This window comes from Micromonospora purpureochromogenes (assembly GCF_900091515.1).
In the GTDB taxonomy this organism is placed as follows: domain Bacteria; phylum Actinomycetota; class Actinomycetes; order Mycobacteriales; family Micromonosporaceae; genus Micromonospora; species Micromonospora purpureochromogenes.
This window is the reverse complement of the sequence record NZ_LT607410.1, coordinates 6280610-6394796: the sequence shown is the minus strand read 5'-3', so window position 1 is coordinate 6394796 and position 114187 is coordinate 6280610. Positions and strand designations below refer to the sequence as shown.

Annotated in this window: 105 protein-coding genes and 2 pseudogenes (2 of these 107 cut by a window edge); 58 read left to right on the top strand and 49 right to left on the bottom strand. The window is 73.1% G+C overall.

Annotated features, from left to right (window positions below):
* Positions 1-656, top strand: partial view of a glycoside hydrolase family 13 protein gene (locus tag GA0074696_RS29125; RefSeq protein ID WP_088964046.1) — the final stretch only. Its footprint begins 1156 nt before the window's first position; 656 of the gene's 1812 nt are visible here — the last part of the coding sequence; its start codon lies beyond the left edge, outside the window; its stop codon occupies positions 654-656.
* A gap of 22 nt (positions 657-678) precedes the next feature.
* Here GA0074696_RS29125 and GA0074696_RS29120 read toward each other — a convergent pair whose 3' ends face one another.
* The gene (locus tag GA0074696_RS29120; RefSeq protein WP_172894497.1) at positions 679-1278 is read right to left on the bottom strand and encodes a TetR/AcrR family transcriptional regulator; all 600 of its coding nucleotides are present in this window, start codon (positions 1276-1278) and stop codon (positions 679-681) included.
* Between the two features lie 98 nt (positions 1279-1376).
* Here GA0074696_RS29120 and GA0074696_RS29115 point away from each other — a divergent pair, with 98 nt between their 5' ends.
* From GA0074696_RS29115 to GA0074696_RS29075, 9 genes are all read left to right on the top strand, one after another.
* Positions 1377-2378 carry a hypothetical protein gene (locus tag GA0074696_RS29115; protein ID WP_088964044.1) on the top strand — a complete coding sequence of 334 codons (1002 nt, stop codon included), beginning with the start codon at positions 1377-1379 and terminating at the stop codon, positions 2376-2378.
* A gap of 57 nt (positions 2379-2435) precedes the next feature.
* Positions 2436-2777 carry a hypothetical protein gene (locus tag GA0074696_RS29110; protein WP_088964880.1) on the top strand — a complete coding sequence of 114 codons (342 nt, stop codon included), beginning with the start codon at positions 2436-2438 and terminating at the stop codon, positions 2775-2777.
* 277 nt (positions 2778-3054) lie between these two features.
* A complete protein-coding gene (locus GA0074696_RS29105; RefSeq protein WP_088964043.1) occupies positions 3055-4122 on the top strand; it encodes a BMP family lipoprotein in 1068 nt (355 codons plus the stop codon).
* Positions 4123-4317: 195 nt separating this feature from the next.
* Entirely contained in the window at positions 4318-5943 is a 1626-nt protein-coding gene (locus GA0074696_RS29100) for an ABC transporter ATP-binding protein (RefSeq protein ID WP_088964042.1), read from the top strand.
* The gene (locus tag GA0074696_RS29095; RefSeq protein ID WP_088964041.1) at positions 5940-7271 is read left to right on the top strand and encodes an ABC transporter permease; all 1332 of its coding nucleotides are present in this window, start codon (positions 5940-5942) and stop codon (positions 7269-7271) included. The genes GA0074696_RS29100 and GA0074696_RS29095 overlap by 4 nt, the downstream gene beginning before the upstream one ends.
* Before the next feature lie 3 nt (positions 7272-7274).
* On the top strand, positions 7275-8555 hold the full coding sequence (locus tag GA0074696_RS29090; protein ID WP_088964040.1) for an ABC transporter permease: 1281 nt from the start codon (positions 7275-7277) through the stop codon (positions 8553-8555).
* Positions 8556-8705: 150 nt separating this feature from the next.
* Positions 8706-9416, top strand: a complete 711-nt coding sequence (locus GA0074696_RS29085; RefSeq protein WP_088964039.1) for a cytidine deaminase — start codon at positions 8706-8708, stop codon at positions 9414-9416.
* 56 nt (positions 9417-9472) lie between these two features.
* Positions 9473-10753, top strand: a complete 1281-nt coding sequence (locus GA0074696_RS29080; RefSeq protein ID WP_088964038.1) for a thymidine phosphorylase — start codon at positions 9473-9475, stop codon at positions 10751-10753.
* A 134-nt stretch (positions 10754-10887) separates the two neighbouring features.
* The gene (locus GA0074696_RS29075; protein WP_088964037.1) at positions 10888-11568 is read left to right on the top strand and encodes a DUF4272 domain-containing protein; all 681 of its coding nucleotides are present in this window, start codon (positions 10888-10890) and stop codon (positions 11566-11568) included.
* Positions 11569-11575: 7 nt separating this feature from the next.
* Here the strand turns inward: GA0074696_RS29075 and GA0074696_RS29070 are convergent, their stop codons facing one another.
* Both GA0074696_RS29070 and GA0074696_RS29065 read right to left on the bottom strand, forming a co-directional pair.
* The gene (locus GA0074696_RS29070; protein WP_088964036.1) at positions 11576-12460 is read right to left on the bottom strand and encodes a putative RNA methyltransferase; all 885 of its coding nucleotides are present in this window, start codon (positions 12458-12460) and stop codon (positions 11576-11578) included.
* Positions 12461-12508: 48 nt separating this feature from the next.
* Complete coding sequence (locus GA0074696_RS29065; protein ID WP_088964035.1) at positions 12509-13012, bottom strand: MarR family winged helix-turn-helix transcriptional regulator; 504 nt, start codon at positions 13010-13012, stop codon at positions 12509-12511.
* 58 nt (positions 13013-13070) lie between these two features.
* Here GA0074696_RS29065 and GA0074696_RS29060 point away from each other — a divergent pair, with 58 nt between their 5' ends.
* A complete protein-coding gene (locus GA0074696_RS29060; protein WP_088964034.1) occupies positions 13071-13484 on the top strand; it encodes a PPOX class F420-dependent oxidoreductase in 414 nt (137 codons plus the stop codon).
* Positions 13485-13539: 55 nt separating this feature from the next.
* Here GA0074696_RS29060 and GA0074696_RS29055 read toward each other — a convergent pair whose 3' ends face one another.
* Together GA0074696_RS29055 and GA0074696_RS29050 are read right to left on the bottom strand one after the other, a co-directional pair.
* The gene (locus GA0074696_RS29055; RefSeq protein ID WP_088964033.1) at positions 13540-14190 is read right to left on the bottom strand and encodes a hypothetical protein; all 651 of its coding nucleotides are present in this window, start codon (positions 14188-14190) and stop codon (positions 13540-13542) included.
* Entirely contained in the window at positions 14123-14755 is a 633-nt protein-coding gene (locus GA0074696_RS29050) for an RNA polymerase sigma factor (protein ID WP_088964032.1), read from the bottom strand. Before GA0074696_RS29050 ends, GA0074696_RS29055 begins: the two co-directional genes overlap by 68 nt.
* A gap of 110 nt (positions 14756-14865) precedes the next feature.
* Here GA0074696_RS29050 and GA0074696_RS29045 point away from each other — a divergent pair, with 110 nt between their 5' ends.
* Positions 14866-15942, top strand: a complete 1077-nt coding sequence (locus tag GA0074696_RS29045) for an adenosine deaminase (protein ID WP_088964031.1) — start codon at positions 14866-14868, stop codon at positions 15940-15942.
* Here GA0074696_RS29045 and GA0074696_RS29040 read toward each other — a convergent pair whose 3' ends face one another.
* On the bottom strand, positions 15943-16545 hold the full coding sequence (locus tag GA0074696_RS29040) for a uridine kinase family protein (protein WP_088964030.1): 603 nt from the start codon (positions 16543-16545) through the stop codon (positions 15943-15945).
* Positions 16546-16737: 192 nt separating this feature from the next.
* On the opposite strand from GA0074696_RS29040, the gene GA0074696_RS29035 reads away from it, so the two are divergent.
* The 4 genes from GA0074696_RS29035 (at position 16738) to GA0074696_RS29020 (ending at position 21804) form a co-directional block, all read left to right on the top strand.
* On the top strand, positions 16738-20328 hold the full coding sequence (locus GA0074696_RS29035) for a sensor histidine kinase (RefSeq protein ID WP_088964029.1): 3591 nt from the start codon (positions 16738-16740) through the stop codon (positions 20326-20328).
* On the top strand, positions 20325-20729 hold the full coding sequence (locus GA0074696_RS29030; RefSeq protein ID WP_088964028.1) for a roadblock/LC7 domain-containing protein: 405 nt from the start codon (positions 20325-20327) through the stop codon (positions 20727-20729). The genes GA0074696_RS29035 and GA0074696_RS29030 overlap by 4 nt, the downstream gene beginning before the upstream one ends.
* A gap of 102 nt (positions 20730-20831) precedes the next feature.
* Positions 20832-21209 (top strand): DUF742 domain-containing protein, encoded by a 378-nt coding sequence (locus tag GA0074696_RS29025; protein ID WP_088964879.1) that lies wholly within the window; start codon positions 20832-20834, stop codon positions 21207-21209.
* A 1-nt stretch (position 21210) separates the two neighbouring features.
* Complete coding sequence (locus GA0074696_RS29020; RefSeq protein ID WP_088964027.1) at positions 21211-21804, top strand: GTP-binding protein; 594 nt, start codon at positions 21211-21213, stop codon at positions 21802-21804.
* A gap of 230 nt (positions 21805-22034) precedes the next feature.
* On the opposite strand, the gene GA0074696_RS29015 is transcribed toward GA0074696_RS29020, so the two are convergent.
* From GA0074696_RS29015 to GA0074696_RS29005, 3 genes are all read right to left on the bottom strand, one after another.
* A complete protein-coding gene (locus tag GA0074696_RS29015; protein WP_088964026.1) occupies positions 22035-23261 on the bottom strand; it encodes an ABC transporter substrate-binding protein in 1227 nt (408 codons plus the stop codon).
* A 132-nt stretch (positions 23262-23393) separates the two neighbouring features.
* Positions 23394-25946, bottom strand: coding sequence for a transposase (locus GA0074696_RS29010; protein ID WP_088964025.1), 2553 nt, complete (start codon positions 25944-25946; stop codon positions 23394-23396).
* Positions 25947-25987: 41 nt separating this feature from the next.
* Positions 25988-26938 carry a DNA primase gene (locus GA0074696_RS29005; RefSeq protein ID WP_088964024.1) on the bottom strand — a complete coding sequence of 317 codons (951 nt, stop codon included), beginning with the start codon at positions 26936-26938 and terminating at the stop codon, positions 25988-25990.
* 118 nt (positions 26939-27056) lie between these two features.
* Here GA0074696_RS29005 and GA0074696_RS29000 point away from each other — a divergent pair, with 118 nt between their 5' ends.
* Positions 27057-27398 (top strand): PadR family transcriptional regulator, encoded by a 342-nt coding sequence (locus GA0074696_RS29000; protein ID WP_088964023.1) that lies wholly within the window; start codon positions 27057-27059, stop codon positions 27396-27398.
* A gap of 30 nt (positions 27399-27428) precedes the next feature.
* Here the strand turns inward: GA0074696_RS29000 and GA0074696_RS28995 are convergent, their stop codons facing one another.
* From GA0074696_RS28995 to deoC, 10 genes are all read right to left on the bottom strand, one after another.
* On the bottom strand, positions 27429-28100 hold the full coding sequence (locus GA0074696_RS28995) for a permease prefix domain 1-containing protein (protein WP_088964022.1): 672 nt from the start codon (positions 28098-28100) through the stop codon (positions 27429-27431).
* Positions 28101-28168: 68 nt separating this feature from the next.
* The gene (gene cydC, locus GA0074696_RS28990) at positions 28169-30007 is read right to left on the bottom strand and encodes a thiol reductant ABC exporter subunit CydC (protein ID WP_088964021.1); all 1839 of its coding nucleotides are present in this window, start codon (positions 30005-30007) and stop codon (positions 28169-28171) included.
* Positions 30004-31683, bottom strand: a complete 1680-nt coding sequence (gene cydD, locus GA0074696_RS28985; protein WP_088964020.1) for a thiol reductant ABC exporter subunit CydD — start codon at positions 31681-31683, stop codon at positions 30004-30006. The genes cydC and cydD overlap by 4 nt, the downstream gene beginning before the upstream one ends.
* Positions 31680-32687 (bottom strand): cytochrome d ubiquinol oxidase subunit II, encoded by a 1008-nt coding sequence (locus tag GA0074696_RS28980; RefSeq protein WP_088964878.1) that lies wholly within the window; start codon positions 32685-32687, stop codon positions 31680-31682. Before GA0074696_RS28980 ends, cydD begins: the two co-directional genes overlap by 4 nt.
* A 10-nt stretch (positions 32688-32697) precedes the next feature.
* Positions 32698-33948: a cytochrome ubiquinol oxidase subunit I gene (locus tag GA0074696_RS28975; protein ID WP_088964019.1), complete on the bottom strand. Its 1251-nt coding sequence runs from the start codon at positions 33946-33948 to the stop codon at positions 32698-32700.
* A gap of 455 nt (positions 33949-34403) precedes the next feature.
* Entirely contained in the window at positions 34404-35309 is a 906-nt protein-coding gene (locus tag GA0074696_RS28970) for a M56 family metallopeptidase (protein ID WP_088964018.1), read from the bottom strand.
* An 11-nt stretch (positions 35310-35320) separates the two neighbouring features.
* A complete protein-coding gene (locus tag GA0074696_RS28965) occupies positions 35321-35752 on the bottom strand; it encodes a BlaI/MecI/CopY family transcriptional regulator (RefSeq protein ID WP_088964017.1) in 432 nt (143 codons plus the stop codon).
* A 176-nt stretch (positions 35753-35928) separates the two neighbouring features.
* A complete protein-coding gene (locus tag GA0074696_RS28960) occupies positions 35929-36753 on the bottom strand; it encodes an aldehyde dehydrogenase family protein (protein WP_088964016.1) in 825 nt (274 codons plus the stop codon).
* Positions 36746-38176, bottom strand: a complete 1431-nt coding sequence (locus tag GA0074696_RS28955) for an aldehyde dehydrogenase family protein (protein WP_088964877.1) — start codon at positions 38174-38176, stop codon at positions 36746-36748. The genes GA0074696_RS28960 and GA0074696_RS28955 overlap by 8 nt, the downstream gene beginning before the upstream one ends.
* A 5-nt stretch (positions 38177-38181) precedes the next feature.
* Positions 38182-39141, bottom strand: a complete 960-nt coding sequence (deoC, locus tag GA0074696_RS28950; protein WP_088964015.1) for a deoxyribose-phosphate aldolase — start codon at positions 39139-39141, stop codon at positions 38182-38184.
* Between the two features lie 136 nt (positions 39142-39277).
* On the opposite strand from deoC, the gene upp reads away from it, so the two are divergent.
* Together upp and GA0074696_RS28940 are read left to right on the top strand one after the other, a co-directional pair.
* Positions 39278-39910 carry a uracil phosphoribosyltransferase gene (upp, locus tag GA0074696_RS28945; RefSeq protein ID WP_088964014.1) on the top strand — a complete coding sequence of 211 codons (633 nt, stop codon included), beginning with the start codon at positions 39278-39280 and terminating at the stop codon, positions 39908-39910.
* A 73-nt stretch (positions 39911-39983) separates the two neighbouring features.
* Positions 39984-40661, top strand: coding sequence for a GOLPH3/VPS74 family protein (locus GA0074696_RS28940; protein ID WP_088964013.1), 678 nt, complete (start codon positions 39984-39986; stop codon positions 40659-40661).
* A gap of 94 nt (positions 40662-40755) precedes the next feature.
* Here the strand turns inward: GA0074696_RS28940 and GA0074696_RS28935 are convergent, their stop codons facing one another.
* Positions 40756-42423, bottom strand: a complete 1668-nt coding sequence (locus GA0074696_RS28935; RefSeq protein ID WP_088964012.1) for a phospho-sugar mutase — start codon at positions 42421-42423, stop codon at positions 40756-40758.
* 49 nt (positions 42424-42472) lie between these two features.
* Positions 42473-44575 (bottom strand): serine/threonine-protein kinase, encoded by a 2103-nt coding sequence (locus GA0074696_RS28930; RefSeq protein ID WP_088964011.1) that lies wholly within the window; start codon positions 44573-44575, stop codon positions 42473-42475.
* A 194-nt stretch (positions 44576-44769) separates the two neighbouring features.
* On the opposite strand from GA0074696_RS28930, the gene GA0074696_RS28925 reads away from it, so the two are divergent.
* Positions 44770-46353 carry an acyl-CoA mutase large subunit family protein gene (locus GA0074696_RS28925; RefSeq protein WP_088964010.1) on the top strand — a complete coding sequence of 528 codons (1584 nt, stop codon included), beginning with the start codon at positions 44770-44772 and terminating at the stop codon, positions 46351-46353.
* Positions 46354-46969: 616 nt separating this feature from the next.
* The gene (locus GA0074696_RS28920) at positions 46970-48229 is read left to right on the top strand and encodes an amidohydrolase (RefSeq protein WP_088964009.1); all 1260 of its coding nucleotides are present in this window, start codon (positions 46970-46972) and stop codon (positions 48227-48229) included.
* Here GA0074696_RS28920 and GA0074696_RS28915 read toward each other — a convergent pair.
* Positions 48186-49148 (bottom strand): DUF4349 domain-containing protein, encoded by a 963-nt coding sequence (locus GA0074696_RS28915; protein ID WP_088964008.1) that lies wholly within the window; start codon positions 49146-49148, stop codon positions 48186-48188. The genes GA0074696_RS28920 and GA0074696_RS28915 overlap by 44 nt on opposite strands.
* A 120-nt stretch (positions 49149-49268) precedes the next feature.
* Here GA0074696_RS28915 and GA0074696_RS28910 point away from each other — a divergent pair, with 120 nt between their 5' ends.
* From GA0074696_RS28910 to GA0074696_RS28895, 4 genes are all read left to right on the top strand, one after another.
* Entirely contained in the window at positions 49269-49898 is a 630-nt protein-coding gene (locus tag GA0074696_RS28910; RefSeq protein ID WP_088964007.1) for an MBL fold metallo-hydrolase, read from the top strand.
* A 4-nt stretch (positions 49899-49902) separates the two neighbouring features.
* Entirely contained in the window at positions 49903-50844 is a 942-nt protein-coding gene (locus GA0074696_RS28905) for a hypothetical protein (protein WP_088964006.1), read from the top strand.
* 31 nt (positions 50845-50875) lie between these two features.
* Positions 50876-51625: an SCO6745 family protein gene (locus tag GA0074696_RS28900; protein ID WP_088964876.1), complete on the top strand. Its 750-nt coding sequence runs from the start codon at positions 50876-50878 to the stop codon at positions 51623-51625.
* A gap of 179 nt (positions 51626-51804) precedes the next feature.
* A complete protein-coding gene (locus tag GA0074696_RS28895; protein ID WP_088964005.1) occupies positions 51805-52767 on the top strand; it encodes a GNAT family N-acetyltransferase in 963 nt (320 codons plus the stop codon).
* A gap of 72 nt (positions 52768-52839) precedes the next feature.
* On the opposite strand, the gene GA0074696_RS28890 is transcribed toward GA0074696_RS28895, so the two are convergent.
* A complete protein-coding gene (locus GA0074696_RS28890; RefSeq protein ID WP_088964004.1) occupies positions 52840-53295 on the bottom strand; it encodes a gamma-glutamylcyclotransferase in 456 nt (151 codons plus the stop codon).
* 106 nt (positions 53296-53401) lie between these two features.
* Between GA0074696_RS28890 and GA0074696_RS28885 the strand changes: the two genes are divergently transcribed.
* Positions 53402-54805: an NAD(P)H-quinone dehydrogenase gene (locus GA0074696_RS28885; RefSeq protein ID WP_088964003.1), complete on the top strand. Its 1404-nt coding sequence runs from the start codon at positions 53402-53404 to the stop codon at positions 54803-54805.
* Here the strand turns inward: GA0074696_RS28885 and GA0074696_RS28880 are convergent.
* A complete protein-coding gene (locus tag GA0074696_RS28880) occupies positions 54783-55445 on the bottom strand; it encodes a DUF998 domain-containing protein (protein WP_088964002.1) in 663 nt (220 codons plus the stop codon). The genes GA0074696_RS28885 and GA0074696_RS28880 overlap by 23 nt on opposite strands.
* A 284-nt stretch (positions 55446-55729) precedes the next feature.
* Positions 55730-56335, bottom strand: coding sequence for a DedA family protein (locus GA0074696_RS28875; RefSeq protein WP_088964875.1), 606 nt, complete (start codon positions 56333-56335; stop codon positions 55730-55732).
* A gap of 526 nt (positions 56336-56861) precedes the next feature.
* Between GA0074696_RS28875 and thrS the strand changes: the two genes are divergently transcribed.
* Entirely contained in the window at positions 56862-58103 is a 1242-nt protein-coding gene (gene thrS / locus GA0074696_RS28870; RefSeq protein WP_088964001.1) for a threonine--tRNA ligase, read from the top strand.
* Positions 58104-58108: 5 nt separating this feature from the next.
* Here the strand turns inward: thrS and GA0074696_RS28865 are convergent, their stop codons facing one another.
* The 3 genes from GA0074696_RS28865 to GA0074696_RS28855 form a co-directional block, all read right to left on the bottom strand.
* Positions 58109-60052, bottom strand: a complete 1944-nt coding sequence (locus GA0074696_RS28865) for an ABC transporter ATP-binding protein (RefSeq protein ID WP_088964874.1) — start codon at positions 60050-60052, stop codon at positions 58109-58111.
* 125 nt (positions 60053-60177) lie between these two features.
* Positions 60178-61911, bottom strand: a complete 1734-nt coding sequence (locus GA0074696_RS28860) for an ABC transporter ATP-binding protein (protein WP_088964000.1) — start codon at positions 61909-61911, stop codon at positions 60178-60180.
* On the bottom strand, positions 61905-62426 hold the full coding sequence (locus GA0074696_RS28855; RefSeq protein ID WP_088963999.1) for a MarR family winged helix-turn-helix transcriptional regulator: 522 nt from the start codon (positions 62424-62426) through the stop codon (positions 61905-61907). The genes GA0074696_RS28860 and GA0074696_RS28855 overlap by 7 nt, the downstream gene beginning before the upstream one ends.
* 91 nt (positions 62427-62517) lie before the next feature.
* Between GA0074696_RS28855 and GA0074696_RS28850 the strand changes: the two genes are divergently transcribed.
* Positions 62518-63063, top strand: coding sequence for a TetR/AcrR family transcriptional regulator (locus GA0074696_RS28850; protein WP_088964873.1), 546 nt, complete (start codon positions 62518-62520; stop codon positions 63061-63063).
* A gap of 114 nt (positions 63064-63177) precedes the next feature.
* Here GA0074696_RS28850 and GA0074696_RS28845 read toward each other — a convergent pair whose 3' ends face one another.
* A complete protein-coding gene (locus GA0074696_RS28845; protein ID WP_088963998.1) occupies positions 63178-64617 on the bottom strand; it encodes a GuaB1 family IMP dehydrogenase-related protein in 1440 nt (479 codons plus the stop codon).
* Positions 64618-64775: 158 nt separating this feature from the next.
* The gene (locus GA0074696_RS28840; protein WP_088963997.1) at positions 64776-66527 is read right to left on the bottom strand and encodes an acetyl/propionyl/methylcrotonyl-CoA carboxylase subunit alpha; all 1752 of its coding nucleotides are present in this window, start codon (positions 66525-66527) and stop codon (positions 64776-64778) included.
* A 148-nt stretch (positions 66528-66675) separates the two neighbouring features.
* Here GA0074696_RS28840 and GA0074696_RS28835 point away from each other — a divergent pair, with 148 nt between their 5' ends.
* The 4 genes from GA0074696_RS28835 (at position 66676) to GA0074696_RS28820 (ending at position 70505) form a co-directional block, all read left to right on the top strand.
* Positions 66676-67284, top strand: a complete 609-nt coding sequence (locus GA0074696_RS28835) for a PadR family transcriptional regulator (RefSeq protein WP_088963996.1) — start codon at positions 66676-66678, stop codon at positions 67282-67284.
* A gap of 125 nt (positions 67285-67409) precedes the next feature.
* On the top strand, positions 67410-68369 hold the full coding sequence (locus GA0074696_RS28830; RefSeq protein WP_088963995.1) for an ATP-binding cassette domain-containing protein: 960 nt from the start codon (positions 67410-67412) through the stop codon (positions 68367-68369).
* Between the two features lie 23 nt (positions 68370-68392).
* Positions 68393-69148 carry an ABC transporter permease gene (locus tag GA0074696_RS28825; RefSeq protein ID WP_088963994.1) on the top strand — a complete coding sequence of 252 codons (756 nt, stop codon included), beginning with the start codon at positions 68393-68395 and terminating at the stop codon, positions 69146-69148.
* A gap of 58 nt (positions 69149-69206) precedes the next feature.
* Positions 69207-70505, top strand: a complete 1299-nt coding sequence (locus GA0074696_RS28820; protein ID WP_088963993.1) for an MFS transporter — start codon at positions 69207-69209, stop codon at positions 70503-70505.
* Positions 70506-70647: 142 nt separating this feature from the next.
* On the opposite strand, the gene GA0074696_RS28815 is transcribed toward GA0074696_RS28820, so the two are convergent.
* Genes GA0074696_RS28815 through mycP form a run of 3 tightly spaced genes read right to left on the bottom strand, consistent with a single transcriptional unit; the run spans position 70648 to position 73126 of the window.
* A complete protein-coding gene (locus tag GA0074696_RS28815; RefSeq protein ID WP_088963992.1) occupies positions 70648-71301 on the bottom strand; it encodes an O-methyltransferase in 654 nt (217 codons plus the stop codon).
* A 9-nt stretch (positions 71302-71310) separates the two neighbouring features.
* The gene (locus tag GA0074696_RS28810; RefSeq protein WP_088963991.1) at positions 71311-71967 is read right to left on the bottom strand and encodes a Maf family protein; all 657 of its coding nucleotides are present in this window, start codon (positions 71965-71967) and stop codon (positions 71311-71313) included.
* 10 nt (positions 71968-71977) lie between these two features.
* Positions 71978-73126 (bottom strand): type VII secretion-associated serine protease mycosin, encoded by a 1149-nt coding sequence (gene mycP, locus GA0074696_RS28805; RefSeq protein ID WP_088963990.1) that lies wholly within the window; start codon positions 73124-73126, stop codon positions 71978-71980.
* 777 nt (positions 73127-73903) lie between these two features.
* Here mycP and GA0074696_RS32465 point away from each other — a divergent pair.
* A complete protein-coding gene (locus GA0074696_RS32465) occupies positions 73904-74155 on the top strand; it encodes a hypothetical protein (RefSeq protein ID WP_157746136.1) in 252 nt (83 codons plus the stop codon).
* 355 nt (positions 74156-74510) lie between these two features.
* On the opposite strand, the gene GA0074696_RS28795 is transcribed toward GA0074696_RS32465, so the two are convergent.
* Entirely contained in the window at positions 74511-74963 is a 453-nt protein-coding gene (locus GA0074696_RS28795) for a hypothetical protein (RefSeq protein WP_088963988.1), read from the bottom strand.
* A 127-nt stretch (positions 74964-75090) separates the two neighbouring features.
* Positions 75091-75303, bottom strand: coding sequence for an acyl-CoA carboxylase subunit epsilon (locus GA0074696_RS28790; protein WP_088963987.1), 213 nt, complete (start codon positions 75301-75303; stop codon positions 75091-75093).
* Positions 75304-75394: 91 nt separating this feature from the next.
* On the opposite strand from GA0074696_RS28790, the gene GA0074696_RS28785 reads away from it, so the two are divergent.
* On the top strand, positions 75395-77311 hold the full coding sequence (locus tag GA0074696_RS28785) for a serine/threonine-protein kinase (RefSeq protein WP_088963986.1): 1917 nt from the start codon (positions 75395-75397) through the stop codon (positions 77309-77311).
* 89 nt (positions 77312-77400) lie between these two features.
* Positions 77401-77676: a hypothetical protein gene (locus tag GA0074696_RS28780; RefSeq protein WP_088963985.1), complete on the top strand. Its 276-nt coding sequence runs from the start codon at positions 77401-77403 to the stop codon at positions 77674-77676.
* A 39-nt stretch (positions 77677-77715) separates the two neighbouring features.
* Here the strand turns inward: GA0074696_RS28780 and GA0074696_RS28775 are convergent, their stop codons facing one another.
* Both GA0074696_RS28775 and GA0074696_RS28770 read right to left on the bottom strand, forming a co-directional pair.
* Positions 77716-78468, bottom strand: a complete 753-nt coding sequence (locus GA0074696_RS28775; protein WP_088963984.1) for a GH25 family lysozyme — start codon at positions 78466-78468, stop codon at positions 77716-77718.
* 124 nt (positions 78469-78592) lie between these two features.
* Positions 78593-79145: pseudogene (locus GA0074696_RS28770) on the bottom strand (Uma2 family endonuclease).
* A 101-nt stretch (positions 79146-79246) separates the two neighbouring features.
* Between GA0074696_RS28770 and GA0074696_RS28765 the strand changes: the two are divergent.
* The 4 genes from GA0074696_RS28765 to GA0074696_RS28750 all read left to right on the top strand — a co-directional run bounded on the left by GA0074696_RS28765 (position 79247) and on the right by GA0074696_RS28750 (position 82456).
* A complete protein-coding gene (locus GA0074696_RS28765; RefSeq protein WP_088963983.1) occupies positions 79247-79990 on the top strand; it encodes a M50 family metallopeptidase in 744 nt (247 codons plus the stop codon).
* Positions 79991-80089: 99 nt separating this feature from the next.
* The gene (locus tag GA0074696_RS28760) at positions 80090-80998 is read left to right on the top strand and encodes a ketopantoate reductase family protein (RefSeq protein ID WP_231925185.1); all 909 of its coding nucleotides are present in this window, start codon (positions 80090-80092) and stop codon (positions 80996-80998) included.
* 61 nt (positions 80999-81059) lie between these two features.
* Positions 81060-81551, top strand: coding sequence for a SigE family RNA polymerase sigma factor (locus GA0074696_RS28755; protein ID WP_088963982.1), 492 nt, complete (start codon positions 81060-81062; stop codon positions 81549-81551).
* Positions 81551-82456, top strand: a complete 906-nt coding sequence (locus tag GA0074696_RS28750) for a hypothetical protein (protein WP_088963981.1) — start codon at positions 81551-81553, stop codon at positions 82454-82456. The genes GA0074696_RS28755 and GA0074696_RS28750 overlap by 1 nt, the downstream gene beginning before the upstream one ends.
* A gap of 52 nt (positions 82457-82508) precedes the next feature.
* Here the strand turns inward: GA0074696_RS28750 and GA0074696_RS28745 are convergent, their stop codons facing one another.
* Positions 82509-84092 carry an acyl-CoA carboxylase subunit beta gene (locus GA0074696_RS28745; RefSeq protein ID WP_088963980.1) on the bottom strand — a complete coding sequence of 528 codons (1584 nt, stop codon included), beginning with the start codon at positions 84090-84092 and terminating at the stop codon, positions 82509-82511.
* A gap of 84 nt (positions 84093-84176) precedes the next feature.
* Here GA0074696_RS28745 and GA0074696_RS28740 point away from each other — a divergent pair, with 84 nt between their 5' ends.
* Both GA0074696_RS28740 and GA0074696_RS28735 read left to right on the top strand, forming a co-directional pair.
* The gene (locus tag GA0074696_RS28740) at positions 84177-85052 is read left to right on the top strand and encodes a biotin--[acetyl-CoA-carboxylase] ligase (protein WP_088963979.1); all 876 of its coding nucleotides are present in this window, start codon (positions 84177-84179) and stop codon (positions 85050-85052) included.
* A 119-nt stretch (positions 85053-85171) separates the two neighbouring features.
* On the top strand, positions 85172-85744 hold the full coding sequence (locus tag GA0074696_RS28735) for a PH domain-containing protein (protein ID WP_088963978.1): 573 nt from the start codon (positions 85172-85174) through the stop codon (positions 85742-85744).
* A 116-nt stretch (positions 85745-85860) separates the two neighbouring features.
* Here GA0074696_RS28735 and GA0074696_RS28730 read toward each other — a convergent pair whose 3' ends face one another.
* Positions 85861-86577 carry a GtrA family protein gene (locus GA0074696_RS28730; RefSeq protein WP_088963977.1) on the bottom strand — a complete coding sequence of 239 codons (717 nt, stop codon included), beginning with the start codon at positions 86575-86577 and terminating at the stop codon, positions 85861-85863.
* Between the two features lie 63 nt (positions 86578-86640).
* Positions 86641-87177: a GtrA family protein gene (locus GA0074696_RS32140; protein WP_088964872.1), complete on the bottom strand. Its 537-nt coding sequence runs from the start codon at positions 87175-87177 to the stop codon at positions 86641-86643.
* A gap of 461 nt (positions 87178-87638) precedes the next feature.
* Here GA0074696_RS32140 and GA0074696_RS28720 point away from each other — a divergent pair, with 461 nt between their 5' ends.
* The 4 genes from GA0074696_RS28720 (at position 87639) to GA0074696_RS28705 (ending at position 92678) form a co-directional block, all read left to right on the top strand.
* Complete coding sequence (locus tag GA0074696_RS28720) at positions 87639-89483, top strand: phosphoenolpyruvate carboxykinase (GTP) (RefSeq protein WP_088963976.1); 1845 nt, start codon at positions 87639-87641, stop codon at positions 89481-89483.
* Between the two features lie 37 nt (positions 89484-89520).
* Positions 89521-90384: a hypothetical protein gene (locus GA0074696_RS28715; RefSeq protein ID WP_088963975.1), complete on the top strand. Its 864-nt coding sequence runs from the start codon at positions 89521-89523 to the stop codon at positions 90382-90384.
* 349 nt (positions 90385-90733) lie between these two features.
* A complete protein-coding gene (locus GA0074696_RS28710; RefSeq protein ID WP_231925183.1) occupies positions 90734-91861 on the top strand; it encodes a geranylgeranyl reductase family protein in 1128 nt (375 codons plus the stop codon).
* 46 nt (positions 91862-91907) lie between these two features.
* The gene (locus GA0074696_RS28705) at positions 91908-92678 is read left to right on the top strand and encodes an isoprenyl transferase (protein ID WP_088963974.1); all 771 of its coding nucleotides are present in this window, start codon (positions 91908-91910) and stop codon (positions 92676-92678) included.
* 103 nt (positions 92679-92781) lie between these two features.
* On the opposite strand, the gene otsB is transcribed toward GA0074696_RS28705, so the two are convergent.
* Complete coding sequence (otsB, locus tag GA0074696_RS28700) at positions 92782-93606, bottom strand: trehalose-phosphatase (RefSeq protein WP_088963973.1); 825 nt, start codon at positions 93604-93606, stop codon at positions 92782-92784.
* A 92-nt stretch (positions 93607-93698) separates the two neighbouring features.
* Positions 93699-94052, bottom strand: coding sequence for a hypothetical protein (locus tag GA0074696_RS28695; RefSeq protein WP_088963972.1), 354 nt, complete (start codon positions 94050-94052; stop codon positions 93699-93701).
* Between the two features lie 367 nt (positions 94053-94419).
* Here GA0074696_RS28695 and GA0074696_RS28690 point away from each other — a divergent pair, with 367 nt between their 5' ends.
* Positions 94420-95202 (top strand): transposase family protein, encoded by a 783-nt coding sequence (locus GA0074696_RS28690; protein ID WP_088961400.1) that lies wholly within the window; start codon positions 94420-94422, stop codon positions 95200-95202.
* Between the two features lie 9 nt (positions 95203-95211).
* Here the strand turns inward: GA0074696_RS28690 and GA0074696_RS28685 are convergent.
* Positions 95212-95574: pseudogene (locus tag GA0074696_RS28685) on the bottom strand (helix-turn-helix domain-containing protein); the annotation flags it as partial.
* 264 nt (positions 95575-95838) lie between these two features.
* Here GA0074696_RS28685 and GA0074696_RS28680 point away from each other — a divergent pair.
* From GA0074696_RS28680 to GA0074696_RS28655, 6 genes are all read left to right on the top strand, one after another.
* On the top strand, positions 95839-96183 hold the full coding sequence (locus GA0074696_RS28680) for a hypothetical protein (RefSeq protein ID WP_088963971.1): 345 nt from the start codon (positions 95839-95841) through the stop codon (positions 96181-96183).
* A gap of 31 nt (positions 96184-96214) precedes the next feature.
* A complete protein-coding gene (locus GA0074696_RS28675) occupies positions 96215-96568 on the top strand; it encodes a hypothetical protein (protein WP_088963970.1) in 354 nt (117 codons plus the stop codon).
* A gap of 348 nt (positions 96569-96916) precedes the next feature.
* A complete protein-coding gene (locus GA0074696_RS28670; protein ID WP_088963969.1) occupies positions 96917-98332 on the top strand; it encodes a PhoH family protein in 1416 nt (471 codons plus the stop codon).
* A gap of 286 nt (positions 98333-98618) precedes the next feature.
* Complete coding sequence (locus GA0074696_RS28665) at positions 98619-99308, top strand: aggregation-promoting factor C-terminal-like domain-containing protein (RefSeq protein WP_088963968.1); 690 nt, start codon at positions 98619-98621, stop codon at positions 99306-99308.
* Positions 99309-99423: 115 nt separating this feature from the next.
* On the top strand, positions 99424-100077 hold the full coding sequence (locus tag GA0074696_RS28660) for a rhomboid family intramembrane serine protease (protein ID WP_088963967.1): 654 nt from the start codon (positions 99424-99426) through the stop codon (positions 100075-100077).
* A 108-nt stretch (positions 100078-100185) separates the two neighbouring features.
* Positions 100186-101154, top strand: coding sequence for an NAD(P)/FAD-dependent oxidoreductase (locus GA0074696_RS28655; RefSeq protein WP_088963966.1), 969 nt, complete (start codon positions 100186-100188; stop codon positions 101152-101154).
* 7 nt (positions 101155-101161) lie between these two features.
* Here GA0074696_RS28655 and GA0074696_RS28650 read toward each other — a convergent pair whose 3' ends face one another.
* Positions 101162-101851 (bottom strand): TetR/AcrR family transcriptional regulator, encoded by a 690-nt coding sequence (locus GA0074696_RS28650; RefSeq protein ID WP_088963965.1) that lies wholly within the window; start codon positions 101849-101851, stop codon positions 101162-101164.
* Between the two features lie 141 nt (positions 101852-101992).
* On the opposite strand from GA0074696_RS28650, the gene GA0074696_RS28645 reads away from it, so the two are divergent.
* Positions 101993-102910 carry an NAD-dependent epimerase/dehydratase family protein gene (locus GA0074696_RS28645; RefSeq protein ID WP_088963964.1) on the top strand — a complete coding sequence of 306 codons (918 nt, stop codon included), beginning with the start codon at positions 101993-101995 and terminating at the stop codon, positions 102908-102910.
* Between the two features lie 33 nt (positions 102911-102943).
* On the opposite strand, the gene GA0074696_RS28640 is transcribed toward GA0074696_RS28645, so the two are convergent.
* Positions 102944-103915, bottom strand: a complete 972-nt coding sequence (locus tag GA0074696_RS28640) for a DMT family transporter (RefSeq protein WP_088963963.1) — start codon at positions 103913-103915, stop codon at positions 102944-102946.
* Positions 103912-104946, bottom strand: a complete 1035-nt coding sequence (glpX, locus tag GA0074696_RS28635) for a class II fructose-bisphosphatase (RefSeq protein ID WP_088963962.1) — start codon at positions 104944-104946, stop codon at positions 103912-103914. The genes GA0074696_RS28640 and glpX overlap by 4 nt, the downstream gene beginning before the upstream one ends.
* A gap of 158 nt (positions 104947-105104) precedes the next feature.
* Between glpX and GA0074696_RS28630 the strand changes: the two genes are divergently transcribed.
* The 3 genes from GA0074696_RS28630 to GA0074696_RS28620 all read left to right on the top strand — a co-directional run bounded on the left by GA0074696_RS28630 (position 105105) and on the right by GA0074696_RS28620 (position 107907).
* Positions 105105-105914 (top strand): DUF4245 domain-containing protein, encoded by an 810-nt coding sequence (locus tag GA0074696_RS28630; protein WP_088963961.1) that lies wholly within the window; start codon positions 105105-105107, stop codon positions 105912-105914.
* Between the two features lie 98 nt (positions 105915-106012).
* The gene (locus GA0074696_RS28625) at positions 106013-106828 is read left to right on the top strand and encodes a hypothetical protein (RefSeq protein WP_088963960.1); all 816 of its coding nucleotides are present in this window, start codon (positions 106013-106015) and stop codon (positions 106826-106828) included.
* 233 nt (positions 106829-107061) lie between these two features.
* A complete protein-coding gene (locus GA0074696_RS28620) occupies positions 107062-107907 on the top strand; it encodes a hypothetical protein (RefSeq protein WP_088963959.1) in 846 nt (281 codons plus the stop codon).
* 66 nt (positions 107908-107973) lie between these two features.
* Here the strand turns inward: GA0074696_RS28620 and GA0074696_RS28615 are convergent, their stop codons facing one another.
* Together GA0074696_RS28615 and xseA are read right to left on the bottom strand one after the other, a co-directional pair.
* The gene (locus GA0074696_RS28615; RefSeq protein ID WP_088964870.1) at positions 107974-108186 is read right to left on the bottom strand and encodes an exodeoxyribonuclease VII small subunit; all 213 of its coding nucleotides are present in this window, start codon (positions 108184-108186) and stop codon (positions 107974-107976) included.
* A 22-nt stretch (positions 108187-108208) separates the two neighbouring features.
* The gene (xseA, locus tag GA0074696_RS28610) at positions 108209-109423 is read right to left on the bottom strand and encodes an exodeoxyribonuclease VII large subunit (RefSeq protein ID WP_088963958.1); all 1215 of its coding nucleotides are present in this window, start codon (positions 109421-109423) and stop codon (positions 108209-108211) included.
* Between the two features lie 192 nt (positions 109424-109615).
* Here xseA and GA0074696_RS28605 point away from each other — a divergent pair, with 192 nt between their 5' ends.
* Both GA0074696_RS28605 and GA0074696_RS28600 read left to right on the top strand, forming a co-directional pair.
* The gene (locus tag GA0074696_RS28605) at positions 109616-110602 is read left to right on the top strand and encodes a 4-hydroxy-3-methylbut-2-enyl diphosphate reductase (RefSeq protein WP_172894494.1); all 987 of its coding nucleotides are present in this window, start codon (positions 109616-109618) and stop codon (positions 110600-110602) included.
* Positions 110603-110640: 38 nt separating this feature from the next.
* Positions 110641-111096 (top strand): hypothetical protein, encoded by a 456-nt coding sequence (locus GA0074696_RS28600; protein ID WP_088963957.1) that lies wholly within the window; start codon positions 110641-110643, stop codon positions 111094-111096.
* A 202-nt stretch (positions 111097-111298) separates the two neighbouring features.
* On the opposite strand, the gene GA0074696_RS28595 is transcribed toward GA0074696_RS28600, so the two are convergent.
* Positions 111299-114187 carry the 3' portion of a S8 family serine peptidase gene (locus GA0074696_RS28595; RefSeq protein ID WP_088963956.1) on the bottom strand. The gene runs 429 nt beyond the window's last position, so only the last 2889 of its 3318 coding nucleotides appear in the window; the start codon falls outside the window, past its right edge; it ends in the stop codon at positions 111299-111301.

Genomic DNA, 114187 nt, shown 5'->3' with positions numbered 1-114187 from the left:
CCGACCCGGTCTGGTCCTGGCTGCGGCACGGCGACGAGCCGGTGCCGAACTTCCTCGGCACCCCCGGCGGGGTGCGGCGGCGCGACGCCGAGGCCGTGCTGGCCACCATGGACACCTACCGGTCGCTGATCTCCTGGCGCTCGTACACCCACTCGTGGCAACTGCTCGGCTCGCACGACTCGGCCCGGATCCGCACTGTGGTCGGCGACGCCGCCCGGCAGGAGGTGGCCGCCGGCCTGCTCGCCACCATGCCGGGCACCCCGGTGGTCTTCGCCGGGGACGAGCTGGGGCTGACCGGCACCAACGGCGAGGGTTCGCGGACCCCGATGCCGTGGCACCGGCCGGAGAGCTGGGACCGGGCCACCTTCGCCGCGTACCGGGGGCTGCTGGCGCTGCGCCGCGACGAGCCGGCACTGCGCCACGGCGGCCTGCGTCGGGTGCACGCCGACGCCGACACCCTGGTCTTCCTGCGCGAGGCCCCGACCGGGGCGGTGCTGGTGCTCGCCCGCCGGGCCGCCGGCCGGCCCGTCCGGCTGACCGGCCTCGGGGCGGGGGAGAACGCGTACGGCGGCGCCCCGGCGCTGCGCCCGGACGCCGACGGCGTGGTCACCCTCCCCGCCGACGGCCCCACGTTCCAGGTCTGGCGGCTGTCCTGACCCGGGTCCGGCGGGCGCTGGGTCAGGCGGGTGGGTGGCCGAGCAGGGTGCGGACGCCGGTGAGGTAGCTGCGGCGGTCCGGGCGGCCGGTGAGCACCTTCTGCATCAGGTAGCCCGGGACCAGGCCGAACAGTGCGGTGCCGACGGCCTCGGGGTCGGCGTCGGGGGGCAGCTCACCCGCCTCCCGGGCCCGCCGGGCCAGCAGCGTGAAGCGGTCCCGGAAGCCGCTGTACGTCGCGTTCACGAACACCGCCAGCGCCGGGTCGCGCAGCGACTCGCTCCACACCTGGATCGCCAGCGGCAGGATGCCGTCCTCGCCGGCCTGCGCGTCGACGTAGGTCAGTGCCCGGTCCAGCGCCTCGACCAGGGGCAGCGGCGGCTCGGCGGCGGCCAGCTCGGCGAAGACCGCGTCCGCCCCGCCGATCACCGACTGGGCGATCGAGGTGATCAGGTCGTTCTTGCTCGGGAAGTAGCGGTAGACCGCGCCGACCGACAGCCCTGCCTCGGCGATCACGTCCTGCATCGAGGTGTTGTGGAAGCCGTCGCGCAGGAAGCAGCGCCGGGCGGCGTCGAGGATCTGCTGTCGGCGGGCCGCGAGGTGGGCGTCCGATACGCGTGGCATGACCCACAGTGTAAAACGAACGCTCGTTCTTGACTCCTGGCGGCTCCGGAGCGCACGCTGACCCTAAAGAGAACGAGCGTTCGTTTTAAGGAGTGGGCATGTCCCGGTCACCCCGGTCCCCGATGCTGCTCGCCGTGCTGCTCGCCGCCCTCGCGGTGACGGCGCAGGCGCTGCTCGTACCCCTCTTCGCGGGGCCCGCCGCGAACCTGGCGCCGCGCGACCTGCCGGTCGCCGTCGCCGGGCCGGCGCCGGCCACCGCGGAACTGGCCGGCCGGCTGGCGGCGGCCCGCCCCGGCGCCTTCACCGTCACCGAACTGCCGGACGCCGCCGCGGCCGACCGGTCGCTACGCGACCGCGAGGTGTACGCCGCCTTCGTCGTCGGCCCCGACGGCGTCGGGCTGCACACCGCCCCGGGCGCGAGCCCCACCGTGGCGGCCCTGCTCACCGAGGCGGCGGCCGGGCTCTCCGGTGGACGGCCGGTGCCGGTCACGGCGGTGGTGCCCGCCGACCCGGACGACCCGCGCGGGGCCGGCTTCGCCGCCGGTTTCCTGCCGTTGGCGCTGACCAGCATGCTCGTCGGCGTCATGCTCACCGTCCTGGTCACCGGCCGGCGCGCCCGGCTGGTCGGGCTGCTCGGCTACGCCCTGCTCGCCGCGTTGGTCGGCACCGCCGTGCTGCACGGCTGGCTCGGGGTGATCGGGGGCGACCCGGCGGCGGAGGCCGGGGCGATCGGGCTCTTCGCGCTCGCGGCCGCCGGTGCCGTCGCCGGGCTGGGCGCACTGCTCGGCGGCCCCGGGCTCGGCCTCGGCGCGCTGCTGGTCTTCCTGGTCGGCAACCCGCTCTCCGCGGTCAGCGCCGCGCCGGAGCTGCTGCCGCAGCCGTGGGGCACCGTCGGGCAGTTCCTGCCGGTCGGGGCCGGCGGCACGCTGCTGCGCTCGGCCGCCTTCTTCGACGGTGCGGGCGCGGACCGCTCCGCGGCCGTGCTGGCCGGCTACGCGGTACTCGGGGCCGGCCTGGTGCTCCTCGGCCGGCGCGGCTCACTCCGGACGGCCGCCGCCGAGATCGCCCCCCGGCCGGCCGCCGCAGAGATCACGGTATGAGCTCAGCCCGGCGGGGCGGCTACTACAAACTGTCGTTGATGGGGGAGGATGGCCGGCGTGGAAGCTCTTCGGCTGGTACTTCTCTACGTCCATCTGATCGGGTTCGCGCTGCTGCTCGGTGGCGCGATCGCCCAGTACGCCAGCGGCCGGCTGCGGATCAACTCGGCCATGCTCTGGGGGTCGGTGATCGGTCTGCTCACCGGCATCGGGCTCTCCGCCCCGCTGCGCAACGGCGACGAGCCGGCACCCGCGAAGCTTGTTACCAAGTTGGTGCTGGCTCTGCTGATCTTCGTCATGGTCTTCTTCTCCCGGAAGCGGGATCAGGTCGCTCGCGGCCACTTCCTCGCTATCGTCGGGTTGACGCTGCTCAACGCCGCTGTCGCGGTGTTCTGGCGGTAGCCGGCCGGACCGCTCGCGGGCTCCGGGGAAAGGGACTTTCGGGACAGCGGGCGGGACACATACCAGCACTCTGAGTGATCTGCCCCACGCCAGGGTTACGCCGGGATAACAGGCGTTCAACAGTCGTGCACGATTGGCGGCCGGTGGGTGGGCGTGGGCGTACGCTCCCGTCCGTAACGTGGGATGCCGGCAGCACAGCGCTGGTCGGTTCAAGGGCTGCCACCGCACGAGGCGCGGTGTGCAATGGGAAGGAGACGTCTTGCGCTCTGTGCGTGGGATGCGGATCGCCTCCGCGATCGCGGCGGGTGGGCTCGTGCTGGGCGCCGCCGCGTGTGGTGAGGCCCCCGAGGACGACAACAACGCCGGTAACGGCGCCAAGAAGTACAGCGCCTGCATGGTGACCGACGTCGGCGGCATCGACGACAAGTCGTTCAACACCTCCGCCTGGAAGGGTCTCCAGGAGGCCCAGAAGGCGAACAGCAACATCGACATCAAGAACGTCCAGTCGAAGGCCGAGGCCGACTACGAGGTCAACCTCAACGGCTTCGTCAACCAGAAGTGCGACTTCATCCTGGCCGTCGGTGGCCTGATGCAGGACGCCACCAAGAAGGCCGCGGCGGCGCACCCGGACCAGCAGTTCGGCATCGTCGACGCGAACCCGGGCGTGGACAACGTCTACCCGATGCAGTTCGACACCGCCCAGGCCGCCTTCCAGGCCGGCTACCTGGCCGCCGGGATGAGCAAGACTGAGAAGGTCGGCACCTACGGTGGCCTGCCGATCCCGCCGGTCACCATCTTCATGGACGGTTTCGCCGACGGCGTGGCCTACTACAACAAGGCCAAGGGCAAGAACGTCCAGGTGCTGGGCTGGGACAAGGCGGCCCAGAAGGGTTCCTTCACCAACGACTTCGTCAAGCAGGACGAGGGCAAGAAGGTCTCCGACACCCTGGTCGCCCAGGGCGCGGACATCATCATGCCGGTCGCCGGCGGCTCGGGCCTCGGCACCACCGCCGCGGCCCAGGCCTCGGGTGGCAAGTACTCGGTGGTCTGGGTCGACGTCGACGGCTGCGAGAGCACCCCGAACTGCGCCGCGCTGCTGACCACGGTCGTCAAGAACATCCCGGACGCCGTCAAGGAGGCCGTGCTCAAGGCCGCCGGTGGCGAGAAGCTGCAGTCCAAGCCGGGCTTCGTCGGCAACCTGGCCAACAACGGCGTCTCGATCGCCCCGTACCACGAGTTCGAGAGCAAGGTCCCGGCCGAGCTCAAGGCCGAGGTCGACAAGATCAAGGCGGACATCGCCGCCGGCACCATCACGGTCACCTCGAAGGCCCAGCCGACCAAGTGACCGCCTCCCCGGCCGCCCCGATGAGATCATCGGCAGCGGAGGCCGGCGGGCACCAGGCATGACGATCGGCCGCCTCGGCGTACGTGGGACACCCCGCGTGCGCCGGGGCGGCCGATCCGCTCCACCCGCGGCCGGCCCGTCGGCCGGCCGACCGGCAGCTAGGCTGCACCATCGCTCGCACTCCAGGAGGTTGCGCTGAGACTCGAACTGCGCGGCATCACCAAGCGGTTCGGTGATCTGGTCGCCAACGACCACATCGACCTGACGGTGGAGCCTGGAGAGATCCACGCCCTGCTCGGCGAGAACGGCGCCGGCAAGTCGACCCTGATGAACGTGCTCTACGGGCTCTACCAGCCCGACGAGGGCGAGATCCTGGTCGACGGCCAGCCGCTGAAGCTGAAGGGCCCCTCCGACGCGATCGCGGCCGGAATCGGCATGGTGCACCAGCACTTCATGCTGGTGCCGGTCTTCACGGTCGCCGAGAACATCATGCTCGGCGCCGAGCAGGTCAGGGGCGGCATCGCCGGCTTCCTGGACCGCCGGCGGGCCCGCCGCGAGGTGGCCGAGGTCTCCGAGCGGTACAACCTGCGGGTCGACCCGGACGCGGTGATCGAGGACCTGCCGGTCGGCATCCAGCAGCGGGTCGAGATCGTCAAGGCGCTCACCCGCGACGTCGACCTGCTCATTCTGGACGAGCCGACCGCGGTGCTCACCCCGCAGGAGACCGAGGAACTGCTCACGGTCATGCGGTCGCTCAAGGCCGCCGGCAAGTCGATCGTCTTCATCACCCACAAGCTCGGCGAGGTCAAGGCCATCGCCGACCGGATCACCGTGATCCGGCGCGGGAAGACCGTCGGCACCGCCTCCCCGGAGGCGAGCCGGGACGAACTGGCCGCGCTGATGGTGGGGCGCAGCGTCCGGCTCACCGTGGACAAGAAGCGGGCCACCCCCGGCAAGCCGATGCTCCAGGTCTCCGGCCTGGTGGTCGACGACGACCGGCGGATCCGCGCGGTCGACGGCGTCGACCTGACCGTCCACGCCGGCGAGGTGCTCGGCGTGGCGGGCGTGCAGGGCAACGGCCAGACCGAGCTGATCGAGGCGATCATGGGCCTGCGCCCGGCGCTCGCCGGCACGGTCACCCTCGACGGCCAGGCGATGCACGGCTGGTCCACCAAGAAGGTGCTGCGCGCCGGCGTCGGCTACGTCCCCGAGGACCGCAGCGTCGACGGCCTGGTCAAGGAGTTCTCCGTCGCGGAGAACCTGGTCCTGGACATCTACGACCGGCCGCCGTTCGGCAAGGGCCTGTCGCTCAAGCCGGACGCCATCGCGAAGTCGGCGAAGGAGCGGATCGAGCAGTTCGACGTCCGTACCTCCTCGGCCGACGCCGCCGTAGGCACCCTCTCCGGCGGCAACCAGCAGAAGGTGATCGTGGCCCGGGAGCTGTCCCGGCCGCTGAAGCTCTTCATCGCCGCCCAGCCCACCCGCGGCGTCGACGTCGGCTCCATCGAGTTCATCCACAGCCGGGTGATCCGCGAGCGGGACGTCGGCACCGCCGTCATGGTCGTCTCCAGCGAGCTGGACGAGGTGATCGGGCTGGCCGACCGGATCGCGGTGATGTACCGCGGCCGGATCATCGGCATCGTCGGGCCGGACACCCCCCGCGAGGAGATCGGCCTGCTGATGGCCGGCATCACCCCGGACGCGGCCGCCCCGGGCGGGGCGACCCCCGACGGCGAAGCGACCCCCGGCACCCCGGCCGCGAGCGGCGGCACGACGGCGGCTCCGGCCCCCGAGGGCCCTGGTAGCGAGGAAAAGGCATGACCAACCCCAACCCCGGCTCGGGCTCCCCGGACAAGGAGCCGGCGACCGAGGTGAACACGGCGGCGCATGTGGCCGGCGACACCAACCGGGCCGCCGCGATGACCGCCCCGAAGGGCCCGGAGCCGGCGCCCCGGCCCTCGCTGGGCCGGCTGTTCCTGGAGAACCTCTGGGCTGCCAACACCGTCATGGTCACCGTGCTGGCGCTGGTGCTGGCCATGGTGATCGGCGCGATCCTGATCATCGTGTCGGATCCGGAGGTGCTGGCCACCTACAGCTACATCACCGCCCGCCCGGCCGACGCGCTGAACGCCAGCTGGACCGTGGTCAGCGAGGCGTACGCGAACCTGTTCAAGGGCGCCGTCCTCGACCCGGACGCGGTCGGCTTCTCCGCCGCGCTCGGGCCGATCTCGGAGACGCTCACCTACACCGCGCCGCTGGCCTTCACCGGCCTGTCGGTGGCGCTGGCCTTCCGCGGCGGCCTGTTCAACATCGGCGCCCAGGGCCAGGCGACGATGGGCGTCATCCTGGCGGCGGTCGCCGGCTTCGCGCTGCCGCTGCCGCCGGTGGTGCACCTGCTCGTCGCGTTGATCGCCGGTGCCGCCGGTGGTGCGATCTGGGGCTTCATCCCCGGCATCCTCAAGGCGCGGACCGGCGCGCACGAGGTGATCAACACGATCATGCTCAACTACGTCGCGGTCTACTTCCTGTCCTGGGTCATCGTGCAGAACGGCGTGCAGAACCCGGACCGGTCGGACGCGATCAGCAAGCCGGTCGACTCCTCCGCACAGCTGCCCCGGCTGCTCGGCTCCGACCTGCGGGTGCACGCCGGCATCCTGCTGGCGGTCCTCGTCACCTGGTTCGTGGCCTGGCTGCTCAACCGCTCCACGCTCGGCTTCGAGCTGCGGGCCGTCGGCGCCAACCCGGACGCCGCGCGGACCGCCGGCATCAGCGTCACCCGGACGTACGTGCTGATCATGGTGATCTCCGGCCTGCTCGCCGGCCTCGGCGGCAGCCAGATGGTGCTGGGTTCGACGGCGAACGCGTTGACGCCGCTGGTGGTCGCGCAGATCGGCTTCGACGGCATCCTGGTGGCGCTGCTCGGCCGGGTGAAACCGTGGGGTGTGCTGCTGGCGGCGCTGCTCTTCGGCGCCCTCCAGGCCGGCGGCAACCGGATGCAGTCGTACTCGGGGATCTCGCTGGAGCTGGTCACCGTGCTCCAGGCGCTGATCGTCATCTTCATCGCCGCACCGGCCCTGGTGAAGGCGATCTTCCAGCTCCGGGCCGCCCGCGCCGCCCGGTTGCAGACGAGCCTGGCGAAGGGCTGGTAAGGCATGTCCACCATGGCTGTCCCCGACGTCGCCGTCGCAGAGGTCGACCAGGGCTTCTGGACCCGCAACCGCAAGATCGGCGCGGTCCTGCTGGCGCTGGGTGTGCTCGCCGCGGTGCTCTTCGGGGCGCTCGCCACCGGCCAGCAGGCCCGCTTCACCCTCAGCGAGACCGAGGGTGGCGCGGCACTGGAGATCAACGGCACCGTCGGCGCGATCCTCTTCGGGATCATCGCCGCCGCCGCCGGAGCGGCCCTGCTGGCCGGCACCCCGAAGCGCTGGTTCACCCTGGTGCTCGGCGTCGGGCTGGTCGCCTTCGTGCTGAGCTTCCTGTGCTGGCAGGTCTCCGCCGCCCCCGAGGGGCGCAATTTCATGCCGCTGGTCAACATCGTCCGGGGCACGTTCATCCTGGCCCTGCCGCTGATCTTCGGCGCGCTGGCCGGAGTGCTCTGCGAGCGCACCGGCGTGGTGAACGTGGCCATCGAGGGGCAGCTGCTGATGGGCGCCTTCAGCGGCGCGCTCTTCGGCAGCATCTCCGGCAACGTCTGGGTCGGCCTGGTCGCCGCCGCGATCGGCGGCGCGTTCATCTCGCTGCTGCTGGCCGTCTTCGCGATCCGCTACCTGGTCGACCAGGTGGTCATGGGCATCGTGCTGAACCTGCTGGCGGTCGGCGTCACCGGCTTCCTCTACGAGCGGCTGATGCAGACCCAGGCGGAGAAGTACAACAGCGCGCCGCGCTTCTCCAACTGGGAGATCCCGCTGCTCAAGGACATCCCGCTGCTCGGCCCGGCGCTGTTTCGCGGCAACATCTTCCTCTACCTGGGCCTGCTGCTGGTGCTGGTCATCCACATCGCGCTGTTCCGCACCCGGTGGGGCCTGCGGACCCGCTCGGTGGGTGAACACCCGACCGCGGCGGACACCCTCGGCGTCAAGGTGCTGGGGCTGCGCTACCGCAACGTGCTGATGGCCGGCATGGTCGCCGGGATCGGTGGCGCCTCGTACACGCTGGCGCTCTACTCGTTCACCAAGAACATGATCGGCGGTAAGGGCTTCATCGCCCTGGCCGCGCTGATCTTCGGCCGGTGGAGCCCGACCGGTGCGCTGCTCGCCGCGCTCTTCTTCGGCTTCGCCGACCAGCTCGGCACGTACCTGGGCGCGATCGGCAGCAGCATCCCCAGCCAGTTCCTGGCGATGCTGCCGTACCTCGCGACGATCCTGGCGGTGGCCGGCCTGGTCGGCCGGGTCCGGGCGCCCGCGGCGGACGGGAAGCCGTACATCAAGGGCTGAGCCTTCGGCAGCAGCCAGATCCGTGCCCGGTGGGGGATGCCCCGCCGGGCACGGTCGTTTCCGGGCCGGGGCGGGTGCGGGCGGGTGTCGGCGGACACCAGGGGTACCCCTTCCCGCGCCGGACCAGGGTGACTTGGGCAGAATGGTGGGATGACCGAGATCGACTGGGAGCGGCTGCGGGCCGCCGCCACCGAGGTGATGCGGCACGCGTACGTGCCGTACTCGAAGTTCCCGGTCGGGGCGGCCGCCCTGGTCGACGACGGCCGGGTGGTGACCGGCTGCAACGTGGAGAACGCCGCGTACGGCGTCACGCTCTGCGCCGAGTGCGGGGTGGTCTCCGCCCTGCACGCCAGCGGCGGTGGCCGGCTCGTCGCGATGTCCTGCGTCGACGCCACCGGCGAGCCGCTGATGCCGTGCGGCCGCTGCCGGCAGCTGCTCTGGGAGAACGGCGGGCCGGAGTGCCTGGTCGAGTCCAAGGGCCGGCCGCTGCGGATGGCGGAGCTGCTGCCGCACGCCTTCGACGTGGCCGACATCGAGGCGGTGACCGGGGAGCAGCCGGTCCCCGTGGTACCGGAGCGGCTGGCCGCCTGGCGGGGGCGGGGCACCGTCTTCGTGCACCCCGACATGTCCGCCGGGCAGCAGGTCTGGACGGCGTACTGGGAGCGGTCGGCTGGGGACGCCGAGGGCGCCGAGACCGGGGTGCTGGAGGAGGGCCCGAGCTGGGACGAGCCCGCCGAGGCGATCACCTGGGGGCACGCCCGGACGCCCCGGGTGGTGGTGGTCGACGCGAGCGGCACCATCTTCTGGGCCGGCGAGGGCGAACCGCCGATGGAGATCCCCACCCGCTGGCCCGCGGGCTGAACCCTGCGCGGCGTACCGCCGATCAGCAGAACCAGGACAAGCAGAGGAACTCGACGATGAGTGCGTTCACGGCGGTCGACGTCATCCGTACCAAGCGGGACGGGGGAGTGCTCAGCGACGCCCAGATCGACTGGGTGGTCGACGCGTACACCCGGGGGCTGGTCGCGGACGAGCAGATGGCGGCGCTGGCCATGGCGATCCTGCTGCGCGGGATGACCCCGCCGGAGATCGCCCGGTGGACCGCCGCGATGATCGCCAGCGGCGAGCGGCTGGACCTCTCGCCGGTGTCCCGGCCGACCGTGGACAAGCACTCCACCGGCGGCGTCGGTGACAAGATCACCCTGCCGCTCACCCCGCTGGTCGCGGCCTGCGGCGGCGCGGTGCCGCAGCTGTCCGGGCGCGGCCTGGGGCACACCGGCGGCACGCTGGACAAGCTGGAGTCGATCCCCGGCTGGCGGGCGGCGCTGAGCAACGACGAGTTCATCTCCCAGCTGCGCGAGGTCGGCGCGGTGATCTGCGCGGCCGGCGAGGGGCTGGCCCCGGCCGACCGCAAGCTGTACGCGCTGCGCGACGTCACCGGCACCGTCGAGGCGATCCCGCTGATCGCCAGCTCGATCATGAGCAAGAAGATCGCCGAGGGCACCGGCGCGCTGGTGCTCGATGTCAAGGTCGGTTCCGGCGCGTTCATGAAGTCCGCCGACGACGCGCGGGAACTGGCCCGGACCATGGTGGAGCTGGGCGGCGCGCACGGCGTGCGGACCGTCGCCCTGCTCACCGACATGTCCACCCCGCTCGGCCTGGCCGTCGGCAACGCGGTCGAGGTGACCGAGTCGGTGGAGGTGCTGGCCGGGGGCGGCCCGGCCGACGTGGTGGAGCTGACCCTGGCGCTGGCCCGGGAGATGCTGGACGCGGCCGGCCTGCCGGACGCCGACCCGGCCGCCGCGCTGCGCGACGGGCGGGCGATGGACGCCTGGCGCAGGATGATCCGCGCTCAGGGCGGCGACCCGGACGCGCCGATGCCGACCGCCAACGAGGTCGAGGTGGTCCGCGCCCAGGCCGACGGCTTCGTCGAGTCCGTCGACGCGTACGCGATCGGGGTGGCCGCCTGGCGGCTCGGCGCCGGGCGGGCCCGCAAGGAGGACCCGGTCAGCGTCGCCGCGGGCGTCGTCCTGCACAAGCGACCCGGCGACCCGGTCCGGGCCGGCGACCCGCTCTACGAGCTCCGCGCCGACCAGGCCACCCGGATCCCCGCGGCGCGGGCCGAGGCCGAGCTGGCGGTCCGCCTGGCGCCCACCGCGCCGACCCCGTCGTCGCTGGTCATCGAGCGGATCGGCTGAACGGCCGACCGCCCGCGACCGGTCGGCCGGTGGGGGAACCTCGGCGTGGTGCCGACCCGCCACGGGCGCTATTCTCCCAGCCCAGGGGGAGAGGTCGGCGGTGACGCCGGCGCGAGCAGACAGGGACTTCGACCGTGTTGGTACCCGCCCCCGATCCCCGGGAAATCCGCGAGGCGAGCCTGGACGAGCTGTCCCGGTTGCGTCTGCCGTTGCCGCCCCCCCAGTTTCCGCTGGTGTGGGAGCCGGGCGACGAGATCGAGTTGCGTCCCACCGGGGAGATCGAGGCGCGGATCGCGGTCCTGCACGTGATCCTGGCCCGCTGCTTCGGGATGCCGCCGCAGGCGGCGATGAGCTGGCTGCTCGACTCGCACCTGGTCGAGATGGTCACCCCGCCCGAGTGGCAGTTCGTGATGGGCGGCAGGGGCGACCACCGCTCGTTCGTGCTGCACCACGACGCGCTCTTCTCGCTGGCCTGGGTGCTCGGCCTGAGCAAGCAGCTCGACCCGACCATCCCGGTCGACGAGCGGTTGGTGGAGCGGATGCCGCACCTGGTCGGCGGGGAGACGTTCGGCCAGTGGCGGGCCCGGATCCTGGCCGCGCCGCAGCACCCGGCCGACGCCGCCGCCCTGCTGGATCTGCACTACTGCCTGGACTGGGCGTACCTGGAGGCGGAGAAGCGCGGTCAGCCGCTGCCGGGGCTGGTCGACGCCAACGCGATCGGCCAGCGGCGCTGGGCGCTGGAGTGGGCGGTGATGCTGCGCGGGCCGTACCACGACGAGCCGCCGGGCTGGGAAGAGGTCGACCTCTCCACCTGAGCCGGGGTCAGCGCGGGCGCCAGACGGTGAGCCGGACGGCGGCGGTGACCGCGACCGGCTCCGGCAGCGCGGCGATCCGGGCGGCGAGCCGTTGCGGGTCGGTGTGCCAGGCGCTGGGGCCCATCCCGACCAGGGTCGCCACCTCGGCCCGGCTCAGCCGTAGCCGGGCGGTGTGCGCGGCGCCGCGCTCCTCGGTGAAGTGACCGGCCAGGCTGTCGGCGACCCGGTCCGCCTTGGCCGGGTCCACCCGCAGCAGGTCGAGCGCGTCGACCAGCTCGGCGAGGTGCGCGTCGGTCGGGGTGGCCACCAGCAGCGCCCCGGCCGGGTCGAGGACCCGGTGGAACTCCGCGCCGTTGCGCGGGGCGAAGACGTTCAGCAGCACGGCGGTCGAGGCGTCGGTCAGCGGCAGCCGCTGCCAGGTGTCGGCCAGCGCCGCCGCGGCCCTCGGGTGGGCCCGGGCCGCGCGGCGCAGCGCCGGCTTGGAGACGTCCAGGGCCAGACCCACGGCGTCGGGCAGCGCCGCCAGCACCGCGGCGAGGTGCCGGCCGGTCCCTGCCCCGGCGTCCACCACCAGCGGGTACGCCCCGACGCCCGGCTCGCCGTCCGTCCGCCGGCCGGCGCTCATCGGGCCGACGACCCGGGTGGCCGCCTCGGCCAGCGCGGCGGAGATGACGTCGTAGTGCCCGGCGGCCAGGAAGTCCGTCCGGGCGGCGACCATGTCGGCGGTGTCGCCGACGTGCGGGGCGCGGCCGGTGAGCAGGTTGACGTACCCCTGCCGGGCGATGTCGAAGCTGTGCCGGCGCGGGCAGCGCAGCGCGCGGGTGTCGGGGGCCGGGGTCAGCGGTTCGGCGCAGACCGGGCAGCGCAGCCGGGCCAGCACGGCCGGGGGCATCCCGGCCCTTGGCTGCTCGGGCGGGTGCGGCGCGGTCACCCGGTGAGCCTACGTGAGCGGTTCGGGGTCCCGGCCGGACGCGGACCGGGCGTTGCCGGTCCCGGCCAGCCGGTCGACGACCCGGTGGGCGAGCCGGTCGAGCGCGGCCAGCTCGTCCGGCTCCAGCAGGTCGATCAGGTGCCGGCGGACGGCGGCGACGTGGCCGGGGGCGGCGGCCTCGATCGCCCGTCGGCCCTCGGCGGTGAGCACCACCACCGAGCCACGGCCGTCGGTGGCGCACTCCTCGCGGGTGACCAGCCCGCGCTGCTGCATCCGGCTCAGGTGGTGGGAGAGGCGGCTGCGCGACCAGAGCATCCGGTCGGCCAGCTCGCCCAGCCGCAGCCGCCCGTCCGGCGCCTCGGAGAGGTCGGAGAGCACGTCGTAGTCGGGCTCGGACAGCCCGGCGTCGCGCATCAGGTCGCGGGCCAGCTGGAGGTCGAGCAGCCGGCGCATCCGGCGGTAGCCGCGCCAGGCGCGGTCCTCGCGGTCGTCCAGCCAGCGGGGTGCGTCCATGGCGGCCAGCCTAGCCGGATGGTTGACACGTCACCTACATCGCCCCTAGGTTGATGACATGTCAACCAGATTGTGGGAGCTCTTCGGTGAGCGGGGTCGCGGCGTGCTGGTGACGCTGCGCCGCGACGGCCGGCCCCAGCTGTCCAACCTCGACTACCTCGCCGAGCCGGGCCTGATCCGCTGCTCGACCGTCGGCGACCGCGCCAAGGCGCGCAACCTGCGCCGCGACCCCCGGGCCAGCTTCCACGTCACCACTCCCGACGGCGGCGCGTACGCCGTGGCCGAGGGGATCGCCACCCTCACCCCGCCCGCCGCGACCGAGGACGACGCCACCGTCGAGGAGTTGGTCGAGGTCTACCGCCGGATCCGGGGCGAGCACCCCGACTGGGCGGAGTACCGGGCCGCCATGGTCGCCGACGGTCGCCTGGTGATCCGACTGGCCGTCGAGCGGGTCTACGGCTGGCGACCCTGAGCCGGACCACGGTCGCGCTTCGTGTCGCTTCCGTGGGCCCGGTCGACCAGCCCGGTCAGCGGGGGCCGCTCCCGCTCGGTGCCGGCTCGTCGAACGACCGGTCCGCCCCGGCGACCACACAGCCGGGCCCGGGCAGCCGATAGAACGCCCAGCCCGAGAGATAGCTGCCGTTCACCTCCTGCTGGCGCAGATGCACCGCGAGCATCAGCCCCGCCGGGATCCGGTCCGGATGGATCACCAGCAGCCCGGCCTCGGGTCTGGTCAAGGTCACGGCGGCGTCCGGCCCGAGCATGACGGAGGGGTCCGATCGCACCTGGGCGCCCCGGTCCCCGGGCGGGCAGGCCGCCTCCGGCCGGGTCTTGACCAGCGTCGCCCGGGCGCCGATCCGGCGCAGCTCGTCGTTGACCCGCGTCGGGTCGGCGGCGTCGGCCACGGTCACCGTGACGGTGCCGTCGGAGCCCGACGCGCTCGCCGACGGCGGCGCCGCCGTCCCCTGGAGCGCCTGGGGTCGGCCGGCGACCACCGCCGCCGTCCCGGCCGCCGCCAGTGTGGCCAGCCCGACGGCCACGACGGCGAGGCGACGCCGTGCCGGGGTCATCGATCGCCGGCGCGCCGGGGCGATCTCCCGCAGCAGCGCGTCACGGCGTACGCGGATCCGTTCGGCGGGCAGGTGCGGCAGGTCCGGGCGGAGCGGGCTGTGGTCCATCGGGTCGGTCCTCCATCGCGAGGTCGGCGAGCACGCCGGTGCGTAGCTGACGGTGCGCCCGGGCCAGGCGGGACTTGACGGTGCCCAGCGGGATGCCGAGCGTGACGGCGGCCTCGGCCTGGGTCTGTCCGAGCCAGACGCAGGCCTCCACCACCTCCCGGTCCCGGCGGGCGAGCCCGGCGAGGTGGCGGTGCACGGCGGCGACCCGTCGCTCGGCGTCCACCCGCTCGACGACCGCGTCGGCGTGGTCGGCGGCGGGCTCGGGCGGCGGCACCCGGTCCAGCGCGGCCCGGTGCCGCCGCAGCGACCGGTGGTGGTTGCGGCTGACGCCCAGCGCGATGCCGTAGAGCCAGGGCAGGACGCTCGCGCCGTACGGCACCATCGCCCGTCTTCGCCGCCAGGCCTCCAGGAACACCACCGAGACCAGGTCCTCCGCGGCCGACCACGCCCCCGTACGCCGCAGGCAGTAGCCGAACACCGCGTCCGCGTGCCGCTCGAAGAGCGTGCCGAAGGCCGTGGTGTCACCGTCGAGGCTCCGGGCCCAGAGCTCTCGGTCGTCAGTCATGTCGCCCTCCCTGCCCCTGTCATGTCCGTACGGGGTGGTGCGGTTCACGGCGGCGCGCCGGCCCGGCGGTCCCGTCCCGGGGCCGGTCGGGGGCTGACTAGGGTCTGAGCATGGTCGCAATCCGATACGAGGACATCGTCAAGGTCCCCAAGGCGCTGCTGCACGATCATCTCGACGGCGGCCTGCGGCCGGTGACGGTCGTCGAGCTCGCCGCCGAGGTCGGTCACGAGCTGCCCACCACCGACCCGGAGGCGCTCGGCCGCTGGTTCGTCGAGGCGGCGAACTCGGGTTCGCTGGAGCGCTACCTGGAAACCTTCGCGCACACCGTCGCCGTCATGCAGACCGCGCCGGCGCTGCGCCGGGTGGCCCGGGAGTGCGCGCTCGACCTGGCCGCCGACGGGGTGGTCTACGCCGAGGTGCGGTTCGCCCCGGAGCAGCACCTGGAGCAGCACCTCACCCTGGACGAGGTGGTCGAGGCGGTGGTGGCCGGCTTCGTCGAGGGCAGCGAGCAGGCCGCCGCGGCCGGCACGCCGATCCGGATCGGCACCCTGCTGACCGCGATGCGGCACGCCGCGCGCTCCCAGGAGATCGCCGAGCTGGCGGTGCGGCACCGGGACGCCGGGGTGGTCGGCTTCGACATCGCCGGCGCCGAGGCGGGTTTCCCGCCCACCCGCCACCTGGACGCCTTCGAATACCTGCAGCGGGAGAACTTCCACTTCACCATCCACGCCGGCGAGGCGTTCGGGCTGCCCTCGATCTGGCAGGCCATCCAGTGGTGCGGCGCGGACCGGCTCGGGCACGGGGTACGGATCGTCGACGACATCACCTCCGGGCCGCCGCCGGTGCTCGGTCGGCTGGCCGCGTACGTGCGGGACAAGCGCATCCCGCTGGAGCTGTGCCCGTCGTCGAACGTGCAGACCGGTGCCGCGGCGTCGATCGCCGACCACCCGATCGGGCTGCTGCGCGACCTGCGGTTCCGGGTCACGGTCAACACCGACAACCGGCTGATGAGCGGCACCTCGATGTCCCGGGAGATGGCGCTGCTGGTGGACGCCTTCGGCTACGGCTGGAAGGAGCTCCAGTGGTTCACCATCAACGCCATGAAGAGCGCCTTCATCCCGTTCGACGAGCGGCTGCGGATCATCGACGAGGTGATCAAGCCGGCGTACGCGAAGCTGCTGGCCTGATCAGTGGTGCGGGTGGCTGGCGACCAGGCCGGCCACCTGCCGCAGCACGTCGCGCGCGCGGGCGGCCTCGGCGCCCAGCCCGGTCTGCCGGCGCAGCACCGCCGGCTCGGCGCGCAGCAGCGCCACTCCGCGCCGCAGCAGGACCTTCGGTGCCTTGCGCTGCTCGGCGAGGTCGCGGGTCAGCCGCCGGACGAAGGTCGTGCCGCGCGGGCGTCGCAGCGCGTACGCCCCGGCCAGCAGCCCCCGGCGGCGGCACTCCTCGACGATCTCGGCGGCGAAGATCCCTTCGGCGACGAAAAGTGGCGATCCGGCCACCTCGAACGGCCGGGTGGACACCCGCCGGTCGGCACCGATCGCATAAACCGGCACTTCGGCCTTGCCCTCCTGGGCCAGTCGGGCAATTGTTTCCACGGCCGTCCCGGCATCCCACGAGTCGGGCGAGTCCCAGTCCACCTGTCCGTTCTGGCGCGGCAACGTAGGGTCATCGCCGTCCTTGTAGAAGTCGTCCAGGCAGAGCACCGGAAGTCCGGTTCGATGGGCTATATACGACTTTCCGGAGCCGGAGGGGCCAGCCAGCAGGACAACGCGGTGACGATATTCCATTACGTTCGGTAACTCCGGCCAGACGGATTGCTATCAAATTGCATCAACATCTCATCACACCTTCGGCGACCGCCAACCTGGGCTTTCTCTTTCAGGGGCGGCGTGATGGAATCTCGGGGGTCCGACCCGCCGGGTCGGTCGCTGGGCGTTGCCCGTGGCAACGCGGGACGCTGCAATCGCGAGGGCGGTGACGTGAGCAAACGGCCGAAGACGGCGGGCTCCTTCCTGTCGCGGCTACGCCGGCCGGCCGGCCGGCTCCGCGACATGCCGATCTGGTCCAAGCTCGGTCTCATCATGATCGTGCCGACCATCGCCACGGTCGTCGTGGGCACCAGTGGTCTGGTGGACCACCTGCAGACGCTCAACAATGCCAACCGGGCGGGCGACCTGGCCAACCTGGTCGAGTACTCGGGTGACCTGGTCAACAGCCTCCAGGACGAGCGCACCTCCGCCGTGCTGCTGCTGGGAGCCCCCAAGGGCCAGCCCCGGGACCAGTACCAGGAGGCGTACAACCGGGTCAACCAGCGGGTCGACCAGGCCAAGGCGCCGTACTCGCAGCAGCGGCTGGAGATCGATGATCTCCCGGCCAGCCTCGAGACGCTGCTGGACCGGATCGACCAGAATCTGAGCGACCTGCCCGGCACCCGGAGCCAGGTCTACAACGGCAAGCTCCGGCTCAGCGACGCGGTCGGGTCGTACCAGGGCCTGATCGACCAGCTGATCAGCGTCCGCGACTCGACCACCCAGCTCGCCGGCGACAACGACCTGAGCGACCGGATGCGGGCCGCCGCGGCCGTCGCGCGGGAAAAGGAGTTCCTGTCGCTGCGCCGCGTGGCGGGGCATCGGGTGCTCCTGCAGAAGGCGTACATCGCGCCGCTGCGCGACGACTTCATCGCCAACACGCAGGGCGAGGAGCTGGCGCGACAGACCTTCGAGTCGGTCGCCAACCAGTCCGAGCGCGCGCTGTACAAGCAGACCGTCGCCGGCTCCGACCTGCGTCAGGCGCAGGCCTACAGCGGCTTTCTCAAGTCCCGCGACAGCGAGAGCATCGCCGGGGTCGAGTTCGGCACGGACCAGTGGGACGCGGCCATGGTCGCCAACGCCGCGCTGATCCGTGCCGTCGAGGTCAAGCTCGACGGCAGGGTGGTCCGGCAGGCCGACGAGCTCCGCTCCGACGTGCAGCGCCAGCTCTTACTGGAGACCGGCCTGCTGCTGAGCATGCTGTCGCTGGCGATCCTCTTCGTGTACCTGGTCGCCCGGTCGATGGCCCGCTCCCTGCGCGACCTGCGCCAGGGCGCCCTGTCCATCGCCCAGTACGGCCTGCCGCAGGCGGTGGCCCGGCTGCGCGACCCGCAGGTCAGCGGCCAGCTCTCCCCGGCGCAGCTGGCCAACCAGATCGCCGAGCCGCTGCCGGTGCGCAGCAAGGACGAGTTCGGCCAGGTGACCGAGGCGTTCAACGCGGTCCACCTGGAGGCGGTCCGCACCGCCGCCGAGCAGGCCGCGCTGCGCTCCTCCGTCGCGACGATGTTCGTCAACCTCGCCCGCCGTTCGCAGATCCTGGTCGACCGGCTGATCGGTCACCTCGACCGGCTGGAGCGCGGCGAGGAGGACCCGGACCGCCTGGCCGAGCTGTTCCAGCTCGACCACCTGGCCACCCGGATGCGCCGCAACGACGAGAACCTGCTGGTCCTCGCCGGTGCCGACTCCACCCGGGTGCAGCGCGAGCCGGCCGCCCTGATCGACGTGCTGCGCGCCGCGCAGTCCGAGGTCGAGCACTACACCCGGATCGAGTTCGGGATCATCGACCGGGACATCGAGGTGGCCGCCCACGCGGTCAACGACATGGTGCACCTCATCGCCGAGCTGTTCGACAACGCGACCGCGTTCTCGCCGCCGGACTCGCAGGTCATGGTCGAGGCGCGCCGCATCGGCGACCGGGCCACCCTCTACGTCGAGGACCGCGGCATCGGCATCAGCCGGGAGCAGCTGGGCGACCTCAACGAGCGGCTCGCCACGCCGCCCCAGGTCGACGTCGCCGTCTCCCGGATGATGGGCCTGGTCGTGGTTGCCCGGCTGGGCTCACGGCACGGCGTCAAGGTCGAGCTGCGTCCCGGCTCCGACCGCGGCACGGTCGCCGAGGTCACCATGCCCACCTCCGTGCTGGTCCCCCGGGCGCTCACCGGTCGCGGCATGCCCGCCCCGGCGCTGCCCGCGGCCACGCCCGGCCCGCAGCAGTTCGGTGCGGCCCCGACCTTCGGCGCGCTGCCCGCGTTGGGCAACGGCCCGGCGCCGACGCCGCGTACCGGCGAGTCCGGCAACCAGGTCACCCTCGGCGGTCGGGCGTTCGACCCGGCCCCGCACAACGGCTCGCCGGCCAACGCCGGCGGGGGGCGCTCCATGCCGGCCTGGTCGGACCTGACCGGTGCCAGCGCGGTCAACGGCAACGACGGCTTCACGTCCCGCTCCACCAACGGCCAGCAGATCGACCCGCTGCCGCAGCGGCGGTCCGGCGACATCGACCCGGTCACCGGCCAGCAGCCGGTGATCCCGCGGCAGCTGCCGAGCAGCCCGGAGGCCCGCCCCTACAGCGCGCCGCCGGTCCCGCCGGTGTCCGCGCCGCCGCTTCCGCCGGTCTCCGGCGCCCCTGTCTCCGGTTACCCGGTCTCCGGTTACCCGGTCTCGGCCTCGCCGTACTCGGGCCCGCCGGTGTCGGCCTCGCCGTACTCCGCTCCGCCGGCCTCGCCGTACTCGGGGCACCCGGTCTCCGCCCAGCCGTACTCGGGCCAGCCCGTGTCGGCCGCCCCGGTCTCCGCCCAGCCGGCGTCCGCGCCGCCCCGGCAGAGCCCGCCGAGCCCGGCCGCCCCGCCGGCCTGGCCGCCGGTGCCGAACCAGGAGCAGGCCGCCCCGCCGGTGCCCGAGCGGCTCGCCGCGGCGCTGGACATGACCACGGAGCTGCCCCGGGTGGCGCGCCCCGAGCCGACCCAGCAGACCGCCCAGCCGGCCACCCCGCCGGCCGTGCGGCAGCCGACCGCACAGCCCGCCGCGCCGCAGGTCCGCGCGGCGCAGCCGGCCCCGGTGAACCGGCCGCCGACTCCGCAGGAGACGGCGAACCGGCAGCGGTACGCGGACGAGACGATGGAGCTGCCGATCTTCCGGGAGCTCGAGTCGGCCTGGTTCCGTACCTCCCGCAAGCCGGGTCCGGAGGAGGCTGCCGCGGCCGCCAGGCCGGCGGCCAACGGAACCGCGACCCAGCAGATGCCCGCCGTCGACGCCGCCGGTCGCTCCGTCCCGAACACCGCACCACGGACGACAGGTAACGCACCGATGGCAAACACTCCGATGGCCGGAGGGACGCCGCGCGACAACGGCTCGGCGACCAACGGCGGCGGCCGCCCGGGTCAGGCCGAGGCTCTGCCCAACCGCCGGCCCACCGCCCCGCAGTCGGCCGGCTGGCAGACCGCGGCCGACGACGGCTGGCGTGCCGCCGTGAAGGCCTCCGATGTGCCGGTGGCGGCCACCACCGAGACCGGTCTGCCGAAGCGGACGCCGATGGCCCAGCTCGTCCCGGGCGCGGTGGAGAAGCCGACCACCTCGGTGCAGCGGCGTACGCCCGAGGCGGTGCGCGGTCTGCTGTCGGCCTACCACCGCGGCGTGCAGCGCGGGCGCAGCAACCCCTCGGACAGCAACCCCACCAGCTCGGAGGCGACTCCGGGAGGGCAGCAATCCTCGCAGTCTGGCTCCGGCCCGGCGGCCGGTAGCGGGCAGAAGGAGCAAGAAGGATGACAACTACGCAGGATCTCGGTTGGCTCCTCGCCAACTTCGCCGACCGGGTGCCCGGTGTCGCGCACGCGGTCGCTGTCTCCGCGGACGGCCTGCTCCTCGCGTCGTCACGGGACCTGCCGCGCGACCGGGCCGACCAGTTGGCCGCCATCTCCTCCGGTCTGGTCAGCCTCACCCAGGGCGCGGCCCGCTGCTTCGAGGGCGGCGCGGTGTTGCAGACCGTCGTCGAGATGGACAACGGCTTCCTGTTCCTGATGTCCATCTCCGACGGTTCCTCCTTCGCGGTGCTGGCCGCCCGCAGCAGTGACGTGGGCCAGGTCGGCTACGAGATGGCTCTGCTGGTCGACCGGGTGGGCGACGCGCTGACCCCGCAGCCCCGCACGGCCGTCGGGATGATGGGCTGACCGAGCTGACCACCGGGTCGGCACGGCAGCAACGACACGACAACAACGACGGGTTCCACCGGGCGCGAGCCGGTGCCGGGTACGAAGGAGGTGAGCGGCGACATGGCCGATCGTGACGAGCCAACCGGAGCGTTGGTCCGTCCATACGCCGTGACCCGTGGTCGTACCCGTCCCCGGCTCGACATCGCCATGGAGGCGCTCGTCGAGACGACGGTGCGCGGTCGCGCCGCTGCCAGTGGCAACGGCGGCCAGGGCCGCGAACACCAGTACATCGCCGCGCTGTGTGACGGACGCGTGCAGTCGTTGGCCGAGATCGCGGCGCGAATGCAGCTTCCGTTGGGTGTGGCCCGGGTGCTCATCGCCGACATGGCGACGGATGGCCTGGTCGCGGTCCACGAGCCGACCATCCTGGACGACTCCGACGACGCGGTGGGCACTGAACTGCTGGAGAGGGTGCTGAGTGGACTTCGCAGGCTCTGACATGTCGCACCGGCCGCCGGCCCCGAGCGGGCGCGTGACGTCGGCGAAGATCGTTATCGCCGGTGGATTCGGCGTCGGCAAGACGACCTTGGTCGGCTCGGTCTCGGAGATCACGCCGCTGACCACCGAGGCCATCATGACCTCCGCGGGCGTGGGCGTCGACGACACCCGGCAGGTGCCGGGCAAGACGACGACCACGGTGGCGATGGACTTCGGCCGGATCTCGATCGACCGGGACCTGATCCTGTACCTGTTCGGTACGCCGGGCCAGACGCGGTTCTGGTTCATGTGGGACGAGCTGGTACGCGGCGCGATCGGCGCCGTCGTCCTGGTCGACACCCGCCGGCTGGCCGACTGCTTCGCGGCGATCGACTTCTTCGAGCACCGGCGGCTGCCGTACCTGGTGGCCATCAACTGCTTCGACGGGATGCAGTACCACGACCCGCAGGACGTCCGGGACGCGCTGGCGATCTCGACGGACGTGCCGGTGGTGGCCTGCGACGCCCGGAACCGGGAGTCGACCAAGCACGTGCTGATCTCGCTGGTCGAGTACGTGCTGACCATGCGCCGCTCGCGCGCGGTCGCCCCGGCCTGACCGGCCTCGACGCGCCCGGTGGCGGCTTCGGCCGACGCCGGGCGCGTCTGCGCGTCCCCGTCCGGCCGGTGGGCTCGACGTGCCGGCGGGCAGCCTGCCTGCTGACCGGTCCCGAGTGGACGCGCCGACAGCCGTGAGCACCGTAGCCGTGCGCGCCGCAGCCCCGCGCGCCGGCGGTGCCGGTGCCCGGGGCTGCGGGTGGAAAGAGGGGGAGAGGGCTCGGCCGAGGGTCAGGAGACCCGGGTCCAGCTGCCCTGGGTGAGCTGGTAGACGCCCAGCGAGTCGCGGTCCATCCCGCCGTGCCGGATCGGCGCGAAGGCGTACCACCCGGCCATCCCCTCGGTCACCTGCGTCTGCAGGTACGCCCGCAGCCGTCCACGGTCGACGCTGCCGGCCAGTCGCGCCGCGTCGGCGATGAGCTGGAGCGCGTCGGAGGCGTACGGGGCGAAGCCGCTGAACCCGCCGTACTCGTGGATGTAGCGGAACACCAGTTCGCGTCGGGCCAGCGCGGCGGTGGTGGTACCCATCGAGGTGGAGTCCGTCAGACAGGTGGGGTGCACCGCGTACGCCCCCTCCACAGCCGCCGCGTTGCTGCCCTCCACGGTCTCCTCGGCGACCGCGGCCGCGTCGAAGAAGAGCGGACCGCGCCAGCGGGCCCGGCGCAGGGCGCGAGCGGCGCTGCCGCTGTCCGGAGCCCCCGCCCACACCACCATGCCGTCGGGGTCACCGGCCACCGCCTCCCGGGCGGCGCGGGCGGCGTCGGCGCCGGCGCGGGGCAGGCGTACGGTGCGGTCCAGCTCGACCCCGGCGGTCCGGAGCGCGGCCGCCACGGCCCGGACGCCGGAGTCGCCGTGCAGGCCGTCGGCGGCCAGCAGGGCTACCCGCTCCAGCCCCCGTGAGCTGATCAGCCGGGCCAGCCGGCGGGCGACATCCACCGCGTCCGGCGTGAGCTTGTAGATGAAGGTCCGCTGCGTCAGCGGCAGGACGATGCCGTCCCCGGGCGCCACCGAGACGAAGGGGGTCTGCAGCCGTTGAGCCACCCCGACGACCGCCATGGCGGTCTCGGTCAGCGTGGTGCCGAGCAGGGCGTGCACCCGGTCCGTGCGGATCAGGTCGGTGGTCTGCTGCGCGGCCAGCCGCGGATCGCTGCGGTTGTCCCGCACCAGCACCCGTACGCTCCGGCGCTGGTTGCCCACCTGCACCCGGTCGACGTTCAGGGCCTCCAAGGTGATCCGCAGAGCACGCTCCTGGAGAACGCCGAGGGCGGCGCCCCGGCCGGTGAGCTCCAGGCTGACCCCGATCAGCAGCTCCGGGCCGCCCGGCGAGGCACTGCCGCTTGACTCCGCCTCGTCCTGCGGCTGCCCCTGCCCGCAGGCGCTCAGCAAAAGGCTGCTGGCCGTCGCGGTGAGCACTCCCCGTCGGGTGAGCACGGAGGAGTCGATTGCCGGTGTCGCCATTGGAGTCGCCTTCCCACCCCGGCGTCACCTGCCGCCGACGGTTCCGCCGGTATGCTTCCGGCCGCCGCGACCCGGCGTCAAATTATCCGGGTGTGGGCAGGAACACGCAGGTGGAAGGCGCTTTTCCCGGGCTCAGGAACGGTAACCGGCCGACCGGAACTCGTACTCGCGGTCGTCGTCGCGCTCGGCCGGGTCGCGGCTGAAGTCCCAGCCGCCGGCCGACTCACGACCCGGTCGCCCGCCGACGGCGAACCCGCCGATCTCCTGGCCGCGACGCCAGCCGCGGAAGTAGCCGGTGGTGTTCTCGGCGAGGCTCGCCGCGTCGCGGACGATCCGCAGCGGACGCTCCTCGCGCAGCGGCGAACCGGGCACCAGGTTGGCCTGCGGAACCCGCTTGGGCAGGCCGGCGGAGGTCTCCGAGCCGACCGCCGGGCGGGCCGCCTGCTCGGCGGCCTGCCAACCGGTGTCGGCGGTGGTCGACCAGTCCAGCTCGGACTCCTCCTCGCTGTGGCCGACGAACCAGGCGGACCTGGCCTGCGCGAAGATCAGGAGGTCGCCGTCGCCCTCGTCGGAGATGGGCGGCGGCCGGTGCTCCATCGGCGCGGGGCGGTGCTCCGCCGGCTCGGGCCGGCGCTCCGGGGCCGGCCGGTCCGCTCGGGAGGCACGCCCGGAACGGCTCGCCTCCTCGCGGTCGACCAGCCGCAGCGGGGGCGTCTCCAGGCGCGGGTCGCCGCCCGGGGCCGGACCGTCGCGCAGTGCCCGGTCCGCCAGCGGGGGCGGCTCCACCAGCCGCAGCATCGGGGGCTCCGGCGGCAGGTCGTCGGCGAGCCACGGCGGGGTGACCCGACGCTCCGAGCCGGGGTCGGTCGGCGCGTCCACCTGCCGGCCGGTGCGCTCGCCGTACGGCGGCACCACCGGGTCGTTGGCGGAGCTGTCGGCCGGGTCCTCGGGGTTGTTGACCAGCGGCCAGTTCGCCCGGGAACCGGGGGGAGCGGACTCCGCGTCGGGGCGCGGGGTCGGCACCGGGATGCTCAGGTCGGTGGCGCTGAAGCCGCCGGTGGGCGCCGACAACGCGCCGTTGGTCTTCGGGCGGGGCGGGATGACCGTGCGCTGCCGCTCGGCGCGGGCGTTGTTGATCGCCGCCGTGGTCAGGGTCGGCCGGAACGGCTCGCCCGCCTCGGCGGGGGGCACGGTGCCGCGCTGCGCCGGGGCGATCGGCGTGATGCCGGGCGGCGGCGGGGGCGGCGCGGAGACCGGACGGTTGGTCGGCGGGTCCCGGCGGACCAGCGGCATGCCGGGGTCGGTGCCCCGGCGCACGGCGGGCATGCCCGGGTCGGTACCCCGGCGGACCAGCGGCATGCCGGGGTCGGTGCCCCGGCGCACGGCGGGCATGCCGGGATCGGTACCCCGGCGGACCAGCGGCATGCCCGGGTCGGTGCCCCGGCGGACCGCGGGCATGCCCGGGTCGGTACGCGACGGCGGTGCCGAGGTCGGGGTGGCCGCGGCGGCGGCGGGGGTGACCGGCGCGGGTGCGACCGGTGGCGGCGCGACCGGGGCCGGTGCGACCGGCGGCGGACCGAGCGGCCGGGGGGTCGACGGCAGTGGCCCGCCGGAGACCGGCTCGGGCCGGCTGCGCCGGCCGGTGGGAACGGGACGCTCGGGCTCGGTCGGCCGGACGGGACGCAGCCCCGTCGTGCCGCCGCCCAGGGTGGACAGTTCGCCGACCGGCTCGCCGCGCCGGGCGGCGGCTCGCCGGCCGGGTGCCGGAACAGGCGTGGTGACCCGGGCGCTGAGCGCGCCCACCAGGGCCTCGCAGCCGGCGTCGCAGGCCCGTACCGCGGCGACCGCCTGACGGACGGTCTCCGCGACGGCGGAGGTGAGCGCCCGGTTGACGGTGGCCCGGCGGGGGGTCTCGGAGATGGCCACCCGCAGGGCGGTGACCGCGGCGTCGATCTCGTCGGGGTCGGCCACGCCGTCGGCGGCCAGGTGCGCGGCCACCGCCTCGGCGGCGACCGACACGTCACGGCCCTGGGCGGTCGTGCCGCCGAGCATGCCGGGCTCGGGGAGGGCGTCGAGCACGGCGAGCGACACCGCCTCGGCCGGGTCCGGGTACGCCCGGAGGGCGGCCGGGTAGAGCTCGCGCAGCACCTCGCGCAGCGCCACGGCGGCCGAGTGGCGACCGGTGGACAGGGCGGCGTGCGCCGCCAGGACCTGCTTGAAGCCGGCCAGGTCCCGGGGTGCCGGCAGGGTGACCGCGGAGAGCGCCCCGGCCTGGAGGGCGCGGGCCAGGCCCACCGCCCGCCGCTCGGCCGGCGGCGACTGCATCTCCTCCAGCGAGTCGTCGTCGGCGAAGCGCTCGGCGAAGTCGTCGACCGAGTCGTCGTCGGCGATCGCGAGTGGACGCCCGGCGGCGCTCAGCAGCGAGGTGACCGTGTGGTCGTCGCTGTCGGCCGCGATCGCCACGCCACTCGGTCCGCCCGACCGCTCCACGAGCAGCGCGACCAGCTGGGCGTAGCCCGTCGGGTCGTCACCGATCTCGCAGACATGCAGCAGCCGGCCTGCGTCGTCGACCACAGCGGACGTCAGCGACGATCCGGCCGATGCCGGTCGGTCGGCCGGATCCGCCGAGGCCAGACCGCAGTACACGCGCACGAGCGCCACGGCGTCGTCCTCCTCCCGGGACACAGGTCTTTTTTCTGCCAGAGACTGATGCTCCCCGCTCGGGGTCAGTCGCGCCAGTCCACGGCAGCAGAGATCTTGCCGACAATGGTGCGCCAACCCAAGCTTGCGGTTTGTGCCCCGATTTTCTTGAGCCGTCGTCGGCCGAGGAATCCACCGATTCCGCCGTTGACAGTTGCCCTCAACGCCTCATCCAGGTCGTCCAGGCTGGAGCCGGCGGAGAGCATGTCGAGCACCGCGGGTAGCCGCAGCGCGTACGACAGGTCACGGGCCACCTCGCCGGCCTCGATCAGCAGCGTCGGGTCCCACGTGTCGTGCCCGCCGCGCAGGTTCTCCACTACCAGGTCCAGCTCGTAGGTGTCCTCGTCGAGCGGCGCGATGTCGGCCGGTTCCACCCGTTCGGACAGTTCATTCCAGCTGTCCAGTTGGGACATGTCGTTGGGCGCGCCGGAACGGATGAAACTGACCAGCGCCTCGGGGGTCTTGAAGAGCAGCAGCCGCCCCTTGTGGGTGAGGAAGGCCGGCACCTCCTCGTCGGCCGCCGCGTCCTGCTCGTCCTCCTCCTCCGCCTCGGACTCCTCGTCCTCGGCGTCGGCCCTGCGCTTGCGACCCGCGGGCCGGCCGTCCTCCTCGTCCTCCTCGGCGGAGAGCGCGGCGAACTCCTCGTCGAGGATCACCACCTCCTCGTCCTCGGCGTCCTCGGCCTCGACGACCTGGCGGCGGGCGAGGAACGGGTCGTCCTCGTCGCGCTCGGCGACGTCGGTCGGGGTCAGCTCCCGGGCCGGCCGGTACGCGCGCAGCGTGAAACCGGTGCCGGCGGGGAGAGCGATCTCCACCGGGTCGATCCGCAGCTCGTCCCAGAGGGAACGGTCGGCCGAGCCGGGCTCCACCTCGGGCTCGACCGGCCCGTCGGTGGCGTCGAGCTCGGGCTCGTCGGCGTCGGGCCGTTGGGGCGACTGGCGGGCCACACTGACCTCCGGGTGCGTCGGGTTGCCCACTCGCCGACACTTCCGGTCGGCTAGTGACTCTGGGCACATACCCTAGTGGGCAGCTCGGGGGGACCGGACCCCGCACCCCGCTGGCGATCCGCACGGCTGACAAGTAGCGTTGCTACGTATGAGGGCTCAGGCGCTGCACGGACACCTCGACGCGCTGCTGCTCGCGGTGCTGGAGCAGGGCGCACTGCACGGCTACGCCATCATCGAGGCGCTGCGGGCCCGCAGCGACGGCAACCTCGACCTGCCCACCGGCACCATCTACCCGGCCCTGCGCCGGCTGGAGCGGGCCGGGCACGTGGCCAGCTCGTGGAGCACCGTCAGCGGCCGGGAGCGGCGCACGTACGAGCTGACCGACTCCGGCCGCCGGGCGCTGGCCGGCGAGCGGGCCGGCTGGCGCGAGTTCAGCGCGACGGTCGGTCGCTTCCTCGGCTCCGACACGCCTCCCACCGCCCCGGCCTGACCGCGACCCCTCGCCCTCGTGGGCCCGTCGTCAGTGGGCGGCGCGCAGCCAGCAGCGGGCGGCCCGGGCGAGGGAGAAGTAGCCGGCGCCGACCACCACCGCACCGATGATCATCGGGGGCCAGGTCAGGGCGGCGTCCCAGAGCTCCACCGACCAGGCGAACAGGGCGACCCCGACGACCGCGCCGAGCAGCAGCGCACCGGTCAGGCCCAACCCCAGCAGCCGCCCGGCCACGGGCACGCCGGCCCGGCCGCGTCGCGCCGCTCCCACGCCGAGCGCCAGCCCGGCCAGGGCGAAGCCGGCCACGGCCAGCCAGATCCAGTTCACCGAGGCGGACAGCAGTTGGTAGCCGGCGGGCGGCCGGGGGCCGGCGCTCCAACTCGAACCCCGCCAGGTGAGGTCGCCGGCGACGAGCAGGGCCACGGCCACCGCGAAGGCCCGCAGCGACAACCCGCGCAGCGCGGCCGCCGCCAGCTCCGCCTGGTAGGCCGGCACGAGCTGCGCCGGCGCGCCGAACTCGGCCACCGCGCGCCGCTCGGCCTCCGCCGCCGACAGCCCACCCTCCCGGTACGCCTCGGCGGCGTCGTCCAGCGCGTCCCGCAGCTCGACCATCAGCTCCGCCTTGAGCCGGGCCGGCCCGCGCAGCCGGTCGTCAAGCTCGCGCAGCCGGTCCGCCACCCGTACGTCTTCGCAGCCCCGCATGGAGCCACCCTGTCACGTGGACGGGGCGGCCGCGTCGGGGAGATTCCCGGAACCGGGCCGACAGCCTCTCAGGGGGCCAGGGCGAGGTATCCCCGCTCGGCCGCCGCCTGGAGCAGCCACTGGTCGCGGTACCAGCCGGGGCCGGCCATCAGCTCGGCGTGCCGGCCGCGCTGGACCACCCGCCCCGCGTCGAGCACCACGATCTCGTCCAGCCCGTCGAGGCCGCTGAGCCGGTGGCTGATCAGCAGCACCGTGTGCCCGGCCGGGGTGGCGGCCAGCGCGGAGGCGAGCACCGCGTCGGCGGCGGCCGGGTCGAGCCCTTCGGTGGGCTCGTCCAGCACCAGCACGCCCGGGGCGGCGAGCAGCGCCCGGGCCAGGGCGAGCCGCTGCCGCTGGCCGCCGGAGAGCTGCCCGCCCTCCTCGCCGACCACGGTGTCCCAGCCGTCCGGTTGCTCGCGTACCCAGTCGAGCAGGCCGGCGGCCCGGGTGGCGGCGGCCAACTCCTCCTCGCCGGCGGAGGGCCGGCCGAGCAGCAGGTTGTCCCGGACGGAGGCGTGGAAGACGTACGCCTCGGCGAGCAGCCCGCCGATGGCGCGGGGCAGTTCCTCGGCCGGGTACGCCGACAGGTCCACCCCGTCCAGGGTGACCCGGCCGGCGTCGGGGCGCACCGCGCCGGTGAGCACGGCGGCCAGGGTGCTCTTGCCGGCGCCGCTCGGGCCGACCACGGCGACCCGGCGGCCGGCCGGCAGGTCCAGGTCGACGCCGTCCAGGGCGGGAGCGGCGCCCTCCCGGTAGCGCACGGTCACCCCGTCGAACCGCACGTCGTGCCCGGCCCGGGCGGCCACCGTCGCGCCGCCGTCGGGGGCGGACGGGGCCGGCGGGGTGTCGAGCAGCGCGGCGACCCGGCCGAGGCCGGCGCGCAGCTGGGTGCGCTGCCGGGCCGCGCCGACCAGGGCCAGCGCGATCTCCACCGCGGCGAGGGTGCCGACGGCCAGCACGCCGACCAGTACGCCGTCGACTCCGGCGCGCAGCGCGGTGAGCACCACACCGGCGGCGGTCAGCCCGGCGACCAGCACCCCGGCCGCGTCGACGGCGAACCCGGTCCGGGCGAGCCGGCGTTCCAGCCGGGCCAGCCGGTCGGCGCGGTCGGTGGCGGCCCGCAGCGCGTACCCGGTGGCGCCGAAGGCGGCCAGGTCGGCGGCGCCGTGGGTGAGGTCGACGGCGTCGGTGGCGAGTGCCCCGCGCAGCGGCGCGACCTCGTCGGCGGCCCGCCGGGTCAGCGCGGTGGCCAGTACGGGCAGCGCGACCCCGGCGACCAGCAGGCCCACCGCGAGCACCCCGGCCGCGGGCGGCGAGACCAGCGCGGCCCCGCCGACGGCCAGCAGGCTCACCAGCGCGGCGGCGGCCCCGGGGACGAGCACCCGCAGCAGCAGGTCCTGGACGGCCTCCACATCGGAGACGAGCCGGCTCAGCGCGTCCCCGGACCGCTGTTCGGCGGGCCCCCGACGGGTGGCGAGGGTGGCGAAGACCCGGGCCCGCACGTCGGTGATCATGCGCAGCACGGCGTCGTGGCCGGCGAGTCGTTCGGTGTAGCGGAACACGCCCCGGCTGATCGCGAGTGCCCGGACCGCGACGATGGCCACGGTGAGTCGGTCCAGCGGCGGCCGGCCGGCGGCGCTCATCAGCAGCCAGGTGGCGGTGGCCATCAGCGCCAGCCCGGCGAACTCCGTCGCCGCGGCGAGCAGCCCCGCGCCGACCAGCCGGCTCAGGTACGGCCGGGCCAGCCGCAGCACGGTCCGCTCGGCGCCGGTGCGCCCGGTGCCGGCAGGGGCCGGTGGTGGCGGCAGCTCCGCCGGGGTCGGGCCGCCGGTGTCGTGGCCCTCCGGGCGGACTCCTCCGGTGGTCATCGGGTCGCCTCCCCGGCGGGGATCGGGGTCAGCTCGGTGACCCGGCCGTCCTCGATCCGGAGGATCCGGTCGGCGTCCGCCAGCAGCGCGGGCCGGTGCGCGACCAGCAGCGCGGTACGCCCCGCGACGAGTCGCCGGGTGGCGGCCAGCACCACCGCCTCGCTGGCGCTGTCGAGCCGGGCGGTCGGCTCGTCGAGGAGCACCAGCGGGGCGTCCCGGAGGAAGGCCCGGGCCAGCGCGACCCGCTGCCGCTGCCCGCTGGACAGGCCGTGCCCGCGCTCGCCCAGCGTGGTGGCGAGCCCGTCGGGCAGGTCCGCGACCACCTCCTGGAGCGCGGCGTCGGCGACCGCCGTGGCGAGCGCCGCGTCCGGGGTGTCGGGGGCGCCGAGGCGGATGTTGTCGGCCAGCGAGGCGGCGAAGAGGTGCGCCCGTTGCGGCACCCAGGCGACCTGCCGGCGCCAGGCGTCCCGGTCGACCTCGGCCAGGTCGACGCCGTCGACGGTGACCCGGCCGGCGGTGGGGGTGACGAAGCCGAGCAGCAGGCCGAGCAGGGTGCTCTTGCCGGCGCCGCTCGGCCCGATGACCGCGATCCGCTCGCCGGGCCGGATGGTCAGGTTGACCTCGCGCAGCGCGATGGTCCGCTCGTACGCCACGGTCACGTCGGTGAAGCCGATCTCGCCGTGGCCGGCCGGTGCCGGGGCCCGCTCGCCGGCCGGTGCGGCGGCGGCCGGTGCGGCGGAGACGGTCAGTGCCTCGTCCAGCGCGGTGAGCCCCTCCATGCTGGCGTGGAACTTGCTGCCGGCGGCCCGCAGCGGCAGGTACGCCTCCGGGGTGAGCAGCAGCACCAGCAGCGCGGTGGAGAGGGTGATCCCGCCGGAGAGCAGCCGGATGCCGACCGGCACCGCGACCAGCGCCACCGACAGGGTGGCGACCAGCTCCAGCACCAGCGCGGAGAGGAAGGCGATCCGCAGGGTCTTCATGGTGGCGACCCGGTGCCCGTCGGCCATCCGGCGCACCACGTCGGTCTGGGCCCGGGCCCGGCCGAAGGCGCGCAGCGTGGGCAGCCCGGCGACCATGTCGAGGAAGTGCCCGCCGAGCAGGGACAGCCGTCGCCACTGGCGTTCGGTGGCGGCCTGCGCCTGCCAGCCGAGCAGCGCGCCGAAGACCGGGATCAGCGGGATGGTCAGCGCGATGATCAGCGCCGAGCCCCAGTCGGCCAGGACCAGCCGGGCCAGCACGGCCAGCGGCACGGTCACGCTGAGCACGAGCTGCGGGAGGTAGCCGGTGAAGTAGGCGTCCAGCGCGTCCAGGCCCCGGCCGGTGAGGGTGGCGAGCTGACCGGCGCGCTGCCCGGCGACCCAGCCGGGCCCGTGCCGGCCGACGGCGGCGAGCAGGTCGGCGCGGAGCGTCGCCTTCACGGTGGCCGCCGCCCGCGCCGCGACGGTGCCCTGCGCCCAGGCGACCAGGGCGCGTGCGCCGACGGCGGCGACGAAACCGGCCAGCGCGACCGTGTCGAGCCGGCCGCCGATCGCGGTGGCCAGCAACGCGGCGAGCGCGGTGGCCTGCGCCACGACCAGCAGCGCGGTGAGCCCGCCCAGGACCGCGAGCACGGCGAGGTCGCGCCGGGCCGCGGGGACCCGACGCAGCAGACGCGGGTCGAAGGGACGGCGGTTCACCAGTACACCGGTGCCCTGCCGTCGGTCCGTCCCCGGAAAACCCACCAGCACATCGCCTGAAAGCCTAGTAGGGCCGGCAGGAGCGGCAGCGTCAGCCAGCCCAGCAGCCGCAACGTCGGGCCGCTGGCCGCCGCGTCGGCGACGCCGAGCGAGGCGGCCGGGTCGACGGTGGAGACCAGCACCGAGGGCCACAGGGTCGCCCCGACCAGCGCCACCGGCAGCGCCAGCGCCACGCCGGTGGCGGCGAAGGCCACGCCCGGCCGCCCTTGGCGCAGCGCCGCCCGCGCCACCAGCAGCGCCGCGACCAGCGACAATGGCAGGAGTACGGCGAACAGTGGGCGCGCCGCGGCGGCGCGTACCCGGTCGGAGAGCAGGCCCAGGACGGTGGCCGCGGTGACCGCGGCGAACGCCACCGGGACCAGCCGGCGGGCCAGCCGGCCGACCGCGGCGGCGTCGGCGGCCGGCAGCCGGAGGGTGAGGAACGTCGCACCGTGCACGGCGACCAGGGCGAGCATCGCGAGCGCGACGGCGGCGGCGAACGGGGTGGCCAGGTGGGTCACCCCGGCGACGTGACCGTCGGCGTGCCGGGGTACGCCCTGGAGCAGCCCGCCGAGCAGCGCGCCCCAGCCCAGCGCGGCGAGCGCGCTCCCGGCGACCACCACCCGGTCCCAGCGGGCGCGGGTCGCCTCGGCCGTGGGCCGGCTGCGCAGCTGCACCCCGGCGGTCACCAGGATCACCCCGACCAGCGCCCCGACCACGGCCGGGTAGAAGCCGGAGAGCAGCTCGCCCTCCAGCGTGGGGAAGGCGCCGAAGAGGATGCCGACGGCGGCCACCAGCCACACCTCGTTGCCGAGGAAGAACGGGCCGAGCGCGGTGAGCGCCGCGCGCCGGCGGGCGGGGTCGGTGCCCCGGGCCAGCAGCAGCCCGACGCCGTAGTCGTAGCCGCCGAGTACCAGGTACGTGGCGAAGAAGAGCCCGAGCAGGGCGTACCAGGCGAGTTCCACGGTCGTCTCCTCAGGCGAAGGCGGGTTCGGGGCGGGCGTCGTCGTCGGCAGGGCCGGGCGGGCGGCCGAGCGCGGGGTCGGCGGCGCCCCGGGCGGCATGCCGGGCGAGCAGCGTCCAGTTGGTGACGGCGAGGGCGCCGAGCAGCAGGCTGAAGCCGATCAGGGAGGTGAGCATCACCCCGGCGCCCACCCCGGAGACCGCCTGTCCGGTGGGGAGCAGCCCGTACGCCACCCAGGGCTGGCGGCCGACCTCCCGGGCGATCCAACCCAGGATCACCGCGACGAAGGGCAGCGGCAGGGCGAACAGGATCAGCCAGAGCGGGAAGCGCAGCCGGATCACCCAGTCCCGCCAGAGCAGCGGCAGCAGCAACCAGACGCAGCCGAGGGTGAAGCCGATCAGGATCATGAAGCCGAGGCCCACGCTGGAGAGCACCGGTGGGCTGTAGTCGCCGGGACCGAAGCGAGCGGTCCACTCGGCGATCAGCGCGTCGGCCTCCGGTCCGCCGCCGAACTTGGTCGGCTGCGCCTGGCCGACCGGCCCGAACTGGGCGAAACCGAAGCCCTGCACCAGGGTCACCGCGACGGCGGCGGTGACCAGCCCGATCCGCAGCGAGGTGCGGAACAGCGCGAAGTCCGGCGTACGGCGGATCAGGTGCCAGGCGCTGACGGCGGCCATCAGCACCCCGCCGGTGAGCAGCGCGGCGGCGACCACGTGCCCGAACGCCATGCCGAGGGTCGGGTTGGTCAGCAGCGCGGTGAAGTCGGTGAGGTGGGCGACGCCGTCGCGCAGCTCGTAGCCGACCGGGTTCTGCAACCAGGAGTTGGCCACCATGATCCAGAAGGCGGAGGCGTACGCGGTCAGGGCGACGCCCCAGAGCAGTGCGAGGTGCACCCCGCGGCGCAGCCGGTGCCAACCGAAGATCCACATGCCGAGGAACGTGGACTCCAGGAAGAACGCCACCAGCGTCTCGATCGCCAGCGGCGCGCCGAAGACGTTGCCGACGTAGCGCGACAGCCCGCTCCAGTTCAGCCCGAACTGGAACTCCATCACGATGCCGGTGGCGATGCCGAGCACGTAGTTGATCACGTAGAGCTGGCCCCAGAAGCGGGTCAGGCGCTCCCAGGCCGGGTTGCCGGTGAGGAACCAGGCCGTCTGCAGGCCCACCAGCAGGGTGACCAGGCCGAGGGTGACCACCACGAAGAGGAAGTGGATCGAGGTGGTGGTGGCGAACTGCAGGCGCGCGAGGAGCAGGGTGTCCATGGCCGCTCTCCAGGGGTTGGCTCGCTTGTCGTAGCGATCCTACACGTAGCTTCTCTACGCATATCTACTACGCATCGTCGTAGGAGATGTTACGACAGTCTGTAGTAGACGTGCGGCCCAGCTGGCCTCGAAGCTGTGGCTCGATCGCCATCCCGGTCGGCGGCGGCCGGTGCCGGAGGGCCAAGGGCACCCCTTCGCGCGCTTTGCTCTGCTGCGGTCACGGCAACACTGGGAGCGCTCCGGTGTTGCCGGCGGGGCAGCAGAGCAAAGCGAGTGGGACAGGGCGGTGTCGCCGGTGCCGGCGCGCCCATCCGGTCAGTGGCCGCAAGTGGCCGCCGGCTCCGGTGCCCGGGGCGGGCGGCGCGACCGGCGAACCGGGCGGGCTCAGCCTGCGGGTGAACGGCCGGCTCGGCCGGCGGGTGAACGTCCGGCTCGGCCGGGGAGGGAGGCCCGGGTCAGCTGAGGAAGAGGGAGATCGGCAGCGCGACCAGGGTGGTCGCCACCGCCAGCGCGGCGGCCCCGATCAGGCGGGGCGGGCGGTCGGCCACCATCAGCCGCTGCACCCGGGCGTCCAGGTCGCGGTCGCCCATGCCCAGCGCCCCGGCCGGGGTGATCCGGTCCCCGCAGGCAGCGAAGCGGCGCAGCGCGCCCGCCAGCGGCGCCTCGGCGTGCAGCTCCCGGGCCTTGTCGTCGGCGCGCATCTCGACCAGCAGGGCGACCCGCTCGTGCGCGTCGCGTACCCAGCGGAACCAGGGCAGCGCGCGGCAGAGCGCGGTGAACGGCAGCAGCACCAGGTCGTGCCGCTCCTGCGCGTGCGCCCGCTCGTGGGTGAGCACCGCCGCCAGTTCGGCCCGGTCGAGCAGGCTCAACGTGCCGGCGCTGACCACCACGCGGGGCTTCACCCCGGGCAGGCAGTACGCCGCCGCGCTCGGGTGGTCGAGCACCAGCGCGCCGGGCACGGTGGGATCCCGGCGGGCGACCAGGGTGAGCAGGTCCCGGTGGCGGCGCTGCGCGCGGACGCTGGCGTGGACGCTGCGGACGGTCGTGGTGAGCAGGACGGCGCCGATGCCGAAGCCGACGCCGACCAGCCCGAGGTGCACGGCGCCCAGCCCGGCCGGGAGCGTGCCGTGGCTCAGGTCGGTGGCCAGGGCGAGCAGGGCGCTGCCGGTCGGCCGGTCGTACGGGGCCAGGCCGAGCGCCATCGGCAGGCCCATCGCGGAGAGGCCGAGCGCCAGCCCGACCGCCTGCCAGCAGACGATCGCCACCCGGGGGGCGCGCCACGTCCAGGTGGACCCGGCGAGGACCTGCGCGGTCAGGTAGCAGGCCAGCATCGACACGGCGAAGTGCACGGCGAAGGCCACGGCTGCCGCCCCTACCTCTCCGTGGCCTCGTCGGCCAGCCTGGCCCGGCCGGCCCGCGGGTCCTCGACCCGGTCGGTCAGCCCGGCCTCGGCGCCCAGCGCCGCGCGGAGCACGTCCGCCTCCGTCCCGGTGACCGAGCGCGCGAAGCGGACCAGCGCCGCGTCCCGGCTGCCGCCGAGGTCGAGCGCGTCGAGCATGAGCTGGGCGATGTGCGCCTCGCGGCTGGCCGCGGCCCGGTACCGCCAGGCCCGCCCCTCCCGCTGGCGCTGCACCATGCCCTTGCCGGCGAGCCGGTCCAGCACGGTCATCACCGTGGTGTACGCCAGCTCACGGCCGTCGAGAGCGTCGGCGACCTCGCGCACGGTCACCCCGTCCGACGTGGCGGGGACCGAGTCCCACAGCACGTCCATCACCGCACGTTCGAGATCACCCAGCCGAGTCACGCCGCCAATCCTACCCCCCGTAGTAGAACCCTCCCAGGGCAGTACACCGGAGATCGCACCCTGGCGCGGACCCGACCGACGTCAGGTTTTCCGGGGAGCCCCGCCTGCGCGGGGATCAAGCCTGACCGCCCGGAGCAGGCGGGGCTCCCCGGAAAACCCCAGGGCCGGGGACGCGATCACACCCCCTTGGGGTGCCAGACCGTCTTCGTCTCCAGCAGGGTGGTCATCCGGGTGATGCCCGGGTCGGCGGTCCAGTCGTGGTCCGCCGGGGCGGGTCGCAGCACCCGCTTGAGGTTCTGCGCCGCCTTGACCTCCAGCTCCGCCGCCAGCTCGGCGTCGGTCACGCCGCTCAGGTCGAGGGCGTTGACGTCCATGTGCGCGGCCAGCGTCGGCGCCGTCTCGGTGATCTTCCCGGTGAGCAGGTTGACCACCCCGCCGGGCAGGTCGGACGTGGCCAGCACCTCGGCCAGGGTCACCGCCGCGAGGGGCTGCGTCGGCGAGGTCGCCACCACCACCGTGTTGCCGGTGACGATCGCCGGGGCGATCACGCTGACCAGGCCGAGCAGCGCCGGCGACTCGGGGGCCACCACGGCCACCACGCCGGTCGGCTCCGGCGCGGACAGGTTGAAGTACGGGCCGGCGACCGGGTTGGCCCCGCCGTACACCTGGGGGAGCTTGTCGGACCAGCCGGCGTACCAGACCCAGCGGTCGACCGCCGCGTACACCTCTTCGTCGCTGACACCCAAGGCGACGAACTGCTCGCGCCGGCCCTCCAGCATCTCGGCGACCCGGTAGAGGATCTGACCCCGGTTGTACGCGGTCGCCCCGGCCCAGCCCTTCACGGCGGCGCGGGCGGCGAGCACCGCGTCCCGGGCGTCCTTCCGAGACGCCAATGACACGTTCGCGTCCTGCACGAGATACGACCGCCCCGACTCGCTGCGTGGGAACTTCCCGCCGATGAAGAGCTTGTACGTCTTGCGTACCGCGACCCGCTCAGACATTGAGGTAGCCCTCCAGCCCGTGCCGGCCGCCCTCGCGACCGTAGCCCGACTCCTTGTAGCCGCCGAACGGCGAGGTGGGGTCGAACTTGTTGAACGTGTTGGCCCAGACCACGCCGGCGCGGAGCCGGTCGGCCGTCCAGAGGATCCGGGAGCCCTTGTCGGTCCAGATCCCGGCCGACAGCCCGTACGGCGTGTTGTTGGCCTTCTCGACGGCCTCGGCCGGGGTGCGGAAGGTCAGCACGGACAGCACCGGCCCGAAGATCTCCTCGCGGGCGATCCGGTGCGCCTGGGTGACCCCGGTGAAGATGGTCGGCGCGAACCAGAAGCCCCGCTCGGGCAGCTCGCACGGCGGCGACCAGCGCTCGGCGCCCTCCGCCGACCCGGCGTCGGAGAGCTCGCGGATCCGCTCCAGCTGGGCGGCGGAGTTGATCGCGCCGATGTCGGTGTTCTTGTCCAGCGGGTCGCCGACGCGCAGCTGGGCCATCCGGCGCTTCAGCGACTCCAGCACCCGGTCGGCCACGTTCTCCTGCACGAGCAGCCGGGAGCCGGCGCAGCAGACGTGCCCCTGGTTGAAGAAGATGCCGTTGACGATCCCCTCGACCGCCTGGTCGACCGGGGCGTCGTCGAAGACGATGTTGGCGGCCTTGCCACCCAGCTCCAGGGTGAGCTTCTTGCGGGTGCCGGCGACCGAGCGGGCGATCGCCCGGCCGACCTCGGTCGAGCCGGTGAAGGCCACCTTGTCCACGCCGGGGTGCTCGACCAGCGCGCGGCCGGTCTCGCCGGCGCCGGTGACGATGTTGACCACGCCGGCCGGCAGCTCGGCCTGCTGGCAGATCTCGGCGAAGAGCAGCGCGGTCAGCGGGGTTGTCTCGGCCGGCTTGAGCACCACCGTGTTGCCGGCGGCCAGCGCCGGGGCGATCTTCCAGGCCAGCATCAGCAGCGGGAAGTTCCACGGGATGACCTGCGCCGCGACGCCGACCGGCTTCGGGTCCGGCCCGAAGCCGGCGTACGGGAGCTTGTCGGCCCAGCCGGCGTAGTAGAAGAAGTGCGCGGCGACCAGGGGCAGGTCGACGTCGCGGGACTCCTTGATCGGCTTGCCGTTGTCCAGCGACTCCAGCACGGCCAGCTCGCGGGAGCGCTCCTGGATGATCCGGGCGATCCGGTACAGGTACTTGGCCCGGTCCCGACCCGGCATCGGGCCCCAGACCTTCTCGTACGCGGCCCGGGCGGCGCGGACCGCACGGTCCACGTCCTGCGCGCCGGCCTCGGCGACCTCGGCCAGGACCTCCTCGGAGGCCGGGTTGATCGACTTGAAGGTGCCGCCGTCGGTCGGGTCGACGAACTCGCCGTCGACGAAGAGCCCGTAGGAGGCTTTCAGGTCCACCACCGAGCGGGACTCGGGGGCGGGAGCGTATTCGAACATCACTCTCAGTCCAGGGTGAAGTAGTCGGGACCGGAGTAGACGCCGGTCGTCAGCTTGGTGCGTTGCATGAGCAGGTCGTTCAGCAGGCTGGAGGCGCCGAAGCGGAACCAGTCCGGGTCCAGCCAGTCCGCGCCGACGGTCTCGTTGACCATGACCAGGTACTTGATGGCGTCCTTGGTGGTCTTGATGCCGCCCGCCGGCTTCACGCCGACCTGCCGCCCGGTGGCGGCGCGGAAGTCGCGGACCGCCTCCAGCATCACCAGCGTCACCGGAAGGGTGGCCGCGATCGGGACCTTGCCGGTGGAGGTCTTGATGAAGTCGCCGCCGGCCAGCATGGCCAGCCAGGAGGCCCGCCGCACGTTGTCGTAGGTGGCCAGCTCGCCGGTCTCCAGAATGACCTTGAGGTGGGCGTCCCCGCAGGCTTCCTTGGTGGCCACGATCTCGTCGTAGACCTCCTTGTAGCGCCCGGCCAGGAACGCTCCCCGGTTGATCACCATGTCGATCTCGTCGGCGCCGGCCTCGACGGCCGCCCGGGTGTCGGCGAGCTTGATCTCCAGCGGCGCCTGACCCGAGGGGAAGGCCGTCGCCACGCTGGCCAGGTGCACCCCGGAGCCGCGCAGCACCTCGGCCACGTACGGGACCATCGCCGGGTAGACGCAGACCGCGCCGACGTGCGGGCAGGTCGGGTCGGCCGGGTCGGGGCGCAGCGCCTTGGCGGCGAGCGCCCGCACCTTGCCGGGGGTGTCCGCGCCTTCCAGGGTGGTCAGGTCGACCATCCGGATGGCCAGGTCGATCGCCTGGGCCTTGGCGGTGGTCTTGATGGAGCGGGTGCCGAGCTGTGCCGCCCGCTGCTCCGCGCCGACCTGGTCCACGCCGGGCAGGCCGTGCAGGAAGGTCCGCAGAGCGGTCTCGGATCGTCCCAGCTCGGAGAGGTCCGACCGGGCCGACGTCGCTGTCGCCGTCATGCCCCGAATACTACGCATCCTGCGGCGCAGTGATCATGGTCACGCCGGCTCTGCCGGCGCCGCCGGACGTGAGCGGGGTCGCTGGTCACCCCGCACTCGCACTGCGGGCGCGGGCGGACCGGTAGGTTGAGCGATCGTGGACGTACACGTCATTGACCACCCGCTCGCCCAGTCCCGGCTGACCGCCATGCGGGACGCCCGCACCGACTCGTCGTCGTTCCGGGCCGCGCTGCACGAACTCACCACCATGCTGGTGTACGAGGCCGCGCGCACCTTCCCGGTCGAGAAGTACCCGGTGCAGACCCCGGTCACCGGCACGGAGGGCACGAGGCTGGCCAACCCGCCGCTGCTGGTGCCGGTGCTGCGGGCCGGTCTGGGTATGGCCGACGCCGCGCTCGGCCTGCTGCCGGAGTCCTCGATGGGCTTCGTCGGCCTGGCCCGGGACGAGGAGACGTACGAGCCGCGCGCGTACATGGAGTCGCTGCCCCGGGATCTGGCCGGCCAGCCGGTGCTGGTGCTCGACCCGATGCTGGCCACCGGTGGTTCGCTGGAGCACTCCTGCCGGCTGCTGGCCGACCGGGGCTGCACCGACATCACCGTGCTCTGCGTGCTCGCCGCGCCGGTCGGCATCGCCCGGCTGGAGCAGTCCGGCCTGCCGTTGCGCCTGGTCACCGCGTCGATCGACGAGGGGCTCAACGACAAGATGTTCATCGTGCCGGGCCTCGGCGACGCCGGCGACCGGCAGTTCGGCGGCATGCCCCGGTTCTGAGCCGGTCACCGTCCGGGACGGATCTCGGCGGGTCGGCGCGCGGGTGAGCGCGCAACCGCTACCGTCTCGGGCCATGACTGGTGTTGCGCTCGCCGAAGAGCTGCTGCTGCTGGCGTACGACGACGAGACCGGCCGGGCGACCATGCCCCGGATCAGCCTCGACCTGGGGATGGCCGCCGCCGTCCTGGTCGAGCTGGCCCTGGCCGGGCGGATCGCGTACGCCGACGGGTCCCTGACGGTGACCGACCCGACGCCGGTCGGCGAGCCGATCATCGACGGGGTGCTCGGCCGGATGGCGGCCGACACCCCGCACAGCCCGTCCTCCTGGGTGCAGCGGCTGCGGCACGGCCTGCGCGACCGGATCCTCGGTGACCTGGTCGCCCGGGGCGTGGTCCGGGACGTCGAGGAGACCGAGCTGGGCTTCATCGTGGTGCACCGCTACCCGGTGGCGGACGCCTCGGTGGAGGACGACAGCCGGCGGCGGCTGGCCGAGGCGCTCGCCGGCGGGCAGCTGCCCGACGAGCGGACCGCCGCGCTGGCCACCCTGGTCGCGGTGCTGCGGATGGAGCCGGCGCTCGGCCTGACCGGCGACGCCGCCACCGACGCCCGCCGCCGGCTGGAGGAGATCGCCGGCGGCGCCGGCTTCTCCGGCAACGTCAGCCTCGACGACTCGGTCGTCCGCCCTTCCGTCGGCCTGGTGGTCGCCGCCCTCGCCCGGGCCGTCGACCAGGCCCTCGGCAAGCGCGCCTGACACCCCCGGCCCCGCCTCGTTGATCAAGAGGTTTGCGTCACCCGCAAGCGCTTTCCGGACGCAAACCTCTTGATCAACTCGGTGAGCGGGGCGGTCATAGGCCGAGGGCCGCCGCGATCTCGGTGCGTAGCGCGGTCACGGCGGACTGGGCACGGGTGCGGGCCGCGGCGACGTCGCCGTCGACGACCGCCTCCACCACCTCCAGGTACGCCTTGAGCTTCGGCTCGGTGCCCGAGGGGCGGATCACCACCCGGGCGGCGTCGGTCCGCAGGATCACCACGTCGGAGGCGGGGAGCAGGTCCTCCGCCTCGCCCACCGGCTGCCCGAGCAGGGTGCTCGGGGTGGCCGCCCGGATCCGGGCCATCGCGGTGGCGATCTCCCGCAGGTCGTCGACCCGTACCGAGAGCTGGTCGGTGTGGTGCACGCCGAACTCGGCGGCCAACTCGTCCAGCCGGTCGGTCAGCGTCCGGCCCTGCGCCTTGAGGCCGGCGGCCAGTTCGGCGACGGTCAGCGCGGCGGTGATGCCGTCCTTGTCCCGGACGTGCTCCGGGGCGACGCAGTAGCCCAGCGCCTCCTCGTACCCGAACACCAGCGGGTGCGCCCCACCACCGGCCCGGACGATCCACTTGAACCCGGTCAGCGTCTCGTCGTACGGCAGGCCCCGCGCCGCGCACATCGCCCGCAGCAGCGACGACGAGACGATCGTGGTGGCGTACAGGCCGGTGACGCCCCGCCGCATCAGGTGATCGGCGAGCAGGGCACCCACCTCGTCGCCGCGCAGCATCCGCCAGCCCGTCCCACCGTCGCGGACGACCACCGCGCACCGGTCCGCGTCCGGGTCGTTGGCGATGGCGATGTCGGCGCCGGTCGAGTCGGCGAGCGCGACCAGCCGGTCCACCGCGCCCGGCTCCTCCGGGTTGGGAAAGTGCACGGTCGGGAAGGCCGGGTCCGGCTCGGCCTGCTCCGGCACCACCCCGGGCACCGGGAAGCCGGCGCGGGCGAAGGCGGCGGTCAGCACCGCCGCGCCGACCCCGTGCAGCGGCGTGTACGCCACCGCCAGGTCGCGCGGGCCGTCCGGCGAGACGACCGCGGCGGCCCGCTGGACGTACGACGCCACCAGGTCGTCGCCGAGCACCTGACCGGCCGGGCCGAGCGGCACCTCCGCCAGCGGGCCGACCGCCCGGATGGCCGACTCGATCCCCGCGTCGGCCGGCGGCACGATCTGCGCCCCCGCGCCGAGCGCCCCACCGAGCTGGGCGCCGAGGTAGACCTTGTAGCCGTTGTCCTGCGGCGGGTTGTGGCTGGCGGTGACCATCACCCCGGCGACCGCGTCGAGGTGCCGCACCGCGTACGCCAGCACCGGGGTGGGCAGCGGCCGGGGCAGCAGCAGCGCCGGCCGGCCCGCGCCGGTGGCCACCTGGGCGGTGCGCTCGGCGAACTCCCGCGAACCGTGCCGGGCGTCGTACCCGATCACCAGCGGACCCTCGCCGCCCTGGGCGGCGAGCCAGCCGACCAGCCCGGCCGCGGCCTGGGTCACCACGGCGAGGTTCATGCCGTTGGGGCCGGCGCGCAGCGGGCCGCGCAGCCCGGCGGTGCCGAAGGTCAGCGGCCCGGCGAACCGGTCGACCAGCTCCGGCGCGCTCGCCGGCAGCTGGTCGAGCACCGCGCGGAGCTCGTCCCGGCTGGCCGGGTCGGGATCGTCGTCGAGCCAACGCCGGGCCCGGTCGCGAATGTCGTCAAGGTCAGTGGTTTCCGCCGCCATTGCCTATGGATAGCACGGCGGCGGATCACCACGCCCCGGTGGCCTCGACTCAGCTGGCCGCCGTGAGCTGGAACGACTTCACCATCTCGTCGAAGATCGGCTTGCTCTCGGCGAACTTGGCGTCGGTGGCGGAGAGGTAGAACGAGTACATCTTCCCGTCGCTGAGCACGCCCCGCCACACGCCGTGGCGCTTGGCGTCACCGTCGCCGCAGGTGTACTCGAACTGGACGCCCGGCTTGCCGGCGGTGTCCTGCTCGTCCATGGCGACCCGCTCGTAGGGATCGCCGCAGCTGGTGCTCTTGGTCTGCAGGAAGTTCTGGGCGCTCTCCGCCCACCGGGTCGGGGTGCCCTTCCACTTCTCGGCGAGGATGCGGACCTTGCGGCCGTCGTCCTGCGGGTCCACGTAGTCGACGTAGGAGCCGCCGGCCGCCTTCTTCCAGCCCTTGGGCACCATCACCCGCACGCCCCTGGCGTTGTGCTCCTGCATCTCAGGCAGTTCGCCGCCGGCCGCCGGCGCGCTCGGCTGGACCTGCGCCGGCGTACCGGGCTCCGGGTCGCCGCCGCCGAACATCGCGATCATGCCGATCAGCAGCACCACCGCCAGGCCGCCGGCCGCCGCGAGCTGGAGCTTGCGGGGCCAGCCCTGCACCGTGGCGACCAGCTTGCCGCCGGTGCCCCTGACCTTGCCGAGCGCGCCACCGCCGGGGGCCCCGGCCGGCGCGGTGGTCGCCGAGGTCCACGGCTGGCCGGTGCCCGGCACCGACCACTGGCCCCCGCCGTAGACCGGCTGGGTGGCCTCCGGCGCGCCGCCGTACACCGGCTGGGTCGCGTCGACGTGACTGCCGATCCGCTGGGTGGCGTCGGAGCGCCCGCCGCCGATCCGCTGGGTGGCGTCCGGGTGGCCGCCGATCCGCTGGGTCGCGTCCGGGTGCCCGGTGCTGAACCGCTGGGTGGCCTCCGGTGCCCCGCCGTACGTGGTGCCCGGCGGGCGGCCCGCCGAGGGCATCGCGCCGGTCGGGGTGTGCAGCGGGCCGGCCAGCGCGTCGGCGCTGGTGTCGTCGAGCCCGGCGGCGGACGCGGCCTGGCTCGGCCGCTCGCCCCGGCGCAGCGCGGCCAGCCGGTCGGTCAGCGACTCGCCGGGACCCAGCATGGCCCGGCCGCCGATCTGCCCGCTGGGCTTGGGCTCCGGCTCGGCCGCCGGGGGCGGCGTCGACGGGCGCTGCACCGGCACCACGGCGTACGGGTCGGTGACCGAGTTGACCGCGGTGGCGGTGCTGGTCAGTGGCCCGGCGAGCAGCTCGCGGAGCATCGCCCGGGCGGTGTGCACGTCGAGGCGGCGGCCCGGGTCCTTCTCCAGCAGACCCATCAGCACTCGGGTCAGCGGCCCGCTGCGCTGCGGCGGGGCCGGCGGGTCCTCGACCACGGCGTGCATGGTCTCGATCGGGTCGCCCTTGTCGAACGGCGGCCGGCCCTCCACGGCGGTGTAGAGCGTCACGCCCAGGGAGAACAGGTCGCTCGGCGGCCCGAACTCCTGGCCCATGGCCCGCTCCGGGGAGATGAAGTGCGGCGAGCCGAGCACCATCCCGGGGGTGGTGAGCTGGACGTCGGTGGGCATCCGGGCCACCCCGAAGTCGGTCAGCACGCAGCGGCCGTCGGTGCAGATCAGCACGTTGGCCGGCTTGACGTCGCGGTGCAGCACACCGTTGGCGTGCGCCACCTCCAGCGCGCCGAGCAGCGCGATGCCGATCTTGGCGACCGCGCGGGGCGCGACCGGCCCGTCCTCGATCACCATGTCGGCGAGGCTGCGCGCGTCCAGCAGCTCCATCACGATCCACGGCCGGCCGGCCTCGGTGACCACGTCGTACACCTGGACCACGGCCGGGTGCTGGATGGCCGCGGCGGCGCGGGCCTCGCGCAGGGTGCGCTCGTACATGGCGTCCCGGTCGCTGGGGGCCAGCCCCGGGGGGAGGACGACCTCCTTGACCGCCACGTCGCGCCGCAGCAGCGTGTCGGTGGCACGCCAGACCGTGCCCATGCCGCCGTTGCCCACCGCGGACCGCAGCGAGTAGCGGCCACCGATGATCGTGCCGGGTGCCGCGCGTCCGTTGGGAGGACTGACCGGTCCGCCGCTCCACGTCGGGATCTGAGTCACAGAAAAGCCACCGGGGGATATCGAGGGGGCTGGGACACAACCCCCCTATCTTGCTGGTTCCGACGCCCGATGCGAAACCCGACGCGGCGCACCTTTGCTTACCGGACCGTACGTGCCCGCGCGCTCACCTGCCGTCGACCGGGTGTGCGCTATCCCTCACCCATCGACACGCTCGCGCGTCCTACCATCCGGTGATGAGCGAACGGCGGTCCAGCGAGTCCGGTTTCCCCATCAAGGGCGTCTACACGGCGGCCGACCTCCCCGAGGAGCTGGAGACCCGGCTGGGCGGCCCCGGGGAGTTTCCGTACACCCGTGGGGTCTACCCCACCATGTACACGTCCCGCCCGTGGACCATGCGGCAGTACGCCGGCTTCGGCACCGCCACCGAGTCCAACGGCCGCTACCACCAGCTGCTGCGGGCCGGCACGATGGGGCTGTCGGTCGCCTTCGACCTGCCCACCCAGATGGGCTACGACTCCGACGACCCGATCGCGCACGGCGAGGTGGGCAAGGTCGGGGTGGCCATCGACTCGATCGAGGACATGCGGATGCTCTTCGACGGCATCCCGCTGGACAAGGTCTCCACCTCGATGACCATCAACGCGCCCGGCTCGGTGCTGCTGCTGCTCTACCAGCTCGTCGCCGAGGAGGCCGGGGTCGCCGGCTCCGCGCTCAACGGCACCATCCAGAACGACATCCTCAAGGAGTACATCGCCCGGGGGACGTACATCTTCCCGCCGAAGCCCTCGCTGCGGCTGGTGGCCGACACGTTCGGCTACTGCCGCAAGGAGGTGCCGAAGTGGAACACCATCTCCATCTCCGGCTACCACATGGCCGAGGCCGGCGCGACGCCCGCGCAGGAGATCGCGTTCACCCTGGCCAACGGCGTCGAGTACGTCCGCGCCGCGCTGGCGGCCGGGCTGGCCGTGGACGACTTCGCGCCCCGGCTGTCGTTCTTCTTCGTCGCCCGTACGACGCTGCTGGAGGAGGTGGCGAAGTTCCGCGCCGCCCGGCGGATCTGGGCCCGGCTGATGCGCGACGACTTCGGCGCCAAGGACCCGAAGTCGATGATGCTGCGCTTCCACACCCAGACCGCCGGCGTGCAGCTCACCGCCCAGCAGCCCGAGGTCAACCTGGTCCGGGTCGCGGTGCAGGGGCTGGGCGCGGTGCTCGGCGGCACGCAGTCGCTGCACACCAACAGCTTCGACGAGGCGATCGCGCTGCCCACCGAGAAGGCGGCCCGGTTGGCGCTGCGTACCCAGCAGGTGCTGGCGTACGAGACGGACCTGACCGCCACCGTGGACCCGTTCGCCGGGTCGTACGTGGTGGAGGCGATGACCGCCGAGATCGAGGCGGCGGCGGTGGAGCTGATGGACCGGGTGGCCGACCACGGCTCGGCGGTGGACGCCATCGAGGCGGGCTTCCAGAAGCGCGAGATCGAGCAGTCCGCGTACCGGATCGCCCAGGAGATCGACTCGGGCGAGCGGGTGGTGGTCGGCCTCAACCGGTTCACCGTCGACGAGGAGGAGCCGTACGAGCCGCTGCGGGTGGACCCGACGATCGAGGCCGCCCAGGCGTCCCGGCTGGCCCGGCTGCGCGCCGAGCGGGACAACGACGCGGTCGAGCGGGCGCTGGCGGAGCTGCGCGCCGCGGCCGAGGGCACCGAGAACGTGCTCTACCCGATGAAGGAGGCGCTGCGGGCCCGGGCCACGGTCGGCGAGGTCTGCGGGACGCTGCGCCAGGTCTGGGGGACGTACCGGCCCAGCGACCGCTTCTGACCAGCGCGTGAACGGCGGCCTCCGCCGGTGCCTCCCGGGGCGCCGGCGGGGGCCGCCGTCGTGAGCGGTCGGGGTCGACAGGGGTCGTCAGGGGTGCCCCGCCGGAGCTACGGTCGGTGCAGGTACCGGTGCGGCACGGAGTTCCTCGAGGCTCCCCTGGGCGCCCGGGCAGCGTGGCCTTCCGGGCGGGCGTGTGCCGCGTGGGTTCCTGGGTAACCCGGACGGGTGAACGGGACGGACAGCGTGTCCGGCCGCGCGCGGGACGACCGTGTCACCGTCGGGAGTCGCCTGGTCGCCGGCTGTCGTCGGTTAATTGTCCGAGCGGCAGTTAATCGCCGCGACTAATGCGACAATTCGGAACGACGGCCCCGGATCGACGCCGATTTCGCGACCGCCCAATCGGTTACGCGTTGTAGGAGGTGTGGGGCAGATGACGGCGTTCGAACGCGATCTACCTGCTGTCCCGCAGATATTCGAGCCCTCTCACCAGGGCTTACGTGACGCTGTGCGGTCCGATCACTACCGTAACGAGGTTGCCCAGCGTCACCGTCGGAGGTCTAGGCTGTCTGCTGTCCTCCCCGATGATCCGTCCATTCCTAGTGATCGAGAATTCGACGTGACGAGTGCGTTGACGCTGCCGAACGGCAGCCAGCTGGCGTCGTCCTGGCCGGAGGCGCCATCCGGGTCCCAGCCCCTGCCCTACGAGCTCGACCATCTGCTCGCCCTGCGGGTACCCGGCCTCATCGCCACCCGTCGCCACATCCACTCCCACCCGGAGCTCTCGGGCGAGGAGTTCGAGACGGCGGCGCTGATCGCGCGGGAGCTCTCCCTGGCCGGCCTGCACCCGCGGCTGCTGCCCAAGGGCAACGGGGTTATCTGCGACATCGACGGCCGCCCGGACGGGCCGGTCATCGCGCTGCGTGCCGACATCGACGCGCTGCCGCTGACCGACGTCAAGGACGTGTCGTACCGGTCCACGGTGGAGGGCGTCTGCCACGCCTGCGGCCACGACGTGCACACCACGGTGATGCTCGGCGTCGGCATGCTGCTGGCCCAGCTCGCCGACGCCGGCCAGCTCGACGGCCGGGTACGGCTGATCTTCCAGCCGGCCGAGGAGATCCTGCCCTGCGGCTCGCTGGAGGTCATCGAGGCCGGCGGCCTCGAGGACGTGGTCCAGATCTTCGCCGTGCACTGCGACCCCAACCTGCCGGTGGGCAAGGTCGGCCTGCGGGTCGGCCCGATCACCGCCGCCGCCGACAACGTCACCGTCCGGCTCACCGGCCCGGGCGGGCACACCGCCCGGCCGCACCTGACGGTCGACCTGGTCGACGCGCTCGGCCGGCTGGTCACCGAGGTGCCGGCGCTGGTGAGTCGTCGGGTGCCGGCCAACAGCGGGCTGCTGCTGGTGTTCGGCCACGCCTCAGCCGGCACCCGGTACAACGTCATCCCGTCCGAGGCGTGCGCCTCGGGCACCCTGCGGGTGATGGACCGCGACACCTGGGAACTGGCTCCCAAGATCGTCGCTCAGGTGGTGCGGGACGTCATCGCGCCCACCGGCGCCACGGTCGACCTGGAATACCTGCGCGGCCGTCCGCCGGTGAGCAACGACGCCCGTGCCATCGGGGTCCTCACCGCCGCCACCGCCGCGGCGCTCGGCCCCGAGGGGATCGCCGAGACGCCGCAGAGCATGGGCGGCGAGGACTTCTCCTGGTACCTGGAGTACGTCCCCGGCGCGTTGGCCCGCCTCGGCGTCGGCCGGTCCGGGCCCAACGTGGACCTGCACCGGGCGTCGTTCGACGTCGACGAGCGGGCCATCCCCGCCGGGGTGCGCCTCATGGTCCAGACCGCGCTGCGGGCACTGGCGGCGGTGCGGTAGGCGCCGGCGGACGCGGCGTGCCGACCGGCATGGTGGGCGGCGCCGGTGGCGCGGGCCGTCCCCGACGCCGCCGGCGCAGCACGGCCAGGAACACCACCAGGGGTACGCCGAACGCCAGCAGCCAGGGCAGCACCGCCCCGAGCACGGTCAGCAGGATGGTCATCGAGGCGACGAAGACCTTCCAGCCGCCGCGCAGCCCGACCATGAAGCCCGTCTCGGTCTCCTCCTCGGCCGTCGAGGCGTCCATCCCGACGAACGTCACCGTGATCGTGGAGAGCGCGGTCAGGTCGGCCAGTCGACGCTTCTTCGCCTCCAGCGAGGCGAGGTCGGCCTCCCGCCGGGACACCTCGTCCTCCAGCGACACCAGCTCCGGGATCGAGGTGGCCCGGGACAGCAGCTTGCGGGCACTGTCCACCCGGGCCCGCTGGGTGGCGATCCGGGCGTCCAGGTCGACCGTCTCCTCGGTGACGTCCTGCGTCTTCACCTCCCGGCGCTGCTGCCTGCCGTACGTCGCCAGCTCGTCGATGAGGGCGGTGAACTTCGCCGCCGGCACCCGCAGCTCCAGCTCCGCCTCGGCGTCGGCGGCCACACTGCGCCGGTTGTCGCCGCCGACGAACCCGCCGGCCGCGACCACCGCGGCAACCGCCCGGCGGGCGGCACCCTCCACGTCGTCCACCTGCACCCGCATCGTTCCGGTGTAGATGATCGACCGTTGGTCCACTCGCAGGTCCGGCGCGCCCGCGCCGGCCTTGCCCTGCTCGGCCGCCCCACCCGCCGGCGCCCCGCCGGCCGGGGCCTCGGCCGCCGAGTCACCCGACGAGTTCGAGCGGTCCGCCGCTCCGCAACCGGCCAGCAGCAACGCCGCCAGCCCCAGCGCCGCCAGGGCCCTGCCCCGGCGTCGTGTCGTGTGTCTGTCCATCCCCGCTCCGTCCTCTGACTACCCCGGTCCCGGGGCGATAGCTCGGACGCGACGCGACACCGCGCCGGTTCCGGCAGACTGCGCTGAGGACGTCACGATTCGATAATCGAGGAGTCACGTATGCAACTCACCAAGTACGCCCACTCCTGCCTCCGGCTGGAGCACGACGGGGGAGTGCTCGTCGTGGACCCCGGGGTGCTCAGCGAGCCGGCGGCGCTGGACGGGGTGGACGCGGTGCTGATCACCCACGAGCATCCGGACCACGTGAACGTCGAGGCGGTGACCCGGGCGCTGGAGCGCCGCCCGTTCACCGTCAACGGCCCGGCCTCGCTCGCCGGCGTCCTGGGCGACGCCGCGGAGGCGCTGACCGTGGTCGCCCCCGGGGAGTCGTTCACCGCCGCCGGCGTGGCGGTCCGCGCCTACGGCGGCCAGCACGCCGTCATCCACCCCGACATCCCCGTCGTGCAGAACATCGGCTACCTGTTCAACGACGTCGTCTACCACCCGGGGGACGCGCTGTTCGTGCCGGACGACGTCCAGGTGGACACCCTCTTCGCGCCGATCCACGCGCCCTGGTCGAAGTTCTCCGAGGTGGTCGACTTCATCCGGGCGGTCGCGCCGCGCCGCGCGTACGCCCTGCACGACGGGCTGCTCAACGACAACGGGTTCGCCGTCCTCGACCGGCAGTACACGGCCCTGTCCGGGACCGACTACCGGCGGCTGGAACCGGGCAGCCGGATCGACGCCTGAAGCCGTGCCCGCGCTCCCCTCCGACCTGGTCCAGCGGCTGTACCGCACGCCACCGGACCGGTTCGTCGCCGCCCGGGACGCCGCCGTCGCCGAGGCCCGCCGGGCCGGTGACGCCGCCGGCGCCCGCCAGATCGCCCGGCTCAAGCGCCCCACCGTGGCGGCCTGGCTGGTCAACCTGCTCGCCCTCGAACGCCCCGAACTGGTCGCCGACCTGGCCCAGCTCGCCGACGCGCTGCGCACCGCCCAGCGGGACCTGAAGGGGCCGAAGCTGCGCGAGCTCTCCGCCCAGCGGCGCGCGGTCGTCGCCGCGCTGGTCGCCGAGGTGCGCCGGATCGCGGCCCGCAACCCGGACGCCCCGTCGACCGGGAAGCTGCCGCTGGGCGAGGTGGAGGCCACCCTCAACGCGGCGCTCGCCGACGCCGAGGTGGCCGAGCAGGTCCGTGCCGGCACCCTGCTGCGGGCCGTCCACTACGCCGGCTTCGGCGAGGTGCCCCGGCCGCAGCTGCGGCTGGTCACCGGTGGGGCGGAGGAGCCGCCACGGGCACCGGACCGGGCGGCGGAGCGGGCCGGGGAGCGCCGGGCGCGCGACGAGCGGGCGGCGGAGCGGGCCGCCCGGGCCGAGCGCGCGAAACGGCGCCGGGCGCTGGAACGGGAGCTGGCGTCGGCGCGTACCGAACAGGGGCGGGCGGAGAAGGAGCTGGACGGCGCGGCGGCGGCCGAGCGGGACGGCGGCGCCGCGCTCGAGGAGATCGAGGCCGAACTGGCCGAACTGGAGCGTCGCCGGGCCGCCGCCGAGCAGGAGCTGAGCCGGTCCAAACTGGCCCGCCGGGCCGCCGAACGATCGCTCACCGCCGCGCGCCGCCGTAGCGGCGAGGTGGAGGCGGCGATCGAGGCGCTGGACGCCGAAGAGGAGGATGTCGCCAGCGGTGACGGCGAGGCACACTGAGCGCGATGGATGCGTGCAGCGGGCGGTCGGGATGACGCCGGAACAGGTGGCAGCCGCCAGCAAGCCCGCCGTGCTCGAACTGGGCGAGTTGTTCAGCCGCTGCCCGGGGACGCTGCGCCGGGCGCGGCTGCTGGGCATCTCCGGCTGGGCCTTCTACATCACCGGGCGGGCCGGCGCGCTCGGCGACGTCCGCGCGGAGACCGTCGCCGCCGCGGTCGGCTTCATCGCCCCGGACGCGGTCGCCGACGGCTGGGACGCCGCCGCCCGGGTGGTCCGGCCGCTGGAGGTGGCCAACGCCAACCTCGCCGAGTGCTGCCGCTGGGGTGCCCAGCACCTGGACGACCTGCCCGGGATGCCCCGGCTGGCCGCGCTGCTGGAGCGGGTGGTCACCGCGGCGGACGCCACCGGGATGCCGCTCTTCGCCGCCTGGCGGGCGATGCCGGTGCCGCAGCACGCCGCCGGCGCCCGCGCCGCGGTGGCGCTGCTGCTGCTCCGCGAGCACTTCACCGGGGCGTACCTGCTGGCGGTGCGGGCGGCCGGGATGACCCCGCTGGAGGCGGTGCTCGCCGGCCCGGAGGGGGAGGCGGGGGCGTCGGCCTGCGGCTGGTCGCCGCCGTACCCGCCGGTCGGCCCGCTGGTGCGGCGGCGGCTCTGGGCCGAGGCGATGACCGACCGGTTGACCGCCACCGCCTTCCGCACCTTGCGCCCGGGGGAGGGTGCGGAGCTGGTGGAACTGCTCACCGCCACCCGGGCCCTGCTGGCCGGCACTCCCGCGCGCTGACCGCCGCCGGTCTCCGGGTCGCAGGCGGACGGTCGCCCCCGGGGCCGGGTAGTCGACTCCGTCCGCTGCGTGTCGCGGTGTCGTGCGGGCCGGACACCGCGACAAGCCGCACAGCGAGTGGATCACGCGGCGGAAAAAACCGGCGGCGCGGGACCCGCCCGCCCTGCCAGGATCGCGCCGTGACGCTTCCCGCCGGTTGGACCGCCCGCCGCCCCACCCTCGACGACGTCCCCGCCATCCTCGCCGTGGTGCACGCCGCCGACACCTTCGCCGTCGGTTACCCGGACTTCGACGCCGAGGACGTCCGGGCCGCGCTGACCGCCCCCTTCTTCGACCCCGCCCGCGACTCCTGGCTGGTCACCGACCCCGACGGGACGGTCGTCGCCTGGACGGCGGTGGACAACCCGACCGGGGTGGGCCGCGACTTCGTCGAGGTCTACGTCGACCCGGAGCGCGGCGCGGACCTGCGCGCCCCGCTGCTGGCCCGGATGCTCGACCGGGTCGCCGAGCGGGCCGCCGAGCGGGACCTGCCCGCGCTGACCGTCCGGTCCACGGTCTTCCCGCCGGAGACCCGCTGGGCGACGGAACTGGCCGAGGCCGGCTTCACCCGGGTCAAGCGGTACGTGCGGATGACCCGCTCGTTGGCCGGGCTCCCCGCCGAGCCGCCGCCCCCGCCGGGGGTGACCGTGCGCCCGCTGCGCGCCAACGACGAGGCGGACCTGCGCCTGTTCCACCGGATCTTCGACACCGCGTTCCGGGACACCCCGGACTACGAGCCGGTCGGCTTCGACCGCTGGCGGGAGCAACTCCCGGCGTCCGGCAAGGTCTGGGACGAGTGGTTCGTGGCCGAGGTCGACGGCGAGCCGGCCGGCGCGCTGCAATCCTCCGACCAGGCGCTGGATCAGGACATGGGCTGGGTCCGCACGCTGTCGGTGCTGCCCGCGTACCGGCGGCGCGGGGTGGGCGCGGCGCTGCTGTGGCGGGCTTTCACCGGGTACGCCACCAAGGGCCGCGCCGCCGCCGGGCTCGGCGTGGACCTGACCAACCCGACCGCCCCGATGACCCTCTACCGCTCGGTGGGGCTGGCCGAGGTGCGCTGGACCGACATGTACGAGCGGATCGTCCCCGCCGCCGGTGTGTGATGGGCGACGCCGCCCGGGGCCGGCGGTGACGGTCCGTGGCGTCGGGAGCAGACTGGAGGCGTGCGATACGCGCTACGCCGACGCGGTGCCGGTGGGGCGGGACCGCAGCTCGGTGACGTAGTCGTCCGGCGCGCCCGCCTTCTCGGCGGCGTTCGCGATCTCCGACAGGTACCAGGAGGTCGGCAGGCCACCCTCGTACCCGTCGAAGACGTAGACCCACGCGGTGACGTCGCCGTCCAGGGCCGAGACGCGGACGTGCAGCTTGCGGTACGTGCCGGCGGTCACGCCCTCGAGCTCGTCGAGTTGCGCGGCGTCGTACGGGTGGATGTCGTACAGCGCCACGAAGACCCGGTCACCCGGGGACTCGACGACGGTGCTGACGGAGCCCTCCCAGCCGATCACGTCCTCGCCCGCGAAGGTCAGCCGCCAGCCCTCCAGCCAGCCGGTGCCCACCATCGGCGAATGCGGACAGTAGGCGCGCATCCGGGCGGGGTCCAGGTTTGAGCCGTAGGCGGCGTAGTGACGCACGGCGATGACGATAGCCCGGCCGGCGGGTGGGGGAGAATACGACGGTGCGTGTCGGACACGTTCGGGAGAAGAAAGTCACTGTGAACATCGACGAGGGGCGTGCGCTGTGAGCCGGATCGTGATCATCGGCGGGGGACCGGCCGGCTACGAGGCGGCGCTGGTCGCCGCCCAGCTGGACGCCGACGTCACCGTGGTGGAGGCCGAGGGGGCCGGCGGCGCCTGCGTGCTCTCCGACTGTGTCCCGTCGAAGACGTTCATCGCCAGCTCACAGGTGGTCACCGGCTACCGGGACACCGAGGAGTTCGGGGTGCACTCCGACGGGCTGGAGGCGGTCACCGTCGACGCCCGCGCGGTCCACGAGCGGGTGAAGCGGCTCGCCCTGGCCCAGTCCGACGACATCCACACCAAGCTGGTCAAGGCCGGGGTGGCCTTCGTGGCCGGGACCGCCCGGCTGGGCGAGGACACGCTCGGTCACACCCACCGGGTGATCGTCACCCCGGCCGACGGTGGCGCCGAGCAGTCGATCGCCGCGTCGACCGTCCTGGTCGCCACCGGCGCCACCCCGCGCCAGCTGCCCACCGCCGTGCCCGACGGCGAGCGGATCCTGACCTGGCGGCAGGTGTACGACCTCCCCGAGCTGCCCGAGCACCTGATCGTGGTCGGCTCCGGCGTCACCGGCGCCGAGTTCGCCAGCGCCTACCTGGCGATGGGCGTCCAGGTCACCCTCGTCTCCAGCCGGGACCGGGTGATGCCGCACGAGGACGCGGACGCGGCGATGGCCATCGAGCGGGTGTTCCGCAACCGGGGCATGAGCATCCTCAACAACTCCCGGGCGGACGCGGTCCGCCGCACCGACGACGGCGTCGAGGTCCAGCTCTCCGACGGCCGGCTCGTGTCCGGCTCGCACGCGCTGATCGCCGTCGGCTCGATCCCCAACACCGCCGACCTGGGGCTGGCGGAGTACGGCGTCGAGCTGGCCCGGGGCGGTTACGTCACCGTCGACCGGGTCTCGCGCACCAACGTCCCCGGCATCTACGCGGCCGGCGACTGCACCGGCGTGCTGCCGCTGGCCAGCGTCGCCGCGATGCAGGGCCGGATCGCGATGTGGCACGCGCTCGGCGAGGCGGTCCGGCCGCTGCGGCTGCGTACCGTGGCGGCGAACGTCTTCACCGACCCGGAGCTGGCCACGGTCGGCGTCTCCCAGGACGAGGTGGACGCCGGCAAGGTGCCTGCCCGTCAGGTGATGCTGCCGCTGTCCGGCAACGCCCGGGCGAAGATGGACGACCTGGCCGACGGCTTCGTGAAGTTGTTCTGCCGCCCGGCCAGCGGCCAGGTGGTCGGCGGCGTGGTGGTGGCGCCCAAGGCGAGCGAGCTGATCCTGCCGATCACCATGGCGGTGGAGAACAACCTGACCGTCAACGAACTGGCCCAGACCATCACGATCTATCCGTCGCTGTCCGGGTCGATCACCGAGGCGGCCCGCCAGCTCATGCTCCACGAGCTGGAGTGATTCCCGGGGCTCCGGGCCGGCCCGCCGGCCCGGCGCTGCCCGGTCCCCGGCCACCCCGGCGGACCAGTGCGGTGGCGACGACCGCGAGCAGCCCCACCTCGGCCAGGATCAGCAGCCGCTCGGCGAGCCCGATCAGCAGCCGGTCGCCCGGGTAGGCCGACCAGATCATGGCCCCGGCGAGCGCGACGCTGACCAGCGCCAGGGCGCGCAGCCAGGTCGCGGTCCCGGGCAGCGCGTCCCGCCGGGCGAGCAGCCAGCCACCCACCGGTAGCGCCACGAAGGTCACCACGGAGGCGTACCGGTGCAGGTACGCGGCGGCGTCCATGGGCAGGCCGGGCTCGTTGGTGGGCACCACCGCGGCCAGCAACAGCCCGCCGGCCGCGGCGGCGAGCGGCAACTCGCCCACGGTCCCGGACCGGCGGACGCGGCGCACGGCGGGGACCAGCGCGGCGGCGGCGACCGCGAGCGCCACCATCGCCACGTCGATGACGCCGCCCCGGTCGGACACGGCGAAGTCGCTGACGGTCAGCGACCAGGGGTTCAGGTCGTCGTTCACCTCCAGGTGGCCGATCACGGTGAGCAACGCCGCCAGGGCGATCGCGCCGAGGGCCACCAGGCCAAGGTTCCGGGTCGTGGGCATGCCGTCAGCCTGTCGCCGGACCCACCCGAAGCGGATCGGGGACGCCCACCGAGATCGCGGCCGGGGTCCACCCCTAGTGCCGTGCGAATGGAGCGACGGTCCCGCCGGTGGGGAGGCCACGCCGCCGCTGGACGCTACGGACCTGATGACACCAACGACTCACGCCGCGCGATCCGTTGACGTCATCAGATCGGTAGCGCCGGAACGGGCGCCCGCCTCGTGGCGGTGCCGCGTCGTGATGGGCGCCGCGCGGTGACGGGCGCCGAGGCGGAGCGGGGCGGGCGTCAGTCGACGGGTACCTCGGCGCGGGTGCGGGCACTGACCAGCGTCATCGCCCAACCCGCCGCTGCGAACCCGGTCGCCGCCGCGGCCGCGATCAGCGCCAGCCGCCAGGCCGACTCGGTCAGCGCCGTGCCGCCGAGGTGGCCGACCAGGCCGCCGTAGGCCGCCCAACCGGTCGCCGCGGCGCCCTCGTAGAAGAGGAAGAGCCGGTAGGGGTACCGGCTGCGGCCGGCGGAGAAGCAGGCCGCCATCCGGCCGCCGGGCACGAAGCGGCAGAGCAGGATGACCAGCGGACCCGGCTGGCGCAGCCCCCGGGTCACCCGGCCGGCCATCCGGCGGGCCCGGCTCGGCTCGGCGTGCCGGGGTGCGTGCCGGTCGGGGGCGCTGCGGCCGAGCAGGTAGCAGGCCAGGTCACCGGCGAAGACGCCGAGCGCGCCGACGCCGATGGTCACCGGCAGGCTGAGCCCGCCGTAGACGGTCAGCGCGCCGCTGGTGATCATCACGACCTGGGTCGGAATGACCGGCACGAACGCGTCGGCGATCAGCAGGCCGAGCAGCACGACGTACGCCCACGTCGGCGAGGCGACGTCAGTGAGAAGTTCGAGCACGACTGCCACCTCGCCGGTCAAGGCCGATCAGATCCCCCGAGCCTGACGGCGTGTCCGCCGTCACCGGGGACAGGCCCGGCCGGTGGTGACGGTGGACACGACAGGGCCACTTGGGTACAACGACGCAGTTCGCCTGGGGGTGACGGGCGGAACGGGTCGAATCCGGGCGGGATGCGGACGGCGGATCCCCGCTCCTCGGCGTACCGTTGTCGGCGCGCGGCCGCACGCGCGTCGGGCCCCCCGTTCCTGACGAGCCGGCCGCCGCGGGTCGCCGGCAGGTCCCGTGCCGGCGACCCGCCCCTTTTCTCAGTTCGCCCCGCCGCCCATCCGGGCGGCCGGCGGCGCGAGCCGGAAATGCGCTGGCACCGCCGCGCGCCGGGACCGTACCGTCGGGGCATGCGCAGCGCGGTGGTGACCACGACGCCGGGAGACCCCGGCGCGCCGCACTGACGTTCGACGTCGACGAGGCCCCGGGGCGATCCGCCCCGGGGCCTCGCGGCGTCCGTGGCGAGGTCGCTCCCGGGTCATCACCCGTGAGGAGAGCGACATGATCGACCATCGCAGGCTCGGCCGGGAGCTGGACCTGTTCGTCTCCGACCCGCTCGCCGGCGCCGGGCTGCCGATCTGGCTGCCGGCCGGCGCCGCCGCCCGGCACGCGGTCGAGGAGTACGTCCGCGACCTGGAACGACGGGCCGGCTACCAGCACGTCTACTCGCCGCCGCTGGGCAAACGGGAGCTGTTCGCGCTCTCCGGGCACCTCGGCTACTTCGCCGACGACATGTTCCCGCCGCTGCGGCTCAGCGCCGACGACGAGTTCGTGCTGCGGCCGGCGCTCTGCCCGCACCACGCGCTGGTCTACCGGGCGCGCGGCCGCTCCTACCGGGAACTGCCGCTGCGCATCGCCGAGCTGGGCGGGATGTACCGGGCGGAGCGGTCGGGCGTACTGGGCGGCCTGTCCCGGGTCCGCGCCATCTCGCTCAACGACGCGCACAACTTCTGCGCCCTGGACCAGGTCGGCGAGGAGGTGCGGGAGATCCTGCGGCTGATCCGCGAGGCGCACGCCGCGCTCGGCGTCCGCCCGGCCGGGTTCCGGCTGTCGCTGCGCGGGCCGGGGGAGAAGTACGTCGGCGACGACGCCCAGTGGGCGCGGGCCGAGGAACTGCTGCGCGCGGCGCTCGACGGGGTCGACTTCACCGAGGCCCCGGGCGAGGCCGCCTTCTACGGCCCGAAGATCGACATTCAGATCGTCGACGCCGCCGGGCGGGAGTCCACCCTCTCCACCGTCCAGCTCGACTTCGACAAGCCGGAGCGGTTCGACCTGTCGTACACCGACGCGTCCGGCGCCCGGCGGCGGCCGGTGATGGTGCACCGCAGCCTGGTCGGCAGCATGGAACGGCTCTTCGCCTACCTGATCGAGGTGCACCAGGGCGCCTTCCCGCCCTGGTACGCCCCGGTGCAGCTGGTGCTGCTGCCGGTCGACGCCGGGCAGGCGGGGGCGGCGGCGGAACTCGCCCGGCGGGCGGTCGCCGCCGGGCTGCGGGCCGAGGTCGACGCCGGCGGCTCGCTGGGCGCCCGGATCCGCGACGCCGCCCACCGCCGGGTGCCGTACGTCGGGGTGGTGGGCGCCCGGGAGGCGGCCGACGGGTCGGTCTCGCTGCGCCTGCGCGACGGCCGGGGGTTGGCCCCGATGCCCGTCGCGGACGCGCTGGGGCTGGTCGGGGCGGTGGTCGCCGCCCGCTCGACCGACCTGCTGCCGGCCCCCGCCTGAGCCGGTCATGAGGAGAGCGCCCCCTGGACCGACGGGGTCCGGGGGGCCGCCCCGTCGTCCTCGTCGTCCACCAGCGCGCCGACGAACTGCGACCGGTAGAGCCGGTGGTACGCCCCCTTCGCGGCGAGCAGCTGCTCGTGGGTGCCCTGCTCGACGATCCGGCCCTGCTCCATCATCAGGATCAGGTCGGCGTCGCGGATGGTGGAGAGCCGGTGCGCGATGACGAAGCTGGTCCGGTCCGAGCGCAGCGCCGCCATCGCCCGCTGGAGCAGCACCTCCGTGCGGGTGTCCACCGAGCTGGTGGCCTCGTCCAGGATCAGCAGCGACGGCTCGGCCAGGAACGCCCGGGCGATCGTGATGAGCTGCTTCTCGCCGGCGCTGACGTTGCTGCCCTCCTCGTCGATGACGGTGTCGTACCCGTCCGGGAGGCTGCGCACGAAGCGGTCCACGAAGGTGGCCCGGGCGGCGGCCAGGATCTCCTCCTCGGTGGCGTCCGGGCGGCCGTAGGCGATGTTGTCCCGGATGGTGCCCCCGAACAGCCAGGTGTCCTGGAGCACCATGCCGATCCGGCTGCGCAGCTCGTCCCGGGGCATGCTGGTGATGTCCAGCCCGTCGAGGGTGATCCAGCCCGCGTCCAGCTCGTAGAAGCGCATGATCAGATTGACCAGGGTGGTCTTGCCGGCGCCGGTCGGGCCGACGATAGCCACGGTGTGACCCGGCTCGGCGACCAGCGACAGGTCGTCGATCAGCGGCTTCTCCGGCTCGTACCGGAAGGAGACGTGTGCGAACTCGACCCGGCCGGTGACCCGGGGCGGTGCAACCCTGTCCTGGCTCTGCTCCTCGGCGTCGAGCACCGCGAAGACCCGCTCGGCGGAGGCCACCCCGGACTGGAGCAGGTTCGCCATCGAGGCGATCTGGGTGAGCGGCTGGGTGAACTGCCGGGAGTACTGGATGAACGCCTGCACGTCGCCGAGGCTCATCGTCCCGGTGGCCACCCGCAGCCCGCCGACCACGGCGATCGCGACGTAGCTGAGGTTCCCGACGAACATCATCGCCGGCATGATGATCCCGGAGATGAACTGAGCCCCGAAGCTGGCTCGGAACAGCTCCTCGTTCTTCGCGTGGAAGGCGGCTTCCACCTCGCGCTGCCGACCGAAGACCTTGACCAGCTCGTGACCGGTGTACGCCTCCTCGATCTGGCCGTTCAGCTCACCGGTGTGCCGCCACTGGGCGATGAACCTGCCTTGCGACCGTTTGGCGATCCGCTGGGTGACGATCACCGACAGCGGCACCGCGACCAGGGCGACCAGCGCCAGCAGCGGCGAGATCCAGACCATCATCGCCAGCACGCCGATCACGGTCAGCAGCGAGGTGAGCAGCTGGCTGAGCGTCTGCGACAGGGTCTGCGAGATGTTGTCGATGTCGTTGGTGACCCGGCTGAGCAGTTCGCCCCGGGGCTGCCGATCGAAGTAGGGCAGGGGCAGCCGGTGGAGCTTCTCCTCCACCTCGGCACGCAGCCGCAGCACGGTTCGCTGCACCACCCCGTTGAGCAGCCAGCCCTGCCACCAGATCAGCACACTGGCCGCCAGGTAGAGCGCCAGGGCCAGGACGAGCACCCGGCCGAGGGCGGTGAAGTCGATCCCGGCGCCCGGCACCACGTCCATCCGGGCGAGCATGTCGGCGTAGTTGTCGTTGCCGGCGGCCCGGGCCGCTGCCGCGGCCTGCTCCGTGGTCGTCCCGGCGGGCAACTGCCGACCGAGCACCCCGCTGAAGATCAGGTCGGTGGCGTGGCCGAGGAGCTTCGGCCCGATGACGCTGAGCCCGATGCTCGCCACGGCGAGCGTGATCACCGCGGCCAGCTGGAGCCGGTGCGGCCGCAGCCGGCCGAGCAGCCGCCGGGCCGACGGACCGAAGTTCATCGACTTCTCGGCCGGCATCGCGGCGCCCATCCACGGCGGACCGCCGCGCTGGCCGCCGGGGGGCAGCCGCTTCGGCGTCCGCGCCTCCGGGACCTTCTGCCCGGGTACGGGCGCCCGGCCGTCACCGGCCTGCGTGGTCCGCTCGTCTGGCTTGCTCACGCCGGCACCTCCGCCGTCTGTTGGGACGCGACGATCTCGGCGTACGTCGGGCAGCTCTCCAGCAGTTCCTCGTGTCGTCCCCGGCCGACGACGCCGCCGTCCTCGAGCACGATGATCTGGTCGGCGTCGATGATCGTGGAGACCCGCTGGGCCACGATCACCACGGCCGCGTCCGCGGTGACCGGCCGCAGCGCCGCCCGCAGCCGGGCGTCGGTGCCGAGGTCGAGCGCCGAGAACGAGTCGTCGAAGAGGTAGATCTCCGGCTGGCGGACCAGCGCCCGGGCGATCGCCAGCCGCTGCCGCTGACCGCCGGAGACGTTCGTGCCGCCCTGGGCGATCGGGGCGTCCAGCCCGCCCGGCATCTCGGTCACGAAGTCCCGCGCCTGGGCGATCTCCAGCGCCCGCCACAGCTCCTCGTCGGTGGCGTCCGGGTTGCCGTACCGGAGGTTGCTGGCGACCGTTCCGCTGAAGAGGTACGGCCGCTGCGGCACCAGCCCGATCCGGCGCCACACCTCGTTCGGTTCCAGCAGCCGCACGTCCACCCCGTCGACCAGCACCGCGCCGGCGGTCGGGTCGACCAGCCGGGGGATCAGGGTGAGCAGGGTGGTCTTGCCGGCGCCGGTGGACCCGATGATGGCGGTGGTCCGGCCCGGCTCGGCCCGGAACGAGATGTCGTGCAGCACCGGAGCACTCGCCCCGGGGTACTGGAAGGCGACCCGGCGAAGCTCCAGCTCCGCGCGCCTGGTCATCGCGATCAGCGGATCGGCCGGCGGCACCACCGACGACTCGGTGTCCAGCACCTCGACGATCCGCTCGGCGCACACCGCCGCGCGGGGCACCATCATCAGCATGAAGGTGGCCATCATGACGGCCATCAGGATCTGCATCAGGTACTGCAGGAACGCGGTCAGCGCGCCGATCTGCATCTGGCCGGCGTCGACCCGCTGCGCGCCGAACCAGAGCACCGCGACGCTGGAGACGTTGAGCACCAGCATGATCACCGGGAAGATCAGGGCCATCAGTCGGCCGACCCGCAGCGCCGTCGCGGTGAGGTCGGCGTTGGCGACGCCGAACCGGTCCGTCTCGTACGGCTCGCGGACGAACGCCCGGATCACCCGGATGCCGGTGATCTGCTCGCGCAGCACCCGGTTGACCGTGTCGATCCGGGTCTGCATCTGACGGAATCCCGGCACCATCCGCCGCACGACCAGCCCCAGCGCGATCGCCAGCACCGGCACGCAGACCAGCATCAGCCGGGAGAGCGCGAGGTCCTCCCGCAGCGCCATCACCACCCCGCCGACGCACATGATCGGCGCGGCGACCAGCATGGTGCAGCTCATCAGCACGAGCATCTGCACCTGCTGGACGTCGTTGGTGTTGCGGGTGATCAGCGACGGCGCGCCGAACCGGGCGACCTCGCGGGCCGAGAAGCGGTTGACGTGCCCGAAGATGGCCGCGCGTACGTCCCGCCCGAACCCCATCGCGGTCCGCGCGCCCAGGTACACCGCGGCGATCGAGCAGACGATCTGGAGCAGGCTGACCACCAGCATCCAGCCGCCCGTACGCATGATCTGGGCGGTGTCGCCGAGGGCGACACCCCGGTCGATGATGTCGGCGTTGAGGCTCGGCAGGTAGAGCGAGGCCATCGTGCCGACGAACTGGAGCAGCACCACCCCGGCCAGCGGCCGGCGGTACGGGCGCAGGTGATCGCGCAGTAGGCGGATCAGCACGGGCGGCCTCCGGGTCTCGCCTCGTCGGATTCCTGGTCTGCCGGGTTCAACCTGGTGTCCTCCCCGTCGGACATGGTCACAATCAACTCGGTCAGGAACTCGCGGATCACCGCCTTCTTCGCCGGGTCGGCGTCGACGGAGGTCAGCGGGGTGTCGCTGTGGATCAGGTCGAAGAGGGCCCGCACGTGCTCGCGTCCCTTGTCGGTCAGGGCGAGCTGCACCGTACGGCGGTCGGTGCCCGCCCGGTGGCGCTCGACGAAGCCGTCGCGCTCCAGGGTGTCGACGATCCCGGTGAGGGTGGCGGGCCGGACGAAGGAGCGTTCGGCGACGTCCCGGTGGGTGGTCTCGCCGGTGCGGGACAGGATGAACAGCACCCGCATCCCGGCGGTCGTGAGGCCGTGGTGCTCGGACAGGTAGCGACCCCAGTGCTGGTCGACCAGGTGGCCGGCGACCGAGACCAGCCGCCCCATCGGCGCGTTACGCAGCAGGTCCGGGAAGCGGGCCAGGGGTTCCATGTGCACGGCGCTGAGGTTAGCCCCCGGATCGTCAGGGGCCAAACTAATATCCGACATTGCATCTTGTCGTTGGCAAGTTATGCTGCCCGGCATGACGACGCGCGGTTACCACCACGGCGACCTGCGCCGGGCCCTGCTCGACGCGGCGGTCCAGGCCATCGAGGAGTCCGGGCCGGCCGCGCTGAGCCTGCGGGACCTGGCCCGCCGCGCCGGCGTGTCGCACGCCGCCCCGGCCCACCACTTCGGTGACAAGGCCGGGTTGCTGACCGTGCTCGCCGTCGAGGGGTACGACCGCCTCGCCGACGAGCTGGGCGGGGCCGGCGACGACCTGCTGGAGGTCGGGGTGGCGTACGTCCGGTTCGCCGTCGAGCACCGGGCGCACTTCGAGGTGATGTTCCAGCCGGACCTCTACCGGGGCGACGACGCCGAGGTGCGGGCCGCCCGGGACCGGGCCCGCGCCGTGCTGCGCGGCGGACTGGCCGCCCTGCCCGCCGCCGCCCCCGACCGGGACGCCCTGGCCGCCTGGTCGATCGTGCACGGGTTCGCCACCCTCTGGCTGGCCGGCGCCCTGCCGCCCGAGGCCGGCCGGGACCCGGAGGGGACCGCCCGCGCGGTGATCCGCCGCCTCTTCGAGTGACCGCGGCCGCCGCCCGGGATGATCCACGCCGGTTGCGGCGAGTCGCGGTGTCCCGCCACCCGGACACCGCGACCCGCCGCGAACGAGGTCAACCGCCCGCGTCGGGCGGGGTGGTCACCAGCTGGTGGGCAGCGGCATGCCCTCGGTGTAGCCGGCGGCGCTCTGCACGCCGACCAGCGCGCGGTCGTGGAACTCGTCCAGGTTGCGGGCGCCCGCGTAGGTGAAGGCGCTGCGCACCCCGGCGATGATCTCGTCGATGAGATCCTCGACGCCGGGCCGGGTCGGGTCCAGGTACATCCGGGCCGAGGAGATGCCCTCCTCGAAGACCGCCTTGCGGGCCCGGTCGAAGGCGCTGTCCTCGGCGGTACGCGCGCTGACCGCCCGCGCCGAGGCCATGCCGAAGCTCTCCTTGTAACGCCGGCCGTCCGGCTCGGTGTAGAGGTCGCCGGGGGACTCGTAGGTGCCGGCGAACCACGACCCGATCATCACGTTCGACGCCCCGGCGGCGAGCGCCAGTGCCACGTCCCGGGGGTGCCGCACGCCGCCGTCCGCCCAGACGTGCCGGCCCAGCGCCCGGGCCGCCGCCGCGCAGTCGAGCACGGCGGAGAACTGCGGCCGGCCCACGCCGGTCATCATCCGGGTGGTGCACATGGCACCCGGACCGACGCCGACCTTGACGATGTCGGCCCCCGCCTCCACCAGGTCGCGTACGCCCTCGGCGGTGACCACGTTGCCCGCCGCGACCGGCACCGCGGGGTCGAGCTTGCGTACCGCCCGCAGCGCGGAGATCATCCGCTCCTGGTGTCCGTGTGCGGTGTCCACCACCAGGGTGTCCACCCCGGCGGCCAGCAGCGCCTCGGCCTTGCGGGTCACGTCGCCGTTGATGCCGACGGCGGCGGCGATGCGCAGCCGGCCCCGGTCGTCCACGGCCGGCCGGTAGAGGGTGGCGCGCAGCGCACCCTGCCGGGTCAGCACGCCGATCAGCCGGCCGTCGGCGTCCACCACCGGGGCCAGCCGGCGCCGCCCGGCCGACAGCCGATCGAAGCCGGTACGCGGGTCCGCGTCCGCCGGCACGGTGTGCAGCTCGGTCGACATCACGTGCCGCAGCTGGGCGAAGCGGTCCACGCCGACGGTGTCCGCCTCGGTGACCACGCCGAGCGGGCGGCTCGCCTCGTCGACCACGATCACCGCGCCGTGCGACCGCTTCGGCAGCAGGTGGATGGCGTCACCGACGGTGTCGGTCGGGCCCAGCGTGATGGGCGTGTCGTGCACCAGGTGCCGCTGCTTGACCCAGGCGACGACGTTGGCGACCACCTCGATCGGGATGTCCTGCGGGATGACCGCGATCGCGCCGCGCCGGGCGACGGTCTCCGCCATCCGGCGGCCGGACACCGCCGTCATGTTGGAGACCACCAGCGGGATGGTGGTGCCCGTGCCGTCGCCGGTGGCCAGGTCGACGTCGAGTCGCGAGCCCACCTCGGAGCGGGCCGGCGCCATGAAGACGTCGTTGTAGGTCAGGTCGTGCGCGGGGACCGCGCCATGAAGGAACCGCACCCGGCCATCATTCCTGCTCGCGGCCGCATCCGCCGCCGCTGGTGGCCCAAACCACCCCCGCCGCGCCGCCGCCCGCCGCCGGCGAGCGACGGTACGGCCGGTGGTCCGGGGCGGCCGATGCCCACCCCGGGAGCCGGGGAGCGGCCGAGCCGACCGGCTCAGGCGATGGTGCAGATCGCCGCGCCGGCGGTGATCACCGCGCCGACCTCGGCCGACAGCCCGCTGACCGTACCGGCCTTGTGGGCGTGCAGCGGCTGCTCCATCTTCATCGCCTCCAGCACCACCACCAGGTCGCCCTCGGCGACGGTGTCCCCGTCCGCCACCGCGATCTTGACGATGGTGCCCTGCATCGGGGAGGCGAGCGCGTCGCCGCTGACCGTCGCGCCGGCCTTGGCGCCGCCGCCCCGGCGGGCCGGCTTGCGGGCGGCGGGCGCGGCGCTGGTCGTACCCGCGCCGAGGCCGGCGGGGAGGCTGACCTCCAGCCGCTTGCCCGCCACCTCGACCACGACGGTCTCGCGACCGGCCGGCGCCTCGGCGGCGCCGGCGGCGGCGGTGAACGGCGGCACGGTGTTGTCGAACTCGGTCTCGATCCACCGGGTGTGCACGGTGAACGGCTCGGTGGTGAACGCCTCGTCCCGGACGACCAGCCGGTGGAACGGCAGCGCGGTCGCCATGCCCTCGACGACCATCTCGTCCAGCGCCCGGCGGGCCCGCTCGATCGCCTCGGCCCGGGTCTCGCCGGTGATGATGACCTTGGCGAGCAGCGAGTCGAAGTTGCCGCCGATCACGTGGCCGGCCGAGATGCCGGTGTCCACCCGCACGCCCGGCCCGGTCGGCAGGCGCAGGGCGGTGATGGTGCCCGGGGCGGGCAGGAAGTTGCGGCCCGGGTCCTCGCCGTTGATCCGGAACTCGATGGAGTGCCCGCGCGGGGTCGGGTCCTCGGAGAACCGCAGCTTCTCGCCGTCGGCGATCCGGAACTGCTCGCGGACCAGGTCGACGCCGGCGGTCTCCTCGGTGACCGGGTGCTCGACCTGGAGCCGGGTGTTGACCTCCAGGAAGGAGATGGTGCCGTCCACGCCGACCAGGTACTCCACGGTGCCGGCGCCGTGGTAGCCGGCCTCCCGGCAGATCGCCTTGGCGCTCTCGTGGATCTGGGTGCGCTGCGCGGGGGTGAGGAACGGCGCCGGGGCCTCCTCGACCAGCTTCTGGTGCCGGCGCTGCAGCGAGCAGTCCCGGGTGCCGACCACGATCACGTTGCCGTGCTGGTCGGCGAGGACCTGCGCCTCGACGTGCCGCGGCTTGTCCAGGTACCGCTCGACGAAGCACTCGCCCCGACCGAACGCGGCGACCGCCTCGCGGGTGGCCGACTCGAACAGGTGCGGGATCTCCTCCATGTTGCGGGCCACCTTGAGGCCGCGCCCGCCGCCGCCGAAGGCCGCCTTGATCGCGACCGGCAGGCCGTGGTCGACGGCGAACGCCATCACCTCGTCGGCGTTGCCGACCGGGTCCGGGGTGCCGGGGACCAGGGGCGCGCCGGCGCGCTGGGCGATGTGCCGGGCGGTCACCTTGTCGCCGAGGTCGCGGATCGCCTGCGGGGTGGGGCCGATCCAGGTCAGCCCGGCGTCGATGACGGCCTGGGCGAAGTCGGCGTTCTCGGAGAGGAAGCCGTAGCCGGGGTGCACGGCGTCGGCGCCGGACCGGGCGGCGACGTCGATCAGCTTGTCGATCCGCAGGTACGTCTCGGCCGCGGTGTCGCCGCCGAGGGCGTACGCCTCGTCCGCCAACGTGGCGTGCAGGGCGTCCCGGTCGGAGTCCGCGTAGACGGCGACGCTGCCCAGGCCGGCGTCGCGGCAGGCGCGGATGACGCGGACGGCGATCTCGCCGCGGTTGGCGATGAGTACCTTGCGCACCTTGAAGGCTCCTCCCGGGAGGTCGTTGACCGGGAGTGTATCGGTCACTCTGATGGCCCTAACGATCGCTCAGTGTGGGATGGCGCACTGTTCCGGCCGCGCCCTAGTCAAACTTGTTTATTACGCTTGTCCGGTGTCTGCGACTCGGATGATGATTCTCGGCCTGGTCCGGTGGATGCAACCGGTACACGGCTACGACGTGCGCCGCGAGCTGCTGAGCTGGAACGCCGACCGGTGGGCCAACGTGCAACCCGGATCGATCTACCACGCCCTGCGCAAGCTGACCGAGGAGGGGCTGCTGCGCGAGGTGGCGACCGAGCAGGTCGGCGCCCGTCCGGTCCGCACCACCTACGAGGTGACGCCGAAGGGGGAGGACGAGTTCGAGACGCTGCTGCGCGGGCTGTGGTGGCAGGTGCACGAGACGGCGGACCCGTTCGTCGCGGCGTTCTCGTTCCTGCCCGCGATGCCGCGCGAGGAGGCCGCCGCCGCGCTGCGGAACCGGGCGAACCTGCTGCGCGCCGGTGTCGAGTCGATGCGTGCCTCGTTGGACTCCGACTGGATGCGCAACACCAAGCCGGTGCATGTGGCCTGGATGTTCGAGTTGTGGGCGGCCCGCGCCGAGGCGGAGGTGGCCTGGTGCGACCGGATCGCCGAGCGGATCGAGTCCGGGATGTCGTACCTGCCTGCTGGACTCGCCGGGGCGGAGGGCTGGTCGGGGTGGACCGACGGCGCCGCGCCTCGCGACATGAACACGTAATAATCAACGTTGACCACAAGAGCTATATCGCGTTAGCCTTCTCGCGCACCACGGGGGAGCGTGCCGTCCGGCGGCCCCGGGGGACAGGCGGCCGGCACGTCCGGCCCGGACGACCAGGAGCAGACATGATCGAGACCAGGGGGCTGCGGAAGTCGTTCCGCTCCCGCGCCGGTCGGGAGACGAAGACGGTCGACGCCGTACGGGGGGTGAACCTCCAGGTCGCCGAGGGCGAGATCTTCGGCTTCCTCGGCCCCAACGGCGCCGGCAAGACCACCACCCTGCGGATGCTCGCCACGCTCATCGAGCCCGACGGCGGTGAGGCCACCATCGCCGGCGCCGACCTGCGCAAGGACCCGGCCGAGGTGCGCCGCCGGATCGGCTACGTCGCCCAGGGCGGCAGCACCTGGGACGAGTCCACCGCCCGCGAGGAACTGGTGCTGCACGCCCGCATGTACGGCATCGCCAAGGCCGAGGCGCACCGCCGCGCCACCCGCGCCCTCGACGCCTTCCAGCTCACCGAGTACGCCGACCGCAAGTGCAAGACGTACTCCGGCGGTCAGCGGCGCCGGGTGGAGATCGCCCTCGGCATCATCCACGAGCCGAAGATCGTCTTCCTGGACGAGCCGACCACCGGCCTCGACCCGCAGAGCCGCGCGCACATGTGGGACGAGATCCGCCGGCTGCGTACCGAGGGCATGACCGTCTTCATCACCACCCACTACCTCGACGAGGCGGACGCGCTCTGCGACCGGATCGCGATCATGGATCACGGCGAGGTGGTCGCCGAGGGGACCCCGGCCGAGCTGAAGCGGGAGATCTCCGGCGACGTGGTGCTGGTCGGCCTCGACGTGGCCAGCACGCCGCAGGCCGCGCAGCTGCTCGACGGCGAGGAGTTCGTCAACAAGCTGGAGACCGCCGACGAGGGCGGCCTGCGCCTCTACGTCGACGAGGGGGCCACCGCCATCCCGCAGATCCTCCGCCGGCTCGACGCCGCCGGGCTCACGCTCTCGTCGATCGAGCTGCACCGCCCCAGCCTCGACGACGTCTTCCTCACCAAGACCGGCCGCTCGCTGCGCGAGTCCTGAGCATCCACCACAGGAGAATCGTCATGAAACTCGCCCGCGACACCTGGCTCATCTTCCAGCGCCAGATCCAGCTGCTGCTGCGCAACCCGGTCTGGGTCTTCGTCGGTGTCTTCCAGCCGGTGATGTACCTGCTGCTCTTCGCCCCGCTGCTCAAGCCGGCCCTGAACGCGCCCACCCAGGCCGCCGCCTACAAGATCTTCGTACCCGGCCTGCTGGTGCTGCTGGCCATCTTCGGCGGCCTGTTCCAGGGCTTCGGCCTGATCGCCGAGCTGCGCGCCGGGGTCATCGAACGCTCCCGGGTCACCCCGGTCAGCCGGCTGGCCCTGCTGCTCGGCCGCTCCCTGCGCGACGTGGTCTCGCTGCTCGTGCAGGCGGTCATCATCACCCTGCTCGCGCTCCTGTTCGACCTGCGCGTCTTCATCGGCGACCTGCTGCTGGCGTACCTGATGCTCGCCCTGATCGCGCTGATGACCTCGGCCGTCTCCTACGGTGTCGCGCTCAAGGTCAAGAGCGAGGACGCGCTCGCCCCGCTGATGAACACCGTCGCCCAGCCGGTGCTGCTGCTCTCCGGCATCCTGCTGCCGCTCACCTTCGCCCCCGGCTGGCTGCAGGGCATCGCCGACTGGAACCCGTTCTCCTGGGCGGTCGACGGCACCCGCGCGCTCTTCGCCGGGGACCTGGGCAACGACAAGGTCTGGCAGGGGCTGACCATCACCGCGGTCCTCGCGATCGCCGGCGTCATCTGGGCCGCCCGGCAGTTCGCCCGCAGCGTCCGCTGACGAGAGCTGCCTCTCACCCCGGGCGGGGCACCGGCCAGGCGCTTGTAGCGTAAGGCCAGTGCCCCGCCTCACCCATGACAGGACCACCTGGCTGACCTACGCCCAGCTGGGGCTGTGGGGCTTCTTCCTCTACGGGTTCGGCCCCGTCGTACCGCTGCTCCGCGACGAGCAGGGCACCAGCGCCGCCGTCGCCGGCCTGCACAGCACCGCCATCGCCGTCGGCGCGCTGCTCGGCGGGGCGCTCTTCGCCCCGATGGCCCGGCGGATCGGCCGGGCCGCCGCGATCTGGGCCGGGCTGGCCGGGGTCGCCGCCGGCGTCACCGCGTTCGGCCTGCTCCGCCCGCTGCCCGCCACCCTCGCCGCGGTCGCCGTCGTGGCCACCGCCGGCATGATCGTGGTCAGCGGCGTCGCCGTCGTCCTCACCGCCCGGCACGGCCCCGCAGCGCCCGCCGCGCTCACCGAGGCCAACGCCGTCTGCGCCGGCATGGGCATCCTCGCCCCGCTGGTCATCGGCGCCAGCGTCGACGCGGGCTTCGGCTGGCGACCGGTGATGGCCGTCGAGGTCGGGCTGATCGCGCTGGTCGCGCTCGCCGCCCGCCTCTCCCGGGTACGCCCGCCGCAGGCCGCTCCCGCTGCCGCGGCTGCCGCCGACCCCGTCGGGGCGACCGCCTCGGCGGCGGCACCCGCCGATGTGGCCCGGGCCGACGATGTCCCCGTACCTTTCAGCGGCCGTGCCGGTGCGGTCGACCGCACGGCCGGACGGCTGCCCCGGGCGTACTGGATCGCCTGGGTGCTGATGTCGGTCACCGGTTCGATCGAGGTCTGCCTGTCGCTCTGGACCGCCGACGTGCTCCGCTCGCACGCCGGGATGACCGCCGCCTCCGCGTCGGCCGCGGTCGCCGCGATCGTCTGCGGCATGTTCCTCGGCCGGCTGGCCGGCGGTTGGATCGCCCTGCGCTGGCCGCCCGCCCCGCTGCTGTTCGGCGCGCTGACCGTCTCGCTGGCCGGGTTCGCCCTGTTCTGGCTCGCGCCCGTCGGCTGGCTCGCCGTCACCGGCCTGGTGGTGCTGGGGCTCGGCAACGCGCTGCACTACCCCCTCGCGATCTCGATCGCGCTGGCCGTCGCCGGGCCGGCCGCCGACAAGGCGGCCGGCTGGTCCGCGTACTCGATGGGGGTGGGCTTCGGGATCGCGCCGGTGGCGCTCGGCGCGGTGGCCGACGGGGTCGGACCGCACCTGGCCTTCCTGCTGCTGCCGGGCTTCATCGCCGCCGCCCTGCTGCTGACCGTGCGACTCGGCCGCGCCCTGCGCGCCGCCCCGACGGACGACGACCGCGCCCCGGCCCTGGTCGGTGCCTGAACCGCCGCCGGCAGCCACCGCGGTTTGCGGTGTGGCGCGGTGTGACGTGCGCGGTTTGCGGGTGGCGCGGAGTGGCGCGGCGCGGTTTGCGGTGTGTCGCGGCGTCGAGCCGCCGGGAGACCGCGACACGCCGCAAGGTGGGTCAGTGGACCCGGGCGAGGGTGACGCCGTCGGCGATGGAAAGCATGACCGCCTCGACGCGCACGTCGGCCAGCACCTCGTCGTTGAACGCGGCGATCGCCCGGTCGTCGGCGTTCTGCGGGGCGAGCACCCGCCCCCCGCGCAGCGTGTTGTCGACCGCGATGACCGCACCCGGACGCATCCGAGGCACCAGCTCGTCCCAGTAGACCGGGTAGCCCGTCTTGTCCGCGTCGATGAAGGCGAAGTCCAGGTGCCGCTCCTGGGGCAGCTCACGCAGCGTCTCCGCGGCCGGGCCGATGCGCAGCTCGATCCGGTCGGCGACGCCCGCGCGCTCCCAGTACCGCCGGGCGACGCCGGTGTACTCCTCGGAAATGTCGAAGCAGGTCAGCCGGCCGTCCTCGGGCAGCCCCCGGGCGATCGCGAGGGAGGAGAGCCCGGTGAAGGTGCCCACCTCCACCGCCTGCCGCACGCCGAGCAGCCGGGTGAGGAAGGTCAGGAACGCGGCCTGCTCCGGCGCCACCTGCATCGTCGCCTGATCGGGGAGGGCGGCCAGCGTCTCCTCGGCCAGGTCGCGGATGATCTCGTCCGGCGGCGAGCCGTGGGCGACGAGATAGTCGTGCAGTTCCGGAGTCAGCGGCAACGGCTTGGTGGTCATGAACGGACGTTAGCCGAGATGCTCGACCTCCTGGCCCCCCGGCGCGACCTTCGTCCAGAGGTCCGTGATGCTCAGCTCCAACTCGCCGAGGAGTCGGCGCAGCAGCGGCAGGGACAGCCCCACCACCGTGCCCGGGTCACCCTCGATGCCGGTCAGGAACGCCCCACCCAACCCGTCGATGGTGAACGCCCCGGCCACCGCCAGCGGCTCGCCCGTCGCCACGTACGCGGCGATCTCCTCGTCGCTGATGTCGGCGAAGTGCACGACCGTCGACGCGACCGCCTCCGCCCGCGCCTCGTGCGTCACGTCGATCAGGCAGTGCCCGGTGTGCAACACCCCGCTACGCCCGCGCATCCGCCGCCAGCGGTCCGTGGCGTCGGCGGCGTCCGCCGGCTTGCCCAGGATCTCCCCGTCGAAGCCCAGCACCGAGTCGCAGCCGAGCACCAGCGTCCGCTCGTCGGGGGTGGCGCGCAGCCGGTCGAGCACCGCGAGCGCCTTGAGGCGGGCAAGCTCCAGGCAGAGATCCTCCGCCCGGTCGGCGACCACCTGGGACTCGTCGACGCCGCTCACCAGCACGTCGGGTTCGATCCCCGCGGCCTGGAGGAGCTTGCGACGGGCGGGACTCTGGCTGGCGAGCACGAGGCGCAGTGGCAGGGAGTTCGGCACGGTTCCGACGCTACCGGCTGATCCTCGGTGGCGGGTCGTCGGCACGTCGGCGGCGTCGCCAGAGCAGGTAGCTGCCGCACGCTGCCACGATTGCGCCCAAGGTGGCGAGTCCACGCGCCGTCGCCCCGTCTCCGCTGTCGCTGCTGGGGCTGGCCGCTGCCGTGGTCAGGCTGCTGCCGGAGGGTGCGCTCGGCGCGGTTGATTCGAACCCGAGTGGCGGTACCTCTGCCGTCAGGGCAGCTACCAGGTTGATGACTCCATACCCATATTCGTCATCCCGGCCAGGCGGTCCCTTGTCGACGGCGGTGGCCGTGAGGCGGTGTGCCACTTCCTGCGCCGGAAGATAGGGGTACTTGGACCGGATCAGAGCAGCAGCCCCCGCGACGATAGCGGTGGCGTCCGAAGTGCCGGTGCCCTTGCGGTACTTGCCGTCGATGCTGGTGCTGTAAATCTCGACGGCAGGAGCAACGACATCGATTTCAGGCCCGTCTACCGACACGGTCGCGTGGTTGCCGCTTCTATCTACTCCGCCTACTGCGATGACACCAGGATAGGCGGCGGGGAAGCCCACTTGGCGTTCCCTTGGTCGATTCCCCGCTCCAGCAACCACGAGGACGTTTGCTCTGAGTGCGGTCTCGACGGCCTTGTGTAATCTTATGTCTGGTCCACCGACAGAGGAAATGCTAATTATTTCCGCCCCGTGGGCAACCGAATACTCGATCCCGGCCGCCAAATCATCGCTGTTGCCCTGCTCGTTAATTCGCTTAACGCGCACCGGCAGAATCTTCGCCTTGGGTGCGATTCCGAGCGCGCCAAGGTCATCGTTGCCGTGAGCGGCGATCAATCCTGCCATGCCCGTGCCGTGACTGTCCTGATCTTGACGGCCGTCCCCGTCTCCGCCTGAAAAGATGTCGGCGCCAGGCAAAACGTTGCCGATCAGGTCCGGATGGGGAGCGACGCCAGTGTCAGGCACTGCCACCACCACGCCCTCGCCTTGACTAATTCTTTGAACTTTCGACACGTCCAAGTAGCGCAGGTGCCACTGATCGCCACGGACGCGGTCAGCGCCCTGCGACTCCTTCGCATGGAGTGGCGCAGCGGTTAACAATGTCGAGGAGAGGGCGAATATTGTGAGCAAGACTCGTGCAGATGGGCCCATCAACGACCAAATCCGATGGCGGGTCCAGGGTCGATTGGCCCGTCCTCTGGCGGACGGACTATCGGATCTACTCCCTCGTCCGTCTCCCAAGGATGATCGGGATCCCAGCGGCGCGACTCACCTTCTACTGTTTCTCGGCGGCTCGGTCGTCCCATTGATGTACCCGCCCCAGGACCGCTAGCCATGCCCGGAGCGCCTCCCATTGGGGAAAGCCCAAGGGCGCTACCTACATGATTCGCCCGTGCGCCTCCGGGCCGTGAGCCTGCTGCGCCTGACGGCGCAGTTCCTGCCCCGCCTCCTCCGATCACGCCCCCAAGCGGATTGATACGGCGAGGCGGAGTGGTCCCGCCAGGCTGGCCCAACGCCATCCCAGGCGTGCCGCCGATCATGCCGCCCGGCGGCATTGGCCGGGCCAGGCTGCTGTTGCCGCCACTAATCCCGCTGCGGCCTGCTGGACCCGGCTGCCCTCGCAACGGGTTGGGCAATCCGTTACGACCCGGCGTTCCTGGGAGCGGTGGCAAGGACGGAGGGAGTCCCACGTTGGGGGTCATCCCCTGGGTCGTTGAAGGCGTCATGCCATGCGCTGCTGGGCTAGCTGGCGTTGGGGCAAGCCCAGTTCCGGCCCCGCCAAGGAGCGGGCCTGAGTTAGGTGCTGTCGGCGCTGGCACTGCTCGTACTGGGTTCTCAGCTCGGGTGATCCTGGAAACAGGAGTCGAGGGTGAGATGGGCACCGGCACAATTGGCGGAATGACGGGTGCAGAAAGATTAGAGGCGTAAATGTCGGGGTTGTTCTGGTCCACTCCTGGCGAGGGCTTTGGCCGCGGAGGAGGCTGGCGGAGCATCACCTGGGCCTGCTGGAGTTCGCTGCTCAGCCCGTACATGATTCCCCGGGCCTTGGTGTTCAGCTGCTCCAACTCCACGTCCGTCACCGGCGGATCGACGACCCGGCTGCCCGCCGCCGCCTTCGGATCCGCCAGCGTCGCCTCGTACGACCGCTTCTGCTGCAGCTTCGTCGAGTACTGCTCGTAGAGGTTCTTCAGCTCGGGCCGGGCGCTGTCGATGGCGCGGGTGGCGGCGGCGAGCGCGTCGTGGTTGGCGGCGGCGGCGTCGTGGGTGTGCTGGACCCGGTCGATGAGCTGGTCGAGTTCGCCCAGGTACGCCCGCGCGGCCGCGTTGGTCTCCGGGGGCCAGGCCTCGGCCAGGCCGCGCCGGTATTCGTGCAGCCGCCGCAGGTGGTTCATCGCGAGGTCGCAGACCTTGCGCCAGCCGGCGACCTGCTTCCAGTGCCCCTGGGTTTCGTGGTCCTGGACGCAGGCCCACATGCTGAGTACGTCCATCAGTTGCCAGTCGGTCAGGCCGGACGTCCGGCCGCTGCCCCTGTCGATCACGGCAGCACCACCGGCCCGCCGTTCGGGCCGGTGGGGTCGGGCAGCCGGGACCGGCCACCGGACATGGTGGAGTACGGATTGGCGAGCGCCGCCTGCACGTCGGCGACCCGGGCTGAGGCGAAGGCGTCGGCGCCCTGGTAGTCGGAGGCGATCCGCCCGGCCGCCGAGGCCAGGTGGCCGGTGGCTTCGCCCAGGTCGTGCACCATGTTCGCCGTGGCCCGCTGGGTCTCCCAGTGGGCGTGCAGGAACTGCACCAGCTCGACGAAGGCGTCGCACGGGTTGGGCACGGCGGCTCTCATGTCGTCGGCGATGTACGACAGGTGTGGCGCGTAGTTGCGTTCGACCTCGGCCTGGAGCCGGTCGGCGAACTCGCTCATCTGGCGGATGTCGGCCTCGATGCCGCCGTAGTCGCGCAGCCAGGAAGCTGGGCGGTCCTCCTCAGGGATCATCGATCCTCCCTATCCGTCACGGCCCCGTTTCCCTGAGTGAGGTTAATGGGTGCGGAGCGATCTCGGCAGTCCTGAGGACATCACCGTGGCTACGCCCCAGCTCAGTCCGGTCGGATTGGCGGGAGGGTCAGCGGGGGAGGCCGGAGGCGCGCCACGCGTCGGGTCCGGCGGAGGGCGCCGCGACGGTCGGTCGGGCGCTGCGCGCCCAGACGGACGTGGTCACCGGCGCGGGCGCGGCGGCCGGACGGGACCGGACGACGATCGCACCCACCAGCGCGGCCAACTCGTCGGCGGTCGGGACGCCCCGGACGACTCGGAACAGCGGCTCTTCGGCAGACATGGCGTCAGCGTACGCGTCGCGAACTTGACCTTCACCGCACAGTGGCGTGCCGGCGGTGTGAGCATCGGTGGCGCCGGGTACGGTCTCTGCGATGTCTGACGCGCTTCCCCAACTTGTCGCTGACCGGTACCGGCTCATCTCGCCGCTCGGTCAGGGCGGCATGGGCCGGGTCTGGAAGGCGCGTGACGAGGTGCTGCACCGGGACGTGGCCATCAAGGAGCTCGTCCCGCCACCCAGTCTCACCAGCGACGAGCGCCGCGAGATGCGGGAACGCTCGCTGCGTGAGGCCCGGGCGATCGCCCGGCTGAACCACGTCAACGTGGTCCGTATCTTCGACGTGCTGCGCACCGACGGCGATCCGTGGATCGTGATGGAGTACGTCGCGTCGAAGTCGTTGCAGGACACTCTCGCCGAGGACGGCCCGGTGTCGTCGGCGCGCGCGGTGGAGATCGGGCTCGGTGTGCTGGGCGCGTTGAAGGCGGCGCACAAGGCCGGCGTGATGCACCGCGACATCAAGCCCGGCAACGTGCTGCTCGGCAACGACGGTCGGGTAGTACTGACCGATTTCGGTCTGGCCACCATCCCCGGCGACCCGAACGTGACCCGCACCGGCATGGTGCTCGGCTCGCCGGCGTACATCGCGCCGGAGCGGGCCAAGGACGGCACGGCCGGTCCGGAGGCGGACCTGTGGTCGCTGGGCGCGACGCTCTACGCCGCCGTGGAGGGCAAGTCCCCGTACGCCCGGTCGTCGGCGATCGCCACCCTGGCGGCGCTGGCCACCGAGCCGCTGCCGCCGCCGAAGAACGCCGGGCCGCTCAAGCCGGTGCTCCAAGGTCTGCTCCGCAAGGACCCGGCCGAGCGGATCACGGCCGAGGTGGCCGAGCGCCTGCTGCGCCGGGCCGGCGGCAAGCGCGCCAAGGGGATCTCGCTGCTGGACGGCGTACGCCGGCCGGGGCCGAACGGTCCGCGCGAGCCGCGCAAGCCGCTGGTGCCGGCGCCGCGCCCGGCCGAGCAGAGCGCCGAGTCGGCCCCGAAGCCGCCCGCGCCGCGAGCCGAGCAGGCCGGTGCCGCCGCGGCGGCCGGCGTCGCCGCCGCCACCACCAAGGACGAGACGAGCAAGGTGCCGGCGAGCGTCGACGCCGGGCCGACCGCGAAGGTCGACCCGCCGCGCCCGGCCGCCGACGCGGAGCCGACGGCGAAGGTGGACCGGCCGAACAAGCCGAGCAGCCCCACGTCGGTCATGCCGACTCCGGTGAGCCCGGCGCCCGCGCCCGCCGAGCGCGTTCCCGGTGTCGTGTACGACGGGACGAAGCGCGGCCGGCAGAAGCGCAATCTGCTGATCGGCGCGCTGGTGCTGGCGCTGCTGGTCGGTCTCGCGGTGCTCGTGCCGGTGCTCGGCCGGGGCGAGGACGACCCGGAGCAGGGCGGGCAGCAGGCCGGCCCGACCGGCGCCGCCGCGACCCCGTCGGCCGCCGCCCCGACGTCTGAGCCGGCCGCGCCCGTGCCGACCAGCGCCGCCCCGCCCAGCCCGACGTCCTCGGCCACCCCGTCGACGGACCCGAACGCGCTGCCGGCGGGCTGGACCCTGCACAGGGGGCCGACCTTCTCGATCCCCCTCCCGCCGGGCTGGCGAGCCAGCCGCACGGGTTCGGACACGGTCGTGTTCTTTCAGCAGGGCGGGGTGGGCGAGATGCTCGTGCAGTGGACGAGCAACCCGAAGCCCGACGCGTACGCGGACTGGAAGGCGATCGAGCCGGACCGCCGCGAGCGCGTCAACAACTACCAGTACCTCAGCATCAAGTCCTGTGACTGGTACCGGACCTGCGCCGACTGGGAGTGGCTGGAGACCCGGGACAACACCCGGATTCACGTACGCAACCGGGGCTTCGCCACGGCCTCCAACCGGGGCTACGCCATCCGGTGGGAGGTCGCCCAGAAGGACTGGACGGCCCAGCTCGCCAACTTCGACCAGATCGTCAAGGGATTCAAGCCCGACCGGCAGGGCTGACGCACGGGAATCGCTTCCGTGTGAAATGGATTCGCATGACCTTCCGTCGTCCGGGGTATCCCTCCTGCGACGACGGAAGGAGGCACGACATGGGTTACCGACGCAAGGACGCCCGCCCGCGGCTGGCACTGTGGATGCTCGTCGCCCTTGGCGACATCGTTCTGCTCCTGGTCAGTGCCGGTATGCCGGCGCTGGTCGCGCTGCTCGCCGTCGTGACGGTCACCGCCGCCGCAGTCGCCGCCTGGCGCCTGTCCCGGCGGTCCGCACTGGCCGGCGAGGAGGCCGTGCCCGTGTCGATGGCCGGAGGGCCTGAAGGCGAACGGACGACGGCGGCAGCCGGACCGGTTTGTCCACCTCCGTGGTGATCACCGGTCCCGCTGCGGCCGACCCGTGTGGGCCGCGGATCAGGTGTTGTTGGCCAGCGCGATCAGCCGGGTCCGGTCGCCGTTCCAGTAGTTGCGGTCGACGTTGCCGCTGATCCCGGAGACGGAGCCGGTGCTGGTGTACTGCCAGAAGCTCCAGAACGGGGCGCCGGCCGGCAGGGTGCCGACGGTGCTCGACCAGCGGGCGATCCAGAGCGGGTGGTTCGCCCACGGCGCGGTCCAGCTGCCGGTGCACTGGTTCCACCAGCTCGTCGTCGTGTAGATGACGGCGTACCGGCCGGTGCGGGACCGGTAGGTGTTGAGGAAGTCCTGGACCCAGTTCCGCATGCCGGTCGTGGTCAGGCCGTAGCAGTAGCCGCCGCTGTACGGGTTGGCCTCGAGGTCCAGCGCCGCCGGGAGGGTCCGGCTGTCCGCCGACCAGGCGCCGCCGTTGGAGGCCAGGTAGCCGGCCTGGGTCGAGCCGGCGGAGATGTTCGGCCGGGCGAAGTGGTACGCCCCGCGGATCACGCCGGCGTAGTAGGAGTTGGTGTAGTTGCTGTTGAAGTTCGGGTCCTTGTAGCTCGTACCCTCGGTGGCCTTGATGAAGGCGAACTGGATGCCGGCGTTACGGACGCTGGTCCAGTTGATGGTGCCCTGGTAGCGGGAGACGTCGATGCCGGGGGTGGTGGCCGCGGCCGCCGGTCCGGCGGTGGCGACGAGGGCCGCCGCCGCGGTGGCGACGACGGTGAGGCCGGCGGCGAGGAGCCGGCGCAGCGAGAATCTGGTACGGGTCATGGATGCCTCCGAAGACGCCGATCGATTGACGCCAATCCTTGGAGGTAGTTGCCCTAGATCGCAAGAGGGTGCAAGGAAATTTTCATCGACGTCCGTATGTGGTCTGGCACCTGATCAGTGTCGGTCAGCGAAGCGACGCCGGATCGATCTGCCAGCGGAACGGCTCGGTGATGCTCAGCGTCTCGCCGGCCTTGGCCACCCGGTCCTCGACGTAGTGGGCGCCGTCGAGCCGGTACAGCCGCAGCGCGTGGCTATCGCCGTCCTGCTCGACCAGCAGGTACCACGGGATGCGAGCGATCGCGTAGAGCTGCATCTTGAGCACCCGGTCGGCGGCGGCGTTGCCCGGGGACACGATCTCACCGACGAGAGACACCTGGCCGGCGTCGGGAAAAGTTCCCTCGTCGTAGGCGTCGGTTACGACGAGATCCGGAATGACGATCCGGTCCACACCCAGCCGAACATTGATCGCACCGTAAACCGAGAGTCCTCGAGGCTCTGCCGCGACCTCGATGCTGTTCGCCAGTCGACGCGCCACCCGCTGGTGCCGCTTGCTCGGGACAGGGGCTCACGAGCAGACTCCCGTCGAGCAGTTCGATCCGGTCAGGCGTCTCGCCCAGGGCGAGGTAGTCGGCCTCGGTCCAGAGGCCGACGTGGTGTTCCAGGGGAGCCGCGCTCACCGCCGTTCACCTCCCGCTCCGCTCGCCACCCGATCAGTCCCACACGATACGAGGCCGCACCCGCAGAACGAGACCAGCCCGGGCCGGTAGGCTCCCCGCCCATGGTGTCGATCAACGGGCTGGGCGACCTCTGGGACAAGCTCCTCGGCGCGCAGCCCGACCCGCCCCCGCTGCTCGTTCTGGTCACCGCCGTCGTCGCGCTGGTGGTGGTCGCCACCCGGCTGCCCTGGCGGGTCGCCCGCAACGCGGTGACCATTGCGCACGAGGGCGGCCACGCCCTCGCCGCCTTGCTGACCGGGCGCCGGTTGCACGGCATCCGGCTGCATTCGGACACCTCCGGCCTGACCCTCTCCGCCGGCCGCCCCACCGGCCCCGGCATGATCCTCACGCTGCTGGCCGGGTACGTCGCCCCGTCGCTGGTCGGCCTCGCCGGGGCCTGGCTGCTCGGCGGCAACCGGATCACCCTGCTGCTCTGGCTCGCGGTGGCGCTGCTGCTGGGCATGTTGGTGCTCATCCGCAACGTCTTCGGCGTGCTGTCGCTGCTGGTCACCGGCGGGGTGGTGCTCGCCGTCTCCTGGTACGCCGCACCGCAGGTGCAGGCCGCCTTCGCCTGGACCGGCGTCTGGTTCCTGCTCCTCGGCGGGGTACGGCCGGTGGTGGAGCTGCAACGGTTGCGCAGCCGGGGACGGATGCCGCAGTCCGACGCCGACCAGTTGGCCCGGCTGACCCCGTTCCCCGCGCTGTTCTGGGTGACCGTGTTCGCAGTGGTGAACCTGCTCGCCCTGGCCGTTGGCGCGGCGCTGCTCGCCGGCCCGATCCTCACCGACGCCGGCCTGACGATCTGACCGGTCGGGGGAGCAGAATGGCCGCATGCGGTACGTGATCATCGGGCGGGCGCGGTCGGCGGCACCATCGGCGTACGGCTGGGGGAGGCCGGCCACGACGTGACGCTGGTGGCCCGCGGCGCGCACCTGGACGCGATCCGCCGGCGCGGGCTGACCCTGCGCACCCCGGAGGGCACGGCGACCTGGCGCGGGCCGGCCACCGACGCTCCCGGGGAGCGGCCGCTGCCCGCCGACACCGTTCTGGTGCTCACGGTCAAGTCGCAGGACACCCCGGCCGCGCTGGCCGCCTGGGCGGACGCGCCGGTCGTCGGTGGCGGCACGGCGGGGGAGCGGCTGCCGCTGTTCACCGCCCAGAACGGGGTGGCCAACGAGCCGGCGGCGCTGCGGCTCTTCGCCCGGGTGCACGCGGTCTGCGTCTGGCTGCCCGCCACCCACCTGGAGCCGGGCGTGGTCGTCGCCAACGGGTACCCGCACCCGGGCATGCTGCACCTCGGGCGCTACCCGGCCGGCTCGGACGCGCTGGACCACGCGGTGGCCGCCGACCTCACCGGTGCCGGCTTCGTCGCCCCGGTGCGCGACGACGTGATGCGGTGGAAGTACGGCAAGCTGCTGGCAAACCTCGGCAACGGGCTGCAGGCGCTGCTCGGCGGGGACGTCCCCGCCGACCTGCGCGACCGGGTCCGCGCGGAGGGGCAGGCGGTGCTCGCCGCGGCCGGGATCGCGCACACCAGCACCGAGGAGGAGGCTGCCGAGCGGGGCGACCGGGTCGGGCACCGGCCGGTCGACGGGCAGGAGCGCTCCGGCAGCTCCACCTGGCAGAGCCTGGCCCGGGGTGTCGGCTCCACCGAGGTCGACCACCTCAACGGCGAGATCGTCCTGCTCGGTCGGCTGCACGGGGTGCCGACCCCGGCGAACGCCGCCGTCGCGTACGCGGTGCGCCGGGCGGCCCGGGAGCGGATCCCGGCCGGCGGCTTCCCGCCCGCCGAGCTGGCGAAGATGATCGGCTGATCCGGCAACCGGCGTGGTGCCGCCGCGCGTGTCTCCTCTGAACGCCACGGGAGGTGAGCACGTGCCCGACGTCGACGGGTTCGACGAGTTCTACCGGGGCAGCCGGCAACGGCTGCTCGGCTTCGTCTACGTGCTGACCGGCAACGTGACCGAGGCGCAGGATGCCGTCCAGGAGGCGTACATCCGGGCCTGGCAGCGCTGGTCGACGGTGAGCGGGTACGACGACCCGGAGGCGTGGGTGCGGGTGGTGGCCTCCCGCATCGCGGTCAGCCGCTGGCGCAGCCTGCGCAGCCGCGCCCGGGCGTATCTGCGGCACGGCGTCGAGGAGAGCGTGCCCGGCCCCGGCGTCGACACGGTCGAGGTGGTCGCCGCGCTGCGCCGGCTCCCCGAGGAGCAGCGCACCGCGCTCGCCCTGTACTACCTGCTCGGCATGCCCGTGGCCGAGGTGGCCCGGCAGACCGAGGCCCCCGTCGGCACGGTGAAGGCCCGGCTCTCCAGGGGGCGCGCCGCGCTGGCCGGGCTGCTCGCCGTCGCTGACCTCGAGGAGGCCTGATGCGTGAGGACCTGCACTTCGTCGACCGGCTGCACCGGGACCTCGGTGGGGTCCGCTGGGCCGAGCCGGAGGAGATCCGCGCCCGGGCCCGGCGACGCAGCCGGCGTACGGCGGCGCTGGCGGCGACCGCCGTACTCGCGGTGCTCTCCGGCTCCGGGTACCTGGCGGCGGCCCGGTCGGGGACGCCGGGGCCTCCCGCGTCGCCGGTGGCTGCGGTCCCCGCGTCGACGGCGACCGCCGGGTCCGCCGAGATCCCGTGGGAGGCGATGCTCTCGGCGCGGGACGTGCGGTTGAAGACCGACGTCCAGATCAGCGAGGCCGGCCTGGGTGAGGCGGTGCGGGTCGATCCGGTGCTGGAGGCGTGCGGCCGCGAGCGGGGTGTGCCGTCGGCGGCGGCAGCGACGTCTCGCTATTCGCGGTCGCAGACCCTGCTGCGGCCGGCGGTCGACGGGGCCGCGCCGCCGGTGCTCACCCAGGACGTCTACCGCATCGACCCGGCGCAGGGCCGGCTGCTCTTCGGCACCGTCGCGCTGCTGCTCGACGCCTGCGCGAGGTGGGAGATCAGCGGGTCGGGGCAGCTGGGGGGCGGGACGGTGCCGACCGTGACCCAGCACCGCTGGGAGCGGTCGGTCACCGGTTTCGCCGGCGACGAGTCCGTGCTGCTGCGCCACGTGTCGCTGGCGCCGGTCAGCGTCGCCGACGGCCGTACCCTGGCCGAGCTCCCGCCGGTCGAGGCCACCATGGTGGTACGGGTCGGCGATCTGGTCACCGTGATCACCACCGGGCCGGACACCCTCCAGGCCGACGGCATCCGGCCCGGCCCCGGCCTGAGCCGGGCCGACCTGGAGAAGCTCGGTCGCACCGCCGCCGGTCGGCTCTGCGTCGCCGCCAACCCGCGCTGCTGAACCGGAAGATCCCCGCGATCACGAGGGACGCGGGGATCTCCGGTAACGCCCGCTACAGCGGGATGTTGCCGTGCTTCTTCGGCGGCAGGGTCTCCCGCTTGGTGCGCAGCACCCGCAGCGCCCGGACGATCTGGGTACGGGTCTCGTGCGGCGGGATCACGCTGTCGACGTACCCGCGCTCGGCGGCGATGTACGGGTTGGCCAGGGTGTCCTCGTACTCGGCGATCTTCTCGGCCCGGACTGCGGCCGGGTCCTCGGCGTTCGCCAGATCCGAGCGGTAGAGGATGTTCACCGCGCCCTGCGCGCCCATCACCGCGATCTGCGCGGTCGGCCAGGCGAAGTTCAGGTCCGCGCCGAGGTGCTTGGAGCCCATCACGTCGTACGCGCCGCCGTAGGCCTTGCGGGTGATCACGGTGACCTTCGGGACGGTCGCCTCGGCGTACGCGTAGATCAGCTTCGCGCCGCGCCGGATGATGCCGTCCCACTCCTGGCCGGTGCCGGGCAGGAAGCCGGGAACGTCCACGAAGGTCAGCACCGGGATGTTGAACGCGTCGCAGGTACGCACGAACCGGGCGGCCTTCTCGCTGGCGGCGATGTCCAGGGTGCCGGCGAAGTGCATCGGCTGGTTGGCCACCACGCCGACCGGGCGCCCCTCGACCCGGCCGTAGCCGATGACGAGGTTCTGCGCGTAGAGGGGCTGAACCTCCAGGAACTCGCCGTCGTCGAGCACGTGCTCGATGACCCGGTGCATGTCGTACGGCTGGTTGGCCGAGTCCGGGATCAGCGTGTCCAGCTCCCGGTCGGAGTCGGAGATGTCGAGGTCGGCCGGGGCCTCGTACACGACGGGCTCGTCGAGGTTGTTCGACGGCAGGTACGACAGCAGCGCCTTGACGTACTCGATCGCGTCCTCCTCGTCGGTGGCGAGGTAGTGCGCGTTGCCGCTGCGCGAGTTGTGGGTGCGGGCGCCGCCCAGCTCCTCCATCGCCACGTCCTCGCCGGTGACCGTCTTGATGACGTCCGGACCGGTGATGAACATGTGCGAGGTCTGGTCGACCATCACGGTGAAGTCGGTGACCGCCGGGGAGTAGACCGCGCCGCCCGCGCACGGGCCCATGATCAGCGAGATCTGCGGGATGACGCCGCTGGCCCGGACGTTGCGGAAGAAGATCTCGCCGTAGAGCCCGAGGGAGGCGACCCCCTCCTGGATCCGGGCGCCGCCGGAGTCGTTGATGCCGACCACCGGGCAGCCGATCTTCATGGCCAGGTCCATCACCTTGACGATCTTCTCGCCGAACACCTCGCCGAGGGAGCCGCCGAAGACGGTGAAGTCCTGGGCGAAGACGCAAACCTGCCGGCCGTCGACGGTGCCGTAGCCGGTCACCACGCCGTCGCCGTACGGGCGGTTCTTCTCCAGCCCGAAGGCCGTCGACCGGTGCCGGGCCAGCTCGTCCAGCTCGACGAAGGAGCCCTCGTCGAGCAGCAGCTCGATCCGCTCCCGGGCGGTCTTCTTACCCCGCGCGTGCTGCTTCTCGACCGCGCGCGCCGACCCGGCGTGCACCGCCTCGTCGACCCGTCGCTCCAGGTCCGCCAGCTTGCCCGCGGTGCTGTGGATGTTGATCCCGGTCTCGGTAGTCACCCAGGGAATATAACGATGGTTCAGGACGACGCCGCTGTGCAGTACGCCTCAATACCCTCCGTTGCCGGCCCGTAGGCTGACGGGATGCCGGGCTCGCCGTACACCGATCTGGACCGCCCGCCGCTGTCGGCGGCGCGGCTGTCCCGCGCGCTGACCGCGCCGCACGGGCCCTGGCGCCGGCTCGACCTGCGGGCCGAGACCGGCTCCACCAACGCCGACGCGGGGGCGGCCGCCCGGGCGGGTGAGCCGGAGGGCCTGGTGGTGGTCGCCGAACGGCAGACCGCCGGGCGCGGCCGGCGCGGCCGGGTCTGGCAGTCGCCGGCCCGCGCCGGCATCGCGACCAGCGTCCTGCTCCGGCCCGGCGAGGCGGTCGCCGACCGCGGCTGGCCGCCGGCCCCCGCCACCGGGTACGGCTGGCTGCCGCTGCTCGCCGGCGTCGCGCTGGTCGAGGCGGTGACCCGGCTGGCCGAGCTGGAGGCCCGGCTGAAGTGGCCGAACGACCTGCTGGTCGACGACGCCAAGTGCGCCGGCATCCTGGCCGAGGCGGTGCCGGGCACGTCCCCGGCGCAGCCGCCGGCGGTCGTGCTCGGGATCGGGCTCAACGTCACGCTCCGCGCCGACGAGCTGCCGGAGAACCGGACCGGCCTGCCGGCCACCTCGCTGCAACTGGCCGGCGCGACGGCCACCGACCGGGACCCGCTGCTGCGCGCGCTGCTCCGCTCGCTGGCCGACTGGTACGACCGCTGGCGCACCGCCGGCGGCGACGCGGTGGCCAGCGGGCTGCGGGAGGCCTACGTCGCCTCCTGCGCCACCGTCGGCCGGCGGGTGCGGGTGCTGCTGCCCGACGGCGCCGAGCTGACCGGCCTGGCCACCGGCGTGGACGCCGACGGTCAGCTGCTGGTCGACACGGGCGCCGGGGAGCGGCGGTTGGCGGCCGGGGACGTGCTGCACCTGCGCTGAGCGCTCGGGTGGCGGTCCGGTTCGGGCGCGGACCGCGATCGGGGCCGCGCGGCTGATCCGGCGGCTCGCGGTGACCGGTTACGGTCAGCGCGTCCGATCCGTGCCCCAGGAGGTTCCCCGTGGCGTTTCCCGAAGACGTGCTCACCGAGGACGAGCACGTCGTCCTGCATCTGCACCCGCACTGGAAGGCGCTGCTGCGGCCGATCCTGGTGCTGGTCCTCGGCGTCGCCGCCGTGGTGGCGGGCTGGGTCCTGCTGCCCGACGGCGACGGCGCCACGATCGCGCTGTACGCGATCGCCGGGCTGGCCCTGGTGCTGGCGCTCTGGCTGGGCCTCTGGCCGTTCCTGGTCTGGCGCACCACGCACTATTTGTTCACCAACGAGCGGGTGCTGCTCCAGCAGGGCGTGCTCTCCCGGGATCGGCGGGACATCCCGCTCACCCGGATCAACGACCATGCGATGAGCCAGCGCTTCGTCGAGCGGCTGCTCGGCTGTGGCACGCTCACCATCGAGTCGGCGGGCGAGCGCGGCCAGTCCGTGCTGCGCGACGTCCCGTCCGTGGGCCAGGTGCAGACCAAGCTCTACGAGCTGGTCGAGGCCCACCACGACAAGCACTCGCTGGGCGACGGGGAGATGCGCGACATCATGGCCGACATGCGCGAGGGCAAGCCGCTGCGCGACCCCACCAGCTGACTCCTGGCCCGACCCCGGCCTGATCGACCCCGCATCGCCGATGTGGCGGTATCCGAAATCATCGGACACCGCCACATCGGCGACATGCGGGTGCCCGGGTCATCCCGGGCGGCGGGTCAGCGGCGGGGCCGGCGGGTGCCGGCGTGCAGCTCCGCGGCCAGCTCGGCGTCGAGGTCGGCGCCGACCGTGCTGCCCAGCCCGGCGTCCAGCGGGGCGGGACGTCCGGTCGGCTGCGGGAAGACCGGTTCGGCCATCGCGCCGCCGGGCCGCTGCGCCGCCTGCTGCTGGGCCTCCTCCAGTTCGCTGACCGACTCGGCCAGCTCGGCCACCGGGTCCAGCTCGGCCATGGTGTCCCACTCGTCCCGGTGGATCGTGTGCCAGGTCTCCTCGGCGTGCGCGGGCACCGGCTGGAACACGAACGTGCGGTACGACCAGAACCGGAACATGGTCGCCAACAGCACGCCGCCGGTCTTCGCCACGTTGAGCGCGAGCAGGCTGTTCACGCCCAGGCCGTACTTGGCGGCGGCGAGGACGCCCAGCTCGATCAGCAGGCCGGTGGCGTTGAACAGGAAGAACAGGACGTATTCCCGCTTCAACGCGGATTTCGGTCGATCCCGGTACGTCCAGTGCCGATTCATCAGATACGACGTGATGGTCGCCACCACGGTGGCGATCACGGTCGCCTTCAGTTGACCGTTGACAAAAACGGTGAGTGCCAGGACATTGAACACCGCGTAATTGATGACGGTGTTGATGCCACCGACGACGCCGAATTTGAGCGCCTCGTGGATGAACTTCTGCCAGCGCTCGGGCAGCAGACGGACAAGACGCATGCGGAACACCTTAGGGCAGTGGTTGGGGCCGGCAGGTCCCGGCCGGACGAGGTGGGCGGCAGCTCACGCCCCCGGCGGCCGGTCGTGCGCCGCCTCCGGAACCGGGGGGTTTCCCGCTTCCACGAAGACGAACCGTCGGTACGACCAGAACCGGAACAGCGTCCCGAGGCCGGTGCCGACGATGAAGCTGGCGATGTTGTCGGCCAGCGGGGTCTGGAACACCCCCGGCCAGATGCTGCCCAGGCCGTAGCGGCTGATCGCCAGGCAGGCCACGGCGATGCCCAGGCCCACCCCGTTGAAGAAGAAGAACAGCGCGTACTCGCGGGCCGGGTTGGAGCGCTTGCGGTGGCGCCAGGTCCAGAACCGGTTGCCCACGAAGGCGACGCTGGCCGCGATGACGGTGGAGATCGTCTTGGCGGTCACCTGCTCGACGTCGCGCACGGTCGTCAGGTAGTTGAAGAGCGCGAAGTCGATGAGGAAGGCGATCCCGCCCACCGTGGCGAACTTGCTCAGCTCGCGGACGAGGTGACCGAAGCGGTCCAGCAGTGCGCGGACCAGACCCGGGCGGGTCTGCGGAGACCCTGGCTGGTCCCCGGTCATCGTCGCGGCCACCCGCCGAGCGTACCGGTCGGGAGCGAGCCGGACGCGCAGCAACGGCGAGCCGGCCCGGATCACTCCCGACGCCGGTCGTCGCCGGCCCGTCCGGTGCCGCCGCAGGTGAGCAGAGCGTAACTCTTTGTGGACCGTTCGCCGTGCGGTTCGTCCAATCGACGTGTCCGTCACCGGAAGCCCGGTTCCGCTGTCCGTCATCGTCCGTTCCGGTGGGCGGCAACAGTTCGCCGCAGGATTTGCGTGAAACTGCGCGGGAAAGCGGGTATTAGCTCGTGATACCGCAGCCGGGCCGTACCTTGTGCAGTTCTTCACAACCAGTCCCACTGACTCGCGGCTCGGCCCGGTTTACGCTGAGCGCAATCCCAGGTTTCCACGATGGCGACGCGGCTCGCGCCCGCCAGACTCGTGCACCCATAGAACGGTCAGCGTCGACCACAAGGAGATGTGTCATGGTTGCTCCGGCTACTGTTCGGGGTATCGATCAGGCCCCGACTACCCACCCCAAGCTGCTCGCCTGGGTCAGAGAAGTCGCGGAACTGACCACCCCCGACCGCGTGGTGTGGGTGGACGGGTCCGATGAGGAGTGGCGGCGCCTCACCGACGAGCTGGTCGAGTCCGGCACCCTGATCCGGCTCAACCCGGAGAAGAAGCCCAACTCGTTCTACGCGCGCACGGACCCGACGGACGTCGCCCGGGTCGAGGAGCGCACCTACATCTGCTCCGTCGACGAGGCGGACGCCGGCCCCACCAACAACTGGATGGCGCCGGCCGAGATGAAGCGGACGATGACGGAGCTGTACCGCGGGAGCATGCGCGGGCGCACCATGTACATCATCCCGTTCTGCATGGGTCCGGTGGAGGCCGAGAGCCCCATGTTCGGCGTCGAGATCACCGACAGCCCGTACGTGGTGGCCTCAATGCGGATCATGACCCGGATGGGCGCCAAGGTCCTCGAGGCGATGGGCGACGACGCCGACTTCGTGCACGCGCTGCACTCCATCGGCGCCCCGCTCGCCCCCGGCCAGCAGGACGTCGCCTGGCCGTGCAACGAGACGAAGTACATCTCGCACTTCCCGGAGAGCCGGGAGATCTGGTCCTTCGGCTCCGGCTACGGCGGCAACTCGCTGCTCGGCAAGAAGTGCTACTCGCTGCGGATCGCCAGCGTGATGGGGCGCGACGAGGGCTGGCTCGCCGAGCACATGCTGATCCTCAAGATCACCTCGCCGGAGGGCAAGGTCTACCACGTGGCCGGCGCCTTCCCGTCCGCCTGCGGCAAGACCAACCTCGCCATGCTGGAGCCGACCATCCCGGGCTGGAAGGTCGAGACCATCGGCGACGACATCGCCTGGATGCGCTTCGGCTCCGACGGCCGCCTCTACGCGGTGAACCCGGAGTACGGCCTCTTCGGCGTCGCGCCCGGCACCGACTGGAAGACCAACGCCAACGCCATGCGGACGCTGGACCGCGGCAACTCCATCTTCACCAACGTGGCCCTGACCGACGACGGGGACATCTGGTGGGAGGGCATGGGTGAGCCGCCGGCGCACCTGATCGACTGGAAGGGCAACGACTGGACGCCGGAGAGCGACAGCCTCTCCTCGCACGCGAACAGCCGGTTCTGCACCCCGATCACCCAGTGCCCCATCCTCGCCGAGGACTACTACGACCCGAACGGCGTGCCGATCGACGCGATCCTCTTCGGTGGCCGTCGCCGGGACACCATCCCGCTGGTCACCGAGGCCCGCGACTGGGTGCACGGCGTCTACATGGGCGCGACGCTCTCCTCGGAGACCACCGCCGCCGCGTCCGGCGCGGTCGGCGTCGTCCGCCGCGACCCGATGGCGATGCTGCCGTTCATCGGCTACCACGCCGGCGACTACTTCCGGCACTGGATCGAGATGGGCAAGGGCGTCGACGGCGACGAGGCCAAGCTGCCCAAGATCTACTACGTCAACTGGTTCCGCAAGGACGCCGAGGGCAACTTCCTCTGGCCGGGGTTCGGCGAGAACTCCCGGGTGCTCAAGTGGGTCATCGAGCGGCTCGAGGGTCGGGCCGACGCGGTCGAGACGCCGATCGGCATGGTGCCCACGCAGGACGCGCTGGACGTCGAGGGCCTGGACATGACCCCGGAGGACGTCCGAATCGCCCTCAAGGTGGATCCGGAGGAGTGGCGCAACGAGCTCCCGCTGGTCACCGAGTGGTTCGAGAAGTTCGGTGACAAGCTGCCGGGTGTCCTCTGGGCCGAGCTGGACGCGCTGCGCGCCCGGCTCGACGCGGAGCAGCCGCAGAAGTAGGTGTGACGGTTGCCCGTACCGGGCAACATCGGATCCCATGAGGACGGCCGCCGAGACCACCGAGGTCCGGCGGCCGTCCGCCGTCCGGGCGCTGACCACGCTGCTCGCCGTCACGGCGGCGGCCACCGTCGTGGTCGAGCTGCTCAACTGGTGGTACGCCCCGGAGCAGGAGTTCGGCCTGGCCGTACGCACCGGCTGGGCGATGCTCCGCTCACTCGCCTTCCTGGTGCTGATCGGGCACGTCAACCGCGGTCGTACCGTGGCCCGGCCGTTCGGGCTGATCCTCGCGGTGACCACGATCTTCGCGGTGGGCCGGCTGGTGGTGCCCCGGCAGGGGGTGCCGCCGCTGCCCGGGCTGCTCGGCTTCGCCCTGCTCACCGCGCTCTGCGTGAGCGTGGTCGCGCTGCTCTACCGCTCCGAGGCGGTCGGCGCGCACCTCGTCCGGCACCGCAAGACCCTGGTGGTCTCCGGCGGCACGATCTCCTGGCGGGAGGCCGCCCCGAAGCGACCGCCGGTCACCGGGTGGCTGCTCACCAGTCGGGTCGCCGCCTTCACGTACAGCCCCTTGATGCTGGTGCCGGCGCTGGTGGCCGGGGGCGCGATCCTGGACGGCCGGCTGGCCGCCGCGCCGGCGGTGGTGTTCTGGTTCCTCGCCGGCATCGCGGTCAGCTACGCGGTGCTCTTCTGCACGGCGTTCCTGATGCGCGGCCGCCGCTGGGCCCGCACCCTGCTGGTGGTGATCACCCTGGGTGTGCTCGCCGTCGACCTGCCGCTCTGCTGGTGGCTGCTCGGCGTCGACGGCCTGGTCCGGGACGGCGGCCCGCTCGTCGCCGCCGCCGTCCTCGCCCTCTACGGCCTCTGGCGCGCCACCCGTACCGAACCACCCCCACCCCCCACCTGACTCCCCCACCACCGGCCCCTCCGCCCGCCCGCCCGAGCCGGTTGATCAAGAGGTTTGCGTCAGAATCCCGCCCTCTTCCGACCCAAACTTCTTGATCAATGTCTCCAGAGCCGGCAGAGCCGGAGCCGGAGCCCGACCGGGGTGGGTGACCATCCCGTGTTGATCAAGAAGTTTGCGTCGGGATCTGGCCACATCCCGACGCAAACTTCTTGATCAACGGTGTCGGGCGGGCGGGCGGGGTGGTCGGGGTGGTCGGGGTCGGGGTGGGTGGGTCGGTGCGGCGGCGGGGTTCGGGGGCGTGGGGCGGGCAGGATGGGCCGGTGGGCGGCTGCGGGCGGGAGGCGACGCGGTGAGCGACGAATTCGACCTGATCGTGGTCGGGGCGGGACCGGCCGGGGCGGCCGCCGCGCTGGCCGCTCGCCGGGCCGGTGCCCGGGTGCTGCTGCTGGACCGGTCCGACTTCCCGAGGGACAAGGCCTGTGGGGACGGCATCGCGGCGCACGCGCTGGACGTCCTCGCCGGGCTGGGCGTGACCGACGCGGTGGCCGGGTACGCCCCGCTGCCCGCCCTGCGACTGGTCGGCCCGGGCGGCCCGGCGGTGGCCCGGGCGCTGCCCCGGCCCGCGTACACGGTGCCCCGCGAGGTGTTCGACGCCCGGCTGGTCGCGGCGGCGGTGGCCGCCGGTGCGGTGCTGTGCCGGCACACGGTCCGCCGGATCGAGCCGCGCCACGACCGGGTGGTGCTGGACGGGGAACTGGCCGCCCGGGCGGTGGTCGGCGCGGACGGGGCCGGATCGGTGGTCCGCCGCGCGCTCGGCCACCCGCCGAACCCGGACCGCCACCTCGCGCTCGCCATCCGGGGGTACGCCCCGGCGCTGCCCGGCCCGCCCGAACAGTTCATCGTCACCTCGGGGCCGCGCTGGCCGGCGTACGCCTGGTCCTTCCCGATCGGCGACGGTCGCGCGAACGTCGGGTACGGGGAGGTGCTGCGGGGCGAACCGCTGAGCCGCGCGCACCTGCTGGACCGGCTCGCCGCGTTGCTGCCGGCGACCGACCCGGCCACGGTCACCGGCCTGCGCGCCCACCACCTGCCGCTCTCGACGCACCGGCCGTCGCCCGGTCGGGGTCGGGTGGTGCTGGCCGGCGACGCGCTCTCCCTGATCAACCCGTTCACCGGCGAGGGGATCTTCTACGCGCTGCTCTCCGGGGCGCTGGCCGGCGCGGCCGCCGCGGCGGCACCGGACCGGGCGGCCGACCGGTACGCCCGGGCGCTGCGCCGGCGGCTCGGTACGCACCTGCGGCACAGCTCGGTCGCCGCCTGGCTGGCCCGGCACCGGCGGATGGTCGACGCGGCCGTCCGGGCGGCCCGCCGCGACGACCGGGTCTACCGCAGCGTCGTCGAGTTGGGGCTCGGGGACGGCCGGCTGGACGCCCGTACCCTCGCCATGATCGGCATCGGTCTCTCGGCGCGTAGTTAACCTCCGAGGTCACCATCGGCCGGGCGGGTCGCTACCCTGCAAGGTGATGACTCTGCGGAACCTCCTCTACTCCGTTTACGAGCGCCGGCTGACGGCGTCGCTCGCGGGCAAGCCGGTGCCCCGGCACGTCGGCGTCATGTGCGACGGCAACCGCAGGTGGGCGCGGGAGATGGGCTTCGTCGACCCCAACGACGGGCACCGGATGGGCGCCGAGCGGATCAAGGAGCTGCTGCGCTGGTGCGACGCCGCCGGTGTGGGCCACGTCACGCTCTGGCTGCTCTCCACCGACAACCTCTCCCGGCCGGCGGAGGAGCTGGATCCGCTGCTCCAGATCATCGAGGACCTGAGCACCGAGCTGGCCGAGGAGGGCAACCCCTGGCGGCTGCGGATGGTCGGCGCGCTCGACGTGCTGCCGGCGCACCACGCGCAGGCCCTGAAGGCCGCCGAGGAGCGCACCCGCGACCGTGCCGGGGGCGCCCAGGTCAACATCGCCGTCGGGTACGGCGGCCGGCGCGAGATCGCCGACGCGGTGCGCTCCCTGCTGCTGGAGCACGCCGCCACCGGCGGCACCATCGAGGAGCTGGCCGGCGCGCTGGACGTCGACCACATCTCCGAGCACCTCTACACCAAGGGTCTGCCGGACCCGGATCTGATCATCCGGACCAGCGGTGAGCAGCGCCTCTCCGGCTTCATGCTCTGGCAGTCGGCCCACTCGGAGTTCTACTTCTGCGAACTCAACTGGCCCGACTTCCGCCGCGTCGACTTCCTGCGCGCCCTGCGCTCCTACGCCAACCGCCAGCGCCGCTTCGGCGCCTGACCGGGGCGCCCGCGCGCTCGCGGCCACGGGACGGCGCAACGGCGGCGGTCGGCCAGGTCAGGTCAGAGGTCAGATCAGGTCAGAGGTCAGATCAGGTCAGAGGTCAGATCAGGTGGGGCAGCGCCCTGGTCAGGAAGTCGCCCAGGGCGGCCGGGGAGTCGAGGGTGAGGTCGGCGGCGTCGGCCACCTCGTGACCGGTCTCCGGGTTGGCCACGGCCACACAGACGCCGAAGAAGTCCGGGTCGGCGGCGGCGCGGGCCCGCAGCGCGGCGAAGGCCTTGATGTCGGAGACGTCGTCGCCGAAGTACCAGGCGCCCCCGGCGTCCCGCACGATCTCGCCGATGACCAGGCCCTTGTCCCGGTCGACCGGGGGCTTGAGCTCCAGCACCATCCGGCCGGCCTGCACCTTGAGCCCCAGCCGCTCGGCCTGCGCACGCCCCCACTGCTCGACCTGCGGCCCCAGCCCCGGCGCGGTACGCCAGTGCAGGGCGACGCTCAACCGCTTGAACTCCACCAGCGTGCCGGCCGGCAGTTCGGCCCGGGCCAGGTCGGCCAGCTCGGACATGGTCGGCACCCAGGGCAGCGCGGCCGGCTCGGTCACCGTCTCGCCCCCGGAGTGGCTGTGCTCCAGCCCGTACAGGCCGTACAGGTCGACGCCGGCGAGGCCACCGAGGTGGTCGCGGAGGAAGTCGACCGGGCGGGCGGAGACGATCGCCACCCGCTGCACCACCGGGGCGAGCGCCTCCAGCGCGGCGAGCACCTTGGGCGCGGGCTGCACGGCGGTGGGGTCGTCGTCGACCGGCGCCAAAGTGCCGTCGAAGTCGAAGAAGAGCACCGTGTGGGCCGCCCTCGCGGCGGTGGCCCGCCAGGCGTGCTCGGCGTCCAACGGAGTCTTCGGCTGCTGGTTGCCCAGATTCAACGGCGGCACGCGCGACAGCGTACCCCGGCGGCGGCGGCTCATTCGTGGCCGCGAGATGACGCCTTTTCGGCTCCGCCGGTGGGCGATTTCCGGGTGGTCGGTCAGCGTTCGGCGGCTCCCCGGCGCGGGCGCCCGAACGGCAGCACCTCGGCGTCCTGGCCGTGGCTGAGCAGGTAACCCTCGACGAATCCGGTGTTCCGGTCGCCGGCCTGCGCCTCGATCTCGGTGAGCCGGGCGACCAGGAACTCGGTCAGTGCGCTGACCCGGTCGTTGAGCCGCTCGTGCAGCTCGGCGACCACGGCCAGCACCACCGCGGTGCCGGCGGTGGTGAGCGCGAGGAGGTTGACGACCAGTGGCATCTGCTCGCCCTCGACCGCGCCTATCGCGACGTTTGCGGTCACGAACGATGTCAGCGACACCGCCGCGACCACGACTGCCCACCATTTCAGGGTCATGGACAGACCCCTCCTTCTGTCCCGCAGGGCTGGGTTCGGCCTTGTCCCGTCCCCCGCCGATGACGAGCCCAAGCAGTACGAATACGGACGCTAGCGCGCCCGTTCCTGGCCCGTAGCGAAACGAAGAGGTCTGACCAGGCGTTCTTTCGCCATCTGAGGAACTAGCCGGCCTGTTCGTCTCGCTTTCGGACGTCGGCCGGCAGAGTCGGGCGATAAGCGAGATAACGAATGGTTTCTCTAATGAGCCTTTTCCAAGCTGATCTTGCAGCTCAGGGCAGGTGCGGCGAGCCCGGGGATCGATGAGGGCGAGGCTCCAGGTAAGACAGCAGTCGACCAAGATCCGATGCCCCGACCGGGAGCCTCGCCCGTGCTGTCTTACCCTTCCACGATCTCGCTGTCCAGCCGCACCCTGAACCACCTCGCTGACCTCATCCGCCAGCACCGCAACCAGCATCGATCCCGGTGGCGGCGCCTCGATCCGGGCCGGCAGGCGCTGCTCGCCCTGGCCCACCTGCGCAACGGCGACACCTACACGCGGCTCGCCGCCGGGTTCGCCGTCGGCGTCGCCACCGCCTGGCGCTACGTACAGGAAGCGATCGTGCTGCTCGCAGCGGTCGCCGAGGATCTGGCCACGGCGATGCGGCGTATCCGGCAACTGGCGTACGCGATCCTGGACGGCACGTTGATTCCGATCGACCGCGTGGCAGACCAAAAGCCGTACTACTCCGGCAAGCACAAGCGCCATGGCGTGAACGTGCAGGTCATCGCCGATGCCGCCGGCCGGCTCGTCTGGGCCTCACCGGCACTGCCGGGCTCGGCGCACGACCTCACCGCCGCCCGCATCCACGGCATCATCGACGCGCTGACCAGCGCGGACGTGATGACCTTCGCCGACAAGGGCTACCAGGGCGCGCGGGGCAGCGTGCGCACGCCGTTCAAGCGGCGCCGCTTCCGGCCGAAGCTGTCGCGCCGGCAGAAGACGGTCAACCGGGCGCACGCGAGGATCCGAGCCCGCGGCGAACGGGCCATTGCCACGCTCAAGACCTGGAAGATCCTGGCCAAGCTGCGCTGCTGCCCGCGCCGCGCCACCGCAATCGTGCAGGCCATCCTCGTCTTGCACCACGTCGAAGCAAACCGCTACGCAGGATGAAAATGGCTCAATGTGGAACTTCTCCGCCTCCGAGACGGCGGGATCGACCAGCCGGCGCAGCAGGGCCTCCACGTCCGGGTCCATCGGGGGCGGCGTCGCCGCGGTGCGGGGCGCGGCGGCCCGGTCCCAGCCCAACGCGGCGAAGGCGGCGGCGGGGTTGAGCCCGAGCCCCTCGCAGAAGGCGACCACCCGCTCCACCTCCGGGTCGCTGGCCCAGTCGCCGCGGACCCAGCGGTTGATGGTCTGCCGGGAGACGCCGGTGCGGCGGGAGACCTCGGTGCCCGTCCAGGCCCGCATCGCCCGGGCATCGTCGAGCGCCCGGCGGACGAAAGTGGCGAAGGCGATCTTCCGGGCGGGGGCGGTCTCGGTCACCCCGTGACGGTACGGCCGGACGGCCGTGGTGGGGAGTCCGGGCGTACGGGTGTCACGCGAACGGGACGACTCTTTCCGGGCGCGTGTTAACGATCCAGGGGCCTTTCCGAGGGGTGTCACCTGGGCAGAATAGAAGGACGTAGGTGCGGCGGTAACCGGACGAAAAGCTGATACTGTCACGCTCGTGGGACAATCTACGGTGTGTCACGTGCATGAGACGATTAGTGCTCACATGCGTCACGCCCCCGGCGCGAGGGGGGTGCGGTGACCGAGCTCGCGACCCGCGCCCAGGCCTTCGGCCTGATCGCGGAGGGGGTGGCCGCGGGACTGAGCGCACCCTGGCGCCTCTACCTCGCCCGAGGGTGCCGCTACCTGTCCCTGAGCGTGGGGGACCGGGGCGAGTGGGACGCCTGGCGTACCCATCTCGGTTGTCCGGAGCTGAGCGTCCGGGTCTACGACGCCGGCGGCGACATCCGCCGCTCCTCGGTCGCCGAGATCGTTCTGGACGGGTGCCGGATCAGCGTCGAGCTGGTGGAGGAGGTCAGCACCGACGACCTGGAGCGACTCCTGGTCGTCGACCCCACCACGATCGAGCCGGAGGACCGGTGACCGGGCGGGCGCGGCGCGGCGGAGCCGCCGGATGAGCCCGTTCCTCGCGGTCTTCCTCGTCCTCGTCCTCGGTGCCACCAGTTACGCGGCGGGCCGGCTGCACGGCCAGCTCAGCTACCGGATCGGCTATCGCTTCGGCTACCGGCAGGGCTACTTCGACGGCGACCGGGGGGCGTGGAACCGGCGACGCCGCGACGCCCAGGCCGCGATCGCCTCGGCCCTGGCCGGGCCGGTGAGCGGGCCACCGGTGGTGACCACCGCGACGGTCACCAGCACCGCGGTCGCCCGGCAGGGCACCACGTACACCGGCTCCTCGTTCACCGCCCCGGTCCCGCCGGTCACCGGCCGGCACCCGACCGGGACCCTCGTCCGGCGGCAGGGCTGACGACCCACGCCGGCACCGACCCGGTGCGTCGTCCGCGGCGGGCACGCACCGTCGGGGCCACGTCAGACCGGTGACGGTGGCCCCACCGGCCGGGATGCGCGCAGGGGGCATGCATCCCGGCCGGTCCGCCGCCGGCGTTCACCTCCCGGTCGAGGGAGATCCATCTCCGCCTCTAGCCGAGGTGGCCCGGCGCCGCTAGCGTCTAGGCATGGCACGGGGTTCTCCCGGGCCAGCCGGTCCGCCCGGAACTGCGACCTCGCGCACGGGGTTCCGCATCCGACCCCGTGTCCCCGGGCACCGGAGGAGGCGGAACACGGGTGGCGGGTGCCCATCCGTCGGAGCAGGCCTGTGACGACTCGCCGTACGCCCGCCGGTGCCGACCAGACCCCGGCCGCGACTGCCACGACCCGCCGAGCCACCCGGAGCCGCCGCACGACGGCCGCCGTCCCGGCCGGCACCGAGGAGCCCCGACCAGCCGGCCAGGCATTCGTCCTGGACACCTCGGTGCTCCTGTCCGACCCGGCGGCGTTCCACCGCTTCGCCGAGCACGAGGTGGTCCTGCCCCTGGTGGTCATCTCCGAACTGGAGGGCAAGCGCCACCACCCCGAGCTGGGCTGGTTCGCCCGGCAGTCCCTGCGGATGCTGGACGAGCTGCGGGTGCGGCACGGGCGGCTGGACCGTCCGGTGCCCGCCAACGACGCCGGCGGCACGCTGCGGGTGGAGCTCAACCACTCGGACGACGGCGTGCTGCCGCCGGGCTTCCGCACCGAGTCCAACGACGCCCGGATCCTCTCCGTGGCGTTGAACCTGGCCGCCGAGGGCCGGGAGGTGACCCTGGTCAGCAAGGACATGCCGCTGCGGGTCAAGGCCGCCTCGGTCGGGCTGCGGGCCGACGAGTACCGGCACGGCCAGGCCAGCGATCCCACCTGGACGGGCATGGCCGAGCTGGAGCTGGGCGAGGAGGAGATCGGCCGGCTCTACGCCGGTGAGACCCTGGACCTGGACGCCGCGGCGGGCCTGCCCTGCCACACCGGCCTGGTGCTGCACTCGGCCCGCGGCTCGGCCCTGGGCCGGGTGCTGCCCGACAAGACCGTCCGGCTGGTGCGGGGCGACCGGGAGGCGTTCGGCCTGCACGGTCGCTCGGCCGAGCAGCGCGTCGCGCTGGACCTGCTGCTGGACGAATCGATCGGCATCGTCTCGATGGGCGGGCGGGCCGGCACCGGCAAGTCCGCGCTGGCGCTCTGCGCCGGTCTGGAGGCGGTGATGGAACGCCGCCGGCACAAGAAGGTGATCGTCTTCCGCCCGCTGTACGCCGTCGGCGGCCAGGAACTGGGCTACCTGCCCGGCTCGGAGTCGGAGAAGATGTCGCCCTGGGCGCAGGCGGTCTTCGACACTCTCGGCGCGGTGGTGCACGAGAACGTGCTGGAGGAGGTCACCTCGCGGGGAATCCTGGAGGTCCTGCCGCTGACCCACATCCGGGGCCGGAGCCTGCACGACGCCTTCGTGATCGTCGACGAGGCGCAGTCGCTGGAGCGAGGCGTGCTGCTCACCGTGCTGTCCCGGATCGGTCAGGGGTCCCGGGTGGTGCTCACCCACGACGTCGCCCAGCGGGACAACCTGCGGGTGGGCCGGCACGACGGCGTGACGGCGGTGATCGAGGCGCTGAAGGGTCACCCGCTCTTCGCGCACGTCACGCTGAGCCGTTCGGAACGGTCGCCGATCGCCGCGATGGTGACTGATCTGTTGGAGGACATCCCGCAGTAGTCGCCTTGGGCGTCCGTTGCGCCCACTTCCGTCCACATTCACCTTGTGGCGCAGGTCACAAATGGGTCTGTTGGTTTCCCATCAGTCTCACTGTGCGCGATGGTGTCCAACGAGCGCCCGCGCCCCGACAAGATCGTCGAGTATCGTTCGTCCCACCCCAGGACGAGCCCCGGCGAGGGTCGGTGCGTCGGATGCGACCGGCTCCGGTCGGGGCGCTCGCGGCACGACCGCGTCCGGAGACGGCCGGCCCGCGCCGCGTCCTTGCCCCCGACGAAGGGACCACTTCGTGAGTCGGCTGTGGAGCCGGTTCGGCGCCCGTACGGCCGCCGTCGCACTGCTCTCCGTGGGCGTTGCCGGCGGCTTCTATCTGGGCGAAGACCGGGAAACCCAGCAACAGGGCCTGACCGCGCAGGTCGGCCTCGAGGTCGACCAGGCCGAGTACGACTACCAGCGCGAGCGGCAGGCCGACCACCAGCGCAGCTCCGCCAAGCAGCGGGCCGCCGAGTACCAGGCGAAGCTGCGGGCTGCCGCGGCCGCCAAGGAGGCCGCTGAGCGGGCCCGCGAGGCCGAGGCCGCCGCGGCGTCCCGGAAGAAGGCGCGGGAGGCGGCGGCCAAGGAGGCCGAGGCCAAGACCCAGCCGTTCGCCGGCCCGATCCCCGCGTCCTGCAACGAGTACAGCGGCAACCGCGAGATCGGCTGCGCGCTGCTGCTCGACGCCGGCTTCAAGATCGACCAGATGCCGTGCCTGGACAAGCTCTGGACCAAGGAGAGCGGCTGGAACCACAAGGCCAGCAACCCCTCCTCCGGGGCGTACGGCATCCCGCAGGCCCTGCCGGGCAGCAAGATGGGCACGGTCGCCGACGACTGGCAGACCAACCCGGCCACCCAGATCAAGTGGGGCCTGGGCTACATCGAGGGCCGGTACGACGACCCCTGCGGCGCCTGGGCGCACAGCCAGAGCGTCGGCTGGTACTGATCGTGGCGATCGAGGGCGGGGCGGGTGGGCGACCACCCGCCCCGCCCTCGTCGTGCTCCGGGCCGGCCCGCCGCCCAGGTGGCGGCCGGCCACGAATGCTGATACCCCTGTCAGGGTGACCCTGCACCCTCCGGGCGGCGACCCGGCCCGGTTCGGCACCGACGCCTTCTACGCCTCCCTCGGCCGGGCCTTCGTCGCCATGTGCGCGGTCGTGCCGTTCCTCTTCCTCATCGAGGCCCTCGACCAGGGGCTCGACTTCGGCCTCGACGTGGCGGCGGGGATCATCCCGCATCGCATCCAGGGCCTGGACGGGGTCTTCTTCTCGCCGTTCCTGCACCACGGCTTCGAGCACCTGTACAGCAACAGCATCCCGCTGATCCTGCTCGGCACCTTCGTGCTCGCCGCCGGCACCCGACGCTTCCTCTGGTCCACTCTGATCATCGTGCTGGTCAGCGGGCTCGGCGTCTGGTTCACCGGCGCGCCGAACTCGGTGGTCGTCGGCGCCAGCGGGGTGATCTTCGGCTACCTCGGCATCCTGCTGACCCGGGGCCTGGTGGAACGGAGCTGGTGGAACCTGGCGGTGGTGCTGCTGGTCGGCCTGCTCTACGGCTGGCAGCTGCTCGGCATCCTTCCTACCGACGAGCGGATCTCCTGGCAGGGGCACCTGTTCGGGTTGCTCGGCGGGGTGGTCGCGGCGATCCTGTTCCGGCGCCGCCGGCCCGAGTCCGGCGGGCCGTACCACTCGGAGTCGACCCTGACGATGCCCTGAGCCGCCGCGACGCCGCCGGAGATCGGGACATGCTTGCCCGGCCGGTGCGGCGCGCCTACCGTCGGATCAGCACGCGTTGATCCGCCAGCGGAAAGCGACGGTACGCCCATGCGCGAGGTCGATGTCGCGGTGATCGGGGCCGGTCCGACGGGCCTGTTCGCCGCGTACTACGCCGGGTTCCGCGGGCTGTCCGTGGCGGTCGTCGACGCGCTGCCCGAGCCGGGCGGGCAGATCACCGCGATGTACCCGGAGAAGCTGATCCTGGACGTCGCCGGCTTCCCCGCCGTCAAGGGACGGGACCTGGTGGCGAATCTGGTCGCCCAGGCCGCACCGTTCCACCCGGAGTACCTGCTCGGCACCCGGGCCGAGAAGCTCGCCCACGTCGACGGCCGGCCGGTGCTCGGGCTCGCCGGCGGTGACCAGCTGCGCTGCGGCGCGGTGGTGATCACCGGTGGGCTGGGCAGTTTCACCCCGCGCCCGCTGCCGGTGGCGGAGAGCTTCGTGGGCGGCGGAATCGTCTACTTCGTACCCGAGCCCACGGCGCTGGCCGACCGGGACGTGCTGATCGTCGGCGGCGGCGACTCGGCCTTCGACTGGGCGTTGACCCTGCAACCGCTGGCCCGCTCGGTGACGCTGGTGCACCGGCGGGAGAAGTTCCGGGCGCACGCGTCGACGGTCTCCCGGGTGCTGGCCCTGCCGGTGCGGGTGATCGTCAACGCCGAGCTGACCGGGCTGCACGGGGACGCGACGGTGACCGCCGCCGAGATCACCGTGCGCGGCGGCGACGCGGAGACGCTGCCGGTCGACACGGTGGTGGCGGCGCTGGGCTTCACCGCCGACCTCGGACCGCTGGCCGAGTGGGGGCTGCGGCTGGACCGCCGGCACATCGTGGTGGACAGCGCGATGGCGACCAACCTGCCGAGCGTCTTCGCCGCCGGGGACATCACGGAGTACCCGGGCAAGGTGCGGCTGATCGCCACCGGCTTCGGCGAGGCGGCCACCGCGGTCAACAACGCCGCCGTGGCCATCGACCCGAGCGCGCACCTGTTCCCGGGCCACTCCTCCGACGCCGGCTGATTCGGCGTCAGCGGGGCAGGCCGATGAGGTCGGCCATCAGCCCGGTCTGGTGGTCGAAGTACGCGTCCCGGTGCGGGATCGTCCGGTTCAGCCGGCCGAACAGGTCGAAGCTGATCAGCCCGAACAGCTGTGTCCAGCCGGCCATGCCCCGGGCCAGCAGTGACTCCGGCAGGCCGGGGAAGAGCCCGGCGGCGATCTCGGCCAGATCGGCGCGGAGCGGTTCGGGCAGGTCGTCGTCGGGAGCGGCCAGCCGCCCGTCGCCCAGCCCGTCGGCCAGGATGCCGACCAGGGTCACCGGCGGGCGCTGGGCCGGCAGGACGGTGTCGTCGGGTGCGGCGTACCCGGGCACCGGGCTGCCGTAGAGCAGGGCGTACTCGGCGGGGTGGGCGAGCGCCCAGTCCCGGGCCGCGCGGCACACCGCGTGCCAGCGACCGCGCAGGTCGTGGCGGTCGGCGCCGGCGTCGGCCGACTCCACCGCGTCGCCGAGCGCGTCGTACGCCTCCAGGATCAGCGCGGTGAGCAGGTCGTCGCGGCTCGGGAAGTAGCGGTAGATGGCGGAGGAGACCATCCCCATGTCCCGGGCGACCGCCCGCAGCGAGAGGTTGGCGCCGTCGGTGGCGAGGTGGCGGCGGGCCACCGCCTTGATCTCGTCGAGCATCTCGGCGCGGACGCGGGCGCGGATCGAGGAAGCGGGCATGGCTCCACTCTGCCACGGATCGGAGCGGCAATCAAAAAAGAGAGCACTGCTCTTGACGGACCGGTGGGCGGGCGGTCATGCTGGTGTCGGCAAGTGAGAGCGGTGCTCTCGGTTCGTATCCCCGCTTCGAAAGGCGTTCCCATGTCGCTGCACGTGATCGTCGGCTCCGGTCCGGTCGGCACGGCCACCGCCCGTCTCCTCGCCGAGCGGGGTGAGCGGGTCCGGGTGGTCACCCGCCGGGGGAGCGGGCCGGAGCACCCCGCCGTCGAGCGGGTGGCCGCCGACGCCGCCGACGCCGACCGGCTCACCGCGCTGACCGAGGGCGCGGACGCGCTGTACAACTGCGCGAACCCGGCGTACCACCGGTGGCCGACGGACTGGCCGCCGCTGGCCGGCGCGCTGCTCACCGCCGCCGAGCGGACCGGCGCCGTGCTCGCCACGGTCGGCAACCTCTACGGGTACGGGCCGGTCGACGGCCCGATGACCGAGCAGACCCCGCTCGCCGCCACCGGCACCAAGGGCCGGGTGCGCAACCGGATGTGGGAGGAGGCGCTCGCCGCCCACCGGGCCGGCCGGGCCCGGGTCACCGAGGTGCGCGGTTCCGACTATCTCGGCGCCGGCGGCACGTCCCTGCCGATGCTGGTGCTGCCCCGGGTGCTCGACGGGCGGCGGGTCTTCCTCCCGGTCGACTGGGACGCCCCGCACACCTGGACGTACATCCCGGACGTCGCCCGTACCCTCGTCGTCGCCGCTGCCGACCCGCGGGCCTGGGGCCGGGCCTGGCACGTGCCCAGCGCGCCCGCCGCCGGCATGCGGGAGCTGGCCACCCGCGCGGCGGCGCTGGTCGGCGCGCCCGCGCCGAAGCTGACCCGGATGCCCTACCCGGTGCTCTGGCTCGGTGGCCTGGCCAACCCGCTCGCGCGGGAGCTGCGCGAGACCGCCTACCAGTTCGACCGGCCGTATCTGCTGGACTCCACCGCCGCCACCGCCACCCTCGGCATCGAGGCGACGCCGCTGGACCGCGCGCTGAAGGAGACGGTCACGGCCCTGCGCCGCTGACCCGCCGGCACCCGCCGCGAGCCCGGCCCGGGCTCAGCGGCGGGGCGCCGGGCCGAGCGCGGCCACCAGCACCGCCACCAGGGTCAGCGCGGCGCCCGCCAGGGTCGCCGGCCCCGGGTGCGAGGCCGCGGTCGGCAGGACCAGGTCCAGCAGTACGGCCCCGACGATCTGCCCTGCGATGGTGGCCAGCCCGAGCAGCAGCACCCCGGTGAAGCGGACGATCGCCGCCGCGACCGCGATGAACACGATGCCGATCGGCCCGCCCAGGTAGAGCCACGGCTCGGCGGGCAGGGCACCGGTCGGCCAGCCCCGGATCGCGCCGTCGACGGCGAAGGTGAGGAGCAGGGCGGCCGTGCCGACGGTGAAGTTGACCAGGGTGGCCGCCAGGGCGCTGCCCGAGGCGACCCGGACCCGACCGTTGACCGCCTGCTGCCAGGCGATGCCGACCCCGGCCAGCAGCGGCAGCAGGGCCAGCACCAGGGCCCCCGGGTCGCCCAGCCGGTCGCCCACCGCCAGCAGGACGGCGAGCACGGTCAGCGCCGCCCCGGCCAGCCGGCTCGGCGTCACCGGCTGCCGGCCGGCCGGGCCCACCCCGGCCCGGTCCACCGCCAGACTGCTCGCGGACTGGCCGGCCACCACCGCCACCGTGAAGACGGCCACCCCGAGCGTGCCGATGGTGAGCCCCTGGGTGGCGACCAGGAACGCCCCGCACAACCCGCCCAGGCACTGCCACGGGCGCAGCGCGCCGTCCCGCAGCGCCGCGCGCAGGTCGCGCAGCCCTCGCCGCCCACACGGGGTGGCGGGGACCAGCACCAGCAGCACCAGCAGGCCCAGCCCGAACGAGACCACCGCGGCGGCGATCCCGTCGGCCAGGCGTACGCCCAGCTCGCCGTTGATCCGGGACTGCACGGCCACGGCGACCCCCGAGGCGGTCGCCAGCCCGGTCGCGACGATCCGCCGGGACGCCGGGACGGTCGGACGGACCGCCGTCCCGGTCGTGCTCACTCCTGCTCGGCCAGTGGCCGGCCGTCGAAGTCGACCGCCGAGTAGAGGGCCAGCTTCTCCAGCCGGTGGTACGAGTCGATCACCCGGATCGTGCCGCTCTTGGAGCGCATCACGATCGACTGGGTGTACGCCCCACCGGCCCGGTAGCGCACGCCGCGCAGCAGGTCACCGGAGGTGACGCCGGTGGCCACGAAGAAGCAGTTGTCGCCGGTGACCAGGTCGTCGGTGCTGAGCACCCGGTCCAGGTCGTGCCCGGCGGCCAGCGCCTTCTCCCGCTCCTCGGCGTCGCGCGGCCAGAGCTTGGCCTGCATCGCCCCGCCCATGCACTTGAGCGCGCAGGCCGAGATGATCCCCTCCGGCGTGCCGCCGATGCCCATCAGCACATCGACGTCAGACTCGCCCCGGGCGGCCGCGATCGAGCCCGCGATGTCGCCGTCGGAGATGAACCGGATGCCCGCCCCGGTACGCCGGATCTGCTTGACCAGGTCGTCGTGGCGGGAGCGGTCCAGCACGCAGACCGTCACCTCGGACACGTCGGTGCCCTTGACCTTGGCGATCCGGCGCAGGTTGTCGGCCACCCCGGCGTTGATGTCCACCACGTCGGCGTACATCGGACCGACGGCGAGCTTCTCCATGTAGAAGACCGCGCTCGGGTCGAACATCGCGCCACGCTCGGACACCGCGAGCACGGCCAGCGCGTTCGGCATGCCCTTGCTCATCAGCGTGGTGCCGTCGACCGGGTCCACCGCGACGTCCACCTCGGGACCGGTGCCGTCACCCACCTCTTCGCCGTTGAAGAGCATCGGCGCGTTGTCCTTCTCGCCCTCGCCGATCACCACCACCCCGCGCATCGGGATCGAGTTGATCAGCTTGCGCATCGCGTCGACGGCTGCCCCGTCGCCGCCCTCCTTGTCGCCCCGGCCCACCCACCGGCCGGCGGCCATCGCCGCTGCCTCGGTGACCCGGACCAGGTCGAGGGCAAGGTTGCGGTCGAGATCCTGGGGGATCCGCGTCCTGGTGTTCGTCGTCATGACGGCTTCCTCCTCGCGACGTTGCGGGGTGGACCGGCAGGGTGCTGCGGTCGCCGCTGCCGGCTTTGTCGCTGATCCTCACACGATGACAGGTCCGGCGCCGGGGCGGGGCGGTGGTGGGCGGGATCGGTCACTCGCGCGGCTGCCAGAATGGACGGGTGGACCCCGCCCAGCCTGCCGACCGCGTACCCGCCGACCAGACCCCGCCCGACGGCCAGCCGCCGGTGACCCCGACCGGGGCGACCAACGCGGTGGCCGGGTCCGGCCCGTCGAAGGGACCGGCCGGCGGCGGCTCGGCGACCGGGGCCGGCACCGAGGCGGCGCTGGTCGAGACGACCGGCGGCGCCGGCGGCGGCGAGCCGGCCCTGGTCGAGCCGGCGCCCGACGCCGCCGCAGTGGACGCCGACGTGCCGCCGGCGCGGCCGGCCGGCGGCGGGCGGCGCGTCGGCAAGGAGAAGTCCCGCTCCGAGCGGTCGCCGAAGGACATGGCGCTCTCGCTGCTGGTGCTGCTCGTCCCGATCGCCCTGCTGGTCGCCTTCTACCGGGGCTTCCTCGGCGGCGAGCAGCCGACCGTGATCGACGCCGCGCCCGCCTACGAGCAGGCCCGCGCGGCAAATGCCTTCCCGGTCAGCGAGCCGGCCGGGCTGGGTTCCGGCTGGCGTACGGTCAGCGCCAGCTACCGCACCGTGGAGGGCGGCGCCAACCTGCGTGTGGGCTATCTCACCCCGGAGGGGCGGGGCGTGCAGCTGGTGCAGAGCAACGTGCCGCCGGAGAAGCTGCTGCCCGCCGAGCTGACCGCCGAGGGGCAGCCCCAGGGGCCCACCGACCTGGGCGGGCGCAACTGGCAGCGGTACACCGGCCGGGGCAACGACCAGGCCCTGGTGCTGCTCGAACCGAACCGCACGATCCTGGTGATCGGCGACGCCCGGGATAACGAGCTGCGGCAGCTCGCCGGCTCGTTGCGCTGACGCCGCGGGACCCGGGCTGGCCCGCATCTCCGTTAGGCTGCCCCGGCTCGATTCCCGGCCCGCCGCGGCCGGGTGCAGACTCGCGGAAAGAGAACAACGTGAACCTTCGACGGTGGAGCGCCGGTCTCCTCGCCGCCGCCCTCTTCGTTCCCGGCCTGGCCGCCTGCAAGTCGGAGTCCACCGACTCCGACGGCACGGCCGCCGCCTCGCCGACCCCGGCCGACCCGAAGGCGGCCCTGCTCGCCTCCACCCAGGAGATCAGCAAGGGCAACTTCACCTTCACCATGACCGGTGGGCCGGAGTTGAACGGTGGCGGCACCGTGCACACCCCGTCCAAGAGCGCCGAGCTGAAGATGGTCAACAGCGCGGCCTCCGCCGACGACATGTCGATGACGATGCACCTCGTCTTCATCGACACCGACAGCTGGGTGAAGCTGGAGATCGGCGGCGAGATGGCCGACGCCATCCCGGCCTTCAAGGCGATGAAGGGCAAGTACCAGCACATCGACCGCACCAAGGTCAAGGGCGTCAAGAACCTGGAGTTCGACTTCGCCGACGTCGACCCGGCCGGCAGTGACGCGCTGGTCAAGGCGGTCACCGACGTCAAGCAGACCGGCGAGGGGGCCTACGCCGGCACCCTCGACGCCAGCAAGCTCACCGACTCGGACATGCTCGACGCCGACGACATCAAGAAGCTGGGCGACAAGGCCGGCGCCCTGCCGTTCACCGCCAAGCTCGACGGGCAGGGCCGGCTGACCGAGTTCACCGTGCAGATGCCGGCCGTGGGTGACACCAAGGCCTACGACATGACCGTGCGGTACGCCGACTATGGCACCGCCACGCCGGTGCAGAAGCCCCCGGCGAAGCAGGTCGTCGAGGCGTCCGACCAGGTCTACGAGATGTTCAAGGACTGACCCCCGCTCGGGGTGGGGTGCGGCGTGATCCGCCGCCCCCACCCGAGGAGTGGTGTTCCATCAGGTGGACCGGACAGGGATTGCCGAACGCGGCGTCAGGGAACAGAAGGTACGCGACCTCGCCGGCTCGTTCCGTCGGCCGGACGGGACTCGTGCGGCGGGGCAGGTGCAAGGCCCCGACGCCACGCCTTCCGGCGCCGCCGCGGGCCGGACGACCCACTTGAGAGGTTCACGTGACCATTCGGCGCTTCAGCGCGGCGGTCTTCGCCGCGACGCTGCTCACTCCTGGGCTTGCCGCCTGCAACAGCACCGGGACCGGCGAGGCGGGGACCTCCGCGTCCCCCACGGTCTCCGGCAGCGCGTCGCCGGGCGCCTCCGGCGCGGTCAGCGGCGACGCCAAACAGGCCCTGCTCAACTCCACCAACGAGATCAGAAACGGCAACTTCCGGTTCACCATGTCCGGCGCCGGTTCGAGCGCCGAGGGGCAGGTGCACGAGCCGAGCCAGAGCGCCGAGATGCGCGTCCTGATCGGTGACGCGTCCTCGGACCTGTCGATGAAGCTCGACCTGATCCACGCCAAGCCGGACAGCTGGGTGAAGCTGGAGCTGGGCGGCAAGTCCGCCAGCAGCATCCCCGGCGTGCAGAAGCTCAACCTCGGCAAGTACCAGCACCTCGACCAGAGGAGGATCAAGGGCAACAAGGCGCTGGGCTTCGACTTCGACAAGATCGACCCGGCCGGCAGCGAGGTGCTGACCCAGGGCATCACCGAGGTACGGCAGACCGGCGAGGGCACCTACGCCGGCACGCTCGACGTGTCGAAGGCCGCCGAGGCCGGCTCGGTGGACCAGTCCGTGATCACCGCCCTCGGCCCGCAGGCCAAGTCGGTGCCGTTCACGGCGAAACTGGACCCGCAGGGCCGGCTCAGCGAGATGGTGGTCCAGATCCCGGCCGCCGGCCAGAACGCCGCGCAGGACATCAAGGTCACCTACTCGGACTACGGCAACGCCGCCGCCGCGCAGAAGCCGCCGGCCGACCAGGTGGTCGAGGCGCCCACGGAGTTCTACAACCTGTTCAACTGAGCCGTCGACCAGTGGCGGGGTGGCTGTCGGCCGCCCCGCCGCTGCGTGTCCGCGGCCCGGCGGGCGTCAGGAGTCGGCGGCCTGCCGGGCGGCGTCGATGCGGGCCCGGGCGCCGTCCAGCCAGCGCTGGCAGACCTCGGCCAGCTTCTCGCCGCGCTCCCACAGCGCCAGCGACTCCTCCAGCGAGGTGCCGCCGGCCTCCAGCTTCTCGACCACCTGGGCCAGCTCGGCGCGAGCCTGCTCGTAGCTGAGCCGCTCGTCCTTCGTCTCGTCGGTCATCACGCCCATCCCACCACACTCCTCAGCCGTCGACGGTCGCGGTCAGCTCGCCGTCGGCGAGGCGTACCCGCAGGGGGTCGCCCTTGGCCACCTCGGCGGCGGCGCGGACGACGTGGCCGTCGGCGCGCTGCACGATCGCGTACCCGCGGTCGAGGGTGGCCGCGGGGGAGAGGGCGCGCAGGCGGGCCAGGGTGTGCCGCAGGTCCTCACCGGCCGCGCCGAGGCGGTGGTCCAGGCAGCGGCCCGTCCGGTCCCGCAGCGCGCTCACCTCGGCGGCCCGCTGCTCGATCATCACCTGCGGGCGGGCCAGCACCGGTCGGGAACGGAGCAGGTCGAGCCGGTGCGACTCCCGGTCGACCAGGTTGCGGACCGCGCGTTCCAGCCGGGAGCGGGCCTGGCCGATGAGGCGGACCTCCTCGGTGAGGTCGGGCACCACCCGCTTGGCCGCGTCGGTCGGCGTGGACGCGCGGACATCGGCGACGTAGTCGACCAGCGGTGCGTCCGTCTCGTGGCCGATCGCGCTGACCACCGGGGTACGGCAGGCGAAGACCGCCCGGCAGAGCGCCTCGTCGGAGAAGGGCAGCAGGTCCTCGATGCCGCCGCCGCCCCGGGCCAGGATGATCACGTCGATGCTCGGGTCGGCGTCGAGCACCTTCAGCGCGTCGACGATCTGCGGCACCGCGCTCGGCCCCTGCACCGCCACGTTGACCGTGCGGAACTCCACGGCCGGCCAGCGCCGGCGGGCGTTGGTGAGCACGTCCCGCTCGGCCGCCGAGGCGCGCCCGGTGATCAGCCCGACCCGCTGCGGCAGGAACGGCGGGCGGCGCTTGCGGGACCGGTCGAAGAGCCCCTCCGCGGCGAGCAGCTTCTTGAGCTTCTCCAGCCGCGCCAGCAGCTCGCCGAGCCCCACCTGGCGGATCTCGTCGGCGCGCAGGCTCAGCGTGCCCCGGGCCGCGTAGAACTCCGGCTTGGCGTGCAGCACCACCCGGGCGCCCTCGCGCAGCTCCGGCGCGCCGGTGTCGAGGACGTCCCGGTTGGTGGTGACGGTCAGGCTCAGGTCGGCGGACGGGTCGCGCAGGGTGAGGAAGACGGTGCTGGCGCCGGGGCGGCGGCTGATCTGGGCCACCTGCCCGTCCACCCAGACCCAGCCGAGCTTGGCGATCCAGGCGCCGACCTTCTGGCTGACCACCCGGACGGGCCAGGGCTCCTCCGGGGTGCTGCGCGGGGCGTCGGTCACCCGCCCACCTTACGGTCAGGCCCCGACGACCTGCGGCAGCCCGACAGCGCGTGCCGCTCGCCGGGGCGGGCGGTTTCGGATGGTGGCGGGTGGCCGTGCGCTGCCGGGCCGCTCATGCTGCAGTCTCCGGCGCCGGCTGTGGTGCGGGTCGCAGCCGCTGCCGGCGGAAAACCCGGCACGTACGATGGTCGGGTGACCCAGGCTGAGACGACCCCCCGGACCGGCAAGCGCGTGCTCCTGGCCAAGCCCCGCGGCTACTGCGCGGGCGTCGACCGGGCGGTGCAGACCGTGGAGGAGGCGCTCAAGCTCTACGGCGCCCCGATCTACGTGCGCAAGCAGATCGTGCACAACAAGCACGTGGTGCGGACGCTGGAGGCCCAGGGCGCGATCTTCGTCGAGGAGAACGAGGAGGTGCCGGAGGGCGCCACCGTCATCTTCTCCGCGCACGGCGTCGCCCCGGAGGTCTACGAGCAGGCGAAGGCGCGCTCGCTGAAGGCGATCGACGCGACCTGCCCGCTGGTGACCAAGGTGCACCAGGAGGCGAAGCGGTTCGCCGCCGAGGACTACGACATCCTGCTGATCGGCCACGAGGGGCACGAGGAGGTCATCGGCACCGCCGGCGAGGCCCCCGCGCACATCCAGCTGGTGGACGGCCCCGACGGCGTCGACAAGGTCACCGTGCGGGACCCGAACAAGGTCGTCTGGCTCTCCCAGACCACCCTGTCGGTGGACGAGACGCTGGAGACCGTCGCCCGGCTCAAGTCCCGGCTGCCGCTGCTCCAGTCGCCGCCCAGCGACGACATCTGCTACGCCACCTCCAACCGGCAGCACGTGGTCAAGGAGATCGCCCCCGAGTGCGACGTGGTGATCGTCGTCGGCTCGCGCAACTCCTCCAACTCGGTGCGCCTGGTCGAGGTCGCCCTGGACGCCGGCGCCCGCGCCGGGTACCTGGTCGACTTCGCGCACGAGATCGACGACGCCTGGGTGGCCGGCGCCGGCACGGTCGGCGTCACGTCCGGTGCGAGCGTGCCGGACGAGCTGGTGCAGGACGTGCTGACCCACCTCGCCGCGCGGGGCTTCACCGACGTCGAGGAGATCACCACCGCCAACGAGCGGCTGACCTTCTCGCTGCCGCAGGAACTCAAGCGCGACATGAAGGCCGCCGCCGCGCGGGCCTGACCGGGAACGGATCGCCCGCCGGTCACGTCCCAGTGGGCATGAAGACTCCTCGGATGGTCCTCGCCGCCCTGGTCGTCTGCGCGGGGCTGAGCGCCTGCGGCGGCCAGGACGGCGACGACCGGACGGGCACCCCCAGCCCCTCGGAAGGATCGCCGGTGACCAGCGCGCCCAGCAGCGGCCCGGCGCAGCCGGGCGACCCGACCACCGTCCCGCCGTCGACCGCGCTGCCCCCGACCGCGCTGCCGCCGACCAAGCGGCCGCCGGCCGGCCCCAGCCTGCCGCCCGGTCCCGGCGCCACCACGATCACCGGCACCGTCCAGGCCGGGGTGGAGCCGAACTGCCTGCTGGTCGAGGGCTACCAGCTCATCGGCGGTCCCCGGGACGTGCTCACCGTCGGCGCCCGGGTCACCGTCACCGGTCAGCCCAAGCCCGACATGATGACCACCTGCCAGCAGGGCACTCCCTTCGTCGTCGAGTCCGCCCGCCGCTCCTGACACCAGCGCCGACCGTCCGAGGGCAGGGACGCCCCTGTCCGGCCCCCTTTGCTCTGCTGCCCTCCCGGCAACGGGGAAGCGCTCCCAGTGCCGCCCCCGCCGCAGCAGAGCAAAGGGGGGGCGAAGGGAGGAGCCCGCCCCCGGGGACCGGGGACGGGCTCCTGTGGTGCTGTGCGGTCGAGGGACCGCCGTCAGGCGGTGCTCAGTTCACCGCGCCGATCGCGACCGAGCCACGGCCGACGACCGCGCCCTCGGTGGTGGTGACGGCCAGGTCGCCGTAGAGCTCCCTGCCGGCGGCCGGGGCGGACAGGGCGGTCACCGTACCGGTCAGGGCGGCGGTGTCGCCGTTCTGCAGCGGCAACGGGGTGGCCGGGGCGGTCAGCGTGCCCAGCGACGGCGCCGAGAACGAGTCCCGGTAGTCGTAGGCGGTGCTGGTGCCCGGACCGTCGACGGCGTACCCGTCCACCACGACCCGGTAGGTGCCGGCGGCCGGGTTGGTCAGGGTCACCGCCTCCTCCGAGTCACCGTCGGCCGACCGGCCCACCCGGGTGGCGCCCAGGAAGACCGACAGGTCCAGGTCGGCGCCGAGGTCGGCGGTGTTGCCGATCCGGGCGGTGAAGCTGGTCGCCCCGGCCGGCACCGTCACGGTGTACTCCTGCTGCGCGCCCTGGGCGATGGTCGGCCGCTCGGCGTGCACGCTGGACAGCGCGCCACCCTGGCCGGTCACCGACACCGGGCCGAAGGTGTTGGTCAGGCCCCAGGAGACCTGGGTCGGGGTGCCCGCGGTCACCGACGGCAGTGCGACGGTGGCCGGCTCGACCTGCACGCCCTGCACCCGGGCCTGGAGCTGGTACGGGTTGTTCAGCGCCGGCGAGGTGCGCCGGGCCTCCACCTCGATCTCCCAGACCCCCGGGATCGGGTTCTGGTAGTCCCGCTCCTGCGGCTTGCAGGCCGCCGGGTCGGAGAAGTTGGTGTAGCAGGCGGTGCTGGCGGTGCTCTCCACCGGGATGCCGTACGGGTTGATGGCGATGAACCGGGTCTGCGAGCCGGTGGCGATGCCGGAGAGGTTGACCTGGAGCGCGCCCGCGCCGGCCGGGACGGTCACGAAGTACGAGGTGAAGCTGTTGCGGTCGACCGAACCCTCGGTGGACCACGAGTAGTCGGGCTTCCTCACGTCGTTGGCGACGACCACCACGGTGGAGACCTCGAAGTCGACCACGTTGGTGGCCGGGTCGTCGATGGTCAGCAGCGCGCCGTGCGCCCCGTCGGTACGCGGCTTGGCGACCACGGTGACGGTGACCGCCTTGTTCAGCGGCAGCACCACCGACTTCGACGCGGTGAAGGTGCCGTCGTCGCCGCGCAGGTCGACGTCGTGCCGGATGTCGCCGGCCGGTCCGCTGGTACGGGTGACCTTGACCTTGTAGGTCTTCGTCTGGTTGACCTTCTGCCCGCCCTGCCCGGCGGCGCAACGGTTGTAGATGCCCGCGCCGCGGTGGGGGTTCGGCACGAACGTGCCGGTGCCGGCGTCGTAGCGGGTCAGGTTCGCCGACAGCTCGGTGCAGACCGGCGCGTCCGAGGTGTACGAGCGGGCCTCGACGCCCTGGGCCAGCAGCTCCCAGGCGCCCGGCACGTTGAACATGCCGTAGCCCTGGGCGTAGGTGGCGACGCCCTCGATCGGCTTGGCCGAGCTGTAGATCGCCCGGCGCAGCGCGGCCGGGGTGACCCCCTCGTCGTTCGCCCTGGCCGCGGAGAGCAGCAGGGCGGCGGCGCCGGTGGCCTGCGGTGAGGCCATCGAGGTGCCGTTGAGCATCTGGTAGCCCGGCGGCAGCGGGTAGCCGGCCTCGGCGACCGGCACGCCCGGCAGCCAGGTCGGCGCGGTGGAGATCGCCGAGCCGGGGGCGGCGATGTTCGGCTTGAAGCCGCCGTCCTCCCGGGGGCCACGCGAGGAGAAGTTGAACAGCGCGTTGTCCTTGCGGACCACCGAGCCGTAGTTGGCCAGCCAGGTCTCCTTGCTGATGTTGGCCGCGACGCTGACCACGTTGGACGCCACCGACGGGTCGCCGATGGTGTTCAGGCCCGGGCCGGAGTTGCCGGCCGAGATGAACAGCTGCACGCCGTAGGTGGTGATCAGGCTGTTGTAGAGCTGGGCGCGGGCGTTCGAGCCGTCGTTGAGCGCCGGCAGGCCACCGATCGACATGTTCACCACGTCGACCTTGCGGTTGATCACCAGGTCGGCCATGCCGGTGGTGAGGGCCGCGGCGGTGCAGCCGCCCGTCCAGGTGCAGGCGCGGGAGGAGACCAGCTTGGCGCCGGGGGCCGCGCCGTCGAAGGCGCTGTTGCCGAGCATGTCGTTGGCGGCGGTGATGCCGGCGACGTGCGTGCCGTGGGTGGCCTGGACGATGCCGATGTTGACGAAGTCGGCGTACGGGCCGGGCTGCCCGTCGCCCGGGTTGGTGTCGACGTCCTCGCGGTACTCGACGACGAACGGGATCTGCTCGCGGACGGCGGTGGCCGGGTTGTCCGTGCCGAAGTGGCCGACCTGGAACTTCTCCTTGTACGGGCGCATCAGCTCGTCGTCGGTGAAGTCGCGGTTGCCGTTGGCGTCCACCCGGATGTCGTGCGTGTCGGTGGCGTAGAGGATCCCCCACGAGTCGGTGGTGTCACCGTCGCGGTTGACGTCACCGCCGACCTCGCTGGTCGCGCCGGCCGGCGCGGTGATCGACTCCCGGAAGGTGGCGAACCGGTAGCTGCCGGCCGGGGCCGTCCAGCTGGTGGTGCCGATGGTGAAGGTCGGGCCGGTCACCTCGGTGATCATCGCGCGCCAGGTGGCGTCCTCGAGCGGGTCGGTCGAGGTGACCCAGTCGACGATCTTGCGCTCGCCGGTGGTGGTCTTCTGCAGCGCCGGCTGGTCCAGGTCCACGCCGGAGTCCATGATGCCGATGGTGACCCCGCGCCCGTCCCACTCGGGGTGGGCGGCCTTGAAGGCTTCGGCGCCGGTCTCGTTGGTCGGCATGTACGGGTTGACTCCGCCGGTGCCGGCGCCCGGCCCGGCCAGGGTCTCGCCCTGCTCGGCGGCGGTCGCGCCGTTCGG

Bases quoted from the DNA above. Each gene is read 5' to 3' on its own strand.
- GA0074696_RS28705 (WP_088963974.1), top strand. From the start codon at position 91,908: ATGACTCTGCGGAACCTCCTCTACTCCGTTTACGAGCGCCGGCTGACG.
- GA0074696_RS28900 (WP_088964876.1), top strand. From the start codon at position 50,876: ATGACGCCGGAACAGGTGGCAGCCGCCAGCAAGCCCGCCGTGCTCGAA.
- GA0074696_RS29050 (WP_088964032.1), bottom strand. From the start codon at position 14,755: ATGACTGACGACCGAGAGCTCTGGGCCCGGAGCCTCGACGGTGACACC.
- GA0074696_RS28995 (WP_088964022.1), bottom strand. From the start codon at position 28,100: ATGCGGGGCTGCGAAGACGTACGGGTGGCGGACCGGCTGCGCGAGCTT.
- GA0074696_RS28880 (WP_088964002.1), bottom strand. From the start codon at position 55,445: ATGCCCACGACCCGGAACCTTGGCCTGGTGGCCCTCGGCGCGATCGCC.
- GA0074696_RS28655 (WP_088963966.1), top strand. From the start codon at position 100,186: ATGCGCGAGGTCGATGTCGCGGTGATCGGGGCCGGTCCGACGGGCCTG.
- GA0074696_RS29065 (WP_088964035.1), bottom strand. From the start codon at position 13,012: ATGGACGCACCCCGCTGGCTGGACGACCGCGAGGACCGCGCCTGGCGC.
- GA0074696_RS29085 (WP_088964039.1), top strand. From the start codon at position 8,706: ATGACCGAGATCGACTGGGAGCGGCTGCGGGCCGCCGCCACCGAGGTG.
- GA0074696_RS28715 (WP_088963975.1), top strand. From the start codon at position 89,521: ATGAGGACGGCCGCCGAGACCACCGAGGTCCGGCGGCCGTCCGCCGTC.
- GA0074696_RS29090 (WP_088964040.1), top strand. From the start codon at position 7,275: ATGTCCACCATGGCTGTCCCCGACGTCGCCGTCGCAGAGGTCGACCAG.
- GA0074696_RS29060 (WP_088964034.1), top strand. From the start codon at position 13,071: ATGTCAACCAGATTGTGGGAGCTCTTCGGTGAGCGGGGTCGCGGCGTG.
- GA0074696_RS28645 (WP_088963964.1), top strand. From the start codon at position 101,993: ATGTCGCTGCACGTGATCGTCGGCTCCGGTCCGGTCGGCACGGCCACC.
- GA0074696_RS29080 (WP_088964038.1), top strand. From the start codon at position 9,473: ATGAGTGCGTTCACGGCGGTCGACGTCATCCGTACCAAGCGGGACGGG.
- GA0074696_RS28815 (WP_088963992.1), bottom strand. From the start codon at position 71,301: ATGACCACCAAGCCGTTGCCGCTGACTCCGGAACTGCACGACTATCTC.
- GA0074696_RS28825 (WP_088963994.1), top strand. From the start codon at position 68,393: ATGAAACTCGCCCGCGACACCTGGCTCATCTTCCAGCGCCAGATCCAG.
- GA0074696_RS28750 (WP_088963981.1), top strand. From the start codon at position 81,551: ATGCGTGAGGACCTGCACTTCGTCGACCGGCTGCACCGGGACCTCGGT.
- GA0074696_RS28795 (WP_088963988.1), bottom strand. From the start codon at position 74,963: ATGATCCCTGAGGAGGACCGCCCAGCTTCCTGGCTGCGCGACTACGGC.
- GA0074696_RS28935 (WP_088964012.1), bottom strand. From the start codon at position 42,423: ATGGCGGCGGAAACCACTGACCTTGACGACATTCGCGACCGGGCCCGG.
- GA0074696_RS32140 (WP_088964872.1), bottom strand. From the start codon at position 87,177: ATGACCGGGGACCAGCCAGGGTCTCCGCAGACCCGCCCGGGTCTGGTC.
- GA0074696_RS29095 (WP_088964041.1), top strand. From the start codon at position 5,940: ATGACCAACCCCAACCCCGGCTCGGGCTCCCCGGACAAGGAGCCGGCG.
- GA0074696_RS28855 (WP_088963999.1), bottom strand. From the start codon at position 62,426: ATGGAACCCCTGGCCCGCTTCCCGGACCTGCTGCGTAACGCGCCGATG.
- GA0074696_RS28790 (WP_088963987.1), bottom strand. From the start codon at position 75,303: ATGTCTGCCGAAGAGCCGCTGTTCCGAGTCGTCCGGGGCGTCCCGACC.
- GA0074696_RS28785 (WP_088963986.1), top strand. From the start codon at position 75,395: ATGTCTGACGCGCTTCCCCAACTTGTCGCTGACCGGTACCGGCTCATC.
- GA0074696_RS28765 (WP_088963983.1), top strand. From the start codon at position 79,247: ATGGTGTCGATCAACGGGCTGGGCGACCTCTGGGACAAGCTCCTCGGC.
- GA0074696_RS29040 (WP_088964030.1), bottom strand. From the start codon at position 16,545: ATGGAATATCGTCACCGCGTTGTCCTGCTGGCTGGCCCCTCCGGCTCC.
- GA0074696_RS28940 (WP_088964013.1), top strand. From the start codon at position 39,984: ATGACTGGTGTTGCGCTCGCCGAAGAGCTGCTGCTGCTGGCGTACGAC.
- GA0074696_RS29025 (WP_088964879.1), top strand. From the start codon at position 20,832: ATGGCCGATCGTGACGAGCCAACCGGAGCGTTGGTCCGTCCATACGCC.
- GA0074696_RS28915 (WP_088964008.1), bottom strand. From the start codon at position 49,148: ATGGACAGACACACGACACGACGCCGGGGCAGGGCCCTGGCGGCGCTG.
- GA0074696_RS28960 (WP_088964016.1), bottom strand. From the start codon at position 36,753: ATGTCTGAGCGGGTCGCGGTACGCAAGACGTACAAGCTCTTCATCGGC.
- GA0074696_RS29055 (WP_088964033.1), bottom strand. From the start codon at position 14,190: ATGGACCACAGCCCGCTCCGCCCGGACCTGCCGCACCTGCCCGCCGAA.
- GA0074696_RS29115 (WP_088964044.1), top strand. From the start codon at position 1,377: ATGTCCCGGTCACCCCGGTCCCCGATGCTGCTCGCCGTGCTGCTCGCC.
- mycP (WP_088963990.1), bottom strand. From the start codon at position 73,126: ATGGGCCCATCTGCACGAGTCTTGCTCACAATATTCGCCCTCTCCTCG.
- GA0074696_RS29105 (WP_088964043.1), top strand. From the start codon at position 3,055: ATGCGGATCGCCTCCGCGATCGCGGCGGGTGGGCTCGTGCTGGGCGCC.
- GA0074696_RS28695 (WP_088963972.1), bottom strand. From the start codon at position 94,052: ATGACCCTGAAATGGTGGGCAGTCGTGGTCGCGGCGGTGTCGCTGACA.
- GA0074696_RS28740 (WP_088963979.1), top strand. From the start codon at position 84,177: ATGCCGGGCTCGCCGTACACCGATCTGGACCGCCCGCCGCTGTCGGCG.
- GA0074696_RS28910 (WP_088964007.1), top strand. From the start codon at position 49,269: ATGCAACTCACCAAGTACGCCCACTCCTGCCTCCGGCTGGAGCACGAC.
- GA0074696_RS28830 (WP_088963995.1), top strand. From the start codon at position 67,410: ATGATCGAGACCAGGGGGCTGCGGAAGTCGTTCCGCTCCCGCGCCGGT.
- GA0074696_RS28720 (WP_088963976.1), top strand. From the start codon at position 87,639: ATGGTTGCTCCGGCTACTGTTCGGGGTATCGATCAGGCCCCGACTACC.
- GA0074696_RS29045 (WP_088964031.1), top strand. From the start codon at position 14,866: ATGGTCGCAATCCGATACGAGGACATCGTCAAGGTCCCCAAGGCGCTG.
- deoC (WP_088964015.1), bottom strand. From the start codon at position 39,141: ATGACGGCGACAGCGACGTCGGCCCGGTCGGACCTCTCCGAGCTGGGA.
- GA0074696_RS28835 (WP_088963996.1), top strand. From the start codon at position 66,676: ATGATGATTCTCGGCCTGGTCCGGTGGATGCAACCGGTACACGGCTAC.
- GA0074696_RS29015 (WP_088964026.1), bottom strand. From the start codon at position 23,261: ATGGCGACACCGGCAATCGACTCCTCCGTGCTCACCCGACGGGGAGTG.
- GA0074696_RS28780 (WP_088963985.1), top strand. From the start codon at position 77,401: ATGGGTTACCGACGCAAGGACGCCCGCCCGCGGCTGGCACTGTGGATG.
- GA0074696_RS28775 (WP_088963984.1), bottom strand. From the start codon at position 78,468: ATGACCCGTACCAGATTCTCGCTGCGCCGGCTCCTCGCCGCCGGCCTC.
- GA0074696_RS29020 (WP_088964027.1), top strand. From the start codon at position 21,211: ATGTCGCACCGGCCGCCGGCCCCGAGCGGGCGCGTGACGTCGGCGAAG.
- GA0074696_RS28865 (WP_088964874.1), bottom strand. From the start codon at position 60,052: ATGGGCGCCGCGATGCCGGCCGAGAAGTCGATGAACTTCGGTCCGTCG.
- GA0074696_RS28730 (WP_088963977.1), bottom strand. From the start codon at position 86,577: ATGCGTCTTGTCCGTCTGCTGCCCGAGCGCTGGCAGAAGTTCATCCAC.
- GA0074696_RS29000 (WP_088964023.1), top strand. From the start codon at position 27,057: ATGAGGGCTCAGGCGCTGCACGGACACCTCGACGCGCTGCTGCTCGCG.
- glpX (WP_088963962.1), bottom strand. From the start codon at position 104,946: ATGACGACGAACACCAGGACGCGGATCCCCCAGGATCTCGACCGCAAC.
- GA0074696_RS29120 (WP_172894497.1), bottom strand. From the start codon at position 1,278: ATGCCACGCGTATCGGACGCCCACCTCGCGGCCCGCCGACAGCAGATC.
- GA0074696_RS29030 (WP_088964028.1), top strand. From the start codon at position 20,325: ATGACAACTACGCAGGATCTCGGTTGGCTCCTCGCCAACTTCGCCGAC.
- GA0074696_RS32465 (WP_157746136.1), top strand. From the start codon at position 73,904: ATGTCGGGGTTGTTCTGGTCCACTCCTGGCGAGGGCTTTGGCCGCGGA.
- GA0074696_RS28615 (WP_088964870.1), bottom strand. From the start codon at position 108,186: ATGACCGACGAGACGAAGGACGAGCGGCTCAGCTACGAGCAGGCTCGC.
- GA0074696_RS28850 (WP_088964873.1), top strand. From the start codon at position 62,518: ATGACGACGCGCGGTTACCACCACGGCGACCTGCGCCGGGCCCTGCTC.
- cydC (WP_088964021.1), bottom strand. From the start codon at position 30,007: ATGACCACCGGAGGAGTCCGCCCGGAGGGCCACGACACCGGCGGCCCG.
- GA0074696_RS28650 (WP_088963965.1), bottom strand. From the start codon at position 101,851: ATGCCCGCTTCCTCGATCCGCGCCCGCGTCCGCGCCGAGATGCTCGAC.
- GA0074696_RS28925 (WP_088964010.1), top strand. From the start codon at position 44,770: ATGAGCGAACGGCGGTCCAGCGAGTCCGGTTTCCCCATCAAGGGCGTC.
- GA0074696_RS28675 (WP_088963970.1), top strand. From the start codon at position 96,215: ATGAGCCCGTTCCTCGCGGTCTTCCTCGTCCTCGTCCTCGGTGCCACC.
- GA0074696_RS29070 (WP_088964036.1), bottom strand. From the start codon at position 12,460: ATGCCCCCGGCCGTGCTGGCCCGGCTGCGCTGCCCGGTCTGCGCCGAA.
- GA0074696_RS28600 (WP_088963957.1), top strand. From the start codon at position 110,641: ATGAAGACTCCTCGGATGGTCCTCGCCGCCCTGGTCGTCTGCGCGGGG.
- GA0074696_RS28955 (WP_088964877.1), bottom strand. From the start codon at position 38,176: ATGTTCGAATACGCTCCCGCCCCCGAGTCCCGCTCGGTGGTGGACCTG.
- GA0074696_RS28975 (WP_088964019.1), bottom strand. From the start codon at position 33,948: ATGGACACCCTGCTCCTCGCGCGCCTGCAGTTCGCCACCACCACCTCG.